Genomic DNA, 115,343 nt, shown 5'->3' on the forward strand with positions numbered 1-115,343 from the left:
CATCAACCGGCTCAAACGCCATCGCGGCCTGGCCACCCGATACGACAAGCTGGCCGTCCGCTACGAAGCCACCATCCACGTCACCGCCATCAACGAGTGGCTACACGCACTTCGAGACAGGACCTAGGCGCCTGCACAGGGTGGTCGGTCACATCGGGGGTGAGGTGGGGGTGGGCTCCGGCGGCAGGCCGGGCGCCAGCCGGCGCAGCGAGGTGAAGGTGGGCACCAGCGCGTCGTAGAGCTCGGCGAAGAGCGGCAGGAGCGTCGCGTAGGTGGCGGCGGCGGCCGGGTCGGGTCGGATGATCTCCTCGATCCGGACCAGGTCGGCCGCCACGTCGATGGACGGGATGAGCCCGAGCGCCTGCATGCCGAGCAGCGCCGCCCCGAAGCTCGACCCCTCGTGCTCGGCCGGGAAGGCCACCGACACGCCGAGCGCGTCGGCGAGGATCTGCCGCCACAGGCCGCTGCGGGCGAAGCCGCCGCTGGCCCGGACCTCGCGCACCTCGTTGCCGGCGGAGCGCACCGAGGCGAGCACCAGGGCGAGCTGCTGGCAGACCCCCTCGATCGCGGACCGGACGAGATGTTCCCGGCGGTGCCCGTGGGTCAGCCCCACGTACGCGCCGCGGGGCAGCGCGCTCCAGTGCGGCGCGCGCTCGCTGAGCAGGTACGGCAGCATGATGAGCCCGCCGGAGCCGACCGGCGCGCGGGCGGCGAGGGCGACCAGTTCGTCCGCGGCGTGCGTGCCCAGGTCCGGGGCGAGCGCGTCGCCGGCCCAGTCCAGCACGATGCCCCCGTTGTTGATCGCCCCGCCGACCACCCAGCGATCCTCGGTGAGCGCGTAGCAGAACACTCCGCCGAGCGGGTCGACGCCGGGGTGCTCCACCATGACCCGCATCGCGCCGCTGGTGCCGATCGAGCAGGCCACCATGCCCGGGTGCACCGCACCGAGCCCCAGGTTGGCCAGCGGCCCGTCGCCCGCGCCGACCACGACCGGGGTGCGCTCGGGCAGCCCGGTGGCGGACGCGGCCCAGGCGGTGAGCCGGGGCAGTACGGCGGTGGTGGAGACCAGCTGCGGCAGCTTCTGCGCGCTGATGCCGGCGATCGCCAGGGCCTCGGTGTCCCAGTCCAGCCGGTAGATGTCCATCAGGCCGGTGCCGGAGGCGATCGAGTGGTCGGTGACCAGCATCCCGCAGAAGCGCAGCAGCACCCAGTCCTTGATCCCCACCCAGTGGGCGACCTCGTCGAAGAGCGCCGGCTGTTGCTCGGCGAACCAGAGCAGCTTCGGCAGCGGGGCCATCGGGTGGATCGGGGTTCCGGTGCGCCGGTGCAGGGCGAGCCCGGAGGGGACGGCGCGCAGCCGCTCGGCCTGCCGGCTGGCGCGCGAGTCGGCCCAGGTGATCGACGGGGTGAGCAGGTCGCCGTCGCCGTCGAGCCCGATCAGGCTGTGCATCGCGCTGCTGAACGAGAGGCCGGCCACCGGGCGGTCCAGCTCGGCCAGTGTGGCGCGGATCGAGGTGACGACCGCGTCCAGGATGCGTTGCGGGTCCTGCTCGGCGTACCCCGGCTGCGGTTCGCCCAGCGGGTAGCCGGCCGAGTTGGTGGCAAGCTGCCGGCCGGTCGTGTCGTAGGCGACGGCCTTGGTGCTGGTGGTGCCGATGTCGACGCCGATCACCACCGGCGGTGAGCCGCCCGACCCGGCCATCGCCGTACCCCTCTCGTGCGCCGGCTGCGGCGCGTCCGGCTGTCGCTGACGTTACCGAGGCGCGGGCCGTCACGGAGGGCGATCACCGCTGGTCAGGGTGGGGGTCGGCCGCTTGCCGGTCGACCGGTGGGCAGCTCGGGGCTGTACGCCGGACCGACCGGCGGCCAGAATGAACGATCATCATCGATGTCCCTCGGACGGTGAGGTTCGGGGGCGCCACGGGGGAGGAACGATGAGACGTCCCGCAGTACGCCTCGGCGCGGCGGTCGCCGTTCTGGGGCTCGTCGTCACCGGGCTCGGTGCCGGGCCGGCCGCCGCGCACCAGCGCGACGGGGGCTACTCGGCCGAGATCCGCCGGGCCTCGTACGGGGTGCCGCACATCACGGCGGCGAACTTCGCGAGTCTCGGCTTCGGGGTCGGCTACGTGCAGGCCGAGGACAATCTCTGCGTCATCGCCGACACGGCGGTGACGGTCAACGGGGAGCGGTCCCGGTGGTTCGGGGCGAGTGGCCCCACCGACGCGAACGTCCGCAGTGACCTCTTCTACCGCAAGGTGGCGCAGGACCGGACGGTGGAGCGGATGCTCGAAGGGCGCCGCGACGGGGTGCACTCGCCCACGGACGAGATCCGCGACCTGGTCCGTGGCTTCGCCGCCGGCTACAACTCCTACCTGCGCAAGACCGGCGTGGCGAGGCTGACCGATCCGGCGTGCCGGGGCCGGGGATGGGTGCGCCCCCTCACCGAACTGGACGTGTGGCGCACCACCTGGGCGAGCATGGTCCGGGCCGGCTCGGCGGCGATGCTGGACGGGATCGTCGCGGCGGCGCCGCCGGGGGCCACCGGACCGGCGGCCGTGCAGGACGCGCCGGGTGCGGCGGCCGTGGTCGCCGCCGCCGAAGGCAGCACCGGCGGGATCGGCAGCAACGCTTACGGGCTGGGTGAGACGGCCACCGCCAACCGGGGTGGGATGGTGCTCGCCAATCCGCACTTCCCGTGGGACGGCGCGGACCGTTTCTACCGGATGCATCTGAAGGTGCCCGGCCGGTACGACGTCGAGGGCGCATCGCTGATCGGCGACCCGATCGTCGAGATCGGACACAACGGCAAGGTCGCCTGGAGTCACACCGTCTCCACGGCCCGCCGCTACGTCTGGCACCAGCTCGCGCTCGTGCCCGGCAACCCCACCTCGTACTACCTCGACGGCAAGCCGCGGAAGATGACCACCCGCACCGTCACCGTCCAGGTGCCGGGCCCGGACGGCCGGCCCGTGCCGGTCAGCCGGGTCTTCCACGACACCCACTACGGGCCGGTCGTGGTGGTGCCGGGCAGCTTCGACTGGACGACCAGCACCGCGTACGCCATCACCGACATCAACGCCGGCAACAACCGGGCCTTCGACGGCTGGCTCCAGATGGGCCGCGCCTCGACCGTGCGGGAGATGACCCGGGTGCTCGACCGCTACCAGTTCCTGCCGTGGGTGAACGTGATCGCCGCCGATGCCCGCGGCGAGGCGCTCTACGCCGATCACTCGGTGATCCCTCGGGTCACCGACGCGCTCGCCGCCGCCTGCATCCCGGCCGCGTTCCGGGCGATGTACGCGAACAGCGGCCAGGCGGTGCTCGACGGTTCGCGGTCGGCGTGCGCGCTCGGCTCCGACCGGGACGCCGCCGTGCCCGGCATCTTCGGGCCGGCGAACCTGCCGGTGCGTTTCCGTACCGACTACGTGACCAACTCCAACGACAGCTACTGGTTGGCGAACCCGAAGGCGCCGCTCGAGGGCTACCCGCGGATCATCGGCGACGAGGGCACTCCGCGCAGCCTGCGCACCCGGCTCGGGCTGGACCAGGTGCAGCAGCGGCTGGCCGGCACCGACGGCCTGCCCGGTCGCGGCTTCACCGCCGACCGGCTCTGGCGCACGGTCTTCGGCAACCGGGTGTACGGCGGTGAGCTGCTCCGCGACGACCTGGTGCAGCTCTGCACCGCCCGGCCCTCCGCCGCGGCCTCCGACGGCACGACGGTGGACCTGCGCGCCGCCTGCACGGCGCTGCGCCGCTGGGACCTGCACGCCGATCTGGGCAGCCGGGGCGTGCACCTCTTCACCGAGTTCGCCCTGGCCGGCGGTCTGCGCTTCGCCGACGCCTTCTCGGCCGCCGATCCGGTGAACACGCCGAGGCGGCTGGCGAGCACCGATCCGCGGGTGCTCACCGCGCTCGCCGACGCCGTGCGACGTCTAAACGGCATCGCGCTCGACGCACGGCTCGGCGACGTCCAGACCGAACCGCGCGGCGAGCGGCGGATCCCGATCCACGGCGGACGCGCCGAGGCCGGCATCTTCAACATGATCGTCAACAACCGGGTACCGGGGGTCGGCTACCCGAAGGTGGTGCACGGCTCGTCCTTCGTGATGGCCGTCGAGCTGGGCCGCAACGGCCCGTCCGGGCGGCAGATCCTCACCTACTCGCAGTCGACCAACCCGAACTCGCCCTGGTACGCCGATCAGACCGAGCTCTACTCGGGCAAGGGGTGGGACACCGTGAAGTTCACCGAGGCGCAGATCAAGGCTGATCCGAACCTGCGCTCCTACCGGGTGGGGGAGGGCCGCCGGCACTGACCCGTTGACGCGCCGCGCCCGCCGGACCAGCTCGGACCGGCGGGCGCGGCGCGTCCTGCGGCCCGGCGTCGCGCGACACGCCCGAACAGAAGCAATTTGTGCTGCAAAACCGACCTATCGTCCAAATTGACCCACCGTTCGGGTATTTGCTCCATGTTGGCGGGGCCGGGCCGAAGGTCGGTGCAGTTGACACAAGTGACACCCCGATTGGTGGCCTGCGCGGCGAAGGAGTCGGCATGGCAAGGACTGATTCGACGGGTTCCACTTGGCGGTACCGCTGGGCGCATCGGCAGAACGAGCGCCGGCACCAGACGTACCGCGGCGCCGAAGCCACCTGGCGGCGGCGCAACGACGAGCTGTGCCGCCTGCGCGCGCTCGCCGCCGACTTCCAGGGCTCCGCGGCCGCCGGCATCGGCCTGCCGCTCGAACTCGCCTCCGACGAGGTGGTCCTCTGGGTGTGGCCGGCCGTGCAGCTGGTCGAGGTGCGACACAGCGGTGTGCTGCCCGCGCCAGACCTCGCCGTCGGTGTCGAGGCGACGCCGCTTCGCCCGCGCCGCCCCGACGGGATACGGGTCGCCGACGCCGGGATGGCCGTCGTCACCAGCCGCCGCCTGGTGCTGCTCGGTGGGCGGGGCCGGCGCGACTGGGCGTACGGGAAGATGACCGGACTCGCCCACGACCCGGCGGCGCCCGTCACGCTGATCCAGACGCTCGACCGTCGCCGCACCAGCGGAGTGCTGCTGCCCGTCGCGGCCGCGGCCGACTTCCGGTTCAAGCTGACCCTGGCGTTCGCCGACGCGATCGAGCAGCGCGACGCGGTGCGGGCGCAGCTCGACGAGCTGATCGACGAGCACGCGCAGCTCAAGCCGTTCCGACCGGCCGTCGCCACCCCGGCGCAGGCGCGACTCTCCGGGCTGGTGCCCGGTGGCCGGCGTACCGTCGCGGTCGCCGCTGCCGTCGCCCTGCTGGTGCCCGCCGCGCTCATCGAGTCGGGCCCGTCCGACCCGGGCGCGGAGGTGGCGATCGCCGCCACTCCCGACCCCACTCCGCGGGCCACACCCCCGGCCGCTCCCATGCTGGCCAGGGCCGAGCCGGCCACCTCGACCTCGGCGACGCCGAAACCGAAACCGAAGCCGGAGCGCACCAGCGCCTCCCCGTCGCCGCAAGGCGAGCGGCTCTGCGGCGCCCCACGCAACCCGATGGGGTACGACTTCTGCGGCGGCGACCGGATCCGCGAGCCGGACGCCGAAGTCTGCGACCACTTCGACTGCGCCCAGGAGTTCTGGGCCGGACGGGGTTACCTGGTGCAGTGCCGCGACGGCGCGGTGAGCCTGACCGGTGGCTCCCGCAACGCCTGCGCCGAGCACCGTGGCGTACGCCGCACGGTCTGGACCTGACCCGCACCTTCCGGATCGGTAGCGGGCTTGGTTCAATCTCGGCCGTGCCCCGTCCCGCGACCCGGCCGCTCTGGGCTGTGTCGAAGTCGTCACCGGTGAACGTGGCAGCCGGCACGGTCGTGATGAGATGTTGTCGGCACCGGAACAGCGGGGAGCGAGATGTTTTCTGGTCGTGCGTGGCGCGTGGTGCGGTTCGGCGCGCCGGAAGAGGCGATCGAACTTCAGGAACTCACCTGGCCCGAACCGTCCCCGGGACAGGTGCTCATCCGGGTGCGAGCCGCGGGTGCCGGGTTTCCCGACGCGATGATGACGGCAGGAAAGTTCCCGCTGCTCGGCGATCCTCCGTTCGGGCTCGGCGAGGAGGCGTGCGGCAAGGTCGTCGCCGTACCGGCGGGCTCTCGGTTCACGGTGGGTGACCAGGTGGCGGGTATCACCGAATTCCTCAAGGGCTGGGGAGGGTACGCCGACTACGCCTACCTGAGAGAGACATCGACCGTCCGGATCCCTGCGGGAATGACGGACGAGCAGGCCGGCGGGTTCCCGATCGGATTTCGAACGGCGTACGCGGGTCTGGTCGAGCGCGCCCCGGTCGAGGCGGGGCAGACACTGCTGATCCTGGGCGCGGCCGGCAGCAGTGGTGCCACCGCCATTCAGCTGGGCAAGGCACTGGGCGCGACCGTGATCGCGGTGGCCGGCAGCGCCGAGAAGCTGGAGTTCTGCGCCCGGTACGGCGCGGACCACGGGGTGAACTACCGCACGCAGGACCTCACCGCTCGAATCGCCGAGATCACGAACGGACGAGGTGTGGACATCATCTACGACCCGGTGGGCGGCGAGACCGCGGCCGAGGCCATGCGGAGTCTCGTCCGCAACGGCCGTATCGCCGTCGTCGGCCTGGCCAGCGGCACCCCCGTGGCGCTGAATCCGATGGAGCTGATGCTGCGTAACCAGACCGTTGTCGGCGTGCTCTCCATGCCTCAGGAGGATCCGCAGGCGGAGGCCGCCGTCTGGCAGCGCCTCGCCGACCTGGCCGAGCGCGGCGTCATCACCACACCGGTGGGCGCGGTTTACGACTTCGACGAGGTGCCGCGGATGGTCGCGAACCAGACCGCCCCGGGGGCGGGCAAGTCCGTGGTCCGGGTCGCGGCGGCCTAGGCGAAAACAGCCTGATATCTCTGCGGCATGAATATGCCTCAGAGGTATCAGGCTCTCGGCCGTTGTCGCCGCAGCTCGATCGGGTAGCGGGCCGCCGGAGAGGTCGCCCGGCGTCGACGTCCTTGGGCTAGTCGCGATCGGGCAGACCGTGCGGCTCGGGGTGCGGGCGCAGCGGCAGCAGGCCGGCGAAGATGAGCGCCGCGCCGACCGGCAGCAGGTCGAGGTTGGCCCCGAGCGCCAGGAAGCCGACCAGGACCAGCGGCGGGGCCCAGCGCGGCAGCCGGCGGGGTCGGACGGTGGCGGCCCGGACGAGCAGCGTCAGCAGGCCGAGTTGGAAGAGCAGCGGCCCGGCGAGGTAGAGGGGGTCGGGCAGGGGCGCCGTCTGAGCGAACCCGGCGAAGAGGTCGCCGAGGATCACCCAGAGGAAGCTCGCGGCGCCGACGAGCGTCGCCGCGGTGGCGATGTCGGTGAGCGTGTGCAGGCGCGGTGTGGCGGCGAGCAGCAGGCGCCGCAGCTCCACGGCCAGGACGGCGAAGGCGACGATCGAGATGAGGAAGCTGGTGTGGCCGAAGTTCCAGGCCGGACCGGGACCGCGGTCGCCGTCCAGGCCGTCGGCGAGACGGCTGACCCCGTAGAGCAGGAGCAGGAGCGGTGCGGTGACGGCGGCCAGCCGCGTCCAGGAGACCGGCCGTACGGTGACCCGGGTATTGGCGACAGTCATTCCTCCAGCGTGGCCGAGAGGTGCGCGACCGGCATCGGGGTCTCCCCGTATCCGCCCCGGAGTTCACCGCCCCCGAGCCCGCCCCGGGCGGTCCGGGTCGGCGCCGGACGACCGTCCCCGCTGATCATGCGCCCGTTTTAGCCACTAATAGCACTTCTGTCCTAGATGATGGGGCGTATGGAGATGCGCTCCGACGACGGTGCGCGGCTGAGGATCCGGCCGGTCGGCTACCAGCCGGGCGTCGAGCCGCCGGTCGATGCCGAACAGGCGGCGGGCTGGGACGACTGGCTCCTCATCGAGGCGGACGCCCGGACCGCGGACGGCCAGGCCTGGTCCCACTGCAACCCCTGTCTCACCGTCGCCGAGGCCGGAATCCTCGGCGACTGGCTGCACCTGCAGGCCGAGATGGGGGCCGCGCCCACCGCGCTGCTGCGGTTCACCGAGCCGAACCTCGCGTTCCGCACCCGGGTCATTCGCCGCCGCCGGATGGAGCTGACAGTGGAGTTCTCCGCCGCGTCGCTACCCCCGTGGATGCGCCGTCCGCTGCACGCGGTGTACCCGCTTACGCTGACCATCTCCGCCGATGCCCTCGCCCTGGCGGCCGAGCAGTGGGAGCGGGAGGTGGAGGCGTACCCGCAACGGGTCATCTCCTGACCGTCCGGGTCGTGACGGCCAAATCTCTCTTAAAGGAATAAAGGGAAGCATCGATCCCTCGTGCGTTTCCTGTCGCCTACGCGAGCGGTTGTACCGCGCGTGACCACCACATCACCCGGCACCCTTGTACCGGCGACCGCGCTGCCGACCTGGCGCGCCGCCTGGGCGGACCGCGAGAACGACCGCCGCCGGCGCGCCCACCACGCCGAACTCGAGACGTGGCGCCACCGCGTCGACGAGCTGACCCGGCAGCGGATCGAGGCGGCCACCTTCCTCGGCTGCACCGAGCCCCGCACCGGGCTGCCCGTGCAGCTCGACCCCTACGAACTCGTCTTCCGGATCATCCCCGCCGCGGAGCTGATCGAGGTGGTGGCCCGGCACGCCCCCGGGCTGCCGCAGCCCGCGCTCAGCGTCGGGCCGCACGACGCGTCGAGCCGTACGCTGCCGAAGGGCCTGCGGGTCGCGGACACCGGCGTCGCCGTCGTCACCAGCCGCCGGGTGGCGTTCGCCGGCCGCGAGGTCCGCCGCGAGTGGTGGTACGCGGACCTCGTCGCGCCCGCCCACCACCCGGACGCGCCGCTCACCCTCCTGCACCCGAGCCGACCCGGTCGGCTCACCGGGCTGCGGGTGCCGGCCGCCGTCGTGGCGAACACCCGCTTCTACCTCGCCCTGGCCCTCGCCTCCGCCGCCGGCCGCCGGGACGACGTCATCGCCGAACTCGACGCGCTTTTGGCCACCCAGCACCGCGAGCGTCCGATGCCACCGGTGCCGGTCGAGCCGTGGCAGGCCCCGCTGACCGCGCGGCGACCCGGCCGGCGCGTCGCCGCGGTCGCCGCCGTCGCCGCCGCGGCGTTCGCGACGGTGACCGCCGGCGCCTACGGGGCGGAGGAGAAGGTTCCGCTGTACCGGGCCGAGGCGGACGGCAGGAGCGCCGTCGAGCTGCCGATGGGGATCGGCGCGGTCATCCCGACCCTCACCCCGGCGCCCGGCGCGCCCGGCGGCGCGGTCGCGCCCACCGACGCCCCGGCACCCGGAGGCACCTCCGGCGGCGGGGCCGAGCCGGCGACCGGTCCGCGAGCGACAGCCGCCGGGTCGACCGGCCGTCCGGCGACCGGGGGCGACGGCGGCGGTTCCCGCCCCGGCACGGCGCCGGTGGCGCCCGCCGCCCCGACGTCGCCCGCCCCTGCGGCCCCGCCCAGCACCGCCCCGCCGTCCAGCGCCGCTCCGTCGCCGAGCAAGCCGCCGAGCAGCAGCCCGCCGCCGGCGACGCCCGCGCCCGATCCGACCACCGCGCCGGCCGACGACCATGAGCGCCTGCTCACCGTCTGCCTCGACCCGCTCAGGTTGCCGCTGCTGGACCCGCTGCTCTGCCCGCGCGACGACGACTGATCCGCGCTGCCGGCCGGTCCGGGCCGCGGGTCACCCGCTGGTGCCGAAGTCGGGGACGGTGAGGGTGCCGTCGGGGGCGAGCGGAAAGCCCGGATTCCAGGCGATCTCCCAGACGTGTCCGTCGGGGTCGGTGAAGCAGCCCGCGTAGCCGCCGTAGAACGTCTCGCGGGGCGGCCGCGTCACGGTGGCCCCGGCCGAGGCGGCCGCGGCGAGCGCGTCGTCGACCTCGGCGCGGGAGCGCATGTTCTGCGCCAGCGTGATCCCGCCGAAACCGTCATCGCCCGGATCGTCGACGCCGGCGTCGGCGGCCAGCTTGTCGCGACCCCAGAGCACCAGCGCCAACCCGCCGGCCTGGAGGAAGACCGTCTCCTCGACCTGCTGGCCGTGCCAGCCGAGCCGCTCGTAGAAGGTTCGGGCCCGTGGCAGGTCGGCGACGCCGAGGGTGACGAGACTTATCCGCTGCTCCATCGGTCACTCCGGGCTGTGGTCGCGGATCTGAATGGAGAGATGATCGATCATCGGCGTTCCTCCGGTCGGTCGTCGTCCCCACGCTAGGCCCTGCCCCTGACGGCGACCGGCGACACGCGACCGGCGCGGCGGGCTCGGCCGGGACGAACGGAACCGGAGCCCCGTGGGGTACGTCGGAGGGGTATGCGTCGAAGTCTCGTACCCGGATCCCTGCTGGTCGGCTCGGTGCTGGTGCTGGTGGCCGGCTGCGGGCCGACGGCCGACCGCGCCGTTGGCGGCCCCGCCCCCGTCGCGAAACCGACGAGCATGGAGCGGCTGCGGCAGCAGGCGCGGGAGGCGCTGGCCCGCTACGACGAGACGATCCAGCAGGCGGGCGGCGCGCCCGTCACGATGACACCTTCCCCGTGGAACCCGGGCGAGGCGCTGGGCGCGCACGTCGTGGAGTCGGCCGCGACCACCCGAGACGGGCGTCGACTAACGGTCACGTTCTACGGGGCCCCCGGGCCGGCGAGCGAGCCGTGCGGGGCGGACTACACCGCCGAGACGGTCGAGTCGCCCACCGCGGTGACCGTGATCGTCACCGAACGCGCCCGTGGTGGAGCGGGGATCTGCCCGGCGATAGCGGCGTGGCGGACGGAGACTGTGCGGCTCGACCGGCCGCTGGCGGAGCGGACCGTGCTCGACGTGCAACAGGGTGTGCCGGTCGAGGTGACGATCACCGGATAGTCGTGCCCGCCGGTCGACGGCGGGCACCCGTCGGGCGAGGCCCGGACCGGCCTCGGTCGGCGGCGTGCTGTCATGTAGTGCGTGGCAGAGTCAGCGGTGCGGCGCACCATCGACACGGTGTGGCGGATGGAGGCCGGGCGGATCGTCGCCGCCATCGCCGGAATCGTCCGCGACGTCGGGCAGGCCGAGGAGTTGGCCCAGGACGCGCTGGTCGCCGCCCTCGAACAGTGGCCGCGCGAGGGCGTACCGGCGAACCCCGGCGCGTGGCTGACGACCGTGGGCAAGCGACGGGCCGTCGACCTGGTGCGCCGCCGGCAGACCGGCGAGCGGGTGGTGGACGCGCTCGGCCGTGACCTCGACGAGCAGGTGACCGTCGACTTCGACGCGGCCGTCGAGGACCGGATCGAGGACGACCTGCTCCGGCTCGTCTTCGTGGCCTGCCATCCGGTGCTCTCGCCGATCGCGCGGGCCGCCCTGACGCTGCGGCTGGTCGGTGGTCTCACCACCGGCGAGATCGCCCGCGCCTTCCTCAGCACCGAATCCACCATCGGGCAGCGGATCACCCGCGCCAAGCAGACGCTCGCCGACGCCCGGGTGCCGTTCGAGGTTCCCGGCCCGGACGAGCGGGCCGAGCGCCTCGGCTCGGTGCTGGAGGTCGTGTACCTGGTCTTCAACGAGGGGTACGCGGCCACCGCCGGCGACGACTGGATGCGTCCGGCGCTGTGCCAGGAGGCGCTGCGGCTGGCCCGGCAACTGCAGGGCCTGATGCCCGGCGAGCCGGAGGTGCACGGCCTCGCCGCGCTGCTGGAGATCCAGGCGTCCCGGTTGCGCGCCCGCACCAGCCCCGACGGCGAGCCGATCCTCCTCAACGACCAGGACCGCAGCCGCTGGGATCGGGTGCTGATCCGACGCGGGCTCGCCGCCCTCGACCGGGCCCGCACCGACCAGCCCGGCCCGTACGCCCTCCAGGCCGAGATCGCCGCCTGCCATGCGCGGGCGTACACCCCGGAGGAGACCGACTGGGAGCGGATCGCCGCGCTCTACGCGGAGCTGGCCCGGCTCGTGCCCTCGCCCGTCGTGGAGCTGAACCGGGCCGTGGCGATCGCCCAGGCCCACGGTCCCACCGCCGGTCTGGAGGCGGCCCGGGCGCTGGCCGACGAGCCGGCGCTGGCGCAGTATCACCTGCTGCCCAGCGTGCTCGGTGACCTGCTCGCGCAGCTCGGACGGTACGACGAGGCGCGGCGCGAGTTCGAGCGCGCCGCCGCGCTGGCCGGCAACGCACGGGAGCGGAACCTGCTGCTCGGGCGGGCCGCCGCCAGCGCCGAGTCACACGCGGCCACCCCCTCGACCGAGGTGTGACCGCCGTCACAGACATTCCGGGGATCTGATGTCGGATCCCGGCCGGCGCGATCGACGCGTCAGTGAGAGCCACCAAGACCCGCTTTTGAGAGGACCTTCTTCAGATGCGTTACATGCTGATGCACAAGCTCGACGAGGACCAGCCCGGCACCTTCGACCCCAGCCCGGAGTTCATCGAGCGGATGGGCGCCTTCGTCGGTGAGGCCGCGCAGGCCGGTGTGCTGCTGGCGGGCGAGGGGCTGCTGAAGAGCAGCAAGGAGTCCGGCCGCATCACCGTCGAGAAGGGCAAGACGACCGTCATCGACGGCCCGTTCACCGAGACCAAGGAGCTCATCGCCGGCTTCGCGCTGATGGAGGTGCGGGACAAGGACGAGGCGATGGAGTGGGCGAGGCGCTTCGTCGACCTCTTCATCGCCGACGGCGTGGACGTCGAGGTCGACGTCCGTCGCGTCAACGAGGGCCCGGTCGACTGATCGGCGGATCGTCGCCCGGTGCTGAGCCGGGCGCTGGTCGGGGCGCGGACCGGATGGGTCCGCGCCCCGAACCAGGCGTTTCTGGGAGTGGCGGTGCGTGATGTGGTGACGGACCGTCAGCTCAAGCTGCCGATGGCCTTGGCGTAGTAGAGGGACTCCTCCTGATGGAAGGCGATCTGCCGAATCGACCAGGCGTCGGCTTGCCGCTGGTCGAGCTCGGCGTCCGAGAGCCGTCGAAGCCTGACCTCGAAGATCTGCGCGAGCCGGGTCAGCCGGCTGCGTGCCTCGTCAAGATCCTCGGGAGTGAACGGCGCCAGGTCGGCGGGTGTGGTGATCGCGGAAGCGTGCCAGTGATCCGGGATCGTCGGTACGCCGGCGATTCGCGCTTCGATCTCGGCCAGGTGGTCGATGAGATGGTCGGTGACCCGCCGGATCGCCTTGTGCGGGGTGTAGACCCGGTCGTCCACCGGCCGCGGCTGCCCGTCCCAGTGCGTCCAGGTCTGGGCCATCTCAAGGACCTGTTGAACCATGCCGGTCACCACGTCAGCGGGGTTGCGGGCGTCGGTCAAGGGAGTGTCGGACATCGAAAGCTCCATCGTCGAGGGGTGAGCGCTGGGATGGTATCGGCGCCCACGGACACTTCCCGGGCTGGCGGTAAGCCGGTACGCCCCGAAGGTATATACGCGAGGTATACGCTCAGGGTATGGTGAGCGCATGAGCGTTCCCATGACCCTCCTCGGCCTGCTCGACCGCGAGCCCAGCCACGGCTACGAGTTGAAGCGCGACTACGACACCTTCTTCAGCCGCGGCAAGCCCCTGCCGTTCGGCCAGGTGTATGCCACTCTCAGCCGCCTCGTCCGGGACGGGAAGATCGTGGTCGGCGAGGTCGAACCGGGCGTCGGCCCCGAACGCAAGCGCTACGTCATCACCGAGCGCGGCGCGACCGACGTCGAGTCCTGGCTCACCGAGCCGGTCGATGCCGAACCCAACCTGCAGACCGTGCTCTTCACCAAGGTCGTCCTGGCGCTCATGCTCGGCCGCCCCGCCGAGGAGTACCTCGACGTCCAACGCGCCACCCACCTGCGCCGGATGACGGAACTCACCGAGATCAAGCGCGGCGGCGACCTCGTCGACACCATGCTCGCCGACCACGGCCTGTTCCACCTCGAGGCCGACCTGCACTGGATCGACACCACTGTCGCCCGGCTGGACGCCCTGCGGGAAACGGTGGCGGGGCGATGAAGCCGATCGAGGCGCGCGACGTCGTCCTCTCCTTCGGGGAGACCCCGGCGCTGCGGGGCGCCAGCGTCTCGGTGGCCCCGGGCGAGATCGTCGCCATCATGGGCCCGAGCGGCTCCGGGAAGTCGACCCTGCTGCACTGCCTGGCCGGGATCCTGGCGCCGGACGCCGGTGAGATCCACTTCGACGGCCGCCGGATCGACAACCTCAGCGAGAACGAGCGCAGCGTCCTGCGTCGGCAGCAGTTCGGGTTCGTGTTCCAGTTCGGTCAACTCGTGCCGGAGCTGACCGCCGAGGAGAACGTGGCCCTGCCGCTGCTGCTCAACGGCGTGAAGCGGGCCGCCGCGCTCGAGCAGGCCCGACCCTGGTTCGCCCGGCTCGGTCTGGCCGGGCTGGAGCGGCGCCGCTCGGGTGAGCTCTCCGGCGGGCAGGCCCAACGCGTCGCGCTCGCCCGTGGCCTGGTCGCCCGGCCGGGGGCGCTCTTCGCCGACGAGCCGACCGGGGCGCTCGACTCGCTCACCGGCGAGCAGGTCATGGACCTCCTCGTCGCCTCGGCCCGGGAGCAGGGCACCACCGTCGTCCTCGTGACCCACGACGCCCGGGTCGCCGCGTACGCCGACCGGCAGGTCATCGTCCGCGACGGCAAGGTGAACGCGCTGGTGCGCTCGTGATCCGGTTCGCGATACGACTGTCGCTCTCCGGCGGCCGGGAGGCCGCCGCCCGGCTCGTCGTCATCGCCACCGCGGTCGCGCTCGGCGTCGGCATGCTCCTCACGACCCTCGCCGGCATGAACGCGGTAGGCGCACAGAACCAGCGCTACGCCTGGCTCAACACCGCCGTCGCGTCCCCCTCCTCCGATCCGTCGGTCGATCCGGTGTGGTGGCTGATCCGGGAGGACTACCACCACGGCGACTCCATCGGCCGGGTCGACCTGGCCGCGACGGGCCCGGACGCGCCCGTCCCACCGGGCCTGCCGCGCCTACCCGGGCCGGGCGAGTACTACGTCTCACCCGCCCTCGACGAGCTGTTGCGGGCCACCCCCGCCGCGGAGCTCGCGGACCGCTTCCCCGGCCACGGCATCGGCACGATCGGCCAGGCGGCGCTACCCTCCCCGGACTCGCTGCTGGTCGTCGTCGGCCGCACCCCGGCCGAGCTGGAGCAACTCGGCGGCCAGCAGGTCACCCAGATCATGGCCACCGCACCGAGCAACTGCCCCAACGGCTGCTACCTCGGCTACAACCGCGATGCCATGACGCTCGTACTCTCCGTCGTCGCCGCCGCGCTGCTCTTCCCGGTGCTCATCTTCATCGGCACCGCCACCCGGCTGGCCGCGACCCGCCGCGAGCAGCGCTTCGCCGCGATGCGGCTGGTCGGCGCCACGCCACGGCAGATCTCCGTCATCTCGGCCGTGGAGTCCACCATCGCGGCCGCCGTGGGCACGGCCGTCGGGTTCGGCCTGTTCCTCGCCCTTCGGCCGGCCGTCGCGACGATCCCATTCACCGGCGATCGGTTCTTCGCCGCCGACCTGTCCCTCACCGCCGTCGACGTGCTGCTGGTCGCGCTCGGCATCCCACTCGGCGCGGTCGTGGCGTCCTGGCTGGCGCTGCGTCGGGTGCAGATCTCGCCGCTGGGCGTGAGCCGTCGCGTCACGCCGAAGCCGCCCCGCGCCTGGCGGCTCATCCCGCTGGTCGTCGGGCTCGCCGAGCTGGCGTACTTCATCGGTCGTCGCCCCGCCTCCACCAACGGCCAGCTCACCGCGTACCTCTCCGGGTTCCTGCTGATCCTGGTCGGCCTGGTGCTCGCCGGGCCGTGGCTGACCATGATGGGCGCCCGGGTGATGGCCGGGCGGGCGAGCCGGCCCGCAACGCTCATCGCGGGGCGGCGGCTCGCGGACAACCCGAAGGCCGGCTTCCGTTCGGTCAGCGGGCTGATCGTGGCGCTCTTCGTGACCAGCGTGGCAACCGGCACCATCACCACGTACGTCGCCAACCGCACCGCACCGAGCACCACCGAGGTGGCCGCCACGTCACTGTCGAAGGTGTTCTGGCCCGAGGACGGACCGGCGCCGACCGCCGACCAGGTCCCGGCCGGGCTCGCCACGATCTCCGGCGTGCGCAGTGTGACGGTGGTGCGGTACAACCCGGACCCGGACTGGTGGCAGGGGTTGGTCACCTGCGCCGAACTCGACCATCTGGCGGTGTTCGGCAGGTGCCCGGCCGGTGCCCAGGTCGCCGAGGTGCCCGTCGACCTGATCGGGCTCAGCGCCGATGACCTCGCCGACGGCGGCTACGTCTGGGACGCCGCCGACATCGCGCCGGGCGAGGTCGACCGGCAGCCGATCCTGTCGGTGGTCGTCAACACCACCAGCCCATCGGCGTTCGAGCAGGCCCGCACGATCCTGGGCAACGCGTTCCCGCTGAGGGGCTTCCCGGCCAGCGGCGCCGAATGGGAGGCGAATGGGGCCCGGCAACTGGTGCAGTTCCAGCAGCTGGCCAATGTGGTGATGCTCGCCAGCCTGCCGATCGCCGGGTGCAGCCTGGCGGTGAGCGTCGCCGGTGGGTTGAGCGACCGGAGACGGCCGTTCAGCATGCTGCGCCTCACCGGCGTACGGCTGCGCACCCTGCGCCGGGTGGTGGCGCTGGAGACTGTCGTGCCGCTGCTCGTCGTCTCCGTGGTGGCGATCGGGATGGGCTTCCTGGCCGCGCACCTGTTCCTGCGGGCGCAGCTGGACTACCCGCTGCTCGCGCCGAAGCCGACGTTCTGGCTGCTGGTGGCCGGCGGGCTGGTGGTGTCGCTGGGCATCGTCGCGTCGACGCTGCCGCTGCTGGGCCGCATCACCGGCCCGGAGACCGCCCGCAACGAGTAAGCCCGAACGGGGGGGAGGGGCTCGGCGGATTCGCTGAGCCCCTCCGGCCGTCGCGGCTATGACGTACGGCCCGGCAGTCTTCGTGGTTCGGCAATCTCCGCGTCAACCCTCGCTCAGCTCTCCCGACCTCGCTCGTCACCTACGGCCGGAACCATCACTGCGGTTTTGGCCGATCTCCGAGCGAATGAGGGTCCGTGGTGTCTGCCCTGGACGGTGCCGCGCGCCGTACCCGGCGATGGTCCTGGGTGGTCCTGCCCCTCGCACTGGCCGGGGTGCTCGTCCCCGACCCGGCCTCCGCGCACCCGTTCGGCGCTCCACAAAGGATCGACGTCGCCGGTGACGGCGACCACGGCGTACGGGTCCACTGGATCGTCGGCGGAACCGACGACCTCACCATGCTCGGCATCGCCCTCGGCGTGCTCGGCGAGGACCGGGTGCTGCTCGACGGCGCCGTCACCTACGAACCCGCCGACGCCCGAGCGCTCGGCGAGGCCCCCGAGTTCGCCACGTACCTGACCGACCGCATCGCGGTGACCCAGGATGGGCAACCCTGCACCGGCGCGGTCGACGTCGCCGACGACCTCGCGGCCGACGGGGCCGAGGTGCTCTTCACCTGCCCCGCGCCGGTGAGCACGGTGACCGTGACGTCCCGGATGCTCACCGACCTGCACGAGGCGTACCGGACCTTCGCCAGCGGCCCCGACGGGCAGAAGGCGGTCTACGACGGCGCCCACGAGTCGGCGGACTGGCGCCTGCCCGCGGGCAGCGCCACCGGCCCCCGCGCCCCGTCGACCCGGACCACCCCCGCCACGGCCACGGACCGCAGCGCCCGACAGCTCCTGCTCATCGGGGCCGTCCTGCTCGCCGCGGCCGCCGCCGTCACCGGCGCCTTCTGGTACCGCCGCCGGCGCCTGCGCCGCGCCGCCCGCGACCGCACCTCAGCCACCACCAGTGCCGACCCGGCACAACGAGAAAACCCCCAACCGAAGGAGATGTCGTGACCACACGACTGGATCCGATAGCCCGGGGGTGGCGCCGCTTCGGCGTGACCGCCCTCGGGCTCGTACTCGCGGGCAGCACCCTCATGCTGCCCGCCCGGGACGCGCTGACCGCACCCGTCAGCGTGGCGACCAACGCCGTCACGGTGCCCGCCGCCGACGTGCTCGACGTCGCCTTCACCGGCGGCGCCGCCACCGACCGGGCGCAGGGCCTCGCCGCCACCACCTGGGGCGCGCCCAGCTACACCACCGACGCGACAGTCGGTCACGACACCCTGAAGGTGGACGGCGTCGACGACGCGGTCTCCTTCGACCTCACCGACCAGTGGGGCAAGTTCTCCACCGGCTTCGCCATCGAGTGCGTCTTCCGGGTCGACACCACGATGCCGGTGAGCGGCGAGAAGGACCTCTGCTCCGACAAGGAGGGCGGCGGCTTCTCGATCTACGTCAACGCCGGCAACCTCGGCACCATGGCGCACATCGGTGGCGGCTACAAGTCGGTGCTGACCCCGATCACCGGTAACCGCTGGTACCACAGCGTCTCCGTCTGGGACGGGCAGACGCTGCGCCTCTACCTCAACGGCCAGCTCGCCGGCTCCACCGCCGCCACCGGCGCCCTCACCCTGCCGGCCGCGACCGCCCGCCGGTTCGTCATCGGCGCCGACGCCGCCCCCACCGGCATCGGCCAGGTCGCCCCGCCGTCCTCCTTCGCCGGCAGCAAGGTCTGGAGCCAGGCGCTGGACGCCGCGCAGGCCGCCGAGCTGGCGTCGGCGTACGGCCTGAAGCCGCCGGTGCCGGTCGCCGACGTCCTCGACGTCGACTTCGCCGACGGCACCCCGAAGGACGACGCGCAGAACCTCGCCGTCACCACCGTCGGCGAGCCGGTCATCGCCCAGGACCCGGCGGTGAAGGTGCCCGTCGCGTCCTTCGACGGCGCCAACGACGCCTACGCCTACGCGATGGGCGACGCGCAGTGGTCGAAGATCCGCGACAAGGTCACCATCGAGTGCACCTTCAAGGACAACGGCACCCTGCCCAACTCCGGTGAGCACTCGGTCTGCTCGGAGAAGGAGACCGGCGGGTACTCGATCGTCGTGTACGGCGACAAGCTGACCTTCGCCGTCTACGCCAACGGCGCCTACCGCAACGCCCAGGTGCAGATTTCCTCCGGCCGCTGGTACCACGCCGTCGGCACCTGGGACGGCGCGACCGCCCGCCTGTACGTCGACGGCGCGCTGGCCGCCTCCGTCGCCGCGCCGGCCCCGCTCGGCCTGCCCGGCGGCGCCGCCCGTAACTCCTTCTACGTCGGCGCCGACTCGGTCAACCAGTTCTGGGCGCCCGTGACGGTGCGCAACGCCCGCATCTTCGCCCGGGTCCTCACCCTGGACGACGTGCAGGCCCTCAACGCCGCGGCGCTCGGCGACGTCCGGGACGCCGGCGTGGAGGTCACCTCGACCGTGCCCGCCGAGGGCGCCCACCTCAGCCGCCCGACCGAGCTGCAGGTCACCGTCAAGAACCAGGGCAACGCCACCGGCTGGAGCTACCTGCTCGACGGCGCGCCCGTCCAGGTCGGCCAGGAGATCGGCGCCGGCCTGAAGTCCGGCAACCACACCCTGACGATCTCGGCGACCGACGTCTTCGGCAAGGCCGTCACCAAGACCGTCCGGTTCACCTCCGACGCCATCCCCACCGGCGGCGGCACCGACGTCGGCCAGGGCAAGGGCCGGGTCACCCTCTCGGCGATCGCCAACAACCCCGACGGCGGGGAGGTGACCACCACCTTCAAGCAGGCCACCCCGAGCGTCCCGGCCGGCGGCTTCCAGGGCGTCGTCCCGGTCATGCCCGCCACGCTGGACTTCTCGTACACCGAGGGCGGCCAGATCGGCGCGGCCCCGCGCCCCGACGGCAACCTGGCGAAGAGCCCGTCAACCGGCAACATCCCGTTCCAGCGGTACGACGTGCAGGTGCCGGCCTCCGGCGCGGCGCGCCAGATCCTGTGGAGCGGCGTCGTCGACCCCGAGCGGGCCGTCACCCTCTTCGCGTGGAACCCGACGGCTCAGGCGTGGACCGAGCTGGCCACCGCGCGCGGCCAGGCCGAAGGCGACACCGCGCTGAAGGCCGCCGTCCGGCCCGAGCTGGTCGACAACGGCAATGTGCACGTCCTGGTGGTCGGTGAGGACCCGTTCGCCGACGACCTCGCCCCGCGCGACGGCTCCGCCAACGACCCGGCGAACCGGGACCACTTCGACGACCCGAAGTCGTACGACTTCTCGCTGGCCCACTTCACCGACACCCAGTACCTCGCCGAGGGTGCGGCCGGCGGCACGTACGACGACTTCGACGGCGTCGACGAGCCCACCGACAAGATGACCATGGAGGAGCGGGCGCTCTGGCAGAAGTCCTACCAGGACACCACGAAGTGGCTCGCCGACAACGCCGCCGGCAAGAAGATCGCGTACACCGCGCACACCGGTGACGTCATCGAGAACGACTACTCCGACCCGCTCGCCAAGGACTCCAGCGGCAACCTGCTCTACCCGGGCCTCGACGAGCAGGTCACCCGGGAGTTCCAGTTCACCTCCGAGGCGCAGCGGACCCTCGACGAGGCCGGCGTCGTCAACCAGGTGATCGCCGGTAACCACGACAACCAGGGCGGCAACGAGACCGGCCCGACGTCCCGCTTCAACAAGTACTACGGCCCCGAGCGGTACTACGAGGGCGCGAAGAAGTGGCCGGCCGGGTCGAAGGCGTCGTACCACGCGTGGGACGAGACCGCCGACGCCGCGGGTAACACGGTCACCCCGGGCAAGGACAACCAGAACAACTACGTCCTCTTCTCCTCCGGCGGGCTCGACTTCGTGGCCGTGGGCCTCTCCTACGGCGTCACCCAGGCCGAGGCCGACTGGGCCAGCTCGATCTTCCAGCGGTACAACGACCGCAACGGCATCCTGCTGACCCACGCCTACCTGGCACCGTCGACGACGCCGGACGGCCGTGGGGCGAACTTCTCCACCGACGGCTCCCGGGCCTTCTCGACCATCGTCCAGTCCAACCCGAACGTGTTCCTGGTCCTCGCCGGCCACGAGCACGGCGTCGGCACCAACCTGAAGACCGGCGTCGGCGTGACCGTGTCGCACGACGTGGTCGAGCTGCTCGCGGACTACCAGTTCTACAAGATGACCGCGGGCGAGCTGTGGCCGGAGAAGGTCGACGCCAACGGCAACCTCGACCTCAACGGCGACGGCACCGTCGACCACAAGTCGACCGACCTGCTCCAGTTCGGCGCCAGCTTCCTGCGGCTGCTGCAGATCGACGTCGACCGGGCCGAGATGAGCATCGACACCTACTCGCCGATGCTCAACAACTTCGGCGCCACCGAGTACGACGACCGCAAGCGCTACAACGGCGCCGAGGACAACATGGTGCTGCCGATCGACCTGTCCAGCCGGACCACCAGCTTCGGCACGGACAGCCTGGTCGTCGTCACCCCGACCGACACCGTCATCGGTTCGGCCACCGCCAAGTCGGGCTGGCCCGCCAGCGTCGAGTGGAAGGGCCTCACCGAGGGCGAGCTCTACGCCTGGACCAGCACCAGCCACACCGGCGACGGTGACCAGGTCGGCTCCGCCGACCAGTTCGGCGGCGTCTTCCTCGCCACCGCGGCCGGCACCGACGTCACCGCGCCGGTGCTGGCCGTCCCCGCCTCGACCACGATCGAGCAGGACACGACCTTCGACCCGCTCGCCGGAGTCAAGGCCGTGGACAACACCGACGGCGACGTCACCGACCGGATCCAGGTCGTCGGCACCGTCGACACCATGACCCCGGGCAGCTACCCGCTGACCTACCTGGTCTCCGACACCAACGGCAACCAGGCGGTCGCCAACCGCGTGGTCACCGTGACGAAGGCCCCGGTCGACACCCGGATCAAGACGACGGTACGCGCCGACGACGTGACAGCCACCTGGCGCAAGAACGTCAAGCTGACCGCCACCGTCAAGCCCAACTCGGCGACCGGCCCCGTGCAGTTCCTCATCGGTGAGGACGTGCTCTGCGAGGCCAAGCTGAAGAAGGGCGTCGCGACATGTGAGGTCGACCGGCTGCCCCGGCCCGGCAAGCACACCGTCCGGGTGGTGTACGGCGGCGACAAGCAGCACGCCCCGTCGTACACCGAGTTCACCCTGAAGGTGGTCGAGCGCCGGTAACCGACCGAGCGTTCTAACCCCTGAGCGGGGCCGGTCCGGAAGGGCCGGCCCCGCGTCTCGTTGTCGGGTCTCAGGCCGGCGGATACCGGGTGTTGTGACTTGCTGCCGTTCCGACACGCCGTGGATAAGCGAGCCGAGTGATCGCGAGATCCATAGCATTGATGCTATGGGCTGGGGTAGGGTTGAGCTGGAACCAGAGGTCCGAGATTGGTTGGAGGGGTTGCCGGGCGAGCACTTCGCGCGGGCCGCCTTCTACATCGATCTGCTTGCCGGCCGCGGCGTCTTGCTCGACGAGCCGTACACCAAGCAGCTCGATGGGAAGCTGCGAGAACTGCGGTTCTACCTGGAGCGCGACCAGGTGCGTGTGACGTACTGGATCGCCTCCGACCGGAGGATCATCTTGCTGACGGTGTTCCGGAAAACCCGGGCTCGGGAGGACCGCGAGATCGAACGGGCTCGCCGGGCGTTGGAGCGGTGCATCGCCGAGCGGCATACCGTGATCGAGGGGGCAGAGCGATGAGTGACCGCGTTGACTGGAACGACCTCCGGGAACGTCGGATGGCCGAGCCGGGCGTCGCCGAGGCGTACGAAGCGACACGCATCGCCTTTGAGCTCGGTCAGGAGGTGCGCCACCTGCGGGAGCACAACGGATGGAGTCAGAGCCAGTTGGCGCATGCCGCGGGCATGACACAGTCAGCGGTCGCCCGGTTCGAGGCCGGCGGCACCGTTCCCACCTTGGCTGTTCTCGAACGACTGGCTCGAGCGCTGGACCGGAAGTTGGATGTGCGGTTCTCGCCTCGCCCCGAGGCTGCCTGATCCGAGGGTAGGCGTCGCTGTTGGGTCGCGCCGGGGCGACGGACGGGATGTTGGCCGCCGAACAGCGGACCTATGTACGACACAGGTACCGAGCCACTGTCGAACGACACCGGGCTCCCGCTCCGCCTCGCCACGCCCTGAGCCACAGCACCGGTCACGAGCGACAAAAGCCTGTCGCGGTGGGTGCCGAGGACGAGCCGATCAGGTCGGCGGATACAGGTGTACTCGCACCTCGGGCAGGTCGGCGAGCGCGGCCTCGATGAGAGGTCGGACGTCGGCCCAGTCGAGGCTGCCGTTGCCGCAGCCCAGCGCCGGCACCGCCACCGAGGTGATGCGGTGCTCGCGGAGGACGCGTACCAGGTCGGCAAGGCCCGCGGTGACGTCGGCCAGCTGCGACCGTGAGCGCCAGTGGCGCTTCGTCGGGAAGTTGATGACGTATCGGTGCCGGCCGGGAACACCCGAGTCGTACACGAACACCTGCCCGAGGCGGACGGTGCCGGCGGCGCACGCGGCGCGGTAGACAGCGTAGTTCGCGGGATACGCCCGCTTGAACGCCAGCGCGATGCCCTTGCCCATCACACCGACGGTGTTGACAGCATTGACGAGAGCCTCAGCGTCCGCGTCGAGCAGGTTGCCATGGCGGATCATGATCACGGTCTCGTGGTATCAGCCGGGTCCGACATGCTCTTGCCTGCTCGGCACCGACGACGAACCGGTTCGCGGCAGCCGGGCCTCAGCTGGGCATCGCGGCGGATTGGGGACCACGGCGAGTACGTGGGTTGTGGGAGCATGGTCCGTCCGTCCGTTGTGCACGGTTTCGATCCCGCTGGGAGACAGTCTCGTGGCAGACACCGCCCCGCCCGCCGTCACCGACCAGATCTCGACGATCGACACCAGCGTGCCGCACTCCGCGCGCATCTGGAACTACTGGCTGGGCGGCAAGGACAACTTCGAAGCCGACCGGATGGCCGGCGACCAGGTCCGCGCCATCTTCCCGGCGATGGTCGAGACCGCCCGGCAGTCGCGGGCGTTCCTGACCCGCGCCGTACGCTTCCTCGCCGGCGAGGCCGGCATCCGGCAGTTCCTCGACCTCGGCACGGGCCTGCCCACCGCTGACAACACTCACCAGGTGGCCCAGCGGGTCCGACCGGACAGCCGCGTCGTCTACGTCGACAACGATCCGATGGTGCTCGCCCACGCCCGCGCGCTGCTTGTCGGCGCGCCCGAGGGCCAGACGAAGTACCTGCACGCCGACCTGCGCGACCCCGATGTAGTCCTGCGCCAGGCCGCCGAGTACCTCGACTTTACGCAGCCCGTCGCCGTGCTGCTGTTCGGCGTCATGGGCCACATCGGCGATGACGACCAGGTCGTCCCCATCATCCGTACGCTGCTCGCCGCCGTACCCTCCGGCAGCTACCTAGCCCTGTCCGACGGCACCGACACCAGCAAGGAGGTCGTCGAGTCACACCGGCAGTACAACGAGAGCGGCGCGATGCCCTACCACCTGCGCAGCCCCGACCGGATCTCGCGATTCTTTGCGGGCCTGGAACTGGTAGAGCCCGGCCTGGTGCCGTTCACGCAGTGGCGGTCCGACGGTGGAGGCGCGCCCGCCGTGGACGGGTACGGAGCGGTCGCCCGCAAGCCTTAGGCGGCCGACCCTGCTCACAGCATGACGGCTCAGGCGGCGATCGCTCGGGCAGCGGCGTACATGTCGGCAGGTAGTGCGTGCTGCATCCGCCACAGAATGCGCATCGGGCGGTCGCCGATGTGCGACTCGTACGTCATCGGTCCGGCATACATGTACGGCGGGGCACCGAGGTTGCCGTCGGCCACCTTTGTCTCCCGAACGAACAGGTGCACCGTCGACCCGAGCTTTTCGTGGTTGATGTATCGCTGGCCGGTCGCTGAGGTGGATGACGTCGTGCTCTGCGACTCCCACTGGAAGAGTGTTTCGGTGATCGCCCGGTCGGCGTACATCGTCGTGGGGGAGTAGTGCTGCTCAGACTTCACGAGCGTTACGAAGAAAAGGTCAGCCTGCTCGTTCGGCAGCCACTTCACGCCCTCCCGCAGCGAACCCGGGTTCGGCATGCCAAAGGCTGCGCAGGCCTCGTTGCGGGTGTACTGGGCGTGCACGTGCAGCGGCACCTCGCCAAGGCGGACCGGCTCGGTAACCCGGTGAATACGCCGCCGCAGTACTGCGGCGACCTGGCGCAACTCCTCACAGCGCACCGCGTCTTGCTGGAGCCGGTTTAGCCGGTCCTGCTGCTCGGCGAGGGGCACGTTAGGCCCCCAGAAGCTGAAGTGGAGCATGTCCAGCAGCCGGTTCGCCTCGGGCCCCGCGCTGGTCGTTGCCTGCTTCCACAGTGCCAGTCGGTCGAGGTCGTCCGTGTGCAGCATGCGGCCGATCGCCCGGCCCAGCTCGCGGTCATCCGGCCCCGGCATTGAGGTATCCACTCCGGCAAGTCGCCGTAGGCCGGTCCACCCGTCCAGCGTCGCCGACCGGTAGACGTCCTCGATCTCCAAACCCGTGTGCTGCAAGAACTCGGCGAGCGTGACGTCCCCAAGCTGGCGAAGCTCAGCCACCATGCTGTTCTTCGACCCAGGAAGCGCCCGCTTCAAGTTGTCGAGCACAACGTCCTTCGCTACTCGGTCCAGCTCGATGTGGCATCCACTCGGCAGCGTCGGGAAGTCCTGCTCAATAGCGTCGCGCACCTCCCGGCGGCTGATACCGGTCAGCGCCCTCCATCGGAGGTCAAATCGGAAATCGGCGTGCTGCCCACCGATGAAGTCGAGCACAGTCAGGCAGGGCTTGTCGTCGTCCAGGCGCAGACCACGGCCGAGCTGCTGCAGAAAGATGGTGGCGCTCTCGGTGGGCCGCAGCAGGAAGATGGTGTCGACCATCGGCAGGTCGACACCCTCGTTGAATAGGTCGACCGTGAAGAGCACGCGCAGCGCGCCGGCCTTGAAGTCACGGATCAAGCCCTGCTGCACCGGCCGGTCGACCTTCGAGGTGATCGCGACGGACGGCACGCCATGCCGGGTGAAGAAGTCTGCCATGAACTCGGCGTGGCCGATGCTTACGCAGAAGCCGAGTGCCCGCATCCGGCTCGCGTCGACCTTGTCCTGGGCGGCCCGCAGCACCATCCGTGCCCGTGCCTGGTTACCGGTGTAGAGGCCATCCAGCTCCGTCGGGTCGTAGCCCTGCCCTCGCTTCCAGTGCAGCTGCGACAGGTCCACGTCATCGTGCAGCCCGAAGTAATGGAACGGCGCCAACAACTGCCGTTCCAGCGCCTCCCGCAGGTGCAACTCCACGGCCGCCTGACCGTCGAACCACCGCCGCACGTCGCCGCCGTCGGTCCGGTCGGGGGTGGCGGTCAGCCCCAGGAGTACGCCGGGCTGCAACCGCTCCAACAACCGCGCGTACGTCGGCGCCTCGGCATGGTGGAACTCGTCCACGATCACCATGTCGAACCGCTCGGGGTCAATCTCCTGCCGCCGCAGTGACTGGATCGAGGCGAACACGTGCCGCCAGTCCTTCGGCTTGTCCCCGGCCACCAACGTCTCACCGAAGCTGCCGTCGCCCATCACCTGCCGGAACGTCGACCGGCTCTGCCGCAGAATCTGCTGCTGATGCGCGACGAACAGCAGCGAATCAACCTTTTTGTCGCGGACCAGTCGCCGGTAGTCCAACGCCGCCACCACGGTCTTGCCGGTGCCCGTCGCCATGACAACGAGATTGCGCCAGCGGCCGTGCACCCGCCGCTCCGCGTCCAGGTCGGCCAGGATCTCTGCCTGATACGGGTACGGCCGCACATCCAGGTTGGGGATCTCGGTTGGTGCCTCGTCGGCGCGCTCGCCCCTCAGCGCATACCTCAGTCGCTCGCCGTCAGCCGACGGGTCGTATGGCTCGAACGCCGGGTCGTTCCAGTAGTCCTCGAATGTGGCGTCGAACGTGTCGATGACGTGCGGTTGCTCGACGTTCGAAATCCGCACATTCCACTCCACCCCGTCGACCAGCGCCGACTTGGACAGGTTCGACGAGCCGACGTACGCGGTGGTCATGCCGTTGTTACGGCGGAACAGCCACGCCTTGGCATGCAGACGCGTGGTCCTGGTCTCGTAGGAGATCTTGATGTCGGCGCCGAGTTCAGCGAGCCGCTCTAGGGCCCGCTGGTCGGTGGCGCCCATGTAGGTGGTGGTGACCACCCGGAGGCGGCCGCCGCGGGCGATTAGGTCGCGGATAGCCGGCTCGATGAGGCGCAGGCCGTACCACTTGATGAACGCGCAGAGCAGGTCAACGGAGTCGGCCGAGGCCATCTCGTAGGTGACCTCGTGGCCGATGCGTGGCTGGTGACGGCCGTTGACCAGTAGTGCGCCGGTTGAGAGCGGTGTGGTGGGGCGTATCGGGAAGGTGGGAGCGGCCGGCGGCGTCGGTGGGGCCGCGATGGCGTGCAGGATGTGCTCGGCGTTGGCGATCTGATCCTGCGCGGTCGAGGCCTGCGGGCTCAGCGCACCGATGGCTTCGGCAATGCGGTTAGCAAGCTGGACCTGGCGACGAAGTTTGTCATCGCCGCCGGTCACGGCCTGCAGGGCGCGCTGGGCGATGGCAGCGATGTAACTGGCGAGCGCTGTGTGGGCATCGGCCGGATTCAACGTGCCGCGCTGGACCAGGCTGGGGTCAACGTGCTGAAGCCGTTCGGCGAACCGTTGGGTGATCAGGTGTTCGTAGATGCCCCAGTCAAGATCAGTCACGCAGGGAAGCTAACCAGGCCGAGTAGCTAATCGCAGCCCCGCCAGGCGGCGATCGTTGCAGTTGACCTTGCGCTGACGATTGCTGTTGGGTATGAATCTCCGATGACCACCCCGCATTGCCCGCAGCCGGCTCAGCACTACATCACAGAGGTCAACAAAGGTTCCATCCGCATGCAGACCTGGCAGCGACACCTCAACGATATGTACGCGCAGGGCTATCGGTTGTCTCACGTCTTCGAGCAGGACGGCAACACCGTCCAGGTGTACGAGCACCACTGGCACCCCGATGGGTTCCGAGCCTGACCCGGCCGAGCGAGCGCTTGCGCGGCAGACGACTCACGCAGCGCTCAAGGCGGGCAGCAGGCCGGCCGACTGCAGCCGGTCGTAGGCCAGCTCGATGTGCGCCGGCGTGAAAAGGCGTGCTTTGCGGCCGCTCCAGCTGCGAACCCGTTCGATCAACTCGTCGACATCGCTAGTTGCTGGACTCGACGCGGCCGCGTAATGCACGGTGGCCAGCAGCTCAATGCTGTAGGGGGCCTCGAAGCCGTCGACCAAACGGGCCAGTTGCTCCAACGCGTCGGACGATGCCGAGCCGTGAATCCCGAACCACGTCGCTACGGCCTCGCCCGTACCGTCAGTTAGTCGAATCGGCTGTAGCTCCTCGACCCGTGCCGACCGGTCACCAAAGCCAGTGAGGTAGTGCCCTTCCAAGCGATCGAGGACGTGGTTGAGGTTTTCGGCGTACGGGCCGTACCGGCCGCGGCCGAATTGCAGGCGTAGCGGCTGCCCGAGCACCTGGAGGAAGTAGGCGATCTTTTGGATCTCCAGCACGGTGACGCCGTCACGTGGTTCAAGTGCTCGAGCCCGCTTCAAGTAATGGTCGATGGCCTGCAGCAGGGTGGCGCGGCCCGACGTCAGTGAGGGCTTCTCAGTAGCTACCGGCATGTCAGCAGGATTCGGTGCCCCCTCGGGCGGGAACAGCAGCACTCGCACGTCGGGGAGCTCCGCGAAGGCTCGCTCAATGATGGGCCGGACCTCGTCCCAGTTGAGTCCGCCGTTGCCGCAGCCGAGAGCAGGCATCGCCACCGATGTGATCTGTTGTTCCCGGACCACACGTACGAGGTCAGCAAGGCCTGCCTGGATGTCAGACAGCTTCGAGTTGGCCCGCCAGTGACCCTTAGTGGGAAAGTTGATCACGTATCTGCGGAGGCCCAGGCGCGCCGAGTCGAAAACGAACATTTGGCCCAGCTTGACCTCGTTTTTTGCGCACGCTGCTCGGTAGGCCGCGTAGTTGGCCGGGTAGGCGCGCTTGAACTGGAGAGCGATGCCCTTGCCCATCACTCCGACCGTGTTAACCGTGTTGACCAACGCGTCGACGTCGGCGGTCAACAGGTTGCCACGACTTAAGACGATCACTCGCGCACCTCCCTTCGTGCGTACCCGTAGTACCAGGCTGGTCTGACAGCAACGTACGGCTCGATCATGCCAGCCTCGCGGAAGACCTGCCTCAACTGTTCCCGCCGTTGCTCCGTCCGTACGGCGTAACCGACCAGCAGGTCGAGAGGAAACTCACGATGGACCAGGAACTCGGCCGCGCGACGGCGCATGCGGTCCATGTCCTCGGGGATGTTCCTCCAGATCTGCTCTTGAAGCAGAGGCCAGTCGACGAGAGTCGCAAGCTCATCGAGCTGGGCTGAGAATGTCGTCAGCCCGACCGCGCAGTTTCCGTCGCTCGCCACCCAGCTCAACCCGGCTGCGTCCACCTGCTCCACCGAGCTGACCAGGTAGATGAGCGGGTCGTCCCCGCCTGGGTAGCACCCGCTCTTTCCGTCCCGATGGTCGCATGCGATCCGGTACATCATCGGCGAGCGTGGGGCGAAGTAGAACGGTACGTAGTCGGCCACTGACCCGCCGGGAGGGCACGGGACAAGTCGCTGCCGCCGGCGCGTCTTGATCTCGACCGCACCCACGTTCGTGGCCAACTGCGGCCCCACGCTGCTGTCCGAGTACAACCTGCCGGCCTTTAGGATCGCCGGCAGGTTGTCGATGTGCGTGAAGTGCATGATCAGGGTTGGTTCCGGCTGGCCTAGGGTGTCCGCCATCGTCAGTCCAGCTCGCTCGGATCGATGCGGGCCTTCACCTCCGCGTGCTCAGCCAACAGGTAGAGAAGGTTCGACCCGTCGATCAGCTCAAGCGGCTTGCCGGAGGCGAACTCGTAGGAGGCCGCGCCGTAGCCACTGGTGGTGACCAGGATGCCTTTGGAGGCGCCTTCGTTCTGGACCGTGCCGTAGAGGTCTCGCACGGCGGAAACGTCGACGGTGTTGCGGTAGCGCTTGGCCTGGATGACGACCTTGCCACCGAAGATCGGCCGGGGATCGAAGGCGACGCAGTCGACGCCGCCGTCGCGAGACGGGCGGGTCTGCTTGGTGTCGAGGCCCATCTTCGCGAAGAGGTTCTGGATCAGGCTCTCGAACTCGGTCGGGCTTAGCTTGAGCAGGTTGGGTCGTTGATCCAGGTCAGCCAGAACGTCGACCTCGTCGACGAACCGCTTGTCGACCATGTCGAACTCCAGCACGGGCCGGACCGGCGCAAGTTCCGCGGGCCGCTTCGAGACCGAGGCGTTGAGGTGTTGGAGACAGGCGGTCGGCTCCACATTCCTGAGGTTCAGCTCGCCAAACACTTCCCGGGTCGTCCGCAGCGTTACCAAGCACGGCTGTACGGACGTGCCGGTCCGCGGATCGGTGGTATCGACGATGCCGTTGAAGACAACTGTTTCCACGAGCCCCGAGCGGTCCGCTTCGAAGAGTTCGTGGACCGTTCGAAGGGTCACCTGGGCGACCAGGTTCGCGTACCGGTCCTTGATCTCCTTGGCCGGCCGTGCCGCAGTCGTTATCTCATCCCGCGCCTTGACATAGCGGTACTCCCGGACCGCCGGGATCACGTCCAGAGTCGGCAGGTGGTACTCGACGACGAGCTGGCGAGATTCCGGAACGTAGGCCAGGCGGTAGTGCTGCGGGAAGTCGTCAGGGTAGACCGAATTGCCGAGCACCATGCTGAAGTACTCGACGACGGCGGCGGGATCTGCTGCGGCAAACGTAGATGCAAAGCGGTCGATCTCGGCGTTGTGCGCCGCGACCTCTGCCTCGACCTTCGCGCAGTGCTGCTGGTAACTCTGGTACGCGGCGGCCAGCCGACGCTGGCGGTCGGCCTCAGCCGCCGCGTGCTGCGCCTGCGCCTGCGCGAAGGCCTGCTGAGCCCCGGCGAGTTGCTGCTGGTATATGGCCTGGCCGCCGAACATCTTCCCCAGCCCGGTAGGGGCGGGCGGCTCGAAGCGGCGCCAGTCCGGAGGCGGCGGGGGCGTACCGAGCGGACCCGGGTTGAAGGGCGGGTGACTCACCGACTTTCGCAGCTTCCGGAAGTCAATGTGGTCATCGACGTCGAGCGTGGCCGACAGCAGGCTGTCCAGCTCCTCAAGGTGCGCCTGGAGCTCGGACTTGTCGGCGGCGACCTCGGCCAATCGCGCCTCGACGTAGAGCCGCTTGCGCTCACGCTCGTCAGCTGCGGCAGCGCGCTGTGCTGCCTTCATGGCGTGTTCTGCTTCGCGGCGGAGCTGCTGCTGATGCCGATACGCCGCGGCTTGAGCCTGCTTCTGTGCGCGCACCTGACGTGCGTGTGTCCGCTGCATTTCCTTGAGGATGCCCACGTTGGTCCTAACACAACTAGAGGGGTCCAGAGCCGAAGATAGACAGGGGGTGTGACAGTCGAAGCGGCTGTCAGGTTTGCCCAATGCTCTCGGCATCAGCGTCAGCGAGGTCGCTGATGAGCGTGGCTACGGCATTCCGCAAGGCGCGTAGCTCGCCAGCGGTGAGCCCGAGTTCGTAGCAATGGTGGTGACCGGCGCGAGACAGCGCTGACCAGGCGTAACCGGCCCGAGCAGCGATGTGCCGGCCAGCGTAGCGATCGAGGATCAGGAACTGCGGCGACCGAGCGCGGAGCGCGGTGACCTCCGGGTGGCACCGTAGCCAGTAGTCGTCCATGGCGGTTTCGAGGGCGAGTCGCAGCAGCCAGGCACACGCGCGCGGCCAGGCGCCCCGGGTGCCGCGGACCATGCTGCTGAGCAGCTGGTCGGCCGCGTCGAGGCAGCTCTGCGGCGAAGCCCTCGTCGTCATCGCAGCTCCTCAGCCAGTCGGCGGCAGTCCCGGACGAGTACGTCGAGGTCGAACGTGCCCGGACCGTGGACGCCCTCCTTGCAGGCCCGGAACGCGTCACCGGCCCAGCGGCCGTACTGGTTGAGCCGGGGGAACACCTTGCCGCCCTGGTGCATGTCGCCGAAGAGCGCCAAGGCCGTCACCTGGTTAAGCGTCAACGCCTTCTCAATGAGCTCCTCCACGTCGCCGTGTCGCTCGCCGCGACCGAGGCGCTCTCGGCGGATCCGTTCGTGGCACGCGGCCTCCAGCGCCGACCGGCAGAAGCCGGACACCAGTGGGTAACGGGCGTTGTCAGCCAATCCGTCGGCCTTCAGAATCGCCGTGGCGTCGCTAAGGTACCGCTCAATCGGGTCGCTGTTCTTGCGGATCTCCACCACCGATTCGTCACGTCGAGTGACCGCCCAGATGGTGGCCTCGATCCGGAGTCGGCGTACTGCCTCGGGCAGTCGGTTGTCGTGGGTGAAGACGATGACCTGTCGGGTCTCCGCCAGGCCGGCGAGCACCTGGGCCAGCCCGTCGACCTTGGACGGGTCCATGCTCTGCACCGGGTCGTCGATGATGACGAACCGGAACGGGCTGTCCTCGGCGCAGGCGCGAGGTAGGAACACCGCCAGCCCGAGGGCCTGCAGCTCGCCCTGGCTCATCACCGCCATGGCGGAGGTGGCCGTGCCGTCGACGGTGACGGGGAAGGCGATCTTGCGGCGCGTGTTGGTGCCATCGAGCCGCATCCCGCTCAGCTCGACGTTGCTCTCCTGGCGGAGTTCGTCCCAGATCTCCTGGGACCGCTGGGCGAACGGTGCGAGCCGCTGATTCCGGAGGTCGTCCGTTGCCTTCCTGAGCCAGTCTCGAGCCGCATTTACCCGCTTCAGGGCGGCCGCGTCGTCAACGGCTGCCCGCGCCCGGCCCAGCCAGTCCTGCAGTGCGGCCGCGTGCTCGCGCCAGGCGTCGTGGCGCTGGCGAAGCCACTCGCTCGTAGCAGCTTGGAGCGCAGCGAACGCTTCGAACACCTCCGTGTACGTCGCCCTCAGATGGGTGGCCAGCTTGTCTGCCCGCAGGTCGGGAGCGGCAGAGCAAAGTTCCTGGAGGGCCTGGTGTACGCGGTGGGACAAATTAGACCGCAGCAGCCCGTGGGCGACCATGCCGAGGTCGTCGGCATTGATCCGACTGCTGAGTTCGAGTACGCGCCGCGCCCGCGCCTGCGCTTCCCGCAACCGCCGCTGAGCCTCCTCGACCGCCACCGTCTCCCGCTGCAGCTGATCCAGCGTCCCGATGGACCGACCGCGCCAGGCGGAGTCGAGGATGCCCGTTCCGCAGACTGGGCACGGGCTGTCGCCGTGGTCAGTGTGAAAGTTGACCGCCATCCGGAGCAGCTGGGCGGCGGCGTCCGCAGTGCCGGCCCGTGTGGAGGCCAGTTCGGTGACATGCTGGGCGGCCGCCTCGAGCTCGCCGGCCAGCTGACTGACATACCCACGGTCAGGGAGGATGACCGCGATCAGGCGGCGGACAGCGGCGGCGATCGGGTCGCTGGTGTCGCTGCCCGCGTCCGCGAGCAGCGTGTCGAGAGCGTCAAGATCGGGGGTACGTTTCGACAGGATCCCGAGCGCGGCCCGCGCCCGATCATCGTCGACCTCCGACAGCGCAGCGCCTATCGACTGACGCGCTGCCTTCACCGCGTTGACCCGGTCGTTGAGCGTCTTCCGTACCCGCATCAGCCGCTTGTCGGCCTCGACGACGGGATCGATGCCGAGGATGGGAGCGAGGGCATCGAAGAGCCCGCTGGGCGTGGAGGTGACGAGCCGGCCGAGGTCGCTGGCCGTGAGGAACGGCCGATATACGTCGAGCGGCTGCTGCCAGCCGAGCTCCGCGGTGCTGTCGTACCGCTGCCCGTCCGCCAGGACGCTGCCGACGCCCTGGTCAGCTTCCGTGTCCTCGTCACGCCACTTCCGGCGTACGCGGATCGGGGTCTCGGCGCCCTCGGCGCGGAGCTGGACCTCGATTTCGCAGGGCGACCCGCAGTGCAGGTTGCGCCAGCCGTCCTTGAAGACGCTGTTGCGGTCGGCCCAGCGGGCGCTGTTTCCGGTGAGGGCGAGCTCGACGGCCTCCGCGTAGCTCGATTTGCCGGAGCCGTTCCGCCCGATGACCAGGGTGAGCCCGGCGTGGGGCTGCAGCCGCAGGCTCTGCTGTGGACCGACACCCCGGAAGCCCGCCACGGTCACCGACTCCAGGTAGAGCGGCTGCGGACGCGGCCGGGTGGACGGGTCGCGCTCCGGCAGGTCGACCGGCTCGCCGCTGAGGACGGCATCGAGCGCGGCGTCGCCGGCGTAGGCCCCGAGCACGAGGTCCATCACCTCGTTGGGAACGTTGTCCTCGGCCAGCCGGTCGAAAACCTGGTCGAGCAGGGACTGGTCCTCGGCCATACGGCCCTCCCTTCCGGGCGTCGCGGTAGATATGTTTACCCCGGGCAACAACCCCAAAGCCGGGGGATTGCTGGGAAACACTGGAACTTGTAGCATGCTTGTCGTGGCTGAGTCCATAGAGAACCTCGAGCGTCGGATTGACGACCTCCGAGCGGCGGTACGCCGGGCGGTCATCGCACGGGACAACGCCCGCGCCAAGGCCCTGCGCGCCGAACTGCGCAGCGCCGAGGGCGCCTGGGAGGAGGCCCTCAGCGGTCTCGCCGACAACCCGGAGATCGAAACTCAGCCGTCACAGCACGACGCGCCGCTGGTGTCGGTGCGTGAACAGGTCCACCACGCCCTCACCCTGCTGTCAGCCCCCGCCGCGCCGAAGCTGATCGCCGAGGTGCACAACGCCTTCTTCGGCTCGGCCGCGACCGGTTTCGCGGCCAGCAAGCTGACGCACCTGCGCCGTGACGAGGAGCGCTCCTTCCGCACCGCCCGGCACTCCCGGCCGTACTACCTCTGCTCAGCTCTGACCGCCGAGCACCTGGCGCCGGCCCGTGGGCTCCTCGCCGTCTCCACCTGGCCGCTGGAACGGCGCATCATCGGCCCGCTGAGCCTCCGGGTGGATTTCCTGACCGCCGCCATCAACGTCGCCGAGCAGGTCTCGCGATTGCCGGAGCAGACCCTCACGGTGGCCCGGCTGCTCCGCCGGTTCGCCACGAGCATCCCGGGAGCCGTCGACGGGCACGAAGCCGCCGACCCGGCGATCGTCATCAAGGCCGCGCAGGCCGAGCTGGAGGTGCACGCCGACGCCGACCGCGCGCAACGCGCTGCGGCGGCCAAGCGTGCCCACCGGCAGATGGACGAGGCCGAGCAGCTCTTCGGCAGCCGGCTGCGCGTCATAAGGGGGACGGCATGACCAGCGTCGGCCAGCGGCTGGCCGCGATCCGGGGTGGGGTCCAACCCGCTCGGCACAACGCCCGGACGATCGCGGCCCTCACCGGCAACCCGGGCTGCGCGCGCCGTGCGGTGCTCGACTGCGCGGGCGTGGACAAGCAGCGTCTGGCCGCCTACATCGACTACCCGGCCCGGTTCGGCCAGTCGCAGTTCGCCATCACCCGGGGCAACGCCTTCGAAGCCCAGGTCAAGGCCAACGGCTGCGCCGAGCTGCTGCGGTTGCTGCGCGAGCAGCTCGACCTGGACATCCCGGAGGTCTCCTACGACGACCTCGAGTCGGTCGCCGGCCACGAGAGCCAGGACCTCCGATACGCCCGCTCGCGCGCCCTGCTCACCCGGGCCGCCGCGCAGGCCGAGGGCGCCGGCACGCTCTTCGACCACCCGCTGCTGCGGCTCGAGGTCGCCGGTCAGCAGGCCTACCTCGAGCCGGACCTGATCGCGTTCCAGCACGCCGGCCGGTTCCACGTCGTGGAGATCAAGTCCTTCGCCGTCATAGACGGGCAGGCCGACGCCGGCAAGGTGGCGGCCGCCGCGATCCAGGCCGCCGTGTACGTCCTGGCTATGCGCCGGATGCTCGAGGAAGCCGGCCACGACCCGGAGAGCGTGTCGCACGACGTTGTGCTGGTGTGCCCTCGGAACTTCTCCAACCAGCCGATGGCCGTCCTGGTCGATGTGCGGAAGCAGCTCGCCGTCTTGCGTCGGCAGCTCTCCCGGATGACCCGCATCGACGCGCTGCTGGCCGAGCTGCCAGCCACCCTCACCTTCGACCTGGCCCCAGACGACCAGGGTGTGCCCACCCGCTCGCCGGCCTCGCTCGTCGCGGCCCTCGAGGCGGTGGAGGCGCGCTACTCGCCCGAGTGCCTGGCCAGCTGCGAGCTGGCGTTCTTCTGCCGGCACGAGGCCCGAGGCTGCACCGCGGCCCTCGGCAAGGCCGCCCGCGAGGAGCTGGGCGGCATCGAGCGGGTGGAGACCGCGCTGGCCATCGCCCGTAACCAACTGGCGCCCGCCGAGGACCAGAAAGAGGCGGCGGAACTGCTGCGCGCAGCCGGCCGGCTCCGGGCCGAGCTGATGAGCGGAGTCGCCGGATGAGCACCCTGACCACGCTCGCGCGGGCGGAGGCCGTCGTCGAAGGCGTCGCCCAGCGCATCACCACCGTCCGCCACGTGCACCTCGCCAAGCGGCCCCTGGTCTTCATCCCGCTCACCATGGCCGGCGAGGCCAACGCACCGCTCGCAGCGATGGCGGGCGACGACCCAGACAACCCAACGCTGCTAATCGTGCCGCAGCCGCGGAACCGCGACCAGCGCTTCGCTTTCGCCGCCGAGCTGGCCGACATCGTCATCGGTTACGTCGACAGCTTTCTCGACGATGTAGAAGAGGTGACGACGAACAGGGGCAAAGAGGTCCGACACCGGTACGCCGATGCGCCGCAGCTGCTGGTGCCCAACCCCGGGGGTGTTGGCTTCACCCGGCTCTTCGGCCGGTCCACCCGGTTCCGCCGCACCGACGGCGACTACCCGGTGCACCCATCTGTGCCGCTGCTCGGCCGTTGGCTCACGTACTTCACCGAGCGCGCCGAGCATCCCGGCTCGTCCGCGTTGGTGCCGATGACGCAGGCGCTCACGATGCACTGGGCCACCGGACAGAGCCCACTCGAGGACGCGCAGCTCGCCGCGTTCATGGGGTGGATCGCCCCGCCGGACGGCCTGACCGGCGCCGAGGCTGCGACCGCCGCCGAAGACCCGGTGACCTGGCCGCCCGCGGGACCCGCCACCGATCCGACGTTCGACAACGAGGTCCTGGCACCGGCCATGGCCGCCTACGACCGAGCCGTCGCCACCGACTCCCACGTCGACCGGCGGCGCGGCGAGCTGGAGGAGGCCCTGCGCACGCAGCTCGAGCCGACTTGGCGGCTGATGTGGCACGCGGTCTCGCTGCTGCGTGACCTGCCGGCCGGAGCGAGCGTGGCGAAACGGTGGGCGGAGGACCGGGACGCATTCACCAACTTCACGGAGCAGCTCGACGCGGGCGGCTTCCCGCAGCCGCGGCGGGATGGGGCGGTCGCCGCGGCCCGGCGGCTGCACCGGATGGAACGGGCGCTCACCTCGTACGAGGTGCAGCGGGCCTACGACGACCCGATGGTGATGGCCGACTACCGCCTCACCGGAGAGGCGTTCGTCGGCGACGTGACGGCCGCCCATCCGACGCGGGTGGACACCAGCGGGAAGAAACGGGTGCTGCGCCCGTGGATCGCGGTGACCACCACCGACCCGGTGATGGTCACGCCGGGCACGACGTTGCTCTCGCCCGAACAGCCCGATGGGCAGAAGGCGCGAGTGATGTCGGTGACGCGGAAGGACGACGGCACGACCGCGGTCGTGCTGGAGCTGACCGGTGGGATGGGACGCTCGCTCACCCCGGCCCCCGGCAGCGTGCCGGAGGTAGGGAAGCGGATCTGCTACACCACGCTCAGCGACTCCTTCATGCCGCCAGGCTCCTTCCCATCGCGCGAGGAAACGCCGTGGACCCACGGCGGCCCGCCAGCGCCGTACGAGGACAGCGCACCGACCGCCGAAGACGCCCGCGAAGAGTGGTCGTGACGTTTCGGCCCGCAGCATCGCTAGTCAACGACCAACCAATCAGATCCGTGGGGGAGCTGAGTTGAGCAAGTTGGGCACCATCCTCGACCAGATTGACTCGGGCACCGTGCTGCTGCCCGAGTTCCAGCGCGGCTACGTGTGGAACCGGGATCAGGTACGCGGCCTGATGCGCTCGCTCTACCTCGGCTTCCCCGTCGGCGGGCTGCTGGTGTGGGAGACGGAAGCCGACCACGGTTCGGTCCGGGGCAGCGACCACGTCGGCGGCGGGGTGAAGCTGCTGCTCCTCGATGGGCAGCAGCGGATCACCTCCCTCTACGGCGTGGTTCGCGGCAAGCCACCGGCGTTCTTCGAGGGTGACCCGGCAGCCTTCACCGGGCTGCGGTTCAACGTCGAGGAGGAGACCTTCGAGTTCTACGCGCCGGCGAAGATGAAGGACGACCCCACCTGGGTCGATGTCACCGCCCTGTTCGTCGAGGGACTGGAAGCGCAGATCGGGAAGCTGAACGCGCACCCGTCGGTTGCGCCGCGAATCGTGGCGTACATGACCCGGCTGAGCCGGCTGCGCAATCTTCTCGAGCGTGAGTTCCATCAGGAGAAGATCACCGGGGCGGACAAGGGTGTCGAGGTGGTCGTCGACATCTTCAACCGGGTCAACTCGGGCGGCACTAAACTCTCGAAGGGTGACCTGGCGCTGGCGAAGATCTGCGCCGACTGGCCCGAGGCCCGTTCGACGATGCGCAAGCACCTGGGCACCTGGTCGACCGCCGGGTTCCAGTTCAATCTCGACTGGCTGCTGCGGAACGTCAACGCGGTAGCGACGGGCCGCGCCCAGTTCGAGTTCCTGGAGGCGGTCGGCTCGACCGACTTCGCGCAGGCGCTGACCTCGAGCGAGCGCTACATCAGCGGCTTCCTCGACGTGGTCTCCGGCCGGCTTGGCCTCGACCACGACCGGGTGCTGATGGGCCGCTACGCCTTCCCGGTAGTCTCCCGCTTCCTGCACCTCAACGGCGGCACCTTCGCCGACGCGACCGAACGCGACCGGGTCCTCTTCTGGTACATCCACGCCGCGCTGTGGGGACGCTTCGCCGGCTCCACCGAAACGATCCTCACCCAGGACTACGAGACGGCCGCCCGCAGCGGCATCGATGGCCTGATTACCAGCCTGGCCCGCTGGCGCGGCGGCAACCTGGTAATCGACGGGCAGGACTTCGAGGGCTTCGGCCGCGGTTCCCGCTTCTACCCTCTGCTCTACCTGCTCACCCGGGTGCTCGGCGCCCGCGACTTCGGCTCGGGCCTGGAACTCAAGAGCGAGATGCTGGGCCACCTCACCTCGCTCCAGGTGCACCACATCTTCCCCAAGGCGCTGCTCTACAAGCACGGCTACGGCCGGGCCGAGGTCAACGCTGTCGCCAACTTCGCCTTCCTCACTCAGCAAACCAACCTCGCCATCGGCAAGCGGCCGCCGGAGGACTACTTCGCCGAGACCCAGCAGAAGCACCCGGGCGCGCTTGAATCCCAGTGGATCCCGACTGACCCGCAGCTGTGGCGGCCCGACCGATACCTCGATTTCCTCGCCGCACGCCGGGAGCTGCTGGCCAACGCCGCCAACGGATTCCTCGCCGGCCTCCGGGACGGCACCAAGCCGGCCGCCGAGCCGCTGCGACCGGTGGTCGTGGTCACCGAGGAGGAGGTTGACGACGTCCGCGCCGGGCAGGTGAAGGCCCTCGTCGAGGAGCTGGTCACCGCGGGATGCGCCGAGCCGGCGCTCGACAGCGAGATCGCCGACCCGGCCACCGGGCGGGTGCTGGGCGTCGCGGAGGCGTACTGGCCGGACGGCCTGCAACCGGGGCTGGGCAACCCGGTCGTGCTGGAGCTGGACGCCAACCCGGAGCTGGCGCGGATGGAGGAGCTCGGCTACGAGGTCTTCACCTCGGTCGACGCCCTTCGCGGTTACGTCGCGCGGCGCAACGAGCAGGCGGCGGGGCTCACCGACGGCGACGGTGAGCCGCTCGGCGAGGAGACGGATGTCGACGGCGAGGCGGCCAGCGGCTCGCAGAGTGCGGTCGTACCGGCCCAGTCCGGCGGCGACCAGGGCACGGTCGCGGACTTCGAGCGGGCGATGCGCGGGGTGTACGAGGCAGCGCGGCGCGAGGCCGGCTACAACGCCACCTACTTCCTCGGCATGATCGCCGAGCATGGTGGGCTCGCCACCGCCAAGAAGCTGCTCGCCAGCCCGGTCGTGTCCGACGGGTTCGCGGCGCTGTGGGAACGGGGGCGACTCGACCTCACGGTGGAGGCCCTGGTGGTCAAGGACGAGTACGAGTCGCTCTTCACGCCCCACGAGCTCGATATCGCCCGGCACCGCCTGCGACAGTTCGACTTCGACCTCTCGGCACGGCGGTGAGCACCATGACCACCCTGCTCCTGCCCGACGCGCCAGCGGACCCGCCGTCGGTCCAGGCCGAGCGCGTCATCACCGAGGTGCTGGCCGACCTGCGTACCGGCCTGCACCGCGGCGTCGTGGTCGACTCGCCGCCCGGGGCCGGCAAATCGACCCTCGTCGTCCGCGCCGCTGCCGAACTGGCCCGCGCCGGCGAGCCGCTGATCGTGATCGCGCAGACCAACGAGCAGGTCGACGACCTGATCGACCGCCTCGCGCAGAAGGCGCCCGAGCTGCACATCGGGCGGCTCTCGGCGACCGACTACGCGGCGACCGACCGGATCAAGCAGTACGCCACCGTCCGGGTCGCCGCCAAGGTCGCCGACCTCGGTGGTCCCTCCGTCATCATCGGTACGGCCGCCAAGTGGGCCATGGTGTCCGAAGGCTGCTGGCCGTGGGCGATCGTCGACGAGGCGTACCAGATGCGGTCGGACGCCCTGCTGCGCGTGGCCGGACGGTTCGAGCGGGCGCTGTTCGTCGGAGACCCGGGCCAGCTCGACCCGTTCTCCACCGTCGACACCGAGCGGTGGACCGGGCTGACCTGGGACCCGATGCAGTCCGCGGTGGCGGCGCTGCTGCGGCACAATCCCGACCTGCCGGTGCACCGGCTGCCGGTGTCGTGGCGACTGCCTCCCTCGGCGGCGCCCGTGGTGGCCCAGGCGTTCTATCCCTTCACCGGGTTCCGGGCCGGCACGACCGCTTGTGAGAGGTCACTGTCGTTCACCACGGCTGGGTTCGGGCACGGGCCCGTCGACGCGGCCGTGGAGACGGCGGCAGCGACCGGATGGGCGCTCTACGAGCTGCCGGCCCGGCACACGCTGCGGACCGACGTGGAGGCGGCCGCGGCGTGTGCCGCCCTGGCGCGCCGGGTGCTAGAGCGGGGAGCGGTTGCAGTCTCCGAACGCGAACCAGGCGGAGCGCCGGTCACCGCGGGCCGGATCGCCATTGGGGCCGCGCACCGCGACCAGGTGGCGGCCATCCGTGCGCACCTCGGCGAGGCCGGACCGGACATTACCGTCGACACCGCCAACCGGCTCCAGGGCCGGGAGTACGACGTGACGATAGTCCTGCATCCGCTGTCGGGACGGCGGGACGCGACGGCGTTCCATCTGGAGTCGGGGCGGCTGTGCGTGCTCACGTCGCGGCACCGGCACGCCTGCATCGTGGTAGCCCGAGCAGGGATCGCCGAGCTGCTGGACGCCCACCCGTCAGGCGAGCCGGTCCACCTCAACGTCCCGGTCAAGTTCCCCGACGGCTGGGAGGCGAACCAGTCGGTGTTGGCGCACTTGAAGTCATCGAAAGTAAGGGTCGTTATGGCGGCGCCTTGAGTCGCGGCGGTGACGCGGGATCTTTGACCGGTAAGAGAGGTAAAGGTAGAGACGCAAGTTCATGCGCTACAGGTGGTGTTCATGCAGCCCGCAGCGGCTGACCGACCGGGAAGCCTCGGCATCCGTGGCTACGGCTACGGTTGGGCCCGCACGGAGGCGGAACGCAGTTCGCGAGGAGACAACAGCAAATGATGGCCTTTGACCGGTACCCAGCATGAGTGACCGCAATGCGCGAGCCTCCGCGCCCCAGGACACGCTTCCCATTCCGATGAGCCTGTCAGAGCTGGAGCAGTACCTCGCCCGGGCCGCTGATCTGCTGCGCGGGAGCATCGACCAGGCGGACTTCAAGGCGTACATCTTCCCGTTGATGTTCTTCAAGCGGATCAGCGACGTCTACGCCGAGGAGTACGAGCGGGCACTGGCGGAGTCGGACGGCGACCACGAGTACGCGTCGTTCGCCGAGCACCACCGCTTCCGAATCCCCAGCGGCAGCCTGTGGGAGGACGTTCGGGCCCGCACGGAGAACGTCGGACAGGCCCTGGTGACCGCCTTCCGCGCGATAGAGAAGAGCAACCAGGGCGTGCTCTACGGGATCTTCGGCAACGCCGCGTGGACCAACAAGGACAAGCTGCCCGACGCCAAGCTGCGCGACCTCATCGAGCACTTCTCCACGAGAACGCTAAGTAATGCGGCGGTCACGCCAGATGTGTTCGGGCAGGCGTACGAGTACCTCATCAAGCGATTCGCCGACCAGTCCAACAAGAAGGCCGGCGAATATTACACCCCGCGCTCGGTGGTCAAACTGCTCGTCAACATCCTCGACCCGCAGGAAAGCGAGACGGTCTATGACCCGGCCTGCGGCACGGGCGGCATGCTCATCGAGGTCATCGAGCATGTGAAGCGCCAGGGCGGCCGGCCCGAGACTGTCTTGGGCAAGCTCTACGGCCAGGAGAAGGTGCTCGCCACCTCCGGCATCGCCCGGATGAATCTGCTTCTGCACGGCTTCGAGGACTTCCGCATCGAACGGGATGACACCCTGCGCTCACCAACCTTCTTCGACGGCTCGCGACTCGCTCAGTTCGACTGCGTCATCGCCAACCCGCCGTTCTCGCTGAAGAACTGGGGCGATGAGGCGTGGGCCTCGGACCGGTGGGGCCGCAATAGCCTCGGGGGTGTCCCCCCCAAGGGGTACGCCGACTGGGCTTGGGTCCAGCACATGATCACATCGACGGCACCCAGGACCGGCCGCGTGGCCGTGGTTCTGCCGCAGGGCGCGTTGTTCCGCCAGGGTGCTGAGGGGCGCATCCGGGAGTATTTCCTCGACGCGGACCTTATCGAGGCCGTGATCGGCCTTGCGCCCAATCTCTTCTACGGCACCGGCCTGGCGGCGTGCGTGCTGATCCTGCGCCCACGCAAGCCCGATGATCGCAAGGGCAAGATGTTGTTTATCAATGGCCAGACGCTGTTCAAGCGCGGCCGCAACCAGAACACCCTCGAAGCCGAGCACGCCGACATCCTGCTGCGGGCCTACCAGGCGTTCGCTGACGAACCCGGCCTGGCTGCGGTCGCCACGCTCGACGATATCAAGGCCAACGTCTATAACCTCAACATCCCGGTGTACGTAGCCCCTGCGGACGACGGCGAACAGGGCACGCTGGAGCAGGCCCTCGCCGACCTCGAAGCCGCCCACGCCGCCGCCCGCGAGACCCGCGCCGCGCTGGACGCGGAACTCGCCAAGTGGGGCCGCCTCGTCCGGAAGGAGACGACCGCATGAGCACCCGCGCCACCCAGCGCGAACTTGAGTCGTACCTGTGGGGCGCGGCCGTCCTGCTGCGCGGTCTCATCGACGCCGGCGATTACAAGCAGTTCATCTTCCCGCTCGTCTTCCTTAAGCGACTGTCCGACGTCTACGACGAAGAACACGCGGCGGCGCTGGAGATCTACGGCGACGACGAACTGGCCGACCTGCCGGAGAACCACCGCTTCGCCATCCCCTACGGCGCCCATTGGGAGAACATCCGTAGGGTAACGAGCAACGTCGGCGCGGCGATCCTCGCCGCCATGCGCGCGATCGAGTCAGCCAACCCCGACACTCTGCCCGGCGTGTTCGGCGACGGCGACTGGGGCAATAAGAACCTGCTGCCCGACGCGACCCTCAACGACCTCATCGAGCACTTCTCCACCAAGACGCTCTCGGTGGCCAACCTGCCCGAGGATGAACTCGGTCAGGGGTACGAGTACCTCATCAAGAAGTTCGCCGACGACTCCGGCCACACCGCCCAGGAGTTCTACACCAACCGGACCCTCGTCCACTTAATGACGATGATGCTCAAGCCCGAACCAGGAGAGTCGGTCTACGACCCGACCTGCGGCACCGGCGGCATGCTCATCTCCACCGCAGCCGAGCTGCGCCGCCAGGGCAAAGAGTGGCGCAACCTCAAGATCTACGGTCAGGAGCTCAACTACGGGACGTCCGCCATCGCCCGGATGAACCTGTTTCTTCACGGGATCGTCGACGGCCACATCGCCCACGGCGACACGCTCGCCAAGCCGGCCTTCCTCGACCGCAGCGGCCGGCTGCACACCTTCGACGTCGTGCTCGCCAACCCGCCCTACTCCATTAAGGCGTGGAACCGTGCCGCGTTCGCCAAGGACCCGTACGGACGCAACATGTGGGGCATCCCGCCCCAGGGACGCGCCGACTATGCCTTCTTCCAGCACATTGCCGCCAGCCTCGACCCGAAGACCGGCCGGGCTGCCATTCTCTTCCCCCATGGGGTCCTCTTCCGGCGGGAAGAAGCCGATCTCCGCGAGAAGTTGGTGAAGTCCGACCTGATCGAAGCCGTCATCGGACTCGGAGCCGGGCTGTTCTACAACTCGCCCATGGAAGCGGTGGTCGTCACGCTACGCGCCAACAAGCCCGCCGAACACCGCGGCAAGACCCTCTTCATCAACGCCGTCAACGAGGTCACCCGCGAACAGGCACAGTCGTTCCTGCGTGACCGCCACCAGGCCAAGATCCTCGCATCGTACGAAGCGTTCGCCGACGACGACGGCTTCGCCGCTGTCGCCACCCACGACCAGATCGCCGACAAGCAGTACAGCCTCGCGATCCCGCTCTACGTCACCCGCGCGGCCTCCGCCGACGGCGCCGAGCCCATGAGCGTCACCGAAGCGGTGAACACATGGCGAGCTGCGGCTGCCGAGGCCGACACCGCGATCGACGACGTGCTCGCACTCCTCCGACAGGTGACCCAGTGACCCTCAACCTCGACAAGAGCACCTGGAAGCGCGTTGCATTCGGCGACGTCGTCAAGAACGTGAACGTCACCGTGAAGGACGCGGAAGCCGCCGGGATCGACCGTGTGATCGCGATGGAGCACCTCGACCCTGGCGAGCTGAAGATCAGCCGGTGGGGCAGTCTTGACGCCGGCACAACGTTCACGCGCAGGGTCCGGCCAGGGCAGACGCTTTTCGGAAAGCGCCGCGCCTACCAGCGCAAGGCGGCCTATGCGGAATTCGACGCAATCACATCAGCCGACATCCTTGTATTCGAGGCGGACGCAACTCAGCTCCTCCCGGAGTTGTTGCCGTTTCTTGTGCAAAGCGACGGTTTCTATGACCACGCGCTCGGCACATCGGCTGGCTCGCTGTCGCCGCGGACGAACTGGCGGGACTTGGCCAACTACGAGTTCGAGTTGCCACCCCTCGACGAGCAGAAGGGCCTCGCCGGCCTTCTCTGGGCCGTCGAACGGGAACGGCAGAGTGCGGGAAGCCTTGGCAAGGCGATTGGCAGAGTGCGCGATGTCGTGATTGACGAGCGGTTCGTCGGACACGGCGAAGGCGTGCTCCAGGACCTATGTGACAGCGACGGCATCCGAATCGGGCCGTTCGGTGCGCAACTGCACGCCTATGACTACGTCGAGGATGGTGAGTGCCCTGTCGTGATGCCGCAGGACATGGTTGACGGCAGGATTTCTACCGAGGACATCCAACGCATCACTAACGAGCGCGCCGACGACCTCGCAGTGCACCGGTTGAGGGCCGGCGACGTGATCCTTCCACGACGAGGTGAACTCGATCGGCGTGCCCTCGTAACTGAGGCCGAGGAGGGGTGGCTCTGTGGCACCGGCTCGGTGCGAGTCAGAGTGCGACCTGAAGTTCCTACCCGTGCAGTGTTTCTCGCCCTCTCCTCCACAGCGACGGTTACATGGCTGAAGGCGAATGCGACCGGCACCACCATGCCGAACCTAAACGCAGGGATCGTGGCAAGAATCCCGATCTCGTTGCCAGAGAGTGCCGCATTGGACCCTGCCTTCAGCGAGATCGATCGCCTAGACGATGCCTTGGCTCTGACCCAGTCTCGCCTCTCCGGTGCTGTAGCGGTCATGAGGTCCTTGGCGACTGACATCTTTGGAGGGCGGGCGTGACCTTCAACGAGGCCAATACGGTTCGGGATTTTGTCCGCGACCTTGTCCGCTCACCGGACATCCAGTTCGTCCCCGGCAGCGAGCTGCCGCGCCGGGAGGATGAGGTGCTGCTGGAGGGGCTGGTCAAGGACGCCCTGTCGCGGTTGAACCCGGTGATCGAGGCTGACCCCCGGCTGGCGGACGAGGTGATCTACCAGCTGCGGGCGGTGATCCTGTCCGCTCGGCAGTCCCCGAATCCGGTGGTGGCGAACGAGGAGTTCACCGCGTGGTTGACGGGGCAGAAGTCGATGCCGTTCGGCCCGGCGGGGGAGCACGTCACGGTCCGGCTCATCGACTTTGACGACCCCGAGCCGAGCGCCAACCAGTGGATCATTTCCACCGAGGTGACGTACAGAGTCGGGCGGGTCGAGCGTCGCTTTGACCTGGTGTTGTGGTGCAACGGCTTTCCAATCGTCGTCGGTGAGGCGAAGTCCCCGGTCCGGCCGGCGTACACGTGGATCGACGCGGCCGCGCAGATCAACGAGGACTACGAGGTCAACGTCCCGGCGTTCTTCGTACCCAACGTGTTCAGCTTTGCCACCGAGGGCAAGGACTTCCGGTACGGCTCGGTCGGCATGCCCGTCGGCCTGTGGGGTCCGTGGCGTGAAGAGGCCGATGATGACGCCCCGGTGCCGACCGGCCTGGCAGCGGTGCGGGAGGCCGTCGAAGGCGGGCTCGCGCCATCGGTGGTGCTGGACTTCCTCCGGTTCTTTACGGTGTTTGCCACTGACAAGAAGCATCGCAAGATAAAGATCATCGCGCGGTTCCAGCAGTTCCAGGCGACAAACCTCATCGTCGAACGGGTGCTGCACGGCCGAATCAAGCAGGGCTTGATCTGGCACTTTCAGGGCTCGGGCAAGTCGCTGCTCATGGTGTTCACCGCGCAGAAGCTGCGCGCCACAGCAGGGTTGACGAGCCCTACGGTGATCATCGTCGTCGACCGCATCGACCTGGACACGCAGATCACCGGCACGTTCAACGCCTCGGACGTGCCGAACCTGGTTTCGACCGACAGCCGTAAGGAACTGCAGGATCTCCTCAGAGCGGGTGCACGCAAGGTCATCATCACCACGGTGCACAAGTTCGGCGAGGCTCCGGGTGTGCTGGACGCCCGCGACAACATTATCGTGATGGTCGACGAGGCCCACCGCTCCCAGGAGGGCGACTACGGGCGCAAGATGCGCGAGGCCCTGCCGAACGCGTTCCTCTTCGGCCTGACCGGCACCCCGATCAACAAGCGTGACCGCAACACGTTCATGTGGTTCGGGTCCGAGGAGGACGAGGGCGGTTACCTCTCGCGGTACTCCTTCCAGGACTCCATCCGCGACGGCGCGACACTGCCGCTGCACTTCGAGCCTCGCCTGTCGGAGATCCACCTCGACGAGGCCGCGATCGACGCCGCCTTCGGGGAACTGGCCGAGCGGTATCGGCTCACCGAAGCCGATAAGACCACGCTAACGAAGAATGCAGCCTCGCTGGAGGCGCTAATCAAGGCCCCCGAGCGGGTCCGCAAGATTGCCGCGGACATTGCCGAGCACTTCCGGACGAAGGTCGAGCCGCAGGGACTCAAGGCGCAGGTTGTCGTGTACGACAAGCCGACCTGTGTCGCATACAAGGCGGAACTTGATCGGATCCTCGGACCCGAAGCATCCACCGTCGTCATGAGCCGCAACGCGCGCGACCCGCAGGAGTGGAAAGAGAAGTACACCCCTGACCGCGACGAGCTGGAGCGGATCGCTGCCCGCTTCAACGACCCGGCCGATCCGCTGAAGATCATTATCGTGACGGCCAAGCTGCTCACCGGGTTCGATGCGCCGATCCTCTACGCTCAGTACCTCGACAAGCCGCTCAAGGAACACAACCTGCTCCAAGCGATCACCCGCACCAACCGGGTCTACCCGCCGAGCAAGACCCACGGGCTGATCGTCGACTACCTGGGCATCTTTGACGACGTCGCCAGGGCGTTCGCCTTCGACGAGAAGAGCGTCCAGCAGGTCATCAGCAACATTGCCGTCCTACGCGAGCAGCTCGGCCCGGCCGTCGAGACCGCGCTGGCCTTCTTTCCCGGCGTCGACCGGACGGTGGGCGGCTATGAAGGCCTCATCGTCGCCCAGACAGCGATCAGCAGTGACGAGACGCGTGATGCTTTCGGCGCAGCCTTCAGCGTTGTCGCCCAACTGTGGGAAACCCTCAGCCCGGACCCGATCCTCTCGACGTACGAGGCCGATTACCGGTGGCTCGCCGACGTCTATGAGTCAGTACGGCCTGCGGACGTCTCCGGCCGGCTTGTGTGGCACACCCTCGGCGCCAAGACGCTGGAGCTCATCAACGAGCACGTCACCGTCGAGGTGCCACGCACCGACCTTGAGACGATCATCCTGGACGCCCAGGTGATCGAAGACCTCATGACGGGCAAGTCGAAGGACGTTGACCCGGTCGAGGTCGAGAAATGGATCACCGCCCGGATCGCCAAGCACATCGGCAACCCCGTCTTTGTCGAACTCGGCAAACGGCTCGCCGCGCTGCGGGAGAAGTATGCGCACTCCCAGCAGGCCAGCCTGGACTTCCTCAAGGAACTGTTCGCCCTTGCACGCGACACCGTGGCCGCGGAGAAGGCTGCCGAACATATCCCACGTGAGGAGCGGGGCAAGGCGGCCCTGACGGAGCTCTTCGAGTCACTCAAGGGCGACGAGACGCCCATCATTGTCGAGAGCGTCGTCAATGAGGTCGACGAGGTTGTCCGCGCGGTGCGTTTCGAGGGCTGGCAGAACACGCGCGACGGCGACCGCCTGGTACAGCAGTCTCTACGCAAGACGCTCTACATCAAGTTCAAGATCCACGACAACGACGTGTTCGAGCGTGCGCTCGGGTACATCCGTGAGTACTACTGAGCAAGGACTCTAGCGTGACTTGGCTTCGGCGTTGGGCGTGGCATGGGCATGAGGTTGGTCGTGTAGGCACTCGTGGGCCGCAAGCTGGGCCGACCAGAAAGAGTCAATATCGCGACCTGGCGGTAGGCGGCAGGGCATCGATCGCTGTAGCCTATCCGCCCAGCCTAGAGATCGGACTGTGGGCATGGCCAACGGCGCAAAGCTAGCGAACGTCAAAGACGAAATCCGTGCGGTTGTCGGAAGCGACACAACTGCAACCGAGGTCGCCTCAGCGCTCGATGGGCTATTTGAGATTACGAGTTATAAGCGCTTCAGGGCATTCAATGCCGGGTACATCAGGCTTTATGCGATGCCAACAAAGACGCTTCGGGGCTCTCTTGTTATTGACCGCGAGGTCATGGTTTTAATCGCGCCATTTAGCAGTCTCCAAGCCCGTACCGTCTGTCAGCGCCGCCCTGCCCGCTGAGCGTCGGGCAAGCTGTGCAGGTCTTGCACCAGACGCTCTGATGGGCAAGCTCTACTGGATAGAACTCGGCTCCGTCATCGGTCGGGAGTGGGCTCACTTCCAAGCCTTTTTCAACGACAAGAAGCGTATGCAGGTTGCTTTTGAACTTCTGAACGAACGCCCAGACGCGCACGCAAAAGACGTCGACTTGGCAGATGTGGCCCTTCAGCGGCGTGAACTAACCTGGCTGGAAGAGAGGATCACTCAGTAGCCTATGGCCTGGCCCCTGGCGAATTGGGTCCTCAATTTCCGCCGCTTCGCGTGGCGGTCAGATCGGTCGCTTCGGCGTGGACATCAAGCTGCCAGGGAGCACATCCGTTCCTCGACCGTGTGTCGCGGGTTCAGGGGTGCAGGTCACGTCACAGCCTGGTCGGCAGTGCTGTCGGTGGTTGATCAGCCGGAGGAAGCAGACGAACTGCCGTTACCGGGCATCGTCACGGCGAAAGCTTCAGCTATCTGGGATGCTCAGTGACGAACGTCCCCTTGCCCTGTTGGCCCTCAACCAGGCCGCGGTCGCGAAGGATCCGTAGTGCCGCTTGTGCGGTGGAAACACTGACCTTGTGCTGCTCGGCCAGTTGGGCGTACGTGGGCAGCTTGTCTCCTGGCCCCAGCTCTCCACTCTCGATCTGCTCTGTGACGGCGTTGACGACGCGTAGATAGTCCGCGGGTCGGCTGGGCATGTGATGGCACTCCTCGCTCGGCTCCTCGATTTGAGCACGAGGACGTCCTCAACTACAAGAGGCATGTTGACTTAGGCAAGCACGTTACCTAACGTCGTCGGCGCGGGTTTCCTCGCTCGGCAGCCTGGTTCCCGCGTCCTTGGGTGATTGCCCAGCGGTGTCGGGGCAGCGGCTGCGACAGAGGGCCCATGTCGTCAGAGCAGTCCCGGCATCGCTGAGCCTGACGCTCTTCCCTCCGAGCAGGAGCGCCAACGCGCCAACAGCAACGCGTGGCACATCCTTCCGCTGCCCGAAGCGGCTGCGGAATGCACAAGCAGGCCCGGGGTGGGTGCAGGGCTCCGGCCGGTACGGACGCGCGGTCGTGCCGTCCGACCCCGCCCGCTTCGGCGCCGCAACCAACCGATCAAGGAGGGTCATGGACTCGATTGACGAGATCCTCAGCGAACTACCCCTGCCGCCCTACGTCACCGCCGAAGACATCGGCTTCGCCGTCAAGGCGGTCACCGTGCACGCCGCCGAGCAGTGGCCCGACGGTCCGCGGTGCCGCAACGACCGCGCACACCACCCGTGCCGGCTGCACCGCTGCGGCCGCCGGGTCCTCGACCAACGCGGCCTCACCGACGGGCAGATCCGCATGCTGATCGCGGAGCAGGAGGCCTTGCAGCGATGATCTATGTGACCGGGGAGCGCCTGCACCCGCACCACGCCCGCATCGCTTTCTTCGACATCCGGTGGCGCGGCCTCGACTCCGCCCAGGTGCAAGACTACCTCGACCGCGTGGCCGACGAACTCGAACGCCTGCACCGCGAGCTGACCACGGCGAACACCGAGGCCGAACGCATCCGCCAGGCGCCGCGGCAGTGGCAGTCTCGGCACACCGGCTGCCACCACGCAGACCAAGGTTCACCAAGCAGCCGGTGGCAGCGATGACTCCGCCCCGCTGGATCATCCACCTTCCCACCACCCTGACCAGCCTCGACGGGGCCATCGCCCTGGCCGCAGCCCTACGCGACTCGCTCGGTCACGTCACCGCCATCGACTTCGGCGAGACCACCCTCAGCGAGGAGGATCAGCAGTTCCTGCGTACCCGAATCTGGTGTGACGCCCAGCTCGACGGGGCCGGCCGCTGCCGACGCCGCGACGACCACGACGGCCCCTGCGGGGCCACGGAGGATGGCCCACGCCGGTAGCGTCCGGTGATGCCCGACACCGCGCACGACGACCTGCCGGCCGGCTTCACGGCTCCCCAGCCGTACACCATGAAGGCCGTCGCCGGCGCTCCCCGCGGCCCCGGCGTGCACGTGGTTCTCGACGGCGGCGTGGTCATCTACGTCGGCCGGACCAGGCGGGGCGTGCGGGATCGCCTCCGGCAGCACCTGACCGGCAAGCGCGGCTTGTCGGTGCTGCGTCGGCCGCCGACATCGCCCACTGGCTGGGCCGGTGCAAGGTTCGCTGGCAGGAGACCGACAACCCGAAGGGTACGAAGGAAGCCCTGGTCGTCGCCCTCAAGCCGCGCTTCAACCGGCAGGCGCCGAAGCCACGTGACGCGGACGGTGGCGAATAGCGGAGCGGCGCGTGGGTGACTGCCCCAAGCCGGAACGGCTCCGTCCTCCGACCTTCGGCGCGGATCGATCTCCATAGGGCTGAACGGCCCCGTCGAGAATGTCGAAGCGCGCCTATGCTCTGGGCATCGGGCGAGGCGGCGGTTGAGGGCCAGCTGCGTGGGGCGAGTTCGAGGGGCGCGCGTGGGATTCAACGTCGGTGACATCGTTGCCGTTCAAGCCGACCCAAGTCGAGTCGGACCAGTCATCCAGATTCTTCAGAGCGTCGATGGGTTCGGCCGCTATCGCGTCTTCCACGAAGCGGGAAGCATGCGCGAGTACGCAGAGGATCAACTGGTGCTCGCAGCGGCGCAACAGGAGGCAACGACTGGCGGCCTGTCTCCCGAGGAGTTCCGAGCCCGCCTGGTCGCCGCCCGGCTCAGTCACCCGCTCACCGATCACGTCTATTCGCTGCGGGCGGCCCGGATCAAGTACGTGCCGTTTCAGTTCCGGCCGCTGCTGCGGCTCGCCCACGCCGACGAGCCACGGTTGCTCATCGCCGACGACGTCGGCGTCGGTAAGACGATCGAAGCCGGCTTGATCATGAAGGAGTTGGCTGCCCGACAGCCGCTGGACCACGTGCTCGTTCTCTGCCCCAAGGCGCTCACGGTCAAGTGGCGGGAGGAGATGCGCCGCTTCGACGAGGACTTCCGGGTTCTCGACTCGTCGAGCTTGCGCTACTGCCTCAACGAGGCCCACCTGGAAGGCGCCTGGCCCGAGGAGTACCGGCGGGCGATCGTGCACTACGAGCTGTTCGCCCGCACGGCATACCTGAATGGGGATGCCAAGCGGAAGAAGGACAAGGGCCTGCGCGAGCTCGACCCGCCGCCTGCCTTCGACCTGGTGATCGCCGACGAGGCCCACCACCTGCGTACGCCAGGCACAAACTCGCACGAGCTCGCCGAGTACCTCAGCGAGATCAGCACTGCCCTCATCCTGCTTTCGGCGACACCGGTGCAAACGCACGCCCGGGACCTGTTCACCCTGCTCAACCTCCTCCGTCCGGACCTGTTTCCGGATCGGCAGACGTTCTTCGAGGTCGTCGAGCCCAATCGACATCTCAATGCCGCCGTACGGGCACTGCGCAGCGGTGCGCCCGAGGCCGCCAAGGAGGCGCTCAAGGCGTTGGACACCGCGGCGTACACCAGCTGGGGCCGGCAGGCGATCGCGATCGACCCCCGGTATGACGACGTGCGCAGGCGTCTGGACGCGGTCACCTTGACGACTGACGACCGGGTCCGCTGCGTGCGCGAGATCGAGGAGCTGAACACTCTAGCGCCACTGGTGAATCGCACCCGCCGACGGGACATCGGAGGGTTCACCATTCGTGAGCCGCGCACCGTGTCGGTGCCGTTCACACCGGTGCAGCGCCAGTTCTACGATCGCCTGCTGGAAGCGCGCCGCGACCAGCTGCTCACCCGCTACAACCCGGTCGTGGTCCGCCTGATTCTCGACACGCTTGAGAGACAGGCGTCGAGCTGCCTGCCCGCCCTCGCTCGACGCATCGTGGCGGCCGGCGAGCCGGCCATCACGGATCTGACCGACGCCCCCGAGGCCCAACCGGACGACGATCCGCCGAGGCTTCCCTTTCCGGCCGACCCGGACCTACGTGAGATGGCCCGTCAACTGCCGCCGGACGATCCCAAGCTCGAGCGGCTCCTCCAGGCCGTCCGCGAAGCCCGCACCGTCGACGGTCCGGGAAAGCTCCTCGTTTTCTCGTTCTTCCTCGGCACCCTCGACTACCTCGCCGAGCACCTGAGGGCGGCCGGCGTCCGCGTCGGGGTCGTCACCGGACGAGTAGCCGAGCCCGACCGGCAGCGCCTGCGGGACCGGTTCCGCCTCGACGGTGAAAATGCGGAGGCCATCGACGTCCTGCTCTCCAGCGAGGTCGGCTGCGAGGGCCTCGACTACGAATTCTGTGATCGTCTCGTCAACTACGACATCCCCTGGAACCCGATGCGGATCGAACAGCGCATCGGCCGCATCGACCGGTTCGGACAGCGGAGCCCGAAGGTACTGATCCTCAACTTCGTGACCCCCGACACCGTCGAGGAGCGGGTGTTCTACCGCTGCTGGGACCGGCTGGACCTCTTCCGTGACACCGTCGGCGACCTCGAAGGCGTGCTCGGCGAGATGACCCAGGACCTGGCCGCCATCGCTACCAGCCCGGACCTGACACCGGAGCAAATGGAGGAGCGGGCTCGACAGCTCGCCGACAACGCCGTCCGGCTGGTCGCCGAGACCCGTGGCGTCGAAGACGCGAGCCAGGACCTGCTTGGCTTGGACGACAGTCTCACCCAGGACCTCGACGCCCTGGTCGAAGGGGGCCGGGCGGTCACCGAACAGCAGTTGGAGGAACTGGTCCGGGCGTACGTGACGCGGCCCCCTCTCTCCGGGCAACTGGATCGGCTGTCCGAGGATGAGCTGCGGCTCCGACTGCCTCAGTCCGCTCGGTCAGAGCTGCTCTTCGCCATCAATCGAAACGAGGCGAGGCTGGGTGGCGGCCGGCCCGTCCAGCAACTGCGCCGCTGGCTCAATGAAAAGGACAGCGGCCTGCGGCTGACCTTCTCCGATGAGGCAGCCAGCCGGGATCGGTCGATCACCTTCTTAACCGCTACCCATCCGCTGGTTCGCCTCGCGGTGTCGGCCCTCGCACCTGCTCAGGACCAGCAGCTGCGCGCGGGGCTTCGCGTCGTCGATCCGGATCTGTCGGAAGGCCGCTATGTCTTTGCCTGCGACACCTGGGAGACGATCGCCGTGCGGCCGGAGTTCCGCACTGTGTCGTTCGTCGTGGACGCAGCCCGGCTGACGGCCAGCAAGGCCGTGGAGCGTCGCCTCTTCTCGCTGCTCGCGAACGCGCTGCGCGGGGATGGCGGACCCGCCGCCGACCTGCAGGACGCGGGAGCGGCACTTGACCGCTACGCCGAGCAGCGCCGCCGAGACGCCGCGAGGGATGCCCACGCCCTCAACCAGGTGTTGCTGGCCCGCCGAACCGGAAGTCTCGAAGCTCACCACCAACGAGCCCTACAGCGCCTGGACGATCGCCTCACCGATGAGACCGAGCCGCGTATCGGGAAAATGCTGACGGCGCAACGAGCGCGGATCGTCCGCGACTTCGATCGACGCCGCGAGCAACTGGAGGACCGACGCCGGGTCGACATCGTCAGCCACCGGATCGCAGAGGGAGTGCTGACGATCAGCCATGCCAAGTGACTACACCCGCATCCGCGGGGACAACATCCGGGAGTATGGCGAGGGCACCCGCCACCTGGACTTCCTGCAACGGCTGTACGCCGACCGCACTCATTTCATCCTCGAGTTGCTTCAGAACGCCGAGGACGCCCGGGCGTCGCACGTCACGTTCACACTGCATCCGGACCGACTCGTCGTCGAGCATGACGGCCGCCCGTTCAACGAGCGGGACGTCCGGGGTATCTGCGGGGTCGACGCGTCCACCAAGACCAGCGAGCTGACCAGCATCGGCAAGTTCGGTATTGGCTTCAAGTCCGTCTACGCCTACACCCTCGCCCCCGAGGTGCACTCCGGCTCGGAGCACTTCCGCATCCGTCATTACGTGCGCCCCGAGGCCGTCGATGTCCCGGCGGACCTTCCCGACGGACTCACCCGGTTTGAGTTCCCCTTCGACCGCGAGAATGTCCCTGTCGAGACCGCGTGCACCGAGATCGGTGCCGGTCTGAAGCGGTTTGATCCGGTGGCCCTGCTGTTCCTTCAGCACGTCCGGCGGGTCATCGTGGTGGGAGGCAGCGGAGCGGCCACGTTCACGCGGCTGGAGCGCGGCAAGTTGTCGCGAGACGTGGAGCTGGTGGTCCGCCAAAACGATCGGGTGGTCAACCACCAGTATTGGGAGGTCTTCCGCCGGAGCTTGGACGGCATCGGCCACCCCGGCCGGCGAGTCGAGATGGCGATCAAGCGGACGAGTAAGGCACCAGACGCTCCCGTCGAACGCATCCCCCACGCGCCGCTGGTCGTGTATTTCCCCACCGACAAGCTGAGTGGCCTGGGGTTCCTACTGCAGGCGCCGCTGCGAACGACCCCGGCGCGGGACAACATCCCCGAGCGGGATCCGGACAACGCCCGAGTCATCGTGGAAGCCGGCCACCTGCTGATCGAGGCCCTCGAGGAGCTGCGCCGTAAGGGGCGTCTTGGGCTGGACGTGCTCGACGTCCTGCCCATCACGGCGGTGGACTTCCCCGAAAGTTCCCTGTTGCGGCCGTTGTTCGACGCAATTCTCGAGGCTGTGCGGACCCGACCACTTCTTCCGGTCGCCGGACCGTTGGGACACGCTCCCGCCACGCGGATGCGTCTTGCGCGGAGCGGGGGGCTGCGTGAGTTGTTGACGCCGGAGCAGCTCGGTGCCCTGGAGGGCGTGGCGGAGCCGCTGCAATGGCAGCCGGCGCGGCTCACCCGTGAGCGAAATCGCGACCTGTGGGACTACCTCCACGACGTCGTGGACATCGACGAGCTCGACGCCGAGTGGCTCGTCGGCCAACTCGACAGGAAGTTCCTAGAGGCAGCTCACGATGCGTGGCTCGTTAATCTGTACCGGTTTCTCGCCCAGACTCCGGCGCTATGGCGCAGGCCGAGGCCACCCTGGAACCGTCCGGGGCCGGCGCGAGCGCTGCCGCTGATCCGGCTGGACGACGGTCGTCATGTTGCGCCGTTCGGCGCCGACGGACGGCCGCGGGCGTACCTGCCTGGCTCGGTGCCGTCGAGCTTTCCGACGGTGCGGGCGGAGATCGCTGCCAATGCAGAGGCGCGAGCCTTCCTCGAAGAACTCGGCCTGTCCGAGCCCGACGCCGTGGACGAAGTTCTCGAATACGTCGTGCCGAGGTACCGCGACGGGTCCGATGCCATCGGCGCCGACCAGCACGATGCCGATCTTGCGAAGATCTTCCGGGCGATGCAGGCTGCGGCCAGACGACGCAAGGACGCCTTGGTCGACGTGCTACGCAACACGCCTTTCCTGCAGTGCCGTCCAGCAGGGGGCTCGGCTCTCTCGTTTCGGTCTCCATCCGTCGCCTACTGGTCCCACGAGGACCTGGAGCACTACTTCCTGCCAAGCCCGCATGGCTGGTTCCTGCACGAGCGCTATCGGAACTACCAACAGGAGCTGAGCGTGCTAGGAGTGGCGCAGGCGGTCCGGGTGCTGTCGTCGCCGCCCAACCCGCTCGGGCACGTTGTCCTGCGCGCAAACTGGGGCGACCACAGCCGCGGGCTGCACGGGTTCGACCCGAACCTACGCTTCGCCGGCCTCGAAGCTGCCGTGACCCGCCCCGATCGTCGGCGATCGGTGTACGTATGGAACCGACTGCTGCTGCCCTACGCGAGCCGGCTGCGAGGGCTCGTGGAGTCCTCAGGCCGGCAGGACTACTCGAACAGCAGATCCGTCGAGACGATGTCCGAGGCGCTGGAACTCGCGATCTCTCACGCGTGGCTCCCGACGGAGACGGGCGAGTTCGTGGAGCCCGCCAAGCTTTCGCTGGACGACCTACCCGATGACTTCGAGCCCAGCCAAGCCCTTGCTGACGCGCTCGGCATGATCTCATCCGCCATCGTGCAGGTGAGCACCGAACTCAACCTGTCCGTGGCGACACTGCGCTTCCTGGCCGAGAACCCGGACGCGGCTGTCGAGCTCGACCAGTTGCGCCAACGGTACGAACAGAAGAAACAGGATGATGTTCAGGCGTCACCCGGCGCTGCTCTCACGCCTGAGGGGTACGCCGACGCCCTACAAGATATTTTCGACAAGCCGGCGGCGCACGGCGAGCCGGAAGCTGCCCCAGTGTCCTCCGGCGGTCGAGTTGTAGCCCCAGCAATCCGCAGGCAGCGGACCCGAGAGGAAATTAGCGATGACTTGTCGGAGGAGCCCGCACGGCGGGACCGGTTCCGGGTCATCGGGCGAAAGGTCTGGGACGGCAAGGACCCGGCAGTCCGGCAGTTCTTGTTCGAGCAGTACGCCGGCCGCTGCCAGATCTGCACTTCTACCTTTCCGAAGCGCGACGGGACGCCGTACTTCGAAGTTGTTCATCTCGTCTCCCATACGGCTGCAGCATGGGTTGACCGGGCCGGCAACACCCTGTGCCTCTGCCCGACCTGCACCAGCAAGTTCCTGCACGGGCAGGTCGAATCTGGAGACCTGCTTGAGCAGATCGAGCAGTGGAAGACAAGCGCGGAGGGCGGTGTGGGTAACGGTCTGCGCATCCAGCTTTGCGGGTCGCCCGTGGTCGTCCGCTACACCGAAAAGCATCTCCTCGACCTGCAGGAGATGACCCGGGCGGATGAAGCGACGGTGCCCGGTACGTAGACCGATGCTCGTTACCTGGCGCGCTGGAAGCTGACTCCTGCTTCCGGGAATGCATCGCGCAGGGTGTTCAGCGTCGGCTCGGTGTTGCGGCCCCAAATCTTGCGTACGATCCACGTTGTGCCGTCCTCGACGAAGGCGTGCTCTGTGAACCAGCGGCTGACATCCACGCCCTCATACTGCTCGGCGAGGGCAGCGCGGACCTCCTCGTCGGTGTGGTGCTCTCCCTTGAGCGGCCGGAAACGACCTGGAGTGAGCACCTTGCCAATGGCTGCGGCGGGCACCCCCCGCTCCACCAACTTCTCCAGCATGAGACGTACCGCTCGGCGCTTGTTCTCGTCCGGCAGTAACTGACCGTCGACCACGATGTGATAACGGGTCCAGTCCCGGTTGTCGCTGCTCCGCCGCTCCTGCTCGGCGACCTTGCGACCAACGCGGATCTGATAGTCCGCCGCCTCAGGCAACGGAATCACCTGCTGGATGTCGAGCAGGATCCGCCCGTCGATCTGGTAGGGGATGAGCCGCACGCAGCGGACGTCCATACCTTCGAACCGGTTGAGCCACAGCACTGCGGTGGTGAGCTCCCGGCCGAAGTCCGCCGAGACCAGCATGATCCGCACATCTGAGGAGACGATTGGGGCTTCGTCACCGTCGCTGACATCCAGCCAGTTGAGCAACTCGGAGCGTGCGTCGACCTCGTCCTCCGGTCGCGTCTTGGCCAGATGCGCCTCGTAGGTCGTGACCACCTCCTCGAAGCTCATGGCCGACACCATCGCCGCGTACCGCAGCGCCTGGAGCTCCATGTGCCCACCGTCGTCGGTGCGTTTGAGCTCGATAACCACCGGGTGCCCTGCTTTGTCAACGGCGAGCAGGTCGATACGCCGTCTTGAGTCCTCCCAGTTGCCGAACTCCTCGGCGATGACCAGCAGGTCGGGGCTGAGCACGGCGATGTCGTCCCGTAGAAGCCGTTGGAGATCGTTGCGCTCGTAGAGTCCGAGGGCCGCGAACCGCGCGGCGTCGTGCCGCCGCAGGCCTTCTCCATCGATCTCGTACAGCGGCATGTCTCCTCCTCAGCGATACACCATGCTTCATGTTGCCCTGACGCGTAGGCAGGCCTAGGGGCTGGTGAACGAAGACAGGCCACCAACCTGGGCTATCGCCTCGCGGAGTCGCGTCTGAGCGTCGATGAACCACTCCATGTACTCCGCCCACTGGTCGCTGTTCGCGATGTCGCCCTTGCGAAACTCCGCGATGCGGCAGCCCTTCTTGCCTGCCAGCGGTTCGTAGGACAGGGCGTCCCCGAAGATGGGCTCCAGCTTCACGCGCGCGGCGGCGAAGCGTGCCTCATTGACCGCCGGGTCAGGATGCTGGAAGAAGACCTCGCTTGTGAGCCCGGACTTACCAAAGAAGCATGTGTAAGAGACTCCGCCCACGCCGGCAGGCAGTGACTGCCAGTTCTGCAGCTGCCCCTTGCGCGACGTCGTCCACCCGAGCTTGCGGTCGTGGAGGGTCTCCAGGAACTTCCTCCAGAACGCTTGGTAAGCCAAGGCGCGGTCGCTCGCCACCGCGTCGCCCTTAGCAATCGCCTTGACCTTCTTGCCCCAGTCGTTCGGCTGCACCACCAGCCGCATGAGAGGCGCCTCGATGGAGTTGCCGATTCGTACAGCGCTGATCTCGATCCCGAAGAACCGAGTGTTCTCGTCCGTGCGGGTGTTCAGCCAGTCCAGTGCCGCCCGGTGCTCCTCCCGGAACTCGGTCGCGATCCACACCACGTTTACCGGATCTGTCCCACCGGCGTAGGTCAGTAGCTGACCCAGGTGGCTGTGATCCGTCCTCGCCAACTGGTTCTCGATAATCACGGTCTCGTTCGTCGCATCGTCGACGCCGATCAGGTCCAGCGAGAAGCCGCCGACGGGGTGCTCTGCCGCCGACAGCGCAAGGTCCATGCCTAGCACCTCACCGAGAACGTCGGCGTTCGCCAGCAGCCACGGCGTGAAGCTAAGTGCTTCGTGCTTCCAGACTTCGCGTACGTCAACGGCTTCGAGCTTGCCAAGCGTGGGCAGGCCGGCGGTGACATCGACTGAGGCCATGCCATCGACCGTAGCGGCCGGGGCTTGGTTGTGGTGCCGTCGAGACGGTCAAGGAGCAGTCTTTGCGGATGATCAGCCTGCTCTCAATGGTGCTGACCACTCAGGCGTTTGGCCCTTTCCGCTCCCGCGGGTTCCACGGGCCGCTCTTCCCTGCGACATTCATCAGGATCGCGATTCACCCGCCGCCCGCGGCCTGAGCCCTCAAACATCCCTCGGAAGGAGTCGGCGATGCGCGCCGAGGTTGACAGCCAAGGCAGGCTCGATCGTCTAATGACCAGCCCCTACTACGAGGCGGTGGTGGCTGCGAACCGGTCGTACCTGAACGTCGCCGTCCCCGATGCCGCCGAGTTGGAACGAGAGCACTGAGCTCTCTCCTGCCTGCCGAATACGAAAACCATCACCCGCAGGCTCTCGGCGGTCAGCGTGAAGACGATGGAGACCTTCGTCCTGTACGAGCCCGTTGAGTCACTCGGCGAGGGCGTAACCGGAGGATTTGTGATCGTCCGCCGGTCGATCCTCGAAAGACACTGGCCCACGGCACAGGCCCTTGCGAGGCGGTTCCCTGGGCTGACGGTCGAGGAGTCCGACTATGTCGACGCGGGCCCTGACCAGGCCAGGGTCGCGGGCCGGCACGATGAGCTGATAGCGGCGCTCGAGGACGAGGGCTTCGCCGAGGCGGTCCGTGATCTGGTCAGGCCACTGCTCACATCTCGAACAATTCACAGCCGCGGCCACAGCTACCCACTCGCTGATCAGGTGCTGGAGCGAACCGCCCGCACGGCAGAATGGATCTACCCGGTCAATGAGCAAAGCCGTGCGTGGGACGACGACCTGGGCGTCCTGGAGTTCTTCCAGACGCTGCCCTACGGCGAGATGGACGACTGGCACCTGGCTTCCTGCTTTCACCAGATCAAAGCCGGTGACCGGATCTGGGTCTACGCCACGAAGCCACTGAGCCGCCTCATCGGCGCCGCCGTCGCCTGGTCTGACCCACACGAGGAAATCGATGGCGACGCGAGGCAATGGCGACTGGAGATCCGGTGGGACCGCCCGCTCACCCGGTTCCTGGTCCGGAACGTCGTCGCGGGGCCTGATGTCCTGACATCGTCGGTTCAGACCGTTCGAGCGATGCGAGCCTTGGAATCTCTCAGCCTGAACAAGGAGCTGGACGATCAGCAGGCGCCCGAGCCGCAGAACCTTCCAGAGGGGCGGCGACGCCGGCTGGCGGAGGTCACCGCCCGGCAGGGCCAGGCTGACTTCCGCCGCAGGCTCATCGAGGCGTATGGCGGATGCTGCGCTATCAGCGGCTGTGACGTCGAGGCGGTACTCCAGGCGGCCCACATCGACCCATACAACGGGCCCGCTACGAATCGGGTTACCAACGGCTTACTGCTCCGAGCCGACTTGCACAACCTCTTCGACCGAGGGCTGATCTGGATCGATGGCTCGTATCGGGTGCGGGTCGCGGAAGGCCTGGATCACTACTCCGACTTGGACGGGCGGCGCCTCCAACTGCCGCCTTCACAGCACCGACCAGACAAGGAGGCGCTGCTGCGCCACCGACGGGATGTGGCGGGCGTGCCCGCAGCCCGAGGGAGAGCGTAATGACGGTTCATGCGGGGCCGGGGCTGCCCGGCGAACCTGGCCCGATCCGGGTCAACGTCCTCAAGTGGCACCAAACCCTGCCGGATGATGCCTGGCCGGACGGATTTCCGGAGAGTGGGGCCGTTTGGCGGGGCAACGTCTTCGCGGTGGCGGACTCGTGGCGGTCGCAGACGGCCACGGCACGGCAGCTTCTAGCAGCCGTACTGATGTGGGGCCACGGAGTGAACGGCTACGGACCCTGGCGCGCCGTCAGGGCGCTAAAGGGTGACCCGGACGGCCAACGCCTTACCCGCGGACTCGATGGAGTCCGCGGCGACCAGCCGACGATCGAGGACTTCCGAGCCGCCTACCGGAGCTTTCGAGATCCGGAGCTTTCACGTCTGCCGTGGCTCGGGCCGGCGTTCTTCACCAAGCTGCTCTACTTCGCTGGCTATCGGCGGGAGAGCAAGGGTATCCAGCCCTTGATCCTCGACCGAGTGGTTGCAGGTCGTCTTCCGGTCGATGCGGGGGTTCGTCGGCGGTTGGGGAACTGGCGGTCCGACGAGTGGATCGCCTACCTGCAGTGGGCTGCCGGACGGGCGGCCTCCGCCAGAGTTGCGCCGGACGCAGTGGAGATGGCGCTCTTCAAGGGCGAGAGCCTTCCGGGCTGAAACAACGAAACCGACCTGTTTGCTCGGTCGGTTCACATTCAGTCGGAGCCGTCTCACCCTGACTCTGCCGGGAGCTGACAGAGTCCGGGATCAGACGCGGCAAAGCCTGCCGATTTGCATGTAGTCGTTCGGCGTTAGGGCGCGGAGGCTCGTTCCGCAGCAGGCGAACATCCATCAGATCGGTAAAAGATCTTATACACAAGGCGGCACCCATGCGACGGCATGGTGCGGTTACCGTCAATGCTCGGTCACTCCGATCCTGGCCCGAATCATGTCGTTGACGAGCCGGCCGGCGGCCTATTTCTGGAGGTTTGTGAATGGCCAGCGGCCAGCCCAGGAGGCTCGTAAAGGTTGTGCAGCGGGCGCTGCAGGCGGGGCCGGTGTCCCAGGACGAGCTGATCACGAGCTTGCGTCAGGCCGGAATTCGCGTGGACGTGGGCGTGCTGTGGGAGACGTGCCGTACCCACGGCTTGGCCGATCTTCGCGGCGACCTGTGGGTACCCAGGGGTTGGGCGGTAGCCGCCAACGAACGTCGCGACACCGCTGGACCAGCTTCGGCGGGTGTGCTGGGGCCCGGATTGCCGGGGCAGCGAACCAAGGCGGGTCCACCGACGCAGGACCGTGTGGCACGGCGCGCGGACGCGCAGGTACAGCGGCTGGCGGATTCGGTCGGACTGGGGGCGCCGGAACCCGTACCGCCGGCGGGGCCGGTGCCGGCCGGGTGGAACGAAGTGGCGCGTGGCGCATGTCGGGCGCTGGCCGACGAGCTGGCGAAGGTCACCAGCCGGCGCACCGAAACCGATGTGCCGCTCATGGATGGTCAAGAGACGGGCCAAACCGCCACGCGGCGGTTGGTGCGCTTCGAGGCGCAGAGCGAGATCGGAACCGCTGAGGGGACACGCGGCCTACTGATCGTGCAGGAACTAAAAATCGAGGCCGAGGTGATCTCGGTGTTCGGCGCGGTTGTCACCCTCTCGCTGCCGTCGGACGCACCGGTGACGCGCGAAGCGACCCTGCGACTCGACATGTCCTGGCTGTTGAGCGCCCAGAGCAGGCGATTGTGGGAGCTGATCGACGGGGGCCCCGGCTTCGATGCTGCGGCAGCATTGGCAGCCGTTACGCCCGAGAAGCCAGCCGCCACGCCGACCTCGCCACCCGCTGCGGAACCGCTGAGGCCCGGCGAGGTAGAGCGGCTCAACGAGGGCCAGCGACGAGCCGTCGAACTGGCCCTCACCCATGGAGTCACCTGGCTGTGGGGACCACCTGGTACGGGCAAGACCACGACGATCTCTGCCCTGGTCGCCGCCCTGGCGGCGCGGGGCAAGCGGGTGCTGCTGGCTGCGCCTACGAACGCCGCGCTGGACGTCGCGGTCACGGCCCTGTTCGACCGTGCGCCGCAGGTTGCCGAAGGCGGAACACTCGTTCGGCTCGGACAGCCGACCGACAAACTACTGAGCCACCCCGCCGGCGACGCCGTCCTGGTTGACGTCGTCGCCGCGCAACGCGGTGCCCTGCTTGCCGCCGAGCGTGTGGACGTCGGACAACGGTTACAACAGGTCCGACATGATCTGGCCGAGCTGCGACGCGTCAAGGGACCGCTCACCGAAGAGCAGCAGCAGCGGCGCTCCGAGCTGGAGAGCGAGGCGGCTGAACTCGCGTCAGTGGCAGAGGGGCTGGATCGTCTCCTGCTGCAGTTTCGGCGCAAAATCTGCCGCGAAGCAACGGTCGTGGCGGCCACCGCTCACCAGACTGTCCTTGACACTCTCAAGGAATTGACGTTCGACGTGGTGGTGCTCGACGAGGCGAGTATGACCACCGCTGTGCTGGCCATGCTGGTAGCCGGCACTGGGCACGGGCACACCGTCATCGCCGGGGACTTCCGGCAACTTCCGCCGGTAGCTGTCGCCGACACGCCCGCCGCCAGGGAGTGGCTGCACAAGAGCCCTTTCGAGAAGGCCGGCGTAGCGCGTGCCGTCAAGGACGGCCACCTCCCGGATCGGATTGCGGCGCTGACCGCGCAGTACCGGATGCGTCCCGCCATCGGCCACGTCGTCAGTACGGCCTTCTACCGGGAGAGCCCCCTCATCACCGACGACACCGTCCTCGTACGCGAACGGCGCAGCCGAATTCGCTGGGCAAGCGGCGAGCTGGTGGCGCTGGACACCTCACGGCTTGCCGCCCGCACCGCCCGCCGACAAGGCAGCGCCTCGCGGTACAACCTCATGCACGCGCAGGTGATCGCCGCGCTACTTGGCAGCGCCACCACCCAGACCCGCGACCTAGCGATGATCACCCCGTTCACGGCGCAGGCGCGGCTGCTGGAGTCCTTGCTGATCGACTTTGGCCTGGGCGGGTGGGCGTCGTCAACGGTGCACCGCTTTCAGGGCGGCGAGCGCGACATCGTCGTTTACGACACGGTGGACAGCGGACGCGGTGTGGCGAAGCTCCATTCCTGGTTCACCGATCTTGATCCGGACAGTACCGGCACGCGCCTGCTCAACGTGGCGGCCAGCCGGGCGAAGGATCACCTCGTCGTGGTTGGTGCGTTCGATCAGCTGCATCGCAGCGGCTCGTCCGCCGACCCGCTGTGGCGGTTCTTCGCCCACCTGCTCGACCAGGCGGTCCACTTGTCCTGGCAGGAGGCCATCGGTCTCTCTGACGGAACCACGGAGCATGTCCCGTCCACCGAGGTTGTGCCGCGGCTGCGCGAGGACCTCGCCAACGAGACCGCGGTCGACATGTGGCTACCCTCCGCTCCGCTTGTCGGTCTGCCGAAACTGCTGCCCGCCCTGCGATCGCTACCCGCAGCCCAGGGCGAGATTCAGTCCAACACGATCTGGGTGGAGCCAGACGGAGACGGGTATCTTCCCGCCGAGGCGCTCCACGCCAGGCGCGAAGGCCTCAACGTTCGTCCCTGCACTCCGATCCTGGAATCCAGCGCCGTGGTAGGCGACATCGTCTGGTCGGCCGGGGCGTCACTCCTTGGCCCCGACCCCGGAGTGGTCCTACGCACAGAGAGCCCCGGGTTCGCTGACCTGGTGCGTCGCACGCAGCGTCGGAGGCGATCGGCGGTGGTACCCGGCACCGGCCAGCTCGGCGAAGAATGCGGGCGCTGCCAACGGATGCTCGTCCGCCTGGAACTGCCTCGCCGAGGCGCGCCGGACGTGCGCTATGAGTGCATGTCATGCGATCGATCGCGCAGACGAGAAAGGAGACTGTGACAGTCAGGACTGTCCGGAATCGCGCAAGGAGCGATGGGTAGGTGGCGCATTCCGGACCTGATCTACAGGAAATCGTCCGAGCGGTTTGAGACGACGACGCGGCTGTAGGATGTCGCTCCCGCGGTCTTAAAGCCGGTCAGCGACACGCCAATCCGCGCTACACACTCAACTGTGAAGAGCTGTTTACCCTGCCCGCACCTCAGGAGCCGACAATGGATAACGAGATTCAGCTGATCAGTGACGGCGATGGGCTAGCTGTCATCGGTGACCCAGTGGCGATCGAACGCTTCCTCGTCTCCGAGGGGCTGCCATCGAAGGACCTCGGACTGCATCGGCTCGGGCCTGCGCTCGGGAAGGCGGCGGGCGTCGCACAGGCAGGTTCCGAGATCACCGCCAACTCAGGTCGCTGGATGAAGTTGACCGAGGAGTCCGCGAAGATCGCGACGAAGTTCCCGCTGGTCAAGAACTCGTCCTCCGGAAACCTCCATGCCACCCTGAGGGGGCAGAATGGCCAATTCGTCAAAAACCTTCAGTTTGTGAAGGGATCGCCGTTGACCAACCCTGCGCTCCTGGCTGGCGCAGCGGGGCTCATGGCACAGCTTGCGATGCAACAGACCATGAACGAGATCACCGACTATCTCGCCACGATCGACGAGAAGGTCGACGATGTGCTCCGCGCCCAGAAGGACGCCGTGTTGGCCCGCATGATCGGAGTGGGCTTCGTCATCGAGGAGGCCATGACCATCCGAGACCAGAGAGGCCGGGTCGACGAAATTACGTGGTCGAAGGTGCAGGGTGCGCCGGCGACGATCGCAGAAACCCAGGCGTATGCACTGCGTCAACTGGACGCGCTCGCGGAAAAGCTGGAGCGCAAGACCACGATCGGTGATCTCGCCAAGGCGGCCAAGGAAGCAGAGTCGAAGGGACGGGAGTGGCTCGCTGTCCTGGCTCGCTGCTTCCAACTGCAGGACGCGGTCGCCGTGCTTGAACTCGACCGGGTGCTGGACGCTTCGCCAGGCGAGTTGGACGGGCACCGCCTCGGGCTGAAGGCCGCACGCCAAAACCGGCTGGAGCTCATCTCGCGGTGCACCGAGCGCCTCATGGCCCGCATGGATGCGGCTGCCGGCAAGGCCAACACAAAAGTGCTGCTGCACCCGATGGACTCCCCGGCTGTGGTGCAGTCGAGCAACCATGTCTCGATCGCCATCGTCGACTTCCACGGGCGGCTCGGGATCGAGCGCGCTCGCCAGTCATCAGAGGCGAGACGATGGGCGGACGCGGCCAAGGAGGTGACGGATAAGGCGCTCGAGACAGGAGCGGACGGCGTTGGTGCCGCCATGCGCCTCGGCAATGAGACCCTCGGCCGGGCCAAATGGGCGACAGGCAAGCTCTCCAGCCGGATCGCCGAGCGAGCGCTCCGTCGGCGTGGGGACGACGAGAAAGACTGAGTGGGCCGTCAGCCACACGGGCTCTCCAGCGGAAGGCGCATCTCCGGCGCTGTCGGTGCCTGATCGGGTCGAGGGTTGACGACGAGCTTCCATCGAACGGAGAAGAGTCAGATCACGCCGGCCCGTACGAGACTGCCGCTGACCTCGAGCGCCTTCCGGGCAAGTATCGATGCGGCGAGAGTGCCTGCCAGGAGATACGGCGAAGGCCACGCTGTTCCGATTGCTACGAGCCAGCGACGGGTGGCGCCGACCAGGCACCACCCGTCGTCTGACGGCTTCCGTTACGCGCCGGGGATCACCACGAGGCCGTTGTTGTAGTCGGCCAGCAGCACGTCCTTGTGGCCGTCGCCGTTGATGTCACCGACCGCGAGACCGCGGTGCTCGTAGTGGGAGGCGTAGTAGGCGTTGTAGCCCTGCTGCTCGCGGCCCAGGCGGCCGTCGGGGCGCTGCAGCAGGACGCCGACCTGGTACCAGCCGCCGTGGGCGACCACCACGTCCAGCCGCGAGTCGCCGTTCATGTCCTCGAGGGCGACCGGTTCGGGCATGTCGGACGCCACGTAGACCTGCCACGCGGCGAGCGCCCCGGTGGCGTCGTGCGTCAGCACGGAGATCCGTGGGTCGGGCATGTTGCCGGTGACGGTGACGACCACGTCGGCCCGGCCGTCGCCGGTGACGTCGCCGGCCGCGAGCGAGTGCGCGTCGATCTCCTGCCCCTCCGGCACGGGAACGCCGGCCGGTGCGGCGAACGTGCGGGCCGAGGTCTGCTCGACGACGATGACCTTCCGGCCGTCGAGGCGTACCAGGTCCAGGCCGGGACCGCCGGTCACGTCGGCGACTCCCAGGATCGGGCCGGAGAGCGGGGTGGTCACGGCGACCGGCGCGGCGAACTCGCCCGGGCCGGTGCCGTAGCGCACGAGCACCGACTCGTTGGTGGTCGCCACCAGGTCCAGCGTGCCGTCCTGGTCGAGGTCGATGACGCGTACGTCGCCGAGGGGCGCGCCGAACGGCAGGGCCACCGGCGCGGCGAGCCTACCGGCGGACTGCCGGTACAGCTCCAGCCCGTCACCGGAGGCGACCAGCAGCTCGTTGCGGCCGTCGCCGTCGACGTCGGCGATGACCGGGACCATGCTGCCGCCGGTCGGCGCCGAGGTGCCGTAGCGGACGGGCGCGGCGAGCCGGTGCTCCGGCAGCTGCACGAAGAGGTAAGCGGAGTGGTTGAGCTCCCCGGCGTCGGCCTCGGTGCCGGTGGTGAGCACCACGTCGGTGAGCCCGTCGCCGGTGAGGTCACCGGCGGCGATCGCTGTCTCGGTCGAGCCCACCCGGGCCGCCTCGGACGGGCCGAAGGACACCTCGCCGTACGCCGGGTCGACCTGCAACGGCAGGTCGGTCGAGGAGCTGCCGCCGTTGTTCGGGTTGGTGCCGTACCCCTCGAAGCGGGCGTAGTAGGTCACCGAGCTGGCCTTCGGGGTGATCACCGTGGCGGTGTACCCCTGCCAGAGGGTGGCCTGGCCGACGACCTCGCTGCCGGCGAGGAAGAGCACCTTGCCCCACGGCTCGGAGCCGTCCGCGGTGCGGACCCGCGCGGAGAGCGCCACCGACTGGCCCTGCTCGGAGCGGGTCGGGTCGACGGCGATCGTGGTGGTGGTCGCCAGCCCGGTGTACCCGGCGCCGGACGCGAACGGGCCGCCCGCGCCGTTCGCGGCCAGGGCGCGCACCTTGTACTGGTAGTAGTAGCCGTCCGAGCGTCCGGTCTCCCGGAACGACGGCTCGGTGGTCGTGGTGATCAGGGTGTCCCCGTCGATCGGGTGGTGCCGGTACACCTCGTAGCGGGCCGCCCCGGGCACCGCCGCCCAGGTCAGCTGCATCGTGGACGGGGTGCCGGTGAGCCGCAGGCCGCTCGGCGCGGAGAGCACCGGCAGGGTGCTGGCGCTGGCCTGGGGCGACTGGCCGGAGAGCTTGTTCTTGTACTCGGCCTGCACCACGTAGTAGTAGGTGGTGGCCGGGGCGAGCCCGGAGTCGAGGAGCTCCAGGCCGGTGCTGCTGCCGACCTGGGTGTAGGGGCCGCTCGACCCGGTCGAGCGCGAGACCCGGTACGACGACGCCTGCGGGGCCGCCTGCCAGGTCACCCGGATCTGGTTGGACGAGACCGCCGTCGCGCTGGTCGCCGGCGGCGGTGTGACCGCCGGCCCGGCCTGGGCGGGTGTCGCGGTCAGTTGGGATACGGCGACGAGCGCCGCCACCAGGGCGATGCCGAGCGGTCGTAAGCGGGTGGGTGTGTGCGCCATCGGGCGTCCTCCGGTCCCCGTGTTGATCATTCCGTGAGTACGGCGCTTCGCCGTCGTGCCGCGTCACATAGCTCCGCCGTGCGGATCGAACTTTCGGGGTGACGTCCGGGTCGGCGGCGGCGCGACCAGCACGATGGCCCGTGCGGGGTCGCGGGGTAGTAGCCTCCGAGGGTGCCCGCCGCCTTGATCGATGACCTGCTGGCCGGTTTCACGCCTGCCGAGCCGTACACCGCAGACTCCGTTGCCAGCGCCCCGCCGGCGCGCGGCGTGCACGTGGTGCTGGACGGGGGCACAGTCGTCTACGTCGGCTGGACCGGCAACCTGCGTCGGCGGTTGCGGCAGCACCTGACCGGCAGCCGGGACTCGTCGGTGCTGCACGAGCAGGTCGGCCAGCTTCTCGATACCCCGACCCGGGCGGCGACCGCCGAGGACATCGCCGACTGGTTGGGTCGGCGTGAGGTCCGCTGGCAGGAGACCGAGAACCCGGAGGGTACGAAGGACGCGCTGGTCCTGGCCCTCATGCCGGTCTTCAACCGGCAGGTGCCCAAGCCTCGCCGAACCACCTGACGGGTCGAGCGGCCGCCGAACCGACCCGCACGTAAAACGGCCCGCCGGGAAGCGGCCGCCGGGACTGCCATACGCAGTCGGCCCACCCGGACGCGAAAGCCGAACCACCGTGGCGCGCCGCCGGCCCGACCTCGTTACGGCGCCCGGAGGCCGAGCAGCTCGGCGGTGCGGTCCCAGAGGCCGGCCGCGAGCTGGTCGTCCTTGGCCTGCGGGTGCACCGGCCCGTTGGGTTTCAGGCAGTGGTAGTAGTCGCCGTTGGCCGTCTCCGGCTCAGCAATGGTGGCGAGGTGCACCAGCGGCGCGGCCCCCTCGGCGAGGGTGGCCGGCCGGCCCAGCAGGCGGTAGCGGGACAGCGCCCCGATCAGTGGGCTGTCCCGGTTGATCTCGGTGCCGGGAACCACGCCGGGGTGGAACGCCGTCGCGGTTAGTCCGGTGCCTTGCGTACGGCGGGCCAGCTCGCGGGTGAAGAGGATGTTCTGCAGCTTCGTCATCCCGTACCGGAGCATCTCGGATCGCGTGCGCGCGCCGTCGAGGTCGTCGAGGTCGACCCGGGCGGAGCGGTTGGCCTTGCTGGAGGTCGAGATGACCCGGGCCGGGCCGGCGGTGGTGAGCCGGTCGAGCAGCAGGTTGGTGAGCAGGAACGGGGCCAGGTAGTTGACCTGGAACATCGTGTCGTGGCCGTCTTCGGTGCGGCTGCGCCTGGTCAGCACGACACCGGCGTTGTTGGCGAGGACGTCGATGCGGGGGTAGCGGACCAGCAGGGTGCGGGCGAGCGCGCGTACGTCGGTCAGCCGGGCGAAGTCGGCGACCAGGGGCTCGGCGCCGACCTCGCGGGCGACGGCGGCGGTCTTCTCCGGTGACCGGCCGACCACGGCCACGGTTGCGCCCAGGCGGGCGAGGCGGCGGGCCGCCTCGGCGCCGAGGCCTGCGCTGGCCCCGGTGATCACGACGGTTCTACCTGCCATGGGCCGATCGTTCACGGTATCCATCCTCGCGAATGAGAAGACGGCTCATGGTAGGAGATCAGCCGGGGCGCCGGCCATCGACGTGACGGGCACTTGAGATTCACAGAAACGAGAGGGCGCCTGTCACCGGATCGGTGACAGGCGCCCTGGGAACAGCTCAGGTCAGTTGGTGCCGCCCGGCTGGACGACCCCGTTGACCTTCAGGGTGTACGGCGCGTACTGGGTGACCTGCTCGGTCGGCTCGTCGTAGGCGACCACGGCGACGACCTTCGGGAAGATGCTCAGCAGGGCCAGCTGCAGCCGGTTGAGGGTGAGGCTGGACTTGCCGTCGAACTCGAACTGCCAGGCGCGCGAGTGCTTCTCGTCGATGCCGATCAGGCGCAGGTTCCAGTTGTCGACGGCGACCGGCTTGATCTCCGTGGGGGAGTCGAACGGGGTGAGGCTGCTGCCGTCGCTGACGGTGCTGCCGCCGACGGTGATGTCGTCGATCAGCCAGCCGCCCTCGTTGACGCCGCCGTCGCTGAGGTAGCGGAAGCCGAGCAGCACGGACTTGCCCGCGTACGCGGAGAGGTCGTAGCTGTGCGCCTCGAACCCGTTGGTGGTGCCGTTGACGCCCGGGCCGAGCGGCCCGTCGATCGTCTTGTCACCCGGGATGACGGTGTAGGTGGCGCCGCCGTCGGTGGAGACGGTCACGTAGCCGTAGTCGAAGCCGAACTCCGCGCCGTACTTGGCGACGAAGCGCAGCGTCGGGTCGGCCGTCGGCACGGTGACCTGGGTGACGGCATTGGCGTCGGTGTTGTTGCCGTTGCCGGAGAAGAGCACCGGGTTGCCCGCGCGGTCCGGGTCGTCGTTCACCACGGTCCAGGCCAGCGGCTGCGCGGGCAGGGTCTTGGCGCCCTGGAACGACAGCGACCGCAGGTCACTACCGCGGAGCAGCTGCCCGTTGGCCTTCTGCAGCGGCACGTAGTCGGCGCCGTTCGGCGCCGCGCCCGGGGTGGCGTTCGCGGCCGGGTTCGCCAGGTTGACCGTGGAGCGCAGGCTCTTCGTGGTGACCCGGCTCTTCGACACGCCGAGCATGACCCCGAGGCGGGAATCCCCGACGATCTTGTCGACCAGCGTCATCGTCTGGTAGTCGTGGATCACCTGGTACATGTCCTTGGCGCCCTCGGCCTTCAGGGCCGCCTGCAGGCTCGCCAGACCCTGCAGGTCACCGTCGTTGTGCAGGCGGTGGACGATGTCGTTGCCGTACCGGTCGTAGAGGAACTGGATGAACGCGTAGGCGTTGCCGTAGTCGGCCAGCACCGCGTTCGCGTTGGGGCTCTCGTCCCACAGGTTCAGCGAGTTCTCCGGGCCGCCGCAGTCACGCGGGTTCGCGTTGTACGGCGTCTGCACGGTGCCGAAGCCCTGCTGGCAGAAGAGGTGGCTGTCGGCGCCCGCGTCGAAGACGGTCGCCTTGGTGTCGACGTACCCGGTGAGCGTCTGGGCGAAGTCGGAGAGCCCCTCGTTGAGCCAGACCCCCTCGAACGGGTCGGTGTAGTACTGCGCCAGGTGCTGCCACTCGTGGGCGAAGGTGCCCTCGTAGCTGAACGGGCGGGCCGGGCGGCTGGTGCACAGGTCGTCGGTCGGCTCGTTCGGCGGGTTCGCCCCGGTGCGGTGCAGCCAGTCGAACGCGTCGATGGTCATCACGTTGCGGTCGAAGAGCTCGTTGAGCTGCGCCGAGAAGAAACCGGCGACGTAGGTCGGCGCGGCCGGGAACTGGTAGTAGTTGTCGTCCCGGACGTTGTCGACCAGGGTGACGGTCTTGTTGCCCGCCCCGGTGTAGACGCCGCCGTTGCCGTCGGCGTCCGGCCCGACCTGGGCGTTCGCGCCGTCGCGGTCCGGCGGCCGGCTGAACGCCACCGTCTCCTTCGGGTACATGTTGGTGTCGAACTCGTGGACGAAGTTCTGCACCTGCTCGTCGGTGATCTGCGTCGACGAGGCGACCTGGTTCCGGCAGTCGTTCGCCGGGAACGCGATGTCGTTGGCGACCCACACCTCGACGTTGTCGCCGACTCCCCGCAGCGTGTAGTCCTTGCGGTAGTAGGTGCCGTCGATGTCGTCGAGCCCGAGCCACTGCCGGACGGTGCCGACCGCCGGCGTCTGTGCTGCGGCCTTCGCCCCCGAGCGCGCCTGGGCGCGCGGCTGGTAGCGGGTCGGGGTCTTGACCTCGTGGCCGTCGACCTTGAAGTGTTTGCGCGCGAGTTCGCGGGTGTCGTCGCTGGGCCGGTCGTTCTTCGCCGCCGGCTGGGCGGGCGCGGCCGACGCGGCAGAGGCGGGAAGGACGCTCAGAAACGGTACGACGAGTGCGATGGCTGCGGCACCGGCTATCCGGCTGCGTGCCATGAGCCCCCCTTGGGTGTGCTGAGTCCGGTGGACGACGCTCCGTTGCAGGCCACCGGGATGTCATCCACGTTCGTACGCCGCTTGGTTGCCCTTGGCAATGATTTCCGCCCATGATCCACAGCACCGTCCACAGAGGTGAAACGGATTCACGAGCTGCCGGGTAAGCCCGCCTTACTCCATAGTTCGCCGAAGTGTCAGATGCCGTCGGGTAGATCGTTCCGTCTTGTCGGGAGGGTCAGGGCATGACTGCTTCCACTTCTGGGCTGACCGGCCTGCGCCGGGCCGGCGCGCTCGCCGCCGCCGCGCTCGCCGCGATCAGCCTCGGCGTCGCGCCGGGCGCCCGCGCCGAGGCCGCCACCGGCACGCTCCCGCTCGGCGACGCGGACCTGACCGAGGTCACCTCCAGCAGCACCCTGGCCAAGGGCGTCACCCTGACCCGCATCGTGCGCGGCACCGAGCCGGCCCCGGCCGACCAGATCAACACCACCACGCGCGGCCCGTGGGTGGTCAACGTCCTCACCATCGACCCGCGCAAGGCGCGCGGTCACCTGAAGGCCACCTACGGCCCGGACCTCGCCAAGGTCGAGAAGACCACCGACCTGGTACGCACCTCGGGCGCGCTGGCCGGCGTCAACGCCTCCTTCTTCACCTTCACCGCCAGCCAGCTCTACCCGGGCGACCCGGTGGGGCTGGGGCTCTTCGGCGGGAAGCTGCTCAGCGAGCCGGTCACCGACCCGGCCGAGGCCAACTTCATCGTCGACGCGAACAACAACAAGGCGATCACCGGCAAGCTGAGCTGGTCGGGCAGCGTCCGGAACAAGAAGACCGGCGCCAACCTGCCGCTGGAGTTCATCAACCACCCGCCGGTGATCCCCGCCGGCTGCGCCACCCTCGCCGACCAGACGCAGTGCGCCCTGCCCGGTGACGTCGTGCAGTTCACCCCCGAGTTCGCCGCCGCCACCCCGGCCGGCGCCGGCGTGGAGGTCGTGCTCGACAAGCGCGGCTGCGTGGTGCGTACCGCCACCACCCGGGGCACCGCCCTCGCCGCCGGCCAGACGTCGCTGCAGGCGACCGGTCAGGAGAGCGCCGCCCTGCTCGCCCTCGCGGTGAAGGGCTGCGTCGAGCAGAAGTCGACGCTGACCGACCAGAACGGCAAGAAGCTCGCGCTGCGGCCCGGGCTCTTCGGCGTCACCGGGCGGTACCAGCTGACCAAGGCCGGTCAGATCGTGGTGCCCGACGGCGCCCCCGGTGACAGCTTCTTCGGCCGCAACCCGCGCACCATCGCCGGCACCACCCAGGACGGGAAGATCGTGCTCGCCACCATCGACGGCCGGCAGACCACCAGCGTCGGCACCACCATGGACGAGACGGCGGCCGTCGCCCAGGCGCTCGGCCTGACCGACGCGATCAACCTCGACGGCGGCGGCTCCACCTCGATGGCCGTCGCCGGCACCCTGGTCAACCACCCGGGCGGCTCCGAGCGGGCCGTCGGTGACGCGCTCGTCTACGTGGACGGCCGATACCACAGCGGAAGCTGACACCTCGGCACCAGCGTGCGGGTGCGGCCGGCCATCGCGCCGACCGCACCCGCACGCCGTTGCGGCGCGGCCATCGCGCCGGCCGCGCCCGCCGTTGCGGGACCTGACCGTCGGAGACGAGGCCGAGGCGCAGGCGACCGGCCCGCGGCGGTGCGGGCGGGTCTGACGGGAACACGATGCGCGTCGGACGCGAACGCGACAGGCAGCAGAATGAGGAGATTCACGCCGCCGTTGATCCCTGACATTCATGTCGGGCTGCCGATAGAACGGCGATTTCTTCGATCACTCTCCGTCGATAGCGTGGCGCGCAAAGGCCGTCACGAAAGGCGGACGATGAACTACCGAATCCCTGCACTGTCCCGGCGACGCGTCCTCGTGGGCGCCGCCGCGGCCTCGGCGGCAACGGCCGCCGGGGCGAGCACGGCACACGCCGCGCCACCCACCACCCGCCCAGCGCAACCCCAGGTCAGCCGGGGTCGCATCGCGGGCGCTCGGCTCACCGGCGGACCGGTCCGCGTCGAGGCGGACTTCGCCGATCGGCTCGACGACTGGCTGGCGTTCTGGTCGGCCAACTCGCCCCGCCGGTGGAGCAGCCCGGTGGAGGTGGACGGCGAGACCGACGCCACCGGCGCGGCGTTCACGCTGCGCGCCATCCGGGTCGTCCGCGACGACCAACCCATCGAGGTGTTCACGGCGGGCCGGGTCGACGCCGCGCACCTGGCCACCCTCGCCAGCCTCCACCACCACTTCCCGCTGGTCGGCGTCGTGGCCGGCGGCGGGCTGCGGGTGACCGACGGGCCGGCCGGCTTCACCGGCAGCCCCGAGCAGGTGGCGTTCGGGGTCACCGCCTGCCGCGAACTGTGGGGTCTGCGTACGGCCGGTCCCGCCGCCTGGCGCGAGCAGGTCGGCGGACGGCGAGCCGACGCGTGGGCGGCGTTCACCAGGGAGAGTCTGCGGCGCGGGCTGCGGACCGAAGCGTAACGACCATCGGAGGTTAGACATGGCACGCAGCGAGTTCCGGTTCGTGGTCGACGGCGTCGAGCTGACCACCGAACAGCAGAGCCTCATCGCCGGTGAGATCCAGAAGGCGGGGCTGAAAGCCCTCGCAGTCGCCGGCACGAAACTGACCAACCCGCTCTCCGTCGGGCACGCCAACCTGAAGCTGCGCCCCGAGTGGTACGGGCTCTGGGTCCTCGACGGCCCGTTCGCCGACGAACTCGGCAAGAAGATCAACGACATCGGGTTCTGGGTGCAGCGGTGACCGACCCGGTCCACCCGCCGGACCCGCCGGAGCGGATGTGCCCGAGTACGCCCGCGGCCAACGCCACGGTCTTCCTCGGCATGATCACTCCGGCGGGTCAGGTCGCCTACGTCACGCCACAGCTGCCCGCCGACGTCGCCCTCGCCACGGCCGACCCGGACCGGCCGGTGGAGTCCCAACTCCGCCTCGCCGGCCCCTGCGTCACCACCTCGTGCGGCTTCTGGACCGGCGCCCACTGCGGTCTCGGCGAACGCCTCGCCGCCTCGTACCAGGAGACCACCGGCGAGACCGAGGCCGAGCTGCCGCGCTGCGCCATCCGGCGCAGTTGCCGCTGGTACGCCGAGCAGGGCCGCTCCGCCTGCGCCGCCTGCTCCTACGTCGTCACCGACGCCCGCTGACCTGCCCGTCCTGCTTCGGAGCGAGGGTTGGCACCCGGATCCTTTCGAGCTGAATCGTTTACGACATCGGTGTCGGGGTGGTGCGTCAAGACCCTGATGCGTTCGCGACATCAGCTCTGAAGGCGACGAGGTGCACGTCCCCGCCGCGACCGGCCGGGACCTACAATGTCGTACTCCCGCCGGTCCTCGGCCGAGCCGTGGCGGGTCGGGCCCCGGGTGCCGGCCGGCGGAACGCCAAGGGTCCCGGGCCCCGTCGGCCTGCTCAGGCCACCGGCGTGGTGGTGCTGGCCGCAGCCCCGACCGTGGTCGGGGCTGCGGCGACCCGAGCCGCCGATAGGCGATCAGCGGCTCACGCGCCCGGCGACTGATACTTGAGCTGCTGGCGGGTGGCCTCGTCGACCTCCTCCGGCGTCAGCAGTGGTGTGACGCGGGTGTCGACGCCACCGGCCGCCCGGATGGCGATGGCCAGCGCCGCCGCCGTCTTGTGGTCGGGCAGTTCGCACACCACGTACGTGTCGTGCTCCCCGAGACCGAAGCTGAGCGATTCCACCCGCCCGCCGAGCCCTTCGATCGCCTTCGTGGCGGCCGCGGCCCGTTTGCTGCCGCCGTCCTTCATCAGGCCCTTGACCCCGTCAAGGGTGTAGGTCGACTTGAGCAGGAACTTCGCCATCTCGACGTCACCTCTCACGCATCGGGCCGCCACGCGTGGGCGCGACTGCCGGCTCCGGACCGCCGTGCGCCGTACCACGATCGTGGTCAGCTGCCCTGGCGCTGCACCCGTCCGCTGCCCTCGACCTTGGCCCGCCCCTGGTTCCGTTCGGAGCCGGAGGTGCCGGTCGCGGCGCGCAGGTGCCGCCGCTCCGGCGAACGTTCCACCTCCGAGCCCTGCCGGCCCCGGGCACCGCTGCCCGAATGTCGCCGGCCGCGCGCCGACTCGCCGCCAGGATCATGCTTGTTCGGCTTCTGGCTACCCATGGCCGGCGCGTACCCGGTCCGTCGTCGGCTACTCCTGCGCGCCGGGGCGGTCGAACGCTGTCAACGTCGATGTGCCGCTCGGCTGGCCGTCGCCGTCCGACCGGTAGGGTTCCCGCAGCGGCTAGTGAGGGGTGAGGGTCGTGCTGGCTGGGCTGGAGCTGCCGCCCGCGGTGGAGGCGGAACGGGTCATCGGGGCGGTCCTGGCCGACCTGCGCTCCGGTGACCACCGCGGCGTGGTCGTCGACTCGCCGCCCGGCGCCGGCAAGTCGACCCTGGTCGTCCGGGCCGCCGCCGAACTCGCCGAGGCCGGCGAACCGCTGATCATCGTGGCGCAGACCAACGAGCAGGTCGACGACCTCATCGACCGCCTCGCCCGCAAGGCCCCCGAGCTGCGCATCGGCCGCCTCTCCGCCGCCGACTACCAGCCCTCCGAGCGGGTGCGGGACCACGCGACGGTGCGGGTGGCCGCGAAGGTCGCGGACCTCGGCGGCCCGGCCGTCATCATCGGTACGGCCGCCAAGTGGGCCACCGTCACCGAGGGCTGCTGGCCGTGGGCGATTGTCGACGAGGCGTACCAGATGCGCTCGGATGCGCTGCTGCGGGTGGCCGGCAGGTTCGAGCGGGCGCTCTTCGTGGGCGACCCCGGGCAGCTCGATCCCTTTTCCACTGTGGACACCGCGCGCTGGACCGGCCTGAGCTGGGATCCGATGCAGTCGGCGGTGGCCGTGCTGCTGCGGCACAACCCGGAGCTTCCCGTGCACCGGTTGCCGGTGTCGTGGCGGCTGCCCTCGTCGGCCGCCCCGGTGGTCGCCCGCGCCTTCTACCCCTTCACCGGCTTCCGGGCCGGCACCGGCCCCGACGACCGAGCGTTGTCGTTGACCGAGGGCGGGAAGGGGGACGCGGTCGACGCCGCGATCGAGGTGGCCGTCGCCTCCGGCTGGGGGCTCTACGAGCTGCCCGAGCGGCACACCCTGCGTACCGATGAGGAGGCCGCCGCGGCCTGCGCGGCGCTCGCGGTGCGGCTGCTGGAGCGCGGCGCGGTCGCCGTCTCCGAGCACCACCCGGCCGGCGCACCGGTGACCGCCGACCGGATCGCCGTCGGAGCGGCCCACCGCGATCAGGCGGCGGCGATCCGCGCGCAGCTCGGCGCGGCCGGCGAGGGCATCACCGTCGACACCGCCAACCGGCTCCAGGGCCGGGAGTACGACGTGACGATCGTGCTGCACCCGCTCTCCGGTCGGCGCGACGCCACGGCGTTCCACCTGGAGTCGGGGCGGCTCTGCGTGCTGGCGTCCCGGCACCGGCACGCCTGCATCGTGGTGGCCCGCGACGGGATCGCCGACCTGCTCGACGCCCACCCGTCGACCGAGCCGATGCACCTCGACGTTCCGGTCAAGTTCCCGGACGGCTGGGAGGCGAACCACTCGATGATCAATTACCTCAAGGCGTACGGCCTGCGCCGTTGAGCCCCACCCGCCGCTCCGGCCGGTGACGGGAGACCGGAGGGCGGGCGGGAGGTCAGGTCTTGTGTTGCAGGACCGGGGCAATGCGGAACTCGACGGTGTCCTGGTCGATCGTGTCGTGCACCGGTGAGTCGGCCATCTCCGTCAGGATGCCGGAGGCGCTGCGCCGGCCGTCGGCGGCGGATTCCCACGCGATGACATCGATGACCACGCCGTCGCTGGTCATGGTGATACGTCGCCAGCGGAAGCCGCGCTGGCGGAGCAGGTAGGCGTTGATGTCCTCGTTCGCCGCCACGAAGTCCGCGCCGGTGAGGCCGGGTGCGAGGCGGAACGTGGTGACTTCGAGCGCTTCGCTCATCGTCGTACTCCTGTCTTCCCGGTGGTCAGTTCTGCGCGGTGGGGCGGACGACGAGCTCGTTGACGTCGACGTTGCGGGGCTGCGCGATCGCGTAGCCGATGCCGTCGGCCACCGCGGCGGCCGGAATCGCGAGCTGCTCGGCGGCGGCTCGGACGGCGGCCCGCACCTGCGGGTCCCCGCCGTGGTCGGTGAGTTCGGACTGGGTGTAGCCGGGGCTGACGACGGTGACTCGGACGTCCTGGTTCTCCTGCCGCAGCCCTTCGGAGAGAGCCCGGACGGCGTACTTGGTGGCGCAGTAGACCGCCGCAGTCGGGTCGACCCGGTACGCAGCCGTCGAGGCGATGTTGACGATGTGGCCCTCGCGCCGGGCCCGCATCAGGGGCAGCACGGCGGCGACGCCGTGCAGCGTGCCGCGCAGGTTCACGTCGATCATCTGGTTCCACTCGTCGATCCGCAGCGCGTCGACCGTCGACAGGGGCATCACGCCCGCGTTGTTGACGAGTACGTCCACCCGGCCGTGGCGGGCGTGGGCGGCCTCGACGAAGCCCCGCACGCTGTCGATGTCGGTCACGTCGAGTTCCTGGTACTCGGCCGAATGGCCGGCGGCCTGAAGCTCGGCCACCAGGGCGGCGAGCCGGTCGACGCGGCGGGCGCCGAGGACGACGTGGTGGCCGTCGGCGGCGAGCCGGCGGGCGGTCGCCTCGCCGATACCACTACTCGCCCCGGTGATCAGGACGATCTTGGACAAACTGCTGTTCATGGCAACTCCTGGCGGAAGAATGTGATCACGGCCGTCGGGCCGGTGGGTCCAGATTCCGCCGGTCCTGCCGGCCGGAGAAGGCTGCGACTTCCTGGGTGCACGGCACCCTGGCAGCCCACCTGGCCTCGAAATACGCTGGTAGACGTGTCCAAGGCCGCCACCAGCAAGCTCGGGGAGTTCCTGCGCGCTCACCGCGCCCGCGTCGATCCGACCGACGTCGGGTTGCGCGGCGGCGGGGACCGGCGGGTCGCCGGACTGCGGCGGGAAGAGGTCGCCGTGCTGGCCGGAGTGAGCGTCGACTACTACGCCCGGCTGGAACAGGGCCGCGAACGCAGCCCGTCCCCGCAGGTCCTCGACGCGATCGGCCGGGCCCTCCGGCTCGACCTCGACGCGCGCGGGCACGCCTTCCGGCTCGCCGGGCTGAACCCCGCGCTGGCCCCCGACCACGCTCGGGACCGCGTCCACCCGGCGCTGCTGCGGCTGCTGGACGCGTTCCCCACCTCGGCGGCCTACGTGCTCAGCCCCGCCTTCGACGTGCTGGCCACCAACGGCGTCGCCGCGGCGCTGCTCGCCCCCTTCGACGGCATGACCAACATGGCGCGGGTGCTGTTCCTGCACCCGCAGGCACGCGAGATCTTCGTGGAGTGGCCGACGCTCAGCGGCAACGTCGTGCACGCGCTGCGCCTCAACGCCGGCCAGCACCCGGACGATCCGCGGATCCGGTCACTCGTGGCCGAACTACGTGACGCGTCACCCGAGTTCCGGTCCCTCTGGGCCGATCAGACCGTTCGCGGCCTCACCCGCCAGTTCAAGATCTTCGACCACCCGGTGGTGGGCCGGATCGAACTGACGTATCAGACGTTCGACGTCCGGGACGCGCCCGGCCAGCAGCTGCTCGTCGGCACCCCGGACGCCGGTAGCCGGAGCGCGGAAGCCCTCGCCTATCTGGGGGCCATGCACGCTCCGGCCTGATCGGCGGCATCGACGGGAAGATCCGTGTCGACGGCCGGTGTACGTCGTCCCCACGCAGGACGGTGCCTCGACCGGCGCTGACCGGCCGAGGCACCTCCCGATATTGATCGGCCCGGTCAGTTCCGAGCGCGATCCGTTCCCTCAGTGGCGGCCGATGAAGATGCCGATGCCGTTGGCGACCGCCCGCTCCGTACCGTCGGAGGGGTTGTTGCGGGCGGTGGCCGCCGACTGGCCCGGCTCCTTCACGGCGACCGTGGTGGAGCCGCCGCCGTCGAGGTTCACGGCCGCGTCCGCGCCGAGCGTGCGCATCAGGTCGGCCAGCTCGGCGATGGTGAAGCCGGCGCTGGCGGGCGCGCGGCCGGCCAGCGCGACCAGGTACACCGTCCGGCCGTCGGCGCTGACCCCCGCCGAGCTGCGCACGGCGGCGGTCTTGACGTCCAGGCCGGCGAGGGGCTGCCCGTCGCGCAGGATCGGGGCGCCGCCGACCGCGAAGGTCAGCTTCGGCTTGCCGGCGGAGACGAGCTTCTCGTCCACCTTCACCCGGTCGCCGACGACCAGGTCGTCGAGCGCGTCCGCGCCGGCCTCGCGGCCCACCAGCACCTGGGTGTCCTCGGCGATCGGGCCCGTGCCGGGCGTGCTGCTCACCGAGGTCACCACGCCGTCGCGGACGACCACCTCGTAGGTGTGGGTGCTGCACGGGTCGAGGCGGCTGGTGTCGCTGCCGCAGGTCGACCGGACCCGGTTGGCGCTGCCCCAGTCGGAGGTAAAGACACCGACACCGCCGACCGGGAGCGCGTACTGGTTGAGGCCGGCGAGGGTGATGGTGCCCTTCTTGCTGCGTACCTCACCGGCGAGGCTCAGGGTGTCGACCCGCGCCTTGCCGTTCACGCCGACGCCGAAGACGTCGCGGGTCGAGGTGCCGGGGGCGAGCCCCGGGCCGAAGCGCTGCGCATTCGGTACGGCGAACTTCAGGTCCTCGCCGTCGGCGATCTCCGGACCGGACGCCGAACCGGTCGGCGCGACCCCGGCGTGCGTCTCGCTGATGTTGAAGAAGTCGCCGTTCACTCCGGCGACGGCGCCCTGGTTGTTGGTCATCGCCGAGACGACCTGGCGCTGCGCCACGGCGTCGGGGTGCAGCAGGTCCAGGGAGACCTTGTTCTTTCGCAGGTCGGCGGTGAGCAGGTAGCCGACGGTGACGCCGCGCGGCGTGGCCACCTGGAACGAGCCGTACGTGACGCCCGGGGCGAGCTCCTCGGTCGAGGTGAAGGTGATCGGGGCGTCCACCGGGGACGTGGTCGCGGGCGCGGCCTCGGCCTGGGCGGCGCCGGGCGCCACGAGCGTGCTCAGCCCTGCGGCGAGCAGCAGCGCCAGACCGGGGCGTACGAGGGTCGATGACCTCATCGCCGCTCCTCTCTTTCTCGGGATCCGGGTCGGTGCCCGGCGGGTCGAGCCGGCCCGGCCGAGGGCCGGACCAGCGGAGACGTCCCGATGAGCCGATCACGTACGGGTGAACGGGCGAGATGATCAAGCTGAACCGCGGGTGCCGTCTGGTGCGGCGACGGTGCCGACCGAGGCCGGGCCTGCGGCGACGACCCCGGTCAGGGCGTGTGAGCCGTCCGGTGGTGGTGGCGTTCGTGTGCCCGGCCGTGCGCGTACCCGATCAGCCGTTCGACCTCGGCCAGGCTGCGCGGGCCCGGGTTGAGCACGCACCCCCAGGCGGCCGTGCCGTAGACGGGGTGGGGCAGCACCTCGTCGAGGGTGCTGACGTCGACCGAGGCCCGGCGCTCGTCCGCCTCCGCCGGCGGGTAGCCGAAGAGGCGGTGGAACTCGCGCCGGCCGAGCTCCAGGTTGAGCCGGAAGACGCCCGGCCGGTCGAGCCGGGACTCCTCGTCGAAGCCCGCCATGTCGCGCTCGCCGATGGTGGCGAACGGCCGGCGGCGGTCCGGGCCCACGTAGAAGAAGCGCCACCCCCACGCCACCTCGGGGGCGCCCGACTCATCGGTGGCCACGAGCAGTTCGACGTCGGGCAGGGCGAGGATCCGCGCGGTGATCTCGTCGGCGGTGATCCCGTCGGTTTCGGAGGAGTGCGGTTCGGCAGCCATGACCTAAACCGTATCGTTGAACTAGCGTTTGAGACTTTCGCCGAGCATCGAGCAGGAGACCTGCGTTGAACCCTCGAACCGCAGGACCAACCTACCGGCCCGTGGATCTCGCCCGCGAGCACGGCATCTCCACCCAGGCCGTCCGCAACTACGAGCGCGACGGCGTCCTGCCCGCCGCCCGGCGCACCCCCAGCGGCTACCGCGCCTACACCCCGCTGCACGCCGTCGCGCTCCGCGCCTACCTGGCGCTGGTCCCCGCGTACGGCTACGGCGTCGGCGCCGAGATCATGCGGGCCGCGACCCGCGGCGACGTCGACGCCGCGCTGCGCGCCGTGGACCACGGTCACGCCCAGCTGCTGCGCGACCGGGAGACCCTCGACGCCGTAGAGGTGACCGTGGGCGTGCTCACCGCCGTGCCGGCCGGAGACCGGCCCGATCGGCCGCTGACCGTCGGCGCGCTCGCCCACCGCCTCGGCGTGACCCCGGCGACGCTGCGCAAATGGGAGCGAGCCGGCATCCTGACCCCGGTTCGTGACCGCGCCACCCGGCAGCGCCTCTACGGCCCGGACGACGTACGCGACGCCGAGTTGGCCCACCTGCTGCGCCGGGGCGGCTACCTGCTCGACCACATCGCGACAGTCATCCGACAGGTACGCGCGGCCGACGGACCCGGGCCGCTCGCCGCGTCCCTCGACGGGTGGCGGCAGCGACTCGCCACCCGGGGCCGGGCGATGCTGGTCGCCGCCGCCCGCCTCGACGACTACCTCGCGGCGGTCGAGCAGCCTGCCGACACAGAGCCGGAGCGGACCCCGCAACGCAGGTGAGCCGGGCCGGGGTGAACCGTGCCGGGTCTGGCCGAGCCGCACCCCTCAGGGCTGTGCCAGGATCCGACGGGCCACGGCCTCGTCGGTCGCGGCCACCAGCACATGGACACCCTGCAGCTGGAGCTGAGGCTCCTGCCCACCGGCATCGTCCGCGGACACCCCCACCTTCAACCCGTGACTGCGCAGCAGACCGGCGATCAGGTCCGCTTCGGTGCGGCTGTTGACCACCGCCACGGAGACCACGTCCATTCCCACCACCCCTCTCCGTCCGGCAACCGCCAGCTGGCCGGTGCCACCATGAGCGTCGCACTCCGGCCGGCACCATCGCCCCAGTCGGACACCCTGGCCACCACCCCTGGCCGACTACCCGACGCTCCCCGACCGGCCGCCCGCCTCCGTCGGTGATCACGAAGTTATCGCCAGCCGACGACCGATATGTCGGCAATAACTTCATGATCATCAGCGGGCGGGAGCTCCGAGGTGCCGGCGGTGTCGGAGGTTTCCGCTACGGTCGGTGGTCATGGACGCGCGGCACGGCGAAGCCCTCATCGGGCGCGACCACCCGGCCGGCGTGCTGCGCGCCGAAATGGACCGGGCGATCACCAGCCACGGCGGCCTCGTCCTGGTCACCGGCGAGCCGGGCATCGGCAAGACGACGCTGGTCACGGCGGCGGCCCGGGAGGCCCGCGGGCGCGGCGCGCTCGTGCTCGGCGCAGCCTGCTGGGATTCGGAGAGCGCCCCCGGCTACTGGCCATGGGTGCAGGTGCTGCGTGGCCTGCGCCGCCACACCGACGACTGGGCGGTCGCCCGGCCCAGCGCCGAGCCGGCGCTCACCACCCTGCTCGGCGAGGCCGCCGGCGAGCCCCACGGCGTCGGGACGACCGCCGGCAGGGGCGAGGGCCCGGCCCGGCTGAGTTCGTCCGGCGCAGCGGCCGGCGGCGGGGGCGACGACGCGGACCGGGAAACCTTCGCGCTCTACGACGCAGTGACCGCCGCACTGGTCGCGGTCTCGCAGCGTCGGCCCGTCGTACTGATCCTCGACGACCTGCACTGGGCCGACCCGGCCTCGCTGCGGCTGCTCGGGTTCGCCGCCCAGCACACCTGGTTCGAGCGGCTGCTGCTGGTCGGCACCTACCGCGACGCCGAGGTCGAGTCCGGTGAACATCCGCTGCGCCCGCTGCTCATGCCACTGCTGGCGAAGGCGACCACGCTCACCCTCACCGGGCTCTCCCGCGACGAGGTCGGCGCGCTGATGACGCGTACCGCCGGGCGGGAGGCCGAGCCGCAACTCGTCGACGAGGTGCACCGGCGCACCGGCGGCAACCCGTTCTTCGTCGAGCAGACCGCCCGGCTGTGGCGGGCCGGCGGCGCGACCGGCACCATCGCCCCCGGCGTACGCGAGGCGGTCCGCCGCCGCCTCGGCCAGCTTCCCGGCCCGGTGGTCGAGGCGCTCACCGTCGCCGCCGTGCTGGGACGCGGATTCCACCGGCAGGTCCTCGCCGCCTGCGCCGGGAGCCCGGTGGCGCAGGTCGACCGGCTCCTCGACCACGGGTCGACGGCCCGTCTCGTGGTGGCCCGAGGCGGCGGCCGGTTCTCGTTCGCGCACGACCTCGTCCGGGAGACCCTCTACGACAGCCTCGCCGACGACGAGCGGCGAGCCCGGCACGCCACCGTCGTGCGGGCCGTGGACGTCTCGCGTGAGCTCGCCGAACGGCTGGTCCCCGCCGACCTGGCCCGGCACGCCTACCTGGCCGGGCCGGAGCTCGAGCCGTCCCGGAGCACCGAGCTGCTCCTCGCCGCCGCCCGCGACGCCGCCGGCCGGCTCGCCGTGGACGAGTCGCTGACCCACTTCCGCCGCGCGCTCGAGGTCGTCCGGGACGAGGCGCAACGCGTCCGGATCCTGATCGAGTTCGGTGAACTGCTCTACCACTGCGGCACCAGCGTGGACGCCGACCGGCACCTCACCGAGGCCGCCACGCTGGCACGCTCACTCGACGATCCGGCGTTGCTCGCCCGCGCCGTGCTCACCCTCCATCGGCACCGGGAGTACAGCACCGGCCCATCCATCTCCGCCGAGGAGCTGCTCCGGGAGGCGTACCGGCGGCTGATCGGCGAGCCGGACGACGGCCTCCCGGTCGCCATGCTCGTCACCGACCTGATCACGGCGACCGAGACGCTGGCCCGCCGTGGCCGCGACGACGAGGCGCTCACCTTCAGCCTCTGGGCCCGCCACGACACCACCTGGGGCCTCGGCACCGCGGCCGACCGAGCGGCGATCACCGCGGAGATCCGGGAGGTGGCCCGCCGCACCGGCGACCGGGACACCGAGCTCTGGGCGACGTCGCTGCGGTGGGTGGCGCTGCTCGAGCTCGGTGACCCGGGCTACCTCGACGAGCTGACCGCCTTCGTGGACGGGGCCGGCACCAGCGAGGTGGCCCGACACCGGATGTCGGCGGCGGTCGACGGGGGCATCATCGCCGGCTTCCGGGGTGACTTCGCCGAGGCGGACCGGCACTTCGCCGCCCTGGACGAACTCGGCGAGCAGGCCCCCACCGACTTCGCGTTCATGGTCCACCACCTGCGCTGGGCGCGGCTGCTGCCGCAGGGCCGGTACGACGAGATCGACGCGCTCCTCGACGGGCTCGACCCGACCGACTACCCCTACCTCCAGCTCGCCCGCGCCATCACGGCCGTCGAGCGTGGCGACCACGAGACCGCCGTACGGATCACCGCCGGCATCGAGGCCGCCGGAGTCACGTACGCCCGACCGGTGTCACCGTTGTGGCTGCGAGCGCAGGCGCAGGTCGCGGCGGCGGCGCGCGATCCGCAGCGGTGCGACGAGGCGCGGGCCGCCCTGACCCCGTACCGGGGACAGTGGACGGTGGCCCTCTTCGGCTGCGACGTGGGCGGTCCGGTCGACCACTGGCTGGCGCTGCTCGACGCCGCTCAGGAACGCTGGGACGAGGCGACAACCGGGTTCCGGGCGGCCGCTGCCGCCGCCGACCGGATGGCGGCCCGGCCCTGGTCGGTGCTGGCCCGTGCCGCCCTCGCCGAGACGCTGGCCCGGCGCGGCCGCCCCGACGACGTCGCCGAGGCGGCAGCGCTGCGCGCCGACGCCGAGCGGGAGGCCGCCGCCCTCGGCATGCGGCAGGTGCTCGACCGGTTCGCCGCCGAACGCCCGCCGGCAGACGCAGCCGCCACGCTCCCCGGCGCTACCGAGCTCGGCCCGGCACTCGACCCCGGCCCGGCATCCGACCTCGGCCCGGGATCCGACCTCGGCCCGGCATCCGACCTCGGCCCGGCATCCGACCCCGGCCTGGCGCTCGCGAGCAGTGGGCTCGATGGCGCGGGCGCTGCCGCGGTCGTCGTCACCGGTGGGCCGGGTGCGGCAGCCGCTCGCCGGGTCGGGTCCGGCGGCGTGCCCGGCGCTGCCGGTGGCGCTCGGATCTCCTCGACCGTCGGACCGCAGCCGGTCGGCGTCGCAGAGAAGGTCGGTGTCGGCGTCGACCCCGCAGGTGGGCCGCCCCTGGCCGGGACCATCGGGCGCTCCACCGGACCCACCGGGACCGGGCTGGGGAAGCGACCGGACGACCTGAACGTCGCGCCGTCGACGACCGGCTACGAGTTCCGCCGCGACGGCGTGGTCTGGCGGCTCGCCTACGGTGGCGCGGTCGTCCACCTGCCCGACGCCAAGGGGCTGCACGACCTGCATCTGCTGCTCGGCCGGCCGGGGGTCGACGTACCGGCCGTCGAGCTGCTCGACCCGGCCGCCGGGCCGGAGCTCGTGGCCGCCCGCGGCCTCGGTGGGGATCCGGTGCTGGACGACGAGGCGAAGGCCCGCTACCGACGTCACCTGGAGCGCCTCGACGAGGAGATCGACAGGGCCGCCGTCCGCGACGACACGGGGAAGGTGGCGGCGCTGGAGGCGGAGCGGGAAGCGCTCCTCGACGAGTTGCGCACCGCAGCGGGGCTGGCCGGGCGCACCCGCCGCCTCGGTGACGAGGCCGAACGCGCCCGCAAGGCGGTGACCGCCCGGATCCGGGACACCCTGCGCAAGCTCGACGCCCGCCATCCGGCGCTCGCCGCCCACCTGCGCGACACCGTCGCCACGGGCGGCACCTGCCGTTACCTGCCACCCGAGCCGCTGCCCTGGCGGCTGTGACCGGTTCTCCGCCCACGGAATCGCGCCTGGCCTACCGCGCCCGGCCCGCCGCGCCTGGCCTACCGCGCCCGGCCCGCCGCGCCTGGCCCGCCGCGCGTCTGCGGCGGTGCTTGATCCACTCGGGATCATTGAAGTCGGGGCATAAGAACGGGTCGGACCCCGCGACATCAATGAAGCCGAGTCGATCAAGCCGCAGCGCGTCGCCCGGCCCACGGGCATGTCAGGCGAGACGGCGCGCTGCCCGGATGGGAGCGGCGGACGGTCGGGAGCGACGGATGGGAGCAGCGACGGGCGGGCGCCGCGACCACGGTCGCGGCGCCCGCCCGGTACCGGGTCAGCGGCGGTTGTAGCGGTACATGGTGAGCGTGCCGAAGACCACCACGAAGCCGGCGCTCCACAGCAGCAGCCACATCGTGTTCGTGGCATCCGACTCGCCGGCCATCGCCGCGCGGACCGCCGCCACCAGGTGCGTGATCGGGTTGGCCTTCACGAACGCCTGCAGCCAGCCCGGCATGGTGCTCGGCTCGACGAAGACGTTGCTGAGGAAGGTCAGCGGGAAGAGCACCATCATGCTCACCCCCATCACCGACTTCTCGCTGCGTAGGACCAGCCCGAAGAAGGTCCAGACCCAGGAGAAGGCGAACGAGAAGATCACCAGCAGGCCGATCCCGGCGGCCACACCCATCAACCCGCCGTCGGGGCGGAAGCCGAGCACCAGCCCGACGCCGAGGATCACCACGGCCGCCAGCACGTACCGCAGCACGTCGCCGAAGATCATGCCGACCAGCGCGGCCGGCCGCCAGACCGGCAGCGTACGGAAGCGGTCGAAGATGCCCTTCTCGATGTCGGTGTTCAGCCCGATCCCGGTGTACATCGTGATCATGACGACGCTGGTCACCATGATGCCGGGCAGGAAGAACTGGAGGTAGGCACGCGGGCTGTCGGCGAGCGCCCCGCCGAACAGGTACGTGAACATCAGCACCATGATGATCGGGAACGCCGTCACGTCGAAGAGCTGCTCCGGCACGTGCTTGATCTTCAGCAGCGCGCGCCAGCCGAAGGTCAGCGACGCGCCGAGCGCGCTCGGTCTCGCCGGCCGATCCCCGGGTGCGAGGACTGTCGCCAGCGCCTCGGCGGACGGTACGTAGACGGACGGCGCGCGGCCGGTCGTGGTCGCGGCGTTACTCATCGTGCTGCCTCCAGCTCTTCGTCCCGCTCGTCGGCCGGGACGGCGGGGTGGTCGGTCAGGGCCAGGAAGACCTCGTCCAGGCTGGGCTGGCCGAGGGAGAAGTCGTCGACGACGATGCCGGCGCGACTCAGGTCCGCCAGCGCGCGGGCGGCCTGCTCAGTGGCGGCCAGGTCGTTGCCCTCGCCAACCACTCGGGCGGTGAGCGCGAGCGGGTCGGCTTCGAGCTGCACCGGTACGCCGAGCGCCGCCTGGAGCACCTTCTCGGCGTCGGATCGCTGCGCCGCGTCCCGTAGTCGCAGGTGGACGGTGCCGGAGCCGACCGACGACTTCAGCTCGCCCGGGGTGCCCTCCGCGATCACCCGGCCGTGGTCCACCACTGCGATCCGCCCGGCCAGCTGGTCGGCCTCGTCCAGGTACTGCGTGGTCAGCAGCACGGTCGTGCCGTGCGACACCACCGCCCGGACGATCTCCCACACCTGGTTGCGGCTGCGCGGGTCCAGGCCCGTCGTCGGCTCGTCGAGGAAGAGCAGGTCCGGGGTGTTCAGGATGCTCGCCGCGATGTCGATGCGCCGCCGCATGCCGCCGGAGTACTTCTTCACCTGCCGGTCGCCCGCCTCGGTCAGCCCGAACGCGGCGAGCAACTGCTCGGCCCGCTCCCGGGCGGCGGGTTTGCGCAGCCCGAGCAGCCGGGCGAGCAGCACCAGGTTCTCGACGCCGGTCAGGTCCTCGTCGATCGAGGCGTACTGGCCGGTCAGGCTGACCCGGGCCCGGACCTTGTCGGCCTCGGCGACCACGTCGTGCCCGAACACCCGGGCCCGACCACCGTCCGGGCGCAGCAACGTGGCCAGCACCCGTACCGCCGTGGTCTTGCCGGCCCCGTTCGGGCCGAGCAGGCCGTAGACGGTGCCGGCGGGCACCTGGAGATCCATCCCGGCCAGCGCCCGGGTCTTCCCGAACGAGCGGGTCAGGCCCTCGGCCTCGATGGCCGGGCCGGTTGTGCGCTTGTTCATCGTCCGTACCTTCCTCTGTGCTTTCACGAGACGTAGGGCCGCGCCGCGCGGGCGTCGCGCAACGCGAGACCCCACCAGGTGAGCTGGTCGAGCAGGACGCGGGCGTCCTGGCAGAGCTGGTCGGCGCACTCCGGCGACGGCTCGCCGCGGAGCAGGTCGACGCCGACGACGTCGCGCACCGTCGTCGCGTGCAGCGCGGTGAAGACCGTGCGGAGCTGGTCCACCGCGTGCAGACCTGTCGAACGGCAGCCGTACGCCACGAAACCGACCGGCTTGGCCTGCCACTCGTCGTACGCGTAGTCGATCGCCTGTTTCAACGAGGCCGGGAAGCTGTGGTTGTACTCGGGGGTGACCACCGCGAACGCGTCCGCCAGCCCGACCTCCCGCACGAACGACCGGATCGCGTCGGTCGGCTCCGCGGTGTAACGGGCGGGCAGGTCGTAGTCGGCGAGGTCGACCAGGTTCACGGTCATGTCGTCCCGGCCGGCGGCCTGCGCGACGAACCAGCGGGCGATCTCCTCGCCCGCCCGTCCCTCGCGGGTGCTGCCGATGATCACGGCGAGCCGCACGGGTCCCATACGCGCACCCCTTCCGGTCTCTCGAGTGCCACACCCTTCTGGCGCGAGACGGCGTCCAGCGGCCGCCAGACGCGATCTAGCGGAAGTCCGACCGAATCGTCGAACCGTGCCGTGGCGTTGTCGGTGGCGTCGGGTTGACTGCCGGACGACGACGAGGGGGATGGGATGGCGCAGGTGCGGATCGCGCCGTGGAGCGAGGACGACCTGGCTCTGCTGCGACGGCTCAACGCGCCGGAGGTTCGGGCGCACACGGGTGGCTCGGAGACCGACGAGCAGGTCGTGTCCCGGCACGAGAGGTATGCGCGCTTCTCCGGGACGGGCAAGGGGTGCATGTTCACGGTGGTGCTGCCGGACGGGGAGAAGGTCGGCAGCGTCGGCTACTGGGAGCGGCAGTGGCGGGGTGAGCCGGTCTACGAGATGGGTTGGGCGGTGCTGCCCGAACACCAGGGGAGGGGGCTGGCGACCGCGGCGGTGCGGGCGGTCGTGGCCGCGGCACGTGATCGCCGTACCCGCCGCTGGGCGCACGCCTACCCGTCGGTCGGCAATCCGGCCTCGAACGCGGTCTGCCGCAAGGCCGGGTTCACGCTGCTCGGAGAGATCGACTTCGAGTATCCGCCGGGGGAGTACATGCGCTCCAACGACTGGCGGCTCGACCTGACCGCACCGGCCGAGCGGGTAGGAGTGTGATCCGGGCGGCGCCCCCGTCGTGAACCGACTGACCGGGTCATCCGTGCCGGTGGTGAACTCGTTCAGTCAACTGGAGTAACCGATGTCGCAGCCGGTCGATCCGCAGCAGAGCCCGTACCCGAACTACCCGCCCGCACCGACGACGTACGGCCCGCCGTCGCGGCCGCCGTCGAGGACCACCTTCCTCCAGAAGGTGCTGATCGCGGTCGGCGCGGTCGTCGTGCTGCTCGGGGCGGTCTTCGTGGGCGTGGTCATCGCCAGCCCCGCCGAGAACGACAAGACCCCCGGCGGCGCGGCGGGGGCTCCCGCCACCGGCAGCCCGGCGCCGTCGCAGTCCGCCGGAGCGGACCCCGACGTGCCCGGCCGGGTGATCACCGTCGCCGCGCCGCAGACGCTCGGCGGCCGCCCGAAGATCGACCTCGGGGCCGACGACGGCGGTGTGTCCGAGGCGGGGCTTCCGGCGGATTCGGATGTGCCGGAGGTGACCGCCACTGCGCAGGGCCTCTACGGCGACATCGCGAAGCAGGACATCGTCATCGTCAACGCGGTGGCGTCGACCGGCGCCACCCGGGAGAGCCGCCTCTCGCTCTTCATCTCCGGGGTGAGCAAGGCCCTCAACGTCGGCAACTTCACCGAGGCCGACCCGGGCCCGCTCGGTGGGCAGGCCTTCTGCGGAGACGGCAACATCAACGGTGTGCCGGGCGCCGTCTGCGTCTGGTCCGACAGCGGCAGCACCGGCGCGCTGATCCACTCGCTGCAGAGCCAGGAGAAGCTCCGGTCGGAGTTCCCCGCGCTCCGCGCCGAGATCGAGCAGGCGTCCTGACGGTCTGGACCCTCCCGGGACACGATCGGAGGGGCCCCGCCGGGACCCCCTCCGCGATCGACAGGCAGGCGATTCCTCCCCGACCGGCCGGGTCGGCCGCTGAGGAATCGGGGAGCGGTCGAGCGCCGCTAGAGTTGGCGGATGCCGGACGGGAAGATCAGCGCCACGCGCGACCGCGAATCGAGCGGTGCGGTGGCGGGCGGGTACGCGGTCGAGGTCACCGACCTGACTGTCACGTACGGGTCGACGACCGTGATCGACGGGCTGAACCTCCAGGTGCCCACCGGTGCCGTGGTCGCTCTCACCGGCGAGAACGGGGTCGGCAAGTCGACCCTGCTGCGCTGCGTCACCGGCCTTCAGCAGGCCTCCGGCGGGGCGGTCACCGTCTTCGGTGAGCCGCCCGAGAGCGGCCCCGTGTTCTGGCGGCAGGTGGCGACCACCGTCGAGTCCCCGACCTGGTACCACGGCCTGACCGTGCGCGAACATCTCGACCTGGTGCGGGTCGCCAACGGAGAAGATCCGGCCGACGGGCGCATCGACGAGGTCTGCGCGTTGCTCGGCATCACCGGCCTGGCCGACAGCCTGCCGATCACCCTCTCCTCCGGCCAGCGCCAACGGTTCCTGCTCGCCGCGACGTTCGTACGCCCGAGCCGGCTGCTGGTGCTCGACGAACCGGAACAGCGCCTCGACACCGCGGCGAAGCGGGCGCTCGCCGCGCACCTGCGCGACTACCTGGCTGGCGGCGGAACGCTGCTGATGGCCAGCCACGACGAGCGGTTCTGGCACGACGTCGGCGCGGACGAGGTCGGTCTGCGCCGGGCGGAGGACTGAGCCGGTGACCACCACCCACGCGCCGGCCCACACCCCGGCGGCCCCGGCCGACGTGCGACGCCGCCTCCGACGGATGAGGGTCGCCGCCGTCGGTCGGGTGGACCCGAGCAGCGTCTACTGCGTGCTGCTCGCGATCGTGATGGCTGTCGTCCTGTTCGGGCGGCCGCTCGGCGTCGTCGTCTGGCCGGCCGACGCCGCCGGGCTGTCGGTGCCGGTGCTGGTCGGCGCGGGCCTGGTGCTGCTGGCCTTCCTCGGTGTGCTCCGGCGGCTCGGCCCGGTGGTCGTCAGCCGTGCGGACGCCACCTGGCTGCTGCCCGCGCCCGTGCCCCGGCGAACGTTGCTGACCCCCGCGCTGCTGCTCACCGCGCTCTCGGCGACCGTGGTGGGTGGTCTGGTCGGGCTGGCCGTCGCCGGCCGCGCCGCCGAACGTCCGGTGACGTCGGCCGTCGTCGTCGCGGCGGTCGCCGGGGGTGCCACCATCGGCCTCCTCCTGGCGCTGCTCGCCGTGCACGCCCAGACCCGGCCGAGAAGCGGCCGGGCCGTCGACCTGATCGCCGGCATCGCCGCCGCGGCACTCGTCGCGGTCGCGGTCCACGAGCGCCTGACCGGCGGGTACGCCCCACCGGGGGACGTCCTGCCCCCGGCTTCGGTGATACTCGTCGCGGCGGGCGTGGCGCTCCCGCTCGTCCTCGCCGCCGTCGTCTCGGTGTGGTGGCGGCTGGACAGCTGGCCCACCCACCGGATCGCCGAGACGTCGGCAGCGACCGGTTCGTACGCCGACGCGGTCTTCGCGATCGAGCCATCGTTCATCTCCGCGCAGAGCAGCCGCCGGTACTGGCGCCACCGCACGGGCATCCGAACCTCCCGACTGCTTCGTGATCGTCGGGTGCCGCCGCTGGTGGCGCAGGACCTGCTCCAGGTCCGGCGCAAGCCAGGACGGCTGCTCTGGCTGGTCGGCACCGCCACGGCCCCCGCCGTCGTCGCCGACGGGCCGGTCTGGCTGCTGATCGGTATCGTCCTGGTGGGTGCGCTCGCCGCCGCCAGCGTCACCGGCGAGGCGACCCACTCCGACGCGTCGAATCCCGCCGCGCTGCGGCTGCTCGGTCTCACGTTCCGGCAGGTCTACGCGCAGCGGCTGGTGGTGCCCGCCGGCATCGCCGCCCTCTGGGGTGCGATCGCGCTGGGCGCGGCGCAGGCGACGGACGCGCTCTCCGGCCCCTGGTGGGCGCTCGGCCTCGCGGCCGGTCCAGCGGCCGCCGTCGCCGCCCTCTACCGCGCGAAGATCAGCGCCAACAGCCTCGGCCACATCTTCATCGACACCCCGGCGGGGGCGTTCCCCAGCGGCCTGCTGCTCTGGCTGGTCAACGGGGTGGACGTGGTGGCCGTGCTGGGGCTGCCGATGGTGATCGCCCTGGTGACCGAGCGCGCCCCGGAACACCTCAGCTGGTCGTCCGTGCTCGTGCAGGCGATGCTGTCGGTCGCCGGCTGCCTCGTGCTGCTGCTGCGCCGTAAGACCGCCCGTATCGTCGGCGTGTAGGACGCCGCGCAGTCGGCTGATCACGTACGTCCCCGAGCCCGGCTCGCCCACCCAGGCGGCCTTCCGGAAGCGCGCCGCCGGGCGGGGTTCGCCCGCCCGGCGATGGCTCAGGCGATCTTCTCCAGCGCGGTCGTGGCGAGTGGGGCGATCTTCTTGAGCAGCGCGGTGGCGGCGGCCAGGTCGCCGTTCTCACCCGACACGTCCAGCTCCATCACGAAGTTGCCGCGGGTCACGAAGAGCGTGCACTGGTGCCGCGTCGAGTTGCCCTTCAGCCGCTCACAGAAGGTGATCACGTCCGGCCCGTTCGGGACCGGGGGCGGCGAAGGCCGAACGATCGTCGAGGTACGGCCGTCGTTCGGCACCTCGTACTGCGTGCAGTTCTTCAGCACCGACCGCAGTTCGTCGGCGAGTTTGCGTCCGGGCACCTTCAGGTAGCCGACCACGTACTGGCGGATCCACACCGTGTCGCCGTCCCAGACCCGCTCCCGGTAGGCCGTCCGCTTGCGGTCCGACGGGAGGCTCTCCTTGCAGAGGGAGATCAGCTTCCAGGCGTCGCTGTTCTCCTCGGTGAACGCGGCCGTCTCCGGGTGGAACTTCGCGTCCAGGTCCAGCATCGCGGTCTTCACCCGGGTACCCACCTCCGCCGTGGAGGTCGGTGCCGGCGGGGGCGGCGGCGGTGCCGGGGATTCCGGTGCGGACCAGCGGGGGGCCTCGGCGGCGGCGCTCGGGCCGCAGGCGGTGGTACCGATCAGGAGGAGCAACGACAGCAGGGGGAGCGTGGCACGGCGGAGCGACATCGCGGCCTTTCGTACATGAGGAGGGGGCCTGATCGGGCCCCCTCCTCTGTGCGCTGCCGCCCTGCCGGGTGTTACGTCAGGCCGGTACCCAGTCGAACGTGTCGGGGTGGCTGCCCTGCCGCCCGGCGGCACCGCGATCGAGGGCGGTGATCCGCTCCATCGCGGCGTCGTCCAGTTCGAAGTCGAAGATGCGGAAGTTCTCCTCGATCCGGGCCGGGGTCGTCGACTTCGGGAAGATGATGTCGCCGCGCTGCACGTGCCAGCGGAGCACCACCTGCGCCGGCGTACGGCCCACCAGCTCGGCGAGGTCGGCGATCGTCGGATCGTCCAGCACCTTGCCCTGCGCGATCGGTGACCAGCCCTCGGTGAGGATGTTGTGCTTGCTGCCGTACTCGCGCACCTCGTCGTTGGTGAAGTACGGGTGCACCTCGATCTGGTTGACGGCGGGCACCACCTGCGCCTCGGTGGCCAGCCGCTCCAGGTGCGGCACCTGGAAGTTCGACACGCCGATCGACCGGGCGCGCCCGTCCCGCTGGAACTCCTCCAGCGTCTTCCAGGTCGACACGAAGTCACCGTCGTAGAGCGTGGGCAGCGGCCAGTGGATGAGGAACAGGTCGACGTACTCCATCCCCAGCGCCGCGAGCGTCGCGTCGAACGCGCGGCGGGCGTCGTCCGGCCGGTGGGCCGCGTTGCTCAGCTTGCTGGTCACGAAGACGTCGCGCCGGTCCAGCCCGGAGGCGTGGATCGCCTGACCGACCTCGGCCTCGTTGCCGTACATCTCCGCGGTGTCGATGTGCCGGTAGCCGACCTCCAGCGCCTTCGCGACCGCCGCCGCGGTCTCCCTCGGCTTGACCTGGAAGACCCCGAAGCCGAGCTGCGGAATGGTGTTGCCGTCGTTGAGGCTGATGGCGGGAATCGTGTTCGCCACTGCGGCTCCTTCACACGTCGTCCGAAACGTCCGGCCCGGTGCGCACCCCCGACGGGACCGGACCTACCAATCTGCTCCCATACCCGGTCGAGTCGCCGTTTCACACGATCAACCGAAATCAGGAGGAGCCCGTCGAAGGCGCACGGGATGGCCGGGATTTTCCCACAGCTTCACCGAGCCGACGAGTTGTGGTTGAGCGCCGTCGATCGGCACGTGGACCGAGCGGCAGCAGCAAGACCCTGCCCTCGACCTGAGTATCGGCAACGCTAGGCTCCCCGGCGGCGTGGCGGAGATCAAGAGCCAGTGGAGGAGTAGCAAATGCGAACACCGTTGAGGCGGGCCGTGTTCAGTGCCATCGCGGGGGTGGTACTGGTCGGCACGCTCGGACTGACATCCTGCGCAGATCCAGACCGGGATGGCGCGGTGGACGCCGGGTCGGCTCCGGCCGATACCTCGGTGATCGACGCTCCCGGACCGGCTGACTCCGCGAGTCCCTCCGCTTCGACTTCGGCGAGCCGGTCCCCGTCGCCTTCAGTGAGCCTGTCCTTCCCACCTCCGGCGAGCCGGTCCACGAAGCCGTCTCTCAGCCGGTCGCCGTCGCGTGTTCCGACCAGCGAAGCCGCGACGCCGGCCGCATCGAGCAACATCGCCTCCCGGCTGCACACGATTCCGGCCGGCACTCGTCAGCTCATCGTCGTCCACACCAACGGCTACGGTACGAGCGTCGCCTCCCTCGAGACATTCGAGAAGGTCAACGGCGTGTGGCGGCCGAAGTTCGGGGTGATGAGCGCGCGGATCGGCGCCAAGGGATTCAGCGACAGCCATCAGGAGGGCATTTCCACGACGCCCACGGGCGTCTATGGCATTGGATCCACCATGTACGGCGTGCTCGGCAATCCGGGCGTCAAGTACAGCTACCACCATCTCGTGGCGAACGACTACTGGGACGAGAATCCCAGCTCGCCCACGTACAACAGTTTTGTGCACGGCACGAACCCGGGCGGGTACAGCGAGGCGCTGTGGCAGACCGTGCCGCAGTACAACTACTTCGCGGTCATCAACTACAACATCCCGGTGAGGTCGGCCACCCCGGCCCGTGGCAGCGGCATCTTCCTTCATGTCTCGGGGAGCGGCGCCACCGCCGGCTGTGTCTCGTTGGCACAGTCGAACCTGCTTCGGGTACTGGAGTGGCTGGATCCAGCCGCCTCTCCGCGCATCGTCATGGCACCCAGCCAGAATCTCGGCCGCTACTGACCGCCCGGAGCTGATAACAACCCAGGTCGGCGCTCGCCCTCGGTGTGTGGCTGGTCGTAGCGGGTAATGGTCCCCAGCACGCCGGCCGTCGACACAGCGACTAGGAGCGAGCGATGGGCATACGACAGGCCTCCGCCGATGACCTCGCCTCCGTAGGCATCTCGGTCCTGCGCGGTGCACTGGCCACGAACATCGTGTGGATCGGTTCGCTCAAGTTCAAGCAGTACGAGGTCGAGAACGACGAGCCCTTGGTCGTTCCGAGTCCGCTCTTCTCGCGGCTCCGCAAGAAGCTGGGCGCACAGAAGCTCAACCGACTCATCGGGGTCGCGGAGATCACCCTGGGCTCTCTGATCGCCGCGAAGCCGCTTGCCCCGAGAGCATCGGCGATCGGTAGCTTCGGGGCGATCGGGATGTTCCTCACCACACTCAGTTTCCTGGCCACGACGCCCGAGGCTCGGCAGCAAGGGCAGGGGAGATTGAGCCTTTCTCAGCTGGGGCAATTCCTGCTGAAAGACACAGTGCTGCTCGGTGCCGCTCTGCTGACAGCTGCCGAGTCGCTGGGCGCGGCCCGCCCCGCCGGCAATCCATAGTTTCGGGCGGTCAGCCGGGGGCGTCGAAGAGCACCGGCCATGGACGCTGCGTCGGCTCCTGCGGCGGTGTGCCGGCTGCCGGTTCGGCGTCGGTCGACACCTCGGCGGAGATCTGGGCGAACATGGGCGCGGCCGGGTGCGCGGAGCGCTCCGGCCAGACCGCCGAGGTGCGCTTGAGCAGGGGCGTCCCGGTGATCGGTCGCCACGCGATCCGCGGCTCCCGACGCGCGGTCGTGGCGGGTTCGATCGCCACCGCGCCGCCGGCCAGCACCAGCCCGAAGAGGAACTCGGGGTTGTGGGCCGGGCGGACCCGGGCGGCTGGGAAGCCCTGCCGCCGGCACACCTCCAGCAGGTGGTCGTGCCAGCCGGGCGCGGTGGCGCGGGGCGCCGTCACCAGATCCAACCCGGCCAGCGCCGCCAGCTCCACCTCCCGCTGCCGGGCCAGCGGTGAGGTACGCGGCAGCAGCACCCCCAGCGGTACGTCGACCGGGGCGCCGAAGCGCAGCCCCTCCGCCTCGACCGGGTGGTGCACCAGCCCCACGTCGAGCCGCCGCTCGGCGAGCATGCGCAACTGCTCGCCGCTGGTCAGCTCGTGCAGCTCCACGTCCAGCCCCGGCGCCCGTTCGGCGAGCCGATCCAGCAACGCGTGCAGTCGTACGGCCGGCGTGTCCGGCGGGACCCCGGCCCGCAGTACGCCGAGCACGCCCGCGCGCACCTGGCGCATCAGGTTGCGCAGCCGCCCCTCCCCGGCGAGGAGCTCCTCCGCCTCTCCGAGCAGCAGCTCACCGGCGGTGGTGAGGCGGATCTGGCGGCGGGACCTGTCGAAGAGCTCCACCTCCAACTCCCGCTCCAGCCGCTGGATGGACTGGCTCAGCGGCGGCTGGGCCATGCCGAGCAGTTCGGCGGCCCGCCCGAAGTGCAGCTCGCGGGCGACCAGCACGAAGTGCCGCAGGTGTCGGAGCAGGTCCACGGGCCGGACCATACGCCAGCGCGGCGGGCGGGCCCGCTGGTCGTCGTCCCGGCCGCGGACCGCCATCGGAGGTGGATACCGTTCGGGGGTGGCGGTGGTCGAGCGGGTCGAGGACGTCTTCAACCGGGCCGGGGTGATCGGCAATCTGCACGTGGTGGACCTCGACGACCCCGGTGCGGGGACGGTCGCCGGTGGCCGGGAGGTCGCTGTCGGGGCGGACGAGCAGGTGGTGATCGCCTCGATCTTCAAGATCCTGCTGGTGCTGGAGTTCGCCCGGCAGGTCACCGCCGGACAGCTCGACCCCACCGAACGGGTCCTGGTCACCGGCGCCGACCGGCTCGGCGGCTGGGGGTTGGCCGGCTGCGACGACGACGCCGAGGTGTCGCTGCGCGATCTCGCCTACTTCGCCATGTCGGTCAGCGACAACACCGCCGCCGACCTGCTGCTGCGCCGGGTCGGCCCGGACCTGCTGCCGATGCTCGCCGCCGAGCTGGGCCTCGCCCGGACCCGCATCGTCGGTGGGCCACGGCAGCTCGTCGAGGTGATGCTCGCCGACGTGGGGGCGCGCAACGAGGCGGAGTTCGCGCGGATCTTCCCCACGTTGAGCGCCGAACAGGTCCACGCCATGCGGGTCTTCGACCCGGAGCGGACCACCTCCAGCACGGCGCGGGACATCACCGGACTGCTCGGCCTGATCTGGCGGGACGAGGCGGGGCCCGCCGCGGCCTGCGCCATGGTCCGCAACTGGATGGCCCGTCAGCTCTTCTGGACCCGGCTGGCCACCGGCTTCCCGCCCGGCGTGCGGGTGGCCGGCAAGACCGGCACCCTGCCGGGGCTGCACATGGAGGCCGGCGTCGCCGAGTACCCCGACGGCGGCCGGTACGCGATCGCCGTCTTCGCCCGCACCGCTCAACTCGCCACCCGGCGGATCGACGTGGACCTGGCGATGGGGGAGGCCGCCCGTACGGCGGTCGAGGCGCTGCGCGGGGAGTGAGTTTCCGGCCGCGAAGGCGCCGGGGCGGCCGACGTGACCAGGTCCGATACCCGATGGCATATCGACCGGACGCCTCGCTGATCTTGGACGTGCGTCCGTCGGCGCTGGTTGGCTCTGCGTCGACCGATCGCCCAGTTCCAAGGGAGCGCACCCGTATGCCCAGTCTCGACCGCCGCCGATTCCTCCGCGACGCCGCCGCCTCGACCGCCCTGGTCACCGCCGGTGGCCTCGCCTCGACCTCGTTCGGCGCTCCGGCGCAGGCCGCTCCGGCCGCCGCGGCGATGCCCGCTAGCGCGACCCGCCGTCCCGCTCCGGTCAGCTTCCGCTGGTGGGGCACCGCCGGTTGGCGGGTCGACATCGGCGCCCGGACCGTCCTGGTCGACCCGTTCCTGAGCCGGATCGACACCGGCCTGTTCAAGGCCGCCTTCAAGGAGACCACCCCGCTCGAGGTGAACACCGCAGTGGTCGACAGCTACGTCGACCGCGCCGAGACGGTGCTCGTGACGCACACCCACTGGGACCACTTCATGGACGTGCCGTACATCGCGGGGCGCACCGGCGCCCGGGTCTTCGGGACGCTTACCGCGTACCACCTCGGGCTCGCGTACGGGGTGCCGTCCGGGCAGCTCAGCGCGGTGAAGGGTGGCGAGGTCATGGACTTCGGCGACTACACCGTCGAGGTCGTCGCCTCGCTGCACAGCCGCAACGTGTCGTACTCCGTGGCGTTCCCCGGGGTGCGGGTGAACCCGCCGGCGAAGCCGGAGACCATCGCCGACCTGCCGGAGGGCGACACGCTGAACTACGTGCTGCGGGTGGCCGGCGGGCCCACCGTCTTCTTCATGGGCGCCAGCGACTTCGTGGCACGCAACCTGGCCGGTATCGCGCCGGACGTGGCCATGGTGGCGTTGAACAGCAGCACGGTGACCGCCGACTACGTGGCCCGGCTGATGGCGGCGCTGGACCATCCGAAGGTCGTCGTGCCGGTGCACTTCGACAACTTCGAGACGGAGCTGCGCAACCCGCCCACCGTGGCGCCGGGCGACCGTACGCGTCTCGACCAGCTGATCGCCGCCGTGCGCGAGTCGTCTCCGCGCAGCCGGGTGCTCGTGCCCGAGTACGGCACCGCGTACCACTTCTGATCGGGGGTGGCGGGTGGTCGCGAGGTACGCGACCACCCGCCGGATCTCAGTTGCACGGAATTACGTAACTTCGTAGTATCGATGTGTGGCGGATGTCGAGCGGCGGTTGGCCGCATTGGAGGCGCAGGTCGCCGAGCTCCTCGACCGGTCCCGAGGTCGACCGGAACCGGCTGCCGCGGAGGTTCCCGGTGACACCTTCTGGGCACTCGACGGGCTCAAGCAGCGCCTGCCCGAAGGCAGCGGCGGAGCGGTGCTCTACACCGGTGCCGTCCGCCTCGGCGACGAGCACTACGACTGGCAGTACGGCCGCACCGTCGACGCCGTCCTCGACGCCGACTGGACGGAGCTGGCCGGCACGCTGACCGCGCTGGCCCACCCCGTCCGGCTCCGCCTGCTGCGCGAGATCCTCGGCGGGCGGCGCGGCACCGCCGAGCTGGCCGAGATCGAGGGGCTGGGCACCAGCGGCCAACTGCACCACCACCTGCGTCAACTCACCGCCGCCGGCTGGCTGCGCAGCGCCGGCCGCGGCCGGTACGCCGTACCTGCCGAACGGGTCGTCCCGCTGCTCGCCATCCTCACCGCCGCTCGCCGCTGAGCGACCCCACCGCCCGACCCGACCCCGGACGGCGCCCCCGCCGCCCGATCGACGGAAGGAGCATCATGCGCAAGCCGACCGCACTCACGCTCGCCGTCGGGCTCACCGCCGCCGTGGCGGCGATCCCCCTCGCGCCCGGCGCACCCACCCTCGGCGGACGGCACACCGGAGACGCCGAACTGGCCGCCGCCACCCGGGCCGCCCTCGACGACGGTCGCGGCTACCGTGGCCTCGCCGTCGCCCTGATCGAGCCGCACCGGGTGCGCACCGCCGGGCTCGGCGACCGGGCCCCCGGCGGCCCGCCCGTCGAGCCCGGCACCCCGTTCGAGATCGGTTCCATCGGCAAGGCGCTGACCGGGATGCTGCTCGCCCAGCGCGCCGCCGACGGCGAGGTGCGGCCGGACGACCCGCTCGCCGCCGCGCTGCCGCAGGTCACCGGGGCTACCCGCGAGGTCACCCTCGCCGAGCTGGCCAGCCACCGCTCCGGCCTGCCCCGACTCGCCACCTCCCCGGCCGACCTGCTCACGACGGTCTGGACCAACTTCACCGCCGGCAACCCGTACGCCCGGTGGGACACCGAGCGCCTCATCGACGCCGCCAGCGAGAAGCAACCCGGCGACGGGCGCGGCGAGGTGCACTACTCGAATTTCGGGGTGTCGCTGCTCGGGCAGGCGCTCGCCGCCCAGGCCGGCGCCGGCTACCCCGAGCTGCTCGACCGTGAACTGCTCCGCCCGCTGGGCATGACGCACACCGTGGTCGCCACCGAACCCGCCCGGCTGCCGGGCGGTCGGGCCACCGGCGCGAAGCTCGGCGGCCGCACCGCCGACCCCTGGTCGGGCAGCGGGTACGCCCCCGCCGGCATCGGGGTCTGGTCGACAGCCGAGGACCTGTCCCGGCTGCTCGTCGGGCTGCTCGCCGGCACCGCCCCCGGAGCCGACGCCGCCACCGCCCGCTTCACCGAGAACGCCCGCGACCGGATCGGCTACGGCTGGTTCACCAGCCGGCACGGTGACCGCGAGGTCATCTGGCACAACGGCGGAACCGGTGGGTTCCGGTCGTACGCGGCGATCGAGCGGGCCACCGGCCGGGGCGTGGTGGTGCTCGGCAACACCGAGCACGACGTCGACCAGCTCGGGCTGCGCCTGCTCGGCGTGCCCGCCGACCCGGGCGACGACGGTCCGCAGGTGCCGCTCGCTGGTTGGATCGGTGCCGCCCTCGCCCTCGGCTTCTCGCTCCTGGGCGGGGCGAGCCTACTGCGCACGGCGCGCCGGATGCCCGACCGGCTCAGCCTCGCCAGCACCGCCGGCTGGGCTCTGCTCTACCTCGGACTCGGGCACCGGCTCGGCAACTGGTCACTGGTGCCCGGTTGGCTCTGGCCGCTCGGCGTCGGCCTGTCCGCCGCCGGGCTGCTGGTGGCCGTACGCCACTGGCGGGCGTTGCCGACGATCGCCGGAGCGCCGGCCCGGCGGCGGCTGGCCTCCCTCGCCGGCTCCCTGCTCGTCGCCGTGCCCCTGCTCGTCGCCATCGCCGCCTGACGGCACCGCCTCAGCCGGCGGCGCGAGTCGGCCGCCCGGCGCCGGGATCGCGGCCCGGACCGACCAGTCCCGTCTCGTAGGCGACGATGACCAGCTGCGCCCGGTCCCGCACCGCCAGCTTGGTGAGCAGCCGCCCGACGTGTGTCTTCACCGTCGCCAGGCTGAGCTGGAGGTGCGCGGCCAGCTCCGCGTTGGAGAGCCCCCGGGCGATCAGGGTGAGCACCTCCCGCTCCCGCTCGGTCACCCCGTCCAGCCGACGTGGCAGCGGCCGATCCGGCTCCGGTCGCCGGGCGAACTCGTCGATCAGGCGTCGGGTGACCGTCGGCGCCAGCAACGCCTCACCCGCCGCCACGACCCGGACCGCGGCCAGCAGCTCGGCCGGCGGGGTGTCCTTGAGCAGGAACCCGCTGGCTCCGGCGCGCAGCGCGCCGTACACGTACTCGTCCAGGTCGAACGTGGTCAGGATGAGCACCCGGCAGCCCGCCGCCGCCACGTCGGCGCAGATGCGCCGGGTCGCCTCGATGCCGTCCATCTCCGGCATCCGGACGTCCATCAGCACCACGTCCGGGCGGTGCCGGGCGGCCAGCTCGACGGCCTCGACGCCGGTCCCCGCCTCGGCCACCGTGGCGCAGTCACCGGCCAGGTCGATCAGCACCCGGAAACTGCCGCGCAGCAGCGCCTGGTCGTCGGCGATGAGCACCCGGATCATGCGACGACCCGGTACGGCAGGCGAGCGGTGACCGCGAAGCCACCACCCGGACGCGGGCCGGCCGAGAACTCCCCGCCATGCAACGCCACCCGCTCGCGCATGCCGGTCAACCCGTGGCCGTACCCGCTCATCCGAACCGGCCGCCGCCCGTCGTCGACGACCTCCACCCGCACCTCGGCGGGCCCCACCACAACACTGGCGTGGCAGGCCGCCGGCGCCGCGTGCTTCACCACGTTGGTCACCGCCTCCTGCACGATCCGGTACGCCGCCAGGCCCACCGACTCCGGCACCGCGCTCACCTCCGCCACGTCCTGCCGCACGTCCAGCCGTACCTCCACGCCACCGATCGCCGCGCGGTCGGCGAGCTCCGGCAACTCCCCGATGCCGGGCGCCGGAGCTTGCTCGGCGCCCTCGCGAAGCGCACCGAGCACCCGGCGGATGTCGGTCAACGCGGTGCGGCCGGTCCGCTCGATGACCCGCAGGGCGTCCCGCGCCTCACCCGGGTCGACGTCGGCGACGTGGTTGGCGACCGCCGCCTTCACCACGATCAGGCTCATCGTGTGGGCCACCACGTCGTGCAGCTCGCGGGCGACCCGCAGCCGCTCCTCGGTCGCCGCCTGCCGCACCAGCTGCTCGCTCTGCCGCGCGGCGAGCGCGCGTCGTTCCCGGATCGACCAGCCGACCAGCCAGGCCGGCGCGATCATGACGGCGGCGTAACCGACCGCGCCGCCGCGGGTCCACAGGTCACCGGCGGTCGTCGCCAACCCGACGCTCACCACGGCCAGGCACATCGCGGCGTACGTCAACGACCGGCGGACGGGCTCGGCGACGGCCAGCGTGTAGAAGGCCAGCCCGATCGCGACCGCCGGGGCGGCGGCGGCGAAGTTCGGAATGATCCCGGTCACCAGCGCCACGGCCGTCGACGCGCTCACCCCGGCGGCCACCGCCACCGGCCAGCGTCGCCGGAGCGCCACCGGCAGACCGATGACCGCTCCGGTGAGCACCGACACCCAGACCGGCTCGCGCACCCCGCCGTGCAGCGGGGCCTCCAACGCCGCGTACGCGCAGAGCGCCGCACCGAGCACGACGGCCAGCACAGCATCCACAAGGTACAGATCGAACGGTCGCGGTGGCCGGGTAAGCAGGTGGGCGCTCACCTGGGCAACGGTAACCGGATGCCGGGTCCGGCGCGTCCACCCGAGGCCTGTCATTCTCCGGGATGACGCCACCTCGCCGGACGCCCCCGCTCTCCGCCCTGGGCAGCACGCGCAAGTGCCGTCCCCGGCTCGACGCGCCGGGCACCGCCGAACGGGCACCGTGGCGGCATGACGACACAGACAGTCATGCTGACCGGGCTCCGGGCCGTCTACGGCTTGGGCGACCGGCGGGTGACGGCGCTCGACGGCGTGACGACGAGCTTCGCCGGTGGCACGTTCACGGCGGTGATGGGGCCCTCCGGCTCCGGCAAGTCCACTCTGCTGCACTGCGCGGCGGGGCTGGACCGGCCGGTGGAGGGGACCGTCACCGTCGACGGGATCCAGCTCGACCGGCTCTCCGAGGACGACCTGACCCGGCTGCGCCGCGACCGGATCGGCTTCGTCTTCCAGTCCTTCAACCTGATCTCGTCGTTGACCGCGGCGCAGAACGTCGAACTGCCGCTGCGGCTCGCCGGGCGTCGACCGCCCGCCCGGGACGTCACCGCCGCCCTCGCCGCCGTCGGGCTCGCCGACCGCGCCGGGCACCGTCCGGCCGAGCTCTCCGGCGGGGAGCAGCAGCGGGTCGCCATCGCCCGGGCGCTGATCACCCGGCCGGCGGTGGTCTTCGCCGACGAGCCGACCGGCGCGCTGGACAGCAGCACGTCCCATCAGGTGCTGCGGTTGCTGCGGGAGCTCGTTGACGAGCACGGGCAGACCGTGGTGATGGTGACCCACGACCCGGCCGCCGCCGCGTACGCCGATCGGATCCTCCTGCTCGCCGACGGTCGCGTCGCCGACGAGCTCACCGGTTCGCTCACCGCCTCGTCCGTCGCCGCCCGGATCGCGGCCACCACTGCGCAGCCGTCATGCTGAGCGTCCGGCGCTCCATCGGCGCCTTCGTCGCCGTCGCCATCGGAGTGGCGTTGGTCGCCGCGAGCCTGCTGCTGCTCGCCTCGGGCCGCCCGCAGACGCCGCAGCGGCTGGCACAGGCGGCCGTCGTGGTGGCGGGTCCCGACGCGAGCAGCCCCGCCGACCCCTTTCCGCCCGACCGTCCGTGGTCCGCGACCAGGACGCAGGAGCTGGTCGCCCGGCTCGCCGCCCTGCCCGGCGTCGCGGCCGCGATCCCGGACCGGACCTTCTACGCCCAGCCCCTCGTGGACGGCCGCCCACCGCCCGTGCACGGCCAGCGGCAGGACGCCCACGAGGGGCACGGCTGGTCCAGTGCCCGGCTCGGTGGGCTGATCTTGACAGCCGGTGCGCCGCCCCGCCGCCCGGGCGAGGTGGTCGTCGACGCCGCGCTCGGGCTGCGCCCCGGCGCTCCGGTCGCTCTGCTGACCGCCGCCGGCGCCCAGTCGTACACCGTCACCGGTCTGCTCGACGGGCCCGGGGTGCACGTCGCCGACGAGGTCGCCACCGCTCTCGCCCCCGGCGTCCGCGCCATCGGCCTGATGCTCGCCCCGGACGCCGACCCCGAACGGGTCGCGGCCGACGCCCGCGGCCTGCTCGACGGCGACGGCCGGGTCGTCACCGGCGACGGGCGGGGGGTGCTGGAACCCCGCGCGGACGCCCGGACCCGCTGGATCGGCATGCAGGTGCTCACCGCCACCGCGGCTCTCGCCGGCTTCGTCACGATCTTCGTGGTCGCCGCGACCTTCGCGTACGCCGTCGCGCAGCGCCGCCGGGAGCTGGCTCTGCTGCGCGCCGTCGGCGCCACCCCTCGGCAGGTCCGGCGCCTGCTGTACCGGCACGCGCTCGTCGTCGGCGCCGGTGCCGCGCTCGCCGGGCTGCTGGTCGGTGCCGCGCTCGCCCCCCTCCTCGGCCGGGTGCTGGTCGACGTCGGGTTCGAGCCGTCGACGTTCCGGGTCGGGTACACCCTCTGGCCGATCGTCGGCTCGTTGGCGACCGGGCCGGTGGTGGCGTTGCTGGCCGTCTGGACGGCGGCCCGGCGGGCGGCCCGGGTACGACCGCTGGAGGCGCTGCGTGCGGCGGCGGCCGAGCGACGGCCGCTCGGACCGCTGCGCGCCACGGTCGGCGGGCTCCTCGTCGCGGCCGGGGTGGCCTTCGGCCTCGCGACCGCGGTGGCCGGCGACCCGCAGGAAGGGGCCGACCGCGCCCTGCCCATGGTGATGGCCCTGGTCACCGGTGCCGCCGTGCTGGCCCCGGTCTTCGTCGGTCCGGTGACGGCAGTGCTCACCCCGACGGTACGGCGAGGAGGCGGCGCGATCGCGCTGCTGCTGCGCGCCGGCGCGCGGACCGCCGCCCGGCGCTCCGGGGCGACCGCCGCGCCCGTGCTGCTCACCGTCGCCTTCGCGGTGCTGGTGTCGGGAATGATCCGCACCTCCACGCCGGTCTACGCGACGAACCGGATCAACGCCGTGACCGCCGATCAGGTGCTCCTCCCGGACCGGGCTCCCGGCCTCTCCGACCAGGCGGTCGAGGCGGCCTCCGGCGCGGCCGTACTGCCGAGCACGGTCTTCGTCGACGGCGAGAGCGCCACGGAGCCGATCCGCCCGCTGACCGTGCTCGGCATCGATCCGGCGCCGTTCACCGCCGCGAACCGGATGCTCACCGTGCTCGCCGGCTCCCTCGCCGACCTGCACGGCACGGACACGGCGGTGGTCAAGGCCTCGCTGGCCGGTACGAGCACGCTGCCCGACCGGCCCTACCCGGTGGTCTTCGCCGACGGGGAACGGGTGCCGCTGCGGGTCGTCGCCGTGGTGAGCGACGACTCCTTCCCCGGCGATCTGCTCCTGCCCCGGGCCGCGGTCCGGGGGCACGATCAGTCAGCGCTGACCGAGGCGGTGTACCTGAGCTCCCCGATCGCCCCGCCGGCCGGGGCCCGGGTGGTCGACGTCGCCACCTGGGCCGCCGAGGTGGATCGGGCCGAGGACCGGCTGGTCTGGCTGGCCACCCTGCTGCTGATCGCGGTGACGGCCGGCTACGGCGGGATCGCCGTGGTCAACACGTTGCTGATGGCGGCCGCCGGCCGGGCGCGGGACCTGCGGCTTCTCCGGCTGGCCGGGGCGACGCGGCGGCAGGTCGTACGGCTGGTGGCCGCCGAGTCGGCGCTGGTGGTGGCGGTCGGCGCGGCGCTCGGCGGGGCGGTCGCGCTGGTCGGGCTGCTGAGCATCCGGGCCGGCCTCGTCGCGCAGGTCGGCGCCCCGGTCGATCTCGTCGTCCCGTGGTCGGTGGTCGGCGGCGTCGTCGGCCTCTGCCTCCTGCTCGCGCTGGCGTCGAGCGGAGTGCCGGCCTGGCGGCTGCTGCGTCGAGGATCCACAGCGGACGCCGAGTGACGGTTTCCGCGCCGGATGCCGCGCCGCGGGCGGGATCCCGCCCACGGCGCGGACGGGCTACGGTGCCGGAATGCGATTCGCGCGCCCGGCCGGGCTGCTCCTCGCCGCCGTCGCCGCCGCGCTGTGGGCGGTCAACATGACAGTCCTGCAGCCCCTGACCGAGCCGATCGGGCCGTGGCCGGAGGCGCTCCCCGGCAACAACGCCTACTGGGCCCGCGACCTGCGGTTCGCCACCATCGTCGCGGTCGTCCTCGGGCTGCTGCTCGCCGGACGCGGCGACAGCTGGTGGGTGCGACCGGCAGTGGTGCTGGGCGGTGTGTGGATCGCCGCGGACGTGGCCGTCGACCGGGCCGACCCGACCGGCACCGGGCCGACGGTGCTGCTCGCCGCCGCCGGCTGCGCGGTGGTCGCGGCGTTCGCCTGCTCCGCCGCGTTCGCCGAACGCCGCAGGCGCGGCGCGGTCCAGCCCGGCGGGCACCGGCGGACGCTGACCGGCGCGGCCTGCGTGGCCGCGGCGGTGACCCTGGTGGCCGCCGGCATCGAATCGCCGACCGATCGGGAGCCCGAGCTGCACCCCGCCACGTTCGGCACCGCCACGCTGCTGCTCGTGCTGGCCGTGAGCTGCGCCCTGGCGGCGGCGCCGGCGCCGAGTCGGGCCCGGGGCTGGCTGGCCGTGGCGGTGGGGGCCGCGAGCGTGCTCGGTGTGCTCTTCGTCCGCGCCACCTCGCCGGGCGGCGGGCTGCTGCCGTACTCCCTGCTCGGCGGGGTCCTGCTCACCGGGGTGACGCTGTTTGCCTGGGACTGGCCGGGTGGCCGCCCGGCCAGGTCACGGCACGGCCTGGCCGCGCTCGCCGCGCTGATCGTCCAGCCCGTACTGCTGCTCTGCGCGGTCCTCGTGATGATGATGCTCCCCATCGCCCCGCCGCTGACGGAGCTGGCCGGCAACCTCGCCATCAACGCCGCGGACTCCGACCTCCTGCTCTCGTTCGCCGGGGTGCTCTCCGGCCTCGGGATGTCGCTCCTGCTCGCTCGGCCGCCGCTGCTGGGGAAGCACCCCGCCCCGGTCGCGGTCGGATCGCCCGGCAGCTGACAGTCGCAGGCCGCCGCCCGGTCCCGGCGGCCGTCGGGACCGGGCGGCGGACACCTCACCGGCGGTCGCGCTCCGGCTCGGTCGGCGCGGGCTGGCCGGCGGTGGGCAGGACGGCCCGCCCGGTCGACCGCCAGTACTGCCGGTGCTCCTCATCCCGCACCACCACCCCGAGCCGGCCCAGCTCCCGGCGCAGCTCCCGGGCGTCGTCGCGGCGATTCCCTTCGATGGCGCGTTCCCGGGCCCGCAGCAGCGCGTCCGCGCCGGCCGGCAGGCCGGGCAGCTCGGGCACCCACAGTCGGTACGCGGCCCGGTGCGGATCCTCCTCCGCCCACGGCCAGCCGTGCGCGCGGAACGCCGTCCGCAGCCGGTCCCGGTTCAGCTCCGAACGCTCCCGGAGCAGCTCGCCGTCGTCGCCGTCGAGGAGTACCAGGTCACTGCCGTCGACGAGGACGACCCTGACCTGGTGTCGGAGCGCCTCCTGTTGCTTGCCGTCCCGGCGCAGGGTGGTGCGCTCACGGTCGACGGTCACCGTGAGTCGTTCGGCGGTGCCGGCCCCGGCCAGCAGCAGGCCGGCCACCGCCCCGATCGCCGCCGCCCCGATGCCCACCTGCGGCTGCGGCAGCCGGGACACCGCCTCGAAGAGACCTTTCCACGGCACCCAGGGCAGGTCGGCGACCCACCCCGCCGCGGCCGCGAGCAGCCAGCCGGCCCCGGCGCCGAGCGCCGGAAAGCCGACCCACATCAGCACCAGCTCGCCGGCCCCACCGCCGACTCTGCTGCGGGAGTCGCCGGACATGGTCAGGCCACCTCGCGACGCAGCGTCCGGACCAGGCCGACGGCGAGCGGTACGACCACCCAGAGCAGCAGCGACACCCCCAGCCGAGCCCACTGGTCGGCGGTCACGGAGTCGCTCAGCAGCGGCTCCATGGTGCGGCTGGTGTCCAGCCAGCCGGCCGGCTCGCCCAGCGCCGGCACCAGCCCACCGATGATCGACCACACGGTGGGCAGCAGCAGGTAGGTGACGATGGCGAGCGGGGTGTTGAGCAGCAGCAGCCCGAACCCGACGCCCATCAGCACGTTGACGAGTTGGAAGACCACCGAGTGGAGCAGCAGCGCCCCGCCGAACTCCCACCGGCCGGATCCGCCGGTCACCCCGGCGATCAGCGTGCCGGCCGCGGCGACCGCCAGGCTGGTGACCAGGGACGCCAGGGTGGCCACCACCACCGCGGCCAGCTTCGCGGCGACCACCCGCTCCCGGCGGGGCACCAGGGCGTACGTGACGAGCGCCGTGCGCTGTGACCACTCGGACGTGATCGAGAGGATGCCCAGCACGGGCAGGAGCACGCCCACCGGCAGCAGCGACGGCACGAAGAAGTTCACGAACGTCTGGTCGGCGTCGGCGGCGTAGCCGAGCTGAAGGGTGACGATGACGGCGGTGGTCAGCCCGATGATGATCAGCAGCCAGAGCCCGGCCCGGGTGTCGGCGAGCTTGCGCAGCTCCACCGCGGTGAGCCGCAGCAGCGACGGTCGCCGTACGCCGGTACGCGGCACGGGCTCGACGTGGCTCGCGTGGGGTGCGGTCGTGGTGGTCACTTCCCGGCCTCCTTAGTCGATTCGGCGGTGAGGGTGAGGAAGAGCTGCTCCAGCCCGCCGCCGGCCGGGCGCAGCTCGGTCAGCACGACCCCGGCGTCCGCCGCGGCCTGCCCCACGGCCTCGGTCTCGGTGGGCACCAGCAGCCCGTCGGGCGCGTCCCGCGCGGTGAGGCCGGCGGCGGCCAGGGCGCGGCGCAGCGCCTCGACGTCGCGGGCGCGCACCAGCGTGCCGTTTCCGGCGAGCAGCTCTGTCTTGTCACCCTGGGCCACGATCCGGCCGCCCCCGATCACCACCAGCCGGTCCGCGACCGCCTCCACCTCGCGCAGCAGGTGCGAGGAGAGCAGCACGGTGCCGCCCCGGTCCGCGAAGTCACGCAGCAGGCCACGCATCCAGAAGATGCCCTCCGGGTCGAGCCCGTTGGCCGGCTCGTCGAGGATCAGCACCCGCGGGTCGCCGAGCAGCGCCAGCGCCAGGCCGAGCCGCTGCCGCATGCCGAGCGAGTACGCCCGGACCCGCCGCTTCGCCGCCGCCCCGTCGAGCCCGACCAGCTCCAGCTTCGCGGCGACCTCCTGCCGGTCCAGGCCCATGGTCTGCGCGGCGACGCCCAGGGCCTCCCGGCCGGTCCGCCCGGCGTGCTGGGCCGAGGCGTCGAGCAGTACCCCGATCTCCCGTCCCGGGTTCTCCAGCTCCCGGTACGGGCGCCCGCCCACCGTCGCCCGACCGGCGGTCGGCAGGGTCAGTCCACAGATCATCCGCAGGGTGGTGGACTTGCCCGCCCCGTTCGGTCCGAGGAATCCGGTCACCGTGCCCGGTTCACAGCGGAACGACACGTCGTCGACGGCCTGGTGCCGGCCGTACCGCTTGCTCAGGTTCTCCACACCGATCATGCGCCGAGCCTGCGCGAGCCACCCGGCCGCCCGCAGCGGCCGGCGGTCGCCGATCGCCGCGACCTTGGTCTATCCGAGGGTCTCGACTTTGGTAGCTGGCTGGCCGGTCCCGAAGCTGCCTAGCATTGACGGGTGACCAGCGCCGTCGTGCCGGACCACCCCTGGCTGCTGCCGGGGGCGCTCGCCGTGCCGACCGAGCGGGGCCGGTCCCGCCCCCGGCGCACCACCCGGGACTGGATCGTCGACGGTCTCTGCTTCCTGGTCTCCCTGTTCTGGGTCCTGGTCGTGACGTTCGACGCGGCCGCGCCGAGCCCCGAGATGACCGCCCCGCCGCCGTACGACTGGATGATCGCCGCGGACGGGCTGGTCGGCCTGGTCTGCTGCGCGCTGCTCTGGTTCCGCCGACGCTGGCCGGTCGGGCTGGCCGTCGCCACCCTGCCCTTCACCGCCTTCTCGATGGCCGGGGCGATCCCACTGCTGATCATCTTCTTCACCGTGATCGTGCACCGGCGCACGGCGGTGGCGCTGGCCCTGACCGGCGCCGGCATCGGCACCAACTTCCTCCTCGCCTACCTGCGGCCCGAGCCGGGCATGCCGTACTGGGCCTCGATGGCGTGGGGCGTGGTGCTCAGCGGGATGGTGCTGGCCTGGGGGATGTTCGTACGGGCCCGCCGGCAGCTGGTGGTGTCGCTGCGCGAGCGCGCCGAGCGGGCCGAGGCGGAGCAGCAGTTGCGGGTGGCGCAGGCCCGCCAGTCGGAGCGCACCCAGATCGCCCGGGAGATGCACGACGTGCTGGCGCACCGGATCTCCCTGCTCAGCCTGCACGCCGGGGCGCTGGAGTTCCGCCCGGACGCGCCGCCCGACGAGGTGGCGCGGGCCGCCGCCGTGATCCGGGGCAGCGCGCACGCCGCGTTGCAGGATCTGCGCGAGGTGATCGGGGTGCTGCGCGCGGAGACCGCGGTCGAGGCGGATCCGGAGCGTCCGCAACCCACCCTGGCGGACCTGCCCGCGCTGATCGAGGAGTCCCGGGCGGCCGGCGTACGGGTCAACGCCAGCCACGGGGTCGCGGAGGCGCACACCGTTCCGGCCGCTGTCGGGCGCAGCGCGTACCGGATCACGCAGGAAGGGCTGACCAATGCGCGCAAGCACGCTCCCGGCGCTGTGGTGACCGTCGGCGTGGCCGGCGGGCCGGGCGCGGGGCTCAGCGTCGACATCCGCAACCGGTGGCCGGTCGGTGGGGCGACCGACGCGGGGATTCCCGGCACGGGCACCGGGTTGGTCGGCATCGCCGAGCGGGTCACCCTGGCCGGCGGCCGCCTCGAGTACGGGCGGGACGAGACCGGCGACTTCCGTCTGGCGGCGTGGCTGCCGTGGCCGGCGTGACCGGACCGGGTCGGCCCGCGATGGACCCCGCTGGCCCGATCGGGTCCGACGCAGGCGCCGAGGTGCCGGGTGGCCCGGTGCGAGTGCTGATCGTCGACGACGATCCGCTGGTCCGCGCCGGGTTGTCGATGATCCTCGGCGGTGTGCCGGACCTACGGGTGGTGGGGGAGGCCGCCGACGGGGGTGAGGTGCCCGCCGCGGTCGCCGCCGGCCGGCCCGACGTGGTGCTCATGGACATCCGGATGCCCCGGCTGGACGGGCTGGCCGCGACCGAGGCGCTGCGCGCGCTGCCGGATCCGCCGGAGGTGCTGGTGCTCACCACCTTCCACGCCGACGAGCAGGTGCTCCGGGCACTGCGCGCCGGGGCGGCCGGTTTCCTGCTGAAGGACACCCCGCCCGCGGAGATCGTGCAGGCGGTGCGTCGGGTGGCGGCGGGGGAGGCGACTCTCTCCCCGGCGATCACCCGCGCGTTGATCGCGCACGTCACCGGCGCCGCGCCCGCGCCGGTCGGGGCCGACCCGCGTCGCGAGCGCGCGCTGCGGCTGCTCGCCGCGCTCAGCGAGCGGGAGCGGGAGGTCGCCGTCGCGCTCGGCCGGGGGCGGACCAACGCGGAGATCGCCGGTGAGCTCTACATGAGTGTGGCGACCGTCAAGGCGTACGTCTCCCGGCTGCTGACCCGCCTCGAACTGAACAACCGGGTGCAGGTGGCCCTGCTCGTGCACGACGCCGGCCTGGTCTGACCAGGGATCGCCGCAACTCATCCGGAACGACCCGGATGAGTTCACACTCATTCGTGAGTGTTCCGTCTTTGAGTGTTCCCTCTTTGAGGGTTCCGGCGGTGGTGGTCTGGACACCTGCTCGCCGCCTACTCGGATTGAACTTCTGCTCGGCGCTGGCCGTACCACTGGCCGAGGATGCGGGTGCGGCGGTCCGCCGCGCCCCTGCCGAGCTGCGGGAGGCCTGCCGTGCGTGTTGGTGAGCAGTCGACGGACCCCATCGATCTGGTGCTGGGAGAGGTGCCGGTACCGGCACCACTGACCCCGGAGGACATCCGGCTCGCGGTGCGGGCGGTGGTGGTGCACGGCGCAGAGGAGTGGCCGGCCGGACCGAAGTGCCGCAACGACGGGTCGGCCTACCCGTGCCGCCTGCACCGCTGGGGCCGCCGGGTGCTGCTCGCGCACGGCCTCAACGACCGCCAGGTCGACGCGGTGATCCGGCACGGCAACCCGTTCGTCCGGGTGCCCTTCCCGTTCACCGCCACCGGCCCGGCCCGGGACGAACGGTCCGCCCCCCGTCCGGCGCGGACCGCCTCCGCCGCCGCACCGAACTGGCCCCGAGCGAGCTGAGCAGCACTCCAGCCTGCCCCCGGGGCGGGCCGAGCGGCGCTGCCCAACGGTCCCCGGGCTGCGCCGCCTCCCGGGTGGCAAGACGCCGGCCCGGCGCGGGGTCCCCCCATCCCCCGCACCGGGCCGGCGTCGCTCCGGCGTGACTCAGCCGATCCCGCAGTCCGGCGCGGACCAGCTCGTGCTGTTGCTGACGCCGTCGTCGTTGTTCTCGCGGCGCGAGTCGACGTGTACGTGGTCGTCGTGGTCCGGGTAGCCGGGCCCGAAGATCCCGCTGAAGCCTCTGTTGCGGGCGTCCCGGGCGACCTCGCAGAGCGACGAGGTGCGCGACACCACGTCGGCGGAGGTGCCGTAGAGGTGCTGGCTGTCCGACGCGCCGCCGACCTGGTTGTTGCAGGCATGGCTGCGGAATCCGCTGGTCACGTAGAGCGG

General features: G+C 70.5%; 100 protein-coding genes and 1 pseudogene (1 of these 101 running past the window's edge). 64 read left to right on the top strand and 37 right to left on the bottom strand.

The annotated features are described in order from the left end of the window. Window positions 1-127: pseudogene (locus tag D7044_RS20050) on the top strand (IS5 family transposase); the annotation flags it as partial. A 21-nt stretch (window positions 128-148) separates the two neighbouring features. Here D7044_RS20050 and D7044_RS20055 read toward each other — a convergent pair. Next, entirely contained in the window at window positions 149-1,702 is a 1,554-nt protein-coding gene (locus D7044_RS20055) for a gluconokinase (protein WP_120689871.1), read from the bottom strand. 232 nt (window positions 1,703-1,934) lie between these two features. Between D7044_RS20055 and D7044_RS20060 the strand changes: the two genes are divergently transcribed. The 3 genes from D7044_RS20060 (at window position 1,935) to D7044_RS20070 (ending at window position 6,865) form a co-directional block, all read left to right on the top strand. After that, on the top strand, window positions 1,935-4,313 hold the full coding sequence (locus tag D7044_RS20060) for an acylase (RefSeq protein WP_120689872.1): 2,379 nt from the start codon (window positions 1,935-1,937) through the stop codon (window positions 4,311-4,313). 236 nt (window positions 4,314-4,549) lie between these two features. Beyond that, window positions 4,550-5,710: a hypothetical protein gene (locus D7044_RS20065; RefSeq protein WP_120689873.1), complete on the top strand. Its 1,161-nt coding sequence runs from the start codon at window positions 4,550-4,552 to the stop codon at window positions 5,708-5,710. A gap of 159 nt (window positions 5,711-5,869) precedes the next feature. Beyond that, window positions 5,870-6,865: an NADPH:quinone oxidoreductase family protein gene (locus D7044_RS20070; protein ID WP_120689874.1), complete on the top strand. Its 996-nt coding sequence runs from the start codon at window positions 5,870-5,872 to the stop codon at window positions 6,863-6,865. A gap of 127 nt (window positions 6,866-6,992) precedes the next feature. Here the strand turns inward: D7044_RS20070 and D7044_RS20075 are convergent, their stop codons facing one another. Next, the gene (locus D7044_RS20075) at window positions 6,993-7,586 is read right to left on the bottom strand and encodes a hypothetical protein (protein ID WP_120689875.1); all 594 of its coding nucleotides are present in this window, start codon (window positions 7,584-7,586) and stop codon (window positions 6,993-6,995) included. Next, window positions 7,583-7,714: a hypothetical protein gene (locus tag D7044_RS33300; RefSeq protein ID WP_267900746.1), complete on the bottom strand. Its 132-nt coding sequence runs from the start codon at window positions 7,712-7,714 to the stop codon at window positions 7,583-7,585. Before D7044_RS33300 ends, D7044_RS20075 begins: the two co-directional genes overlap by 4 nt. A 49-nt stretch (window positions 7,715-7,763) precedes the next feature. Here D7044_RS33300 and D7044_RS20080 point away from each other — a divergent pair, with 49 nt between their 5' ends. Next, a complete protein-coding gene (locus D7044_RS20080) occupies window positions 7,764-8,240 on the top strand; it encodes a WapI family immunity protein (protein ID WP_120673186.1) in 477 nt (158 codons plus the stop codon). A 99-nt stretch (window positions 8,241-8,339) separates the two neighbouring features. Further along, complete coding sequence (locus tag D7044_RS20085; protein ID WP_120689876.1) at window positions 8,340-9,629, top strand: hypothetical protein; 1,290 nt, start codon at window positions 8,340-8,342, stop codon at window positions 9,627-9,629. A 30-nt stretch (window positions 9,630-9,659) separates the two neighbouring features. Here D7044_RS20085 and D7044_RS20090 read toward each other — a convergent pair whose 3' ends face one another. Continuing rightward, window positions 9,660-10,097: a VOC family protein gene (locus D7044_RS20090; protein WP_120673184.1), complete on the bottom strand. Its 438-nt coding sequence runs from the start codon at window positions 10,095-10,097 to the stop codon at window positions 9,660-9,662. Between the two features lie 183 nt (window positions 10,098-10,280). On the opposite strand from D7044_RS20090, the gene D7044_RS20095 reads away from it, so the two are divergent. From D7044_RS20095 to D7044_RS20105, 3 genes are all read left to right on the top strand, one after another. Further along, window positions 10,281-10,823 (top strand): hypothetical protein, encoded by a 543-nt coding sequence (locus tag D7044_RS20095; protein ID WP_120689877.1) that lies wholly within the window; start codon window positions 10,281-10,283, stop codon window positions 10,821-10,823. Window positions 10,824-10,949: 126 nt separating this feature from the next. After that, on the top strand, window positions 10,950-12,182 hold the full coding sequence (locus D7044_RS20100) for an RNA polymerase sigma factor (protein ID WP_120690034.1): 1,233 nt from the start codon (window positions 10,950-10,952) through the stop codon (window positions 12,180-12,182). A gap of 104 nt (window positions 12,183-12,286) precedes the next feature. Then, a complete protein-coding gene (locus tag D7044_RS20105) occupies window positions 12,287-12,655 on the top strand; it encodes a YciI family protein (RefSeq protein ID WP_120677771.1) in 369 nt (122 codons plus the stop codon). Window positions 12,656-12,771: 116 nt separating this feature from the next. Here the strand turns inward: D7044_RS20105 and D7044_RS20110 are convergent, their stop codons facing one another. Then, window positions 12,772-13,239 carry a hypothetical protein gene (locus D7044_RS20110; RefSeq protein WP_120689878.1) on the bottom strand — a complete coding sequence of 156 codons (468 nt, stop codon included), beginning with the start codon at window positions 13,237-13,239 and terminating at the stop codon, window positions 12,772-12,774. Window positions 13,240-13,369: 130 nt separating this feature from the next. Between D7044_RS20110 and D7044_RS20115 the strand changes: the two genes are divergently transcribed. The 7 genes from D7044_RS20115 (at window position 13,370) to D7044_RS20145 (ending at window position 22,779) form a co-directional block, all read left to right on the top strand. Continuing rightward, a complete protein-coding gene (locus D7044_RS20115) occupies window positions 13,370-13,897 on the top strand; it encodes a PadR family transcriptional regulator (protein WP_120689879.1) in 528 nt (175 codons plus the stop codon). Beyond that, window positions 13,894-14,565, top strand: a complete 672-nt coding sequence (locus tag D7044_RS20120; protein WP_120689880.1) for an ABC transporter ATP-binding protein — start codon at window positions 13,894-13,896, stop codon at window positions 14,563-14,565. The genes D7044_RS20115 and D7044_RS20120 overlap by 4 nt, the downstream gene beginning before the upstream one ends. After that, complete coding sequence (locus D7044_RS20125) at window positions 14,562-16,760, top strand: FtsX-like permease family protein (RefSeq protein ID WP_120689881.1); 2,199 nt, start codon at window positions 14,562-14,564, stop codon at window positions 16,758-16,760. The genes D7044_RS20120 and D7044_RS20125 overlap by 4 nt, the downstream gene beginning before the upstream one ends. A 194-nt stretch (window positions 16,761-16,954) precedes the next feature. Then, a complete protein-coding gene (locus D7044_RS20130) occupies window positions 16,955-17,761 on the top strand; it encodes a hypothetical protein (protein ID WP_147434692.1) in 807 nt (268 codons plus the stop codon). Continuing rightward, complete coding sequence (locus D7044_RS20135) at window positions 17,758-21,963, top strand: LamG-like jellyroll fold domain-containing protein (RefSeq protein ID WP_147434693.1); 4,206 nt, start codon at window positions 17,758-17,760, stop codon at window positions 21,961-21,963. Before D7044_RS20130 ends, D7044_RS20135 begins: the two co-directional genes overlap by 4 nt. Window positions 21,964-22,129: 166 nt before the next feature. Beyond that, complete coding sequence (locus tag D7044_RS20140) at window positions 22,130-22,483, top strand: type II toxin-antitoxin system RelE/ParE family toxin (RefSeq protein ID WP_120689884.1); 354 nt, start codon at window positions 22,130-22,132, stop codon at window positions 22,481-22,483. Further along, entirely contained in the window at window positions 22,480-22,779 is a 300-nt protein-coding gene (locus D7044_RS20145) for a helix-turn-helix domain-containing protein (RefSeq protein WP_120689885.1), read from the top strand. Before D7044_RS20140 ends, D7044_RS20145 begins: the two co-directional genes overlap by 4 nt. A 201-nt stretch (window positions 22,780-22,980) precedes the next feature. On the opposite strand, the gene D7044_RS20150 is transcribed toward D7044_RS20145, so the two are convergent. Then, window positions 22,981-23,427 (bottom strand): macro domain-containing protein, encoded by a 447-nt coding sequence (locus tag D7044_RS20150; protein WP_120677755.1) that lies wholly within the window; start codon window positions 23,425-23,427, stop codon window positions 22,981-22,983. A 193-nt stretch (window positions 23,428-23,620) separates the two neighbouring features. On the opposite strand from D7044_RS20150, the gene D7044_RS20155 reads away from it, so the two are divergent. Continuing rightward, a complete protein-coding gene (locus D7044_RS20155; RefSeq protein ID WP_233565061.1) occupies window positions 23,621-24,427 on the top strand; it encodes an SAM-dependent methyltransferase in 807 nt (268 codons plus the stop codon). 29 nt (window positions 24,428-24,456) lie between these two features. On the opposite strand, the gene D7044_RS20160 is transcribed toward D7044_RS20155, so the two are convergent. Beyond that, the gene (locus tag D7044_RS20160; protein WP_120689887.1) at window positions 24,457-27,531 is read right to left on the bottom strand and encodes a DUF3427 domain-containing protein; all 3,075 of its coding nucleotides are present in this window, start codon (window positions 27,529-27,531) and stop codon (window positions 24,457-24,459) included. A 102-nt stretch (window positions 27,532-27,633) separates the two neighbouring features. Between D7044_RS20160 and D7044_RS20165 the strand changes: the two genes are divergently transcribed. Beyond that, window positions 27,634-27,834 (top strand): hypothetical protein, encoded by a 201-nt coding sequence (locus D7044_RS20165; RefSeq protein ID WP_120689888.1) that lies wholly within the window; start codon window positions 27,634-27,636, stop codon window positions 27,832-27,834. Between the two features lie 33 nt (window positions 27,835-27,867). Here D7044_RS20165 and darG read toward each other — a convergent pair whose 3' ends face one another. The 5 genes from darG to D7044_RS20190 form a co-directional block, all read right to left on the bottom strand. After that, window positions 27,868-28,947: a type II toxin-antitoxin system antitoxin DNA ADP-ribosyl glycohydrolase DarG gene (gene darG / locus D7044_RS20170; RefSeq protein ID WP_120689889.1), complete on the bottom strand. Its 1,080-nt coding sequence runs from the start codon at window positions 28,945-28,947 to the stop codon at window positions 27,868-27,870. Then, a complete protein-coding gene (gene darT / locus D7044_RS20175) occupies window positions 28,944-29,633 on the bottom strand; it encodes a type II toxin-antitoxin system toxin DNA ADP-ribosyl transferase DarT (protein WP_120689890.1) in 690 nt (229 codons plus the stop codon). Before darT ends, darG begins: the two co-directional genes overlap by 4 nt. Before the next feature lie 2 nt (window positions 29,634-29,635). Continuing rightward, the gene (locus tag D7044_RS20180) at window positions 29,636-31,234 is read right to left on the bottom strand and encodes a restriction endonuclease (RefSeq protein WP_120689891.1); all 1,599 of its coding nucleotides are present in this window, start codon (window positions 31,232-31,234) and stop codon (window positions 29,636-29,638) included. 70 nt (window positions 31,235-31,304) lie between these two features. Continuing rightward, entirely contained in the window at window positions 31,305-31,700 is a 396-nt protein-coding gene (locus D7044_RS20185; RefSeq protein ID WP_120689892.1) for a hypothetical protein, read from the bottom strand. Beyond that, the gene (locus tag D7044_RS20190; protein WP_158610018.1) at window positions 31,697-34,156 is read right to left on the bottom strand and encodes an AAA family ATPase; all 2,460 of its coding nucleotides are present in this window, start codon (window positions 34,154-34,156) and stop codon (window positions 31,697-31,699) included. Before D7044_RS20190 ends, D7044_RS20185 begins: the two co-directional genes overlap by 4 nt. Window positions 34,157-34,259: 103 nt before the next feature. Here D7044_RS20190 and D7044_RS20195 point away from each other — a divergent pair, with 103 nt between their 5' ends. The 11 genes from D7044_RS20195 (at window position 34,260) to D7044_RS20240 (ending at window position 49,542) form a co-directional block, all read left to right on the top strand. Continuing rightward, entirely contained in the window at window positions 34,260-35,060 is an 801-nt protein-coding gene (locus D7044_RS20195) for a hypothetical protein (RefSeq protein ID WP_120689894.1), read from the top strand. Beyond that, entirely contained in the window at window positions 35,057-36,187 is a 1,131-nt protein-coding gene (locus D7044_RS20200) for a hypothetical protein (protein WP_120689895.1), read from the top strand. The genes D7044_RS20195 and D7044_RS20200 overlap by 4 nt, the downstream gene beginning before the upstream one ends. Next, window positions 36,184-37,698, top strand: coding sequence for a hypothetical protein (locus D7044_RS20205; RefSeq protein ID WP_120689896.1), 1,515 nt, complete (start codon window positions 36,184-36,186; stop codon window positions 37,696-37,698). Before D7044_RS20200 ends, D7044_RS20205 begins: the two co-directional genes overlap by 4 nt. Before the next feature lie 61 nt (window positions 37,699-37,759). Then, entirely contained in the window at window positions 37,760-40,102 is a 2,343-nt protein-coding gene (locus tag D7044_RS20210) for a GmrSD restriction endonuclease domain-containing protein (RefSeq protein ID WP_120689897.1), read from the top strand. A 5-nt stretch (window positions 40,103-40,107) separates the two neighbouring features. Beyond that, on the top strand, window positions 40,108-41,466 hold the full coding sequence (locus D7044_RS20215; RefSeq protein WP_120690035.1) for an AAA domain-containing protein: 1,359 nt from the start codon (window positions 40,108-40,110) through the stop codon (window positions 41,464-41,466). 214 nt (window positions 41,467-41,680) lie between these two features. Beyond that, complete coding sequence (locus D7044_RS20220) at window positions 41,681-43,240, top strand: type I restriction-modification system subunit M (RefSeq protein WP_120689898.1); 1,560 nt, start codon at window positions 41,681-41,683, stop codon at window positions 43,238-43,240. Then, the gene (locus D7044_RS20225; RefSeq protein ID WP_120689899.1) at window positions 43,237-44,727 is read left to right on the top strand and encodes a type I restriction-modification system subunit M; all 1,491 of its coding nucleotides are present in this window, start codon (window positions 43,237-43,239) and stop codon (window positions 44,725-44,727) included. Before D7044_RS20220 ends, D7044_RS20225 begins: the two co-directional genes overlap by 4 nt. Beyond that, window positions 44,724-45,896, top strand: a complete 1,173-nt coding sequence (locus D7044_RS20230; RefSeq protein WP_120689900.1) for a restriction endonuclease subunit S — start codon at window positions 44,724-44,726, stop codon at window positions 45,894-45,896. The genes D7044_RS20225 and D7044_RS20230 overlap by 4 nt, the downstream gene beginning before the upstream one ends. Continuing rightward, window positions 45,893-48,826 (top strand): type I restriction endonuclease subunit R, encoded by a 2,934-nt coding sequence (locus D7044_RS20235; protein WP_120689901.1) that lies wholly within the window; start codon window positions 45,893-45,895, stop codon window positions 48,824-48,826. Before D7044_RS20230 ends, D7044_RS20235 begins: the two co-directional genes overlap by 4 nt. Window positions 48,827-49,004: 178 nt before the next feature. Beyond that, window positions 49,005-49,292 carry a hypothetical protein gene (locus D7044_RS32165; protein ID WP_147434694.1) on the top strand — a complete coding sequence of 96 codons (288 nt, stop codon included), beginning with the start codon at window positions 49,005-49,007 and terminating at the stop codon, window positions 49,290-49,292. Between the two features lie 40 nt (window positions 49,293-49,332). Further along, window positions 49,333-49,542 (top strand): hypothetical protein, encoded by a 210-nt coding sequence (locus tag D7044_RS20240; protein ID WP_120689902.1) that lies wholly within the window; start codon window positions 49,333-49,335, stop codon window positions 49,540-49,542. 241 nt (window positions 49,543-49,783) lie between these two features. Here the strand turns inward: D7044_RS20240 and D7044_RS20245 are convergent, their stop codons facing one another. Next, complete coding sequence (locus D7044_RS20245; RefSeq protein ID WP_120689903.1) at window positions 49,784-50,011, bottom strand: winged helix-turn-helix domain-containing protein; 228 nt, start codon at window positions 50,009-50,011, stop codon at window positions 49,784-49,786. 415 nt (window positions 50,012-50,426) lie between these two features. Between D7044_RS20245 and D7044_RS20250 the strand changes: the two genes are divergently transcribed. From D7044_RS20250 to D7044_RS20270, 5 genes are all read left to right on the top strand, one after another. Further along, window positions 50,427-50,681 (top strand): hypothetical protein, encoded by a 255-nt coding sequence (locus tag D7044_RS20250; RefSeq protein ID WP_120689904.1) that lies wholly within the window; start codon window positions 50,427-50,429, stop codon window positions 50,679-50,681. Beyond that, entirely contained in the window at window positions 50,678-50,941 is a 264-nt protein-coding gene (locus D7044_RS20255) for a DivIVA domain-containing protein (RefSeq protein ID WP_120689905.1), read from the top strand. The genes D7044_RS20250 and D7044_RS20255 overlap by 4 nt, the downstream gene beginning before the upstream one ends. Then, a complete protein-coding gene (locus D7044_RS20260) occupies window positions 50,938-51,201 on the top strand; it encodes a hypothetical protein (protein ID WP_120689906.1) in 264 nt (87 codons plus the stop codon). Before D7044_RS20255 ends, D7044_RS20260 begins: the two co-directional genes overlap by 4 nt. A gap of 555 nt (window positions 51,202-51,756) precedes the next feature. Further along, a complete protein-coding gene (locus tag D7044_RS20265; protein ID WP_147434695.1) occupies window positions 51,757-54,825 on the top strand; it encodes an SNF2-related protein in 3,069 nt (1,022 codons plus the stop codon). After that, window positions 54,815-57,937 (top strand): sacsin N-terminal ATP-binding-like domain-containing protein, encoded by a 3,123-nt coding sequence (locus tag D7044_RS20270; RefSeq protein WP_120689908.1) that lies wholly within the window; start codon window positions 54,815-54,817, stop codon window positions 57,935-57,937. The genes D7044_RS20265 and D7044_RS20270 overlap by 11 nt, the downstream gene beginning before the upstream one ends. A gap of 11 nt (window positions 57,938-57,948) precedes the next feature. Here D7044_RS20270 and D7044_RS20275 read toward each other — a convergent pair whose 3' ends face one another. Further along, window positions 57,949-58,995, bottom strand: a complete 1,047-nt coding sequence (locus D7044_RS20275) for a PDDEXK family nuclease (protein ID WP_120689909.1) — start codon at window positions 58,993-58,995, stop codon at window positions 57,949-57,951. A 54-nt stretch (window positions 58,996-59,049) separates the two neighbouring features. After that, entirely contained in the window at window positions 59,050-60,024 is a 975-nt protein-coding gene (locus D7044_RS20280; RefSeq protein ID WP_120689910.1) for a DUF4268 domain-containing protein, read from the bottom strand. A 228-nt stretch (window positions 60,025-60,252) separates the two neighbouring features. On the opposite strand from D7044_RS20280, the gene D7044_RS32445 reads away from it, so the two are divergent. The 5 genes from D7044_RS32445 (at window position 60,253) to D7044_RS20300 (ending at window position 66,948) form a co-directional block, all read left to right on the top strand. Beyond that, window positions 60,253-60,390: a hypothetical protein gene (locus D7044_RS32445; RefSeq protein ID WP_158610019.1), complete on the top strand. Its 138-nt coding sequence runs from the start codon at window positions 60,253-60,255 to the stop codon at window positions 60,388-60,390. A gap of 66 nt (window positions 60,391-60,456) precedes the next feature. Then, entirely contained in the window at window positions 60,457-61,629 is a 1,173-nt protein-coding gene (locus D7044_RS20285; RefSeq protein WP_147434696.1) for an HNH endonuclease, read from the top strand. Beyond that, on the top strand, window positions 61,629-62,279 hold the full coding sequence (locus D7044_RS20290; RefSeq protein ID WP_120689912.1) for an 8-oxoguanine DNA glycosylase OGG fold protein: 651 nt from the start codon (window positions 61,629-61,631) through the stop codon (window positions 62,277-62,279). The genes D7044_RS20285 and D7044_RS20290 overlap by 1 nt, the downstream gene beginning before the upstream one ends. 380 nt (window positions 62,280-62,659) lie before the next feature. After that, the gene (locus D7044_RS20295; RefSeq protein ID WP_147434697.1) at window positions 62,660-65,500 is read left to right on the top strand and encodes a DEAD/DEAH box helicase; all 2,841 of its coding nucleotides are present in this window, start codon (window positions 62,660-62,662) and stop codon (window positions 65,498-65,500) included. Window positions 65,501-65,712: 212 nt separating this feature from the next. After that, entirely contained in the window at window positions 65,713-66,948 is a 1,236-nt protein-coding gene (locus D7044_RS20300) for a hypothetical protein (RefSeq protein WP_120689914.1), read from the top strand. Between the two features lie 281 nt (window positions 66,949-67,229). Here the strand turns inward: D7044_RS20300 and D7044_RS20305 are convergent, their stop codons facing one another. After that, window positions 67,230-69,233, bottom strand: coding sequence for an FG-GAP-like repeat-containing protein (locus D7044_RS20305; RefSeq protein ID WP_158610020.1), 2,004 nt, complete (start codon window positions 69,231-69,233; stop codon window positions 67,230-67,232). Between the two features lie 171 nt (window positions 69,234-69,404). Here D7044_RS20305 and D7044_RS20310 point away from each other — a divergent pair, with 171 nt between their 5' ends. Then, window positions 69,405-69,800, top strand: a complete 396-nt coding sequence (locus D7044_RS20310; RefSeq protein WP_120689916.1) for a GIY-YIG nuclease family protein — start codon at window positions 69,405-69,407, stop codon at window positions 69,798-69,800. Between the two features lie 134 nt (window positions 69,801-69,934). Here the strand turns inward: D7044_RS20310 and D7044_RS20315 are convergent, their stop codons facing one another. Beyond that, entirely contained in the window at window positions 69,935-70,765 is an 831-nt protein-coding gene (locus D7044_RS20315) for an SDR family NAD(P)-dependent oxidoreductase (RefSeq protein ID WP_120689917.1), read from the bottom strand. Between the two features lie 162 nt (window positions 70,766-70,927). Beyond that, on the bottom strand, window positions 70,928-73,147 hold the full coding sequence (locus D7044_RS20320) for a M6 family metallopeptidase (protein WP_120689918.1): 2,220 nt from the start codon (window positions 73,145-73,147) through the stop codon (window positions 70,928-70,930). A 242-nt stretch (window positions 73,148-73,389) separates the two neighbouring features. On the opposite strand from D7044_RS20320, the gene D7044_RS20325 reads away from it, so the two are divergent. The 4 genes from D7044_RS20325 (at window position 73,390) to D7044_RS20340 (ending at window position 76,344) form a co-directional block, all read left to right on the top strand. Beyond that, window positions 73,390-74,685, top strand: coding sequence for a phosphodiester glycosidase family protein (locus tag D7044_RS20325; protein ID WP_120689919.1), 1,296 nt, complete (start codon window positions 73,390-73,392; stop codon window positions 74,683-74,685). Between the two features lie 333 nt (window positions 74,686-75,018). Beyond that, entirely contained in the window at window positions 75,019-75,666 is a 648-nt protein-coding gene (locus D7044_RS20330; RefSeq protein ID WP_120689920.1) for a hypothetical protein, read from the top strand. 19 nt (window positions 75,667-75,685) lie between these two features. Then, entirely contained in the window at window positions 75,686-75,946 is a 261-nt protein-coding gene (locus D7044_RS20335) for a hypothetical protein (RefSeq protein ID WP_120677728.1), read from the top strand. After that, on the top strand, window positions 75,943-76,344 hold the full coding sequence (locus D7044_RS20340; protein WP_233565063.1) for a hypothetical protein: 402 nt from the start codon (window positions 75,943-75,945) through the stop codon (window positions 76,342-76,344). The genes D7044_RS20335 and D7044_RS20340 overlap by 4 nt, the downstream gene beginning before the upstream one ends. 349 nt (window positions 76,345-76,693) lie before the next feature. Here D7044_RS20340 and D7044_RS20345 read toward each other — a convergent pair whose 3' ends face one another. Together D7044_RS20345 and D7044_RS20350 are read right to left on the bottom strand one after the other, a co-directional pair. Continuing rightward, entirely contained in the window at window positions 76,694-77,014 is a 321-nt protein-coding gene (locus D7044_RS20345) for a GYD domain-containing protein (RefSeq protein WP_120689921.1), read from the bottom strand. Window positions 77,015-77,100: 86 nt separating this feature from the next. Further along, a complete protein-coding gene (locus D7044_RS20350; RefSeq protein ID WP_120677724.1) occupies window positions 77,101-77,319 on the bottom strand; it encodes a hypothetical protein in 219 nt (72 codons plus the stop codon). 140 nt (window positions 77,320-77,459) lie between these two features. On the opposite strand from D7044_RS20350, the gene D7044_RS20355 reads away from it, so the two are divergent. Next, on the top strand, window positions 77,460-78,785 hold the full coding sequence (locus D7044_RS20355; protein ID WP_120690036.1) for an AAA domain-containing protein: 1,326 nt from the start codon (window positions 77,460-77,462) through the stop codon (window positions 78,783-78,785). Window positions 78,786-78,837: 52 nt separating this feature from the next. Here D7044_RS20355 and D7044_RS20360 read toward each other — a convergent pair whose 3' ends face one another. After that, entirely contained in the window at window positions 78,838-79,140 is a 303-nt protein-coding gene (locus tag D7044_RS20360) for a hypothetical protein (RefSeq protein WP_120689922.1), read from the bottom strand. 25 nt (window positions 79,141-79,165) lie between these two features. Next, window positions 79,166-79,900, bottom strand: coding sequence for an SDR family oxidoreductase (locus D7044_RS20365; RefSeq protein ID WP_120689923.1), 735 nt, complete (start codon window positions 79,898-79,900; stop codon window positions 79,166-79,168). Window positions 79,901-80,044: 144 nt separating this feature from the next. On the opposite strand from D7044_RS20365, the gene D7044_RS20370 reads away from it, so the two are divergent. Next, complete coding sequence (locus tag D7044_RS20370) at window positions 80,045-80,872, top strand: helix-turn-helix domain-containing protein (protein ID WP_120677716.1); 828 nt, start codon at window positions 80,045-80,047, stop codon at window positions 80,870-80,872. Window positions 80,873-81,013: 141 nt separating this feature from the next. Here the strand turns inward: D7044_RS20370 and D7044_RS20375 are convergent, their stop codons facing one another. Both D7044_RS20375 and D7044_RS20380 read right to left on the bottom strand, forming a co-directional pair. After that, on the bottom strand, window positions 81,014-82,273 hold the full coding sequence (locus tag D7044_RS20375; protein ID WP_120677714.1) for a phosphodiester glycosidase family protein: 1,260 nt from the start codon (window positions 82,271-82,273) through the stop codon (window positions 81,014-81,016). A gap of 197 nt (window positions 82,274-82,470) precedes the next feature. Next, window positions 82,471-82,974, bottom strand: coding sequence for a DUF6194 family protein (locus D7044_RS20380; protein ID WP_233565064.1), 504 nt, complete (start codon window positions 82,972-82,974; stop codon window positions 82,471-82,473). Between the two features lie 101 nt (window positions 82,975-83,075). Here D7044_RS20380 and D7044_RS20385 point away from each other — a divergent pair, with 101 nt between their 5' ends. Further along, window positions 83,076-83,798 (top strand): TioE family transcriptional regulator, encoded by a 723-nt coding sequence (locus D7044_RS20385; RefSeq protein ID WP_233565065.1) that lies wholly within the window; start codon window positions 83,076-83,078, stop codon window positions 83,796-83,798. 45 nt (window positions 83,799-83,843) lie between these two features. On the opposite strand, the gene D7044_RS20390 is transcribed toward D7044_RS20385, so the two are convergent. Beyond that, complete coding sequence (locus tag D7044_RS20390; RefSeq protein ID WP_147434698.1) at window positions 83,844-84,053, bottom strand: DUF2007 domain-containing protein; 210 nt, start codon at window positions 84,051-84,053, stop codon at window positions 83,844-83,846. A gap of 265 nt (window positions 84,054-84,318) precedes the next feature. On the opposite strand from D7044_RS20390, the gene D7044_RS20395 reads away from it, so the two are divergent. Further along, a complete protein-coding gene (locus D7044_RS20395) occupies window positions 84,319-87,960 on the top strand; it encodes an ATP-binding protein (protein WP_120689925.1) in 3,642 nt (1,213 codons plus the stop codon). A gap of 334 nt (window positions 87,961-88,294) precedes the next feature. On the opposite strand, the gene D7044_RS20400 is transcribed toward D7044_RS20395, so the two are convergent. From D7044_RS20400 to D7044_RS20410, 3 genes are read right to left on the bottom strand one after another with little or no spacing between them, the layout of a single operon-like run. Continuing rightward, the gene (locus D7044_RS20400; protein ID WP_120689926.1) at window positions 88,295-89,149 is read right to left on the bottom strand and encodes an ABC transporter permease; all 855 of its coding nucleotides are present in this window, start codon (window positions 89,147-89,149) and stop codon (window positions 88,295-88,297) included. Then, the gene (locus D7044_RS20405) at window positions 89,146-90,159 is read right to left on the bottom strand and encodes an ATP-binding cassette domain-containing protein (protein ID WP_120689927.1); all 1,014 of its coding nucleotides are present in this window, start codon (window positions 90,157-90,159) and stop codon (window positions 89,146-89,148) included. Before D7044_RS20405 ends, D7044_RS20400 begins: the two co-directional genes overlap by 4 nt. Before the next feature lie 23 nt (window positions 90,160-90,182). Beyond that, a complete protein-coding gene (locus D7044_RS20410; protein ID WP_120677705.1) occupies window positions 90,183-90,737 on the bottom strand; it encodes an NADPH-dependent FMN reductase in 555 nt (184 codons plus the stop codon). Window positions 90,738-90,902: 165 nt separating this feature from the next. Here D7044_RS20410 and D7044_RS20415 point away from each other — a divergent pair, with 165 nt between their 5' ends. The 4 genes from D7044_RS20415 to D7044_RS20430 all read left to right on the top strand — a co-directional run bounded on the left by D7044_RS20415 (window position 90,903) and on the right by D7044_RS20430 (window position 94,615). Continuing rightward, on the top strand, window positions 90,903-91,424 hold the full coding sequence (locus tag D7044_RS20415) for a GNAT family N-acetyltransferase (RefSeq protein WP_120677703.1): 522 nt from the start codon (window positions 90,903-90,905) through the stop codon (window positions 91,422-91,424). An 82-nt stretch (window positions 91,425-91,506) separates the two neighbouring features. Further along, window positions 91,507-92,247, top strand: coding sequence for a hypothetical protein (locus tag D7044_RS20420; RefSeq protein WP_120689928.1), 741 nt, complete (start codon window positions 91,507-91,509; stop codon window positions 92,245-92,247). A 141-nt stretch (window positions 92,248-92,388) separates the two neighbouring features. Next, a complete protein-coding gene (locus D7044_RS20425; RefSeq protein WP_120689929.1) occupies window positions 92,389-93,078 on the top strand; it encodes an ABC transporter ATP-binding protein in 690 nt (229 codons plus the stop codon). 4 nt (window positions 93,079-93,082) lie between these two features. Then, on the top strand, window positions 93,083-94,615 hold the full coding sequence (locus D7044_RS20430; RefSeq protein WP_120689930.1) for a DUF6297 family protein: 1,533 nt from the start codon (window positions 93,083-93,085) through the stop codon (window positions 94,613-94,615). A gap of 107 nt (window positions 94,616-94,722) precedes the next feature. On the opposite strand, the gene D7044_RS20435 is transcribed toward D7044_RS20430, so the two are convergent. Continuing rightward, window positions 94,723-95,412 carry a hypothetical protein gene (locus D7044_RS20435; protein WP_120677695.1) on the bottom strand — a complete coding sequence of 230 codons (690 nt, stop codon included), beginning with the start codon at window positions 95,410-95,412 and terminating at the stop codon, window positions 94,723-94,725. Window positions 95,413-95,488: 76 nt separating this feature from the next. After that, a complete protein-coding gene (locus D7044_RS20440; protein WP_199716708.1) occupies window positions 95,489-96,340 on the bottom strand; it encodes an aldo/keto reductase in 852 nt (283 codons plus the stop codon). A gap of 318 nt (window positions 96,341-96,658) precedes the next feature. Here D7044_RS20440 and D7044_RS20445 point away from each other — a divergent pair, with 318 nt between their 5' ends. Continuing rightward, window positions 96,659-97,594, top strand: a complete 936-nt coding sequence (locus tag D7044_RS20445; protein WP_147434699.1) for a L,D-transpeptidase family protein — start codon at window positions 96,659-96,661, stop codon at window positions 97,592-97,594. A 113-nt stretch (window positions 97,595-97,707) separates the two neighbouring features. After that, window positions 97,708-98,184, top strand: a complete 477-nt coding sequence (locus tag D7044_RS20450) for a YkgB family protein (RefSeq protein WP_120689931.1) — start codon at window positions 97,708-97,710, stop codon at window positions 98,182-98,184. A 10-nt stretch (window positions 98,185-98,194) separates the two neighbouring features. On the opposite strand, the gene D7044_RS20455 is transcribed toward D7044_RS20450, so the two are convergent. Next, complete coding sequence (locus tag D7044_RS20455; protein WP_120690039.1) at window positions 98,195-99,154, bottom strand: LysR family transcriptional regulator; 960 nt, start codon at window positions 99,152-99,154, stop codon at window positions 98,195-98,197. Between the two features lie 88 nt (window positions 99,155-99,242). Between D7044_RS20455 and D7044_RS20460 the strand changes: the two genes are divergently transcribed. The 4 genes from D7044_RS20460 (at window position 99,243) to D7044_RS20475 (ending at window position 103,417) form a co-directional block, all read left to right on the top strand. Next, window positions 99,243-100,148, top strand: a complete 906-nt coding sequence (locus D7044_RS20460; RefSeq protein WP_120677687.1) for a serine hydrolase — start codon at window positions 99,243-99,245, stop codon at window positions 100,146-100,148. Between the two features lie 155 nt (window positions 100,149-100,303). Next, window positions 100,304-101,287: an MBL fold metallo-hydrolase gene (locus D7044_RS20465; protein WP_120689932.1), complete on the top strand. Its 984-nt coding sequence runs from the start codon at window positions 100,304-100,306 to the stop codon at window positions 101,285-101,287. 85 nt (window positions 101,288-101,372) lie between these two features. After that, window positions 101,373-101,882 carry an ArsR/SmtB family transcription factor gene (locus D7044_RS20470; RefSeq protein ID WP_120677683.1) on the top strand — a complete coding sequence of 170 codons (510 nt, stop codon included), beginning with the start codon at window positions 101,373-101,375 and terminating at the stop codon, window positions 101,880-101,882. A 65-nt stretch (window positions 101,883-101,947) separates the two neighbouring features. Then, complete coding sequence (locus D7044_RS20475; RefSeq protein WP_120689933.1) at window positions 101,948-103,417, top strand: serine hydrolase domain-containing protein; 1,470 nt, start codon at window positions 101,948-101,950, stop codon at window positions 103,415-103,417. A gap of 10 nt (window positions 103,418-103,427) precedes the next feature. On the opposite strand, the gene D7044_RS20480 is transcribed toward D7044_RS20475, so the two are convergent. Both D7044_RS20480 and D7044_RS20485 read right to left on the bottom strand, forming a co-directional pair. Continuing rightward, window positions 103,428-104,126 carry a response regulator gene (locus D7044_RS20480; protein ID WP_120689934.1) on the bottom strand — a complete coding sequence of 233 codons (699 nt, stop codon included), beginning with the start codon at window positions 104,124-104,126 and terminating at the stop codon, window positions 103,428-103,430. Continuing rightward, window positions 104,123-105,283, bottom strand: coding sequence for a sensor histidine kinase (locus D7044_RS20485; RefSeq protein WP_233565066.1), 1,161 nt, complete (start codon window positions 105,281-105,283; stop codon window positions 104,123-104,125). Before D7044_RS20485 ends, D7044_RS20480 begins: the two co-directional genes overlap by 4 nt. Before the next feature lie 168 nt (window positions 105,284-105,451). Here D7044_RS20485 and D7044_RS20490 point away from each other — a divergent pair, with 168 nt between their 5' ends. The 3 genes from D7044_RS20490 to D7044_RS20500 all read left to right on the top strand — a co-directional run bounded on the left by D7044_RS20490 (window position 105,452) and on the right by D7044_RS20500 (window position 109,705). Continuing rightward, on the top strand, window positions 105,452-106,195 hold the full coding sequence (locus D7044_RS20490; RefSeq protein WP_120689936.1) for an ABC transporter ATP-binding protein: 744 nt from the start codon (window positions 105,452-105,454) through the stop codon (window positions 106,193-106,195). Continuing rightward, the gene (locus tag D7044_RS20495) at window positions 106,189-108,615 is read left to right on the top strand and encodes an ABC transporter permease (protein ID WP_120689937.1); all 2,427 of its coding nucleotides are present in this window, start codon (window positions 106,189-106,191) and stop codon (window positions 108,613-108,615) included. Before D7044_RS20490 ends, D7044_RS20495 begins: the two co-directional genes overlap by 7 nt. 70 nt (window positions 108,616-108,685) lie before the next feature. After that, on the top strand, window positions 108,686-109,705 hold the full coding sequence (locus D7044_RS20500; RefSeq protein ID WP_120689938.1) for a hypothetical protein: 1,020 nt from the start codon (window positions 108,686-108,688) through the stop codon (window positions 109,703-109,705). Window positions 109,706-109,760: 55 nt separating this feature from the next. Here D7044_RS20500 and D7044_RS20505 read toward each other — a convergent pair whose 3' ends face one another. From D7044_RS20505 to D7044_RS20515, 3 genes are read right to left on the bottom strand one after another with little or no spacing between them, the layout of a single operon-like run. Continuing rightward, entirely contained in the window at window positions 109,761-110,501 is a 741-nt protein-coding gene (locus D7044_RS20505; protein WP_120689939.1) for a YqeB family protein, read from the bottom strand. 2 nt (window positions 110,502-110,503) lie between these two features. Beyond that, window positions 110,504-111,298 (bottom strand): ABC transporter permease, encoded by a 795-nt coding sequence (locus D7044_RS20510; protein WP_411710992.1) that lies wholly within the window; start codon window positions 111,296-111,298, stop codon window positions 110,504-110,506. Continuing rightward, window positions 111,295-112,185 carry an ABC transporter ATP-binding protein gene (locus D7044_RS20515; protein ID WP_120689940.1) on the bottom strand — a complete coding sequence of 297 codons (891 nt, stop codon included), beginning with the start codon at window positions 112,183-112,185 and terminating at the stop codon, window positions 111,295-111,297. The genes D7044_RS20510 and D7044_RS20515 overlap by 4 nt, the downstream gene beginning before the upstream one ends. A gap of 132 nt (window positions 112,186-112,317) precedes the next feature. On the opposite strand from D7044_RS20515, the gene D7044_RS20520 reads away from it, so the two are divergent. The 3 genes from D7044_RS20520 (at window position 112,318) to D7044_RS33305 (ending at window position 114,914) form a co-directional block, all read left to right on the top strand. Then, on the top strand, window positions 112,318-113,568 hold the full coding sequence (locus D7044_RS20520) for a sensor histidine kinase (protein WP_120689941.1): 1,251 nt from the start codon (window positions 112,318-112,320) through the stop codon (window positions 113,566-113,568). Continuing rightward, the gene (locus tag D7044_RS20525) at window positions 113,547-114,308 is read left to right on the top strand and encodes a response regulator (RefSeq protein ID WP_120677664.1); all 762 of its coding nucleotides are present in this window, start codon (window positions 113,547-113,549) and stop codon (window positions 114,306-114,308) included. The genes D7044_RS20520 and D7044_RS20525 overlap by 22 nt, the downstream gene beginning before the upstream one ends. Window positions 114,309-114,533: 225 nt before the next feature. Continuing rightward, window positions 114,534-114,914 carry a hypothetical protein gene (locus tag D7044_RS33305; RefSeq protein WP_233563134.1) on the top strand — a complete coding sequence of 127 codons (381 nt, stop codon included), beginning with the start codon at window positions 114,534-114,536 and terminating at the stop codon, window positions 114,912-114,914. A gap of 144 nt (window positions 114,915-115,058) precedes the next feature. On the opposite strand, the gene D7044_RS20535 is transcribed toward D7044_RS33305, so the two are convergent. Beyond that, a protein-coding gene (locus tag D7044_RS20535; RefSeq protein WP_120689942.1) for a M15 family metallopeptidase crosses the window boundary here: on the bottom strand, window positions 115,059-115,343 show its 3' end. 492 nt of this gene lie beyond the right edge of the window; the window shows 285 of its 777 coding nt (coding positions 493-777); its start codon lies off the right edge, out of view; the stop codon is at window positions 115,059-115,061.

It is taken from the genome of Micromonospora musae (assembly GCF_003626635.1).
GTDB lineage: Bacteria > Actinomycetota > Actinomycetes > Mycobacteriales > Micromonosporaceae > Micromonospora > Micromonospora musae.

What these genes read in the sequence shown, in the direction of transcription:
- D7044_RS20055 (WP_120689871.1), bottom strand. Translation starts at nt 1,702, where the DNA reads ATGGCCGGGTCGGGCGGCTCACCGCCGGTGGTGATCGGCGTCGACATC.
- D7044_RS20060 (WP_120689872.1), top strand. Translation starts at nt 1,935, where the DNA reads ATGAGACGTCCCGCAGTACGCCTCGGCGCGGCGGTCGCCGTTCTGGGG.
- D7044_RS20065 (WP_120689873.1), top strand. Translation starts at nt 4,550, where the DNA reads ATGGCAAGGACTGATTCGACGGGTTCCACTTGGCGGTACCGCTGGGCG.
- D7044_RS20070 (WP_120689874.1), top strand. Translation starts at nt 5,870, where the DNA reads ATGTTTTCTGGTCGTGCGTGGCGCGTGGTGCGGTTCGGCGCGCCGGAA.
- D7044_RS20075 (WP_120689875.1), bottom strand. Translation starts at nt 7,586, where the DNA reads ATGACTGTCGCCAATACCCGGGTCACCGTACGGCCGGTCTCCTGGACG.
- D7044_RS33300 (WP_267900746.1), bottom strand. Translation starts at nt 7,714, where the DNA reads ATGATCAGCGGGGACGGTCGTCCGGCGCCGACCCGGACCGCCCGGGGC.
- D7044_RS20080 (WP_120673186.1), top strand. Translation starts at nt 7,764, where the DNA reads ATGGAGATGCGCTCCGACGACGGTGCGCGGCTGAGGATCCGGCCGGTC.
- D7044_RS20090 (WP_120673184.1), bottom strand. Translation starts at nt 10,097, where the DNA reads ATGGAGCAGCGGATAAGTCTCGTCACCCTCGGCGTCGCCGACCTGCCA.
- D7044_RS20095 (WP_120689877.1), top strand. Translation starts at nt 10,281, where the DNA reads ATGCGTCGAAGTCTCGTACCCGGATCCCTGCTGGTCGGCTCGGTGCTG.
- D7044_RS20100 (WP_120690034.1), top strand. Translation starts at nt 10,950, where the DNA reads ATGGAGGCCGGGCGGATCGTCGCCGCCATCGCCGGAATCGTCCGCGAC.
- D7044_RS20105 (WP_120677771.1), top strand. Translation starts at nt 12,287, where the DNA reads ATGCGTTACATGCTGATGCACAAGCTCGACGAGGACCAGCCCGGCACC.
- D7044_RS20110 (WP_120689878.1), bottom strand. Translation starts at nt 13,239, where the DNA reads ATGTCCGACACTCCCTTGACCGACGCCCGCAACCCCGCTGACGTGGTG.
- D7044_RS20115 (WP_120689879.1), top strand. Translation starts at nt 13,370, where the DNA reads ATGAGCGTTCCCATGACCCTCCTCGGCCTGCTCGACCGCGAGCCCAGC.
- D7044_RS20120 (WP_120689880.1), top strand. Translation starts at nt 13,894, where the DNA reads ATGAAGCCGATCGAGGCGCGCGACGTCGTCCTCTCCTTCGGGGAGACC.
- D7044_RS20140 (WP_120689884.1), top strand. Translation starts at nt 22,130, where the DNA reads ATGGGCTGGGGTAGGGTTGAGCTGGAACCAGAGGTCCGAGATTGGTTG.
- D7044_RS20145 (WP_120689885.1), top strand. Translation starts at nt 22,480, where the DNA reads ATGAGTGACCGCGTTGACTGGAACGACCTCCGGGAACGTCGGATGGCC.
- D7044_RS20150 (WP_120677755.1), bottom strand. Translation starts at nt 23,427, where the DNA reads ATGATCCGCCATGGCAACCTGCTCGACGCGGACGCTGAGGCTCTCGTC.
- D7044_RS20165 (WP_120689888.1), top strand. Translation starts at nt 27,634, where the DNA reads ATGACCACCCCGCATTGCCCGCAGCCGGCTCAGCACTACATCACAGAG.
- darT (WP_120689890.1), bottom strand. Translation starts at nt 29,633, where the DNA reads ATGGCGGACACCCTAGGCCAGCCGGAACCAACCCTGATCATGCACTTC.
- D7044_RS20185 (WP_120689892.1), bottom strand. Translation starts at nt 31,700, where the DNA reads ATGACGACGAGGGCTTCGCCGCAGAGCTGCCTCGACGCGGCCGACCAG.
- D7044_RS20190 (WP_158610018.1), bottom strand. Translation starts at nt 34,156, where the DNA reads ATGGCCGAGGACCAGTCCCTGCTCGACCAGGTTTTCGACCGGCTGGCC.
- D7044_RS20200 (WP_120689895.1), top strand. Translation starts at nt 35,057, where the DNA reads ATGACCAGCGTCGGCCAGCGGCTGGCCGCGATCCGGGGTGGGGTCCAA.
- D7044_RS20205 (WP_120689896.1), top strand. Translation starts at nt 36,184, where the DNA reads ATGAGCACCCTGACCACGCTCGCGCGGGCGGAGGCCGTCGTCGAAGGC.
- D7044_RS20215 (WP_120690035.1), top strand. Translation starts at nt 40,108, where the DNA reads ATGACCACCCTGCTCCTGCCCGACGCGCCAGCGGACCCGCCGTCGGTC.
- D7044_RS20220 (WP_120689898.1), top strand. Translation starts at nt 41,681, where the DNA reads ATGAGTGACCGCAATGCGCGAGCCTCCGCGCCCCAGGACACGCTTCCC.
- D7044_RS20225 (WP_120689899.1), top strand. Translation starts at nt 43,237, where the DNA reads ATGAGCACCCGCGCCACCCAGCGCGAACTTGAGTCGTACCTGTGGGGC.
- D7044_RS20240 (WP_120689902.1), top strand. Translation starts at nt 49,333, where the DNA reads ATGGGCAAGCTCTACTGGATAGAACTCGGCTCCGTCATCGGTCGGGAG.
- D7044_RS20245 (WP_120689903.1), bottom strand. Translation starts at nt 50,011, where the DNA reads ATGCCCAGCCGACCCGCGGACTATCTACGCGTCGTCAACGCCGTCACA.
- D7044_RS20250 (WP_120689904.1), top strand. Translation starts at nt 50,427, where the DNA reads ATGGACTCGATTGACGAGATCCTCAGCGAACTACCCCTGCCGCCCTAC.
- D7044_RS20255 (WP_120689905.1), top strand. Translation starts at nt 50,678, where the DNA reads ATGATCTATGTGACCGGGGAGCGCCTGCACCCGCACCACGCCCGCATC.
- D7044_RS20260 (WP_120689906.1), top strand. Translation starts at nt 50,938, where the DNA reads ATGACTCCGCCCCGCTGGATCATCCACCTTCCCACCACCCTGACCAGC.
- D7044_RS20270 (WP_120689908.1), top strand. Translation starts at nt 54,815, where the DNA reads ATGCCAAGTGACTACACCCGCATCCGCGGGGACAACATCCGGGAGTAT.
- D7044_RS20275 (WP_120689909.1), bottom strand. Translation starts at nt 58,995, where the DNA reads ATGCCGCTGTACGAGATCGATGGAGAAGGCCTGCGGCGGCACGACGCC.
- D7044_RS20280 (WP_120689910.1), bottom strand. Translation starts at nt 60,024, where the DNA reads ATGGCCTCAGTCGATGTCACCGCCGGCCTGCCCACGCTTGGCAAGCTC.
- D7044_RS32445 (WP_158610019.1), top strand. Translation starts at nt 60,253, where the DNA reads ATGCGCGCCGAGGTTGACAGCCAAGGCAGGCTCGATCGTCTAATGACC.
- D7044_RS20285 (WP_147434696.1), top strand. Translation starts at nt 60,457, where the DNA reads ATGGAGACCTTCGTCCTGTACGAGCCCGTTGAGTCACTCGGCGAGGGC.
- D7044_RS20290 (WP_120689912.1), top strand. Translation starts at nt 61,629, where the DNA reads ATGACGGTTCATGCGGGGCCGGGGCTGCCCGGCGAACCTGGCCCGATC.
- D7044_RS20300 (WP_120689914.1), top strand. Translation starts at nt 65,713, where the DNA reads ATGGATAACGAGATTCAGCTGATCAGTGACGGCGATGGGCTAGCTGTC.
- D7044_RS20305 (WP_158610020.1), bottom strand. Translation starts at nt 69,233, where the DNA reads ATGGCGCACACACCCACCCGCTTACGACCGCTCGGCATCGCCCTGGTG.
- D7044_RS20315 (WP_120689917.1), bottom strand. Translation starts at nt 70,765, where the DNA reads ATGGCAGGTAGAACCGTCGTGATCACCGGGGCCAGCGCAGGCCTCGGC.
- D7044_RS20320 (WP_120689918.1), bottom strand. Translation starts at nt 73,147, where the DNA reads ATGGCACGCAGCCGGATAGCCGGTGCCGCAGCCATCGCACTCGTCGTA.
- D7044_RS20325 (WP_120689919.1), top strand. Translation starts at nt 73,390, where the DNA reads ATGACTGCTTCCACTTCTGGGCTGACCGGCCTGCGCCGGGCCGGCGCG.
- D7044_RS20330 (WP_120689920.1), top strand. Translation starts at nt 75,019, where the DNA reads ATGAACTACCGAATCCCTGCACTGTCCCGGCGACGCGTCCTCGTGGGC.
- D7044_RS20335 (WP_120677728.1), top strand. Translation starts at nt 75,686, where the DNA reads ATGGCACGCAGCGAGTTCCGGTTCGTGGTCGACGGCGTCGAGCTGACC.
- D7044_RS20345 (WP_120689921.1), bottom strand. Translation starts at nt 77,014, where the DNA reads ATGGCGAAGTTCCTGCTCAAGTCGACCTACACCCTTGACGGGGTCAAG.
- D7044_RS20350 (WP_120677724.1), bottom strand. Translation starts at nt 77,319, where the DNA reads ATGGGTAGCCAGAAGCCGAACAAGCATGATCCTGGCGGCGAGTCGGCG.
- D7044_RS20360 (WP_120689922.1), bottom strand. Translation starts at nt 79,140, where the DNA reads ATGAGCGAAGCGCTCGAAGTCACCACGTTCCGCCTCGCACCCGGCCTC.
- D7044_RS20365 (WP_120689923.1), bottom strand. Translation starts at nt 79,900, where the DNA reads ATGAACAGCAGTTTGTCCAAGATCGTCCTGATCACCGGGGCGAGTAGT.
- D7044_RS20375 (WP_120677714.1), bottom strand. Translation starts at nt 82,273, where the DNA reads ATGAGGTCATCGACCCTCGTACGCCCCGGTCTGGCGCTGCTGCTCGCC.
- D7044_RS20380 (WP_233565064.1), bottom strand. Translation starts at nt 82,974, where the DNA reads ATGGCTGCCGAACCGCACTCCTCCGAAACCGACGGGATCACCGCCGAC.
- D7044_RS20395 (WP_120689925.1), top strand. Translation starts at nt 84,319, where the DNA reads ATGGACGCGCGGCACGGCGAAGCCCTCATCGGGCGCGACCACCCGGCC.
- D7044_RS20400 (WP_120689926.1), bottom strand. Translation starts at nt 89,149, where the DNA reads ATGAGTAACGCCGCGACCACGACCGGCCGCGCGCCGTCCGTCTACGTA.
- D7044_RS20405 (WP_120689927.1), bottom strand. Translation starts at nt 90,159, where the DNA reads ATGAACAAGCGCACAACCGGCCCGGCCATCGAGGCCGAGGGCCTGACC.
- D7044_RS20410 (WP_120677705.1), bottom strand. Translation starts at nt 90,737, where the DNA reads ATGGGACCCGTGCGGCTCGCCGTGATCATCGGCAGCACCCGCGAGGGA.
- D7044_RS20415 (WP_120677703.1), top strand. Translation starts at nt 90,903, where the DNA reads ATGGCGCAGGTGCGGATCGCGCCGTGGAGCGAGGACGACCTGGCTCTG.
- D7044_RS20420 (WP_120689928.1), top strand. Translation starts at nt 91,507, where the DNA reads ATGTCGCAGCCGGTCGATCCGCAGCAGAGCCCGTACCCGAACTACCCG.
- D7044_RS20425 (WP_120689929.1), top strand. Translation starts at nt 92,389, where the DNA reads ATGCCGGACGGGAAGATCAGCGCCACGCGCGACCGCGAATCGAGCGGT.
- D7044_RS20435 (WP_120677695.1), bottom strand. Translation starts at nt 95,412, where the DNA reads ATGTCGCTCCGCCGTGCCACGCTCCCCCTGCTGTCGTTGCTCCTCCTG.
- D7044_RS20445 (WP_147434699.1), top strand. Translation starts at nt 96,659, where the DNA reads ATGCGAACACCGTTGAGGCGGGCCGTGTTCAGTGCCATCGCGGGGGTG.
- D7044_RS20450 (WP_120689931.1), top strand. Translation starts at nt 97,708, where the DNA reads ATGGGCATACGACAGGCCTCCGCCGATGACCTCGCCTCCGTAGGCATC.
- D7044_RS20465 (WP_120689932.1), top strand. Translation starts at nt 100,304, where the DNA reads ATGCCCAGTCTCGACCGCCGCCGATTCCTCCGCGACGCCGCCGCCTCG.
- D7044_RS20475 (WP_120689933.1), top strand. Translation starts at nt 101,948, where the DNA reads ATGCGCAAGCCGACCGCACTCACGCTCGCCGTCGGGCTCACCGCCGCC.
- D7044_RS20480 (WP_120689934.1), bottom strand. Translation starts at nt 104,126, where the DNA reads ATGATCCGGGTGCTCATCGCCGACGACCAGGCGCTGCTGCGCGGCAGT.
- D7044_RS20490 (WP_120689936.1), top strand. Translation starts at nt 105,452, where the DNA reads ATGACGACACAGACAGTCATGCTGACCGGGCTCCGGGCCGTCTACGGC.
- D7044_RS20495 (WP_120689937.1), top strand. Translation starts at nt 106,189, where the DNA reads ATGCTGAGCGTCCGGCGCTCCATCGGCGCCTTCGTCGCCGTCGCCATC.
- D7044_RS20500 (WP_120689938.1), top strand. Translation starts at nt 108,686, where the DNA reads ATGCGATTCGCGCGCCCGGCCGGGCTGCTCCTCGCCGCCGTCGCCGCC.
- D7044_RS20505 (WP_120689939.1), bottom strand. Translation starts at nt 110,501, where the DNA reads ATGTCCGGCGACTCCCGCAGCAGAGTCGGCGGTGGGGCCGGCGAGCTG.
- D7044_RS20515 (WP_120689940.1), bottom strand. Translation starts at nt 112,185, where the DNA reads ATGATCGGTGTGGAGAACCTGAGCAAGCGGTACGGCCGGCACCAGGCC.